The 115,343-nt window shown below is 54.6% G+C and carries 93 protein-coding genes and 1 tRNA gene (1 of these 94 running past the window's edge); 48 read left to right on the top strand and 46 right to left on the bottom strand.

Annotation, left to right across the window (positions count from 1 at the left end; genetic code table 11):
• The first annotated feature begins 299 nt into the window (after positions 1–299).
• Positions 300–662, top strand: a complete 363-nt coding sequence (locus VPK24_RS12745) for a carboxymuconolactone decarboxylase family protein (protein ID WP_393013878.1) — start codon at positions 300–302, stop codon at positions 660–662.
• Between the two features lie 162 nt (positions 663–824).
• Here the strand turns inward: VPK24_RS12745 and VPK24_RS12750 are convergent, their stop codons facing one another.
• The 5 genes from VPK24_RS12750 to nagA all read right to left on the bottom strand — a co-directional run bounded on the left by VPK24_RS12750 (position 825) and on the right by nagA (position 6,610).
• Positions 825–1,325, bottom strand: coding sequence for a hypothetical protein (locus VPK24_RS12750; protein ID WP_393013880.1), 501 nt, complete (start codon positions 1,323–1,325; stop codon positions 825–827).
• A 596-nt stretch (positions 1,326–1,921) separates the two neighbouring features.
• A complete protein-coding gene (locus VPK24_RS12755; RefSeq protein ID WP_393013882.1) occupies positions 1,922–3,097 on the bottom strand; it encodes a GUN4 domain-containing protein in 1,176 nt (391 codons plus the stop codon).
• A 111-nt stretch (positions 3,098–3,208) separates the two neighbouring features.
• Positions 3,209–4,483, bottom strand: coding sequence for a serine hydrolase (locus VPK24_RS12760; RefSeq protein WP_393013884.1), 1,275 nt, complete (start codon positions 4,481–4,483; stop codon positions 3,209–3,211).
• A 35-nt stretch (positions 4,484–4,518) separates the two neighbouring features.
• Positions 4,519–5,274, bottom strand: coding sequence for an RNA methyltransferase (locus VPK24_RS12765; protein ID WP_393013886.1), 756 nt, complete (start codon positions 5,272–5,274; stop codon positions 4,519–4,521).
• A 124-nt stretch (positions 5,275–5,398) separates the two neighbouring features.
• The gene (gene nagA, locus VPK24_RS12770; protein ID WP_393013888.1) at positions 5,399–6,610 is read right to left on the bottom strand and encodes an N-acetylglucosamine-6-phosphate deacetylase; all 1,212 of its coding nucleotides are present in this window, start codon (positions 6,608–6,610) and stop codon (positions 5,399–5,401) included.
• A gap of 177 nt (positions 6,611–6,787) precedes the next feature.
• On the opposite strand from nagA, the gene purE reads away from it, so the two are divergent.
• Together purE and VPK24_RS12780 are read left to right on the top strand one after the other, a co-directional pair.
• A complete protein-coding gene (gene purE / locus VPK24_RS12775; protein WP_393013890.1) occupies positions 6,788–7,315 on the top strand; it encodes a 5-(carboxyamino)imidazole ribonucleotide mutase in 528 nt (175 codons plus the stop codon).
• Positions 7,316–8,861: 1,546 nt separating this feature from the next.
• A complete protein-coding gene (locus tag VPK24_RS12780) occupies positions 8,862–13,943 on the top strand; it encodes a WD40 domain-containing protein (protein ID WP_393013892.1) in 5,082 nt (1,693 codons plus the stop codon).
• Positions 13,944–14,098: 155 nt separating this feature from the next.
• Here the strand turns inward: VPK24_RS12780 and VPK24_RS12785 are convergent, their stop codons facing one another.
• Both VPK24_RS12785 and psb30 read right to left on the bottom strand, forming a co-directional pair.
• Positions 14,099–14,980: a sigma-70 family RNA polymerase sigma factor gene (locus tag VPK24_RS12785; protein WP_099532927.1), complete on the bottom strand. Its 882-nt coding sequence runs from the start codon at positions 14,978–14,980 to the stop codon at positions 14,099–14,101.
• A gap of 682 nt (positions 14,981–15,662) precedes the next feature.
• Positions 15,663–15,794: a photosystem II reaction center protein Ycf12/Psb30 gene (gene psb30, locus VPK24_RS12790; protein ID WP_099532928.1), complete on the bottom strand. Its 132-nt coding sequence runs from the start codon at positions 15,792–15,794 to the stop codon at positions 15,663–15,665.
• A 421-nt stretch (positions 15,795–16,215) separates the two neighbouring features.
• Between psb30 and psbZ the strand changes: the two genes are divergently transcribed.
• The 3 genes from psbZ (at position 16,216) to VPK24_RS12805 (ending at position 17,410) form a co-directional block, all read left to right on the top strand.
• On the top strand, positions 16,216–16,404 hold the full coding sequence (psbZ, locus tag VPK24_RS12795) for a photosystem II reaction center protein PsbZ (protein WP_099532929.1): 189 nt from the start codon (positions 16,216–16,218) through the stop codon (positions 16,402–16,404).
• Between the two features lie 185 nt (positions 16,405–16,589).
• Positions 16,590–17,135: a 6,7-dimethyl-8-ribityllumazine synthase gene (gene ribH, locus VPK24_RS12800; protein WP_099532930.1), complete on the top strand. Its 546-nt coding sequence runs from the start codon at positions 16,590–16,592 to the stop codon at positions 17,133–17,135.
• 35 nt (positions 17,136–17,170) lie between these two features.
• The gene (locus tag VPK24_RS12805) at positions 17,171–17,410 is read left to right on the top strand and encodes a hypothetical protein (protein ID WP_393013895.1); all 240 of its coding nucleotides are present in this window, start codon (positions 17,171–17,173) and stop codon (positions 17,408–17,410) included.
• 100 nt (positions 17,411–17,510) lie between these two features.
• Here the strand turns inward: VPK24_RS12805 and VPK24_RS12810 are convergent, their stop codons facing one another.
• The 4 genes from VPK24_RS12810 to VPK24_RS12825 form a co-directional block, all read right to left on the bottom strand.
• The gene (locus VPK24_RS12810; RefSeq protein WP_242027903.1) at positions 17,511–17,780 is read right to left on the bottom strand and encodes a DUF2103 domain-containing protein; all 270 of its coding nucleotides are present in this window, start codon (positions 17,778–17,780) and stop codon (positions 17,511–17,513) included.
• A gap of 143 nt (positions 17,781–17,923) precedes the next feature.
• On the bottom strand, positions 17,924–18,256 hold the full coding sequence (clpS, locus tag VPK24_RS12815; RefSeq protein WP_099532939.1) for an ATP-dependent Clp protease adapter ClpS: 333 nt from the start codon (positions 18,254–18,256) through the stop codon (positions 17,924–17,926).
• Between the two features lie 122 nt (positions 18,257–18,378).
• A complete protein-coding gene (locus VPK24_RS12820; RefSeq protein ID WP_393013897.1) occupies positions 18,379–19,623 on the bottom strand; it encodes a lipid-A-disaccharide synthase-related protein in 1,245 nt (414 codons plus the stop codon).
• A 100-nt stretch (positions 19,624–19,723) separates the two neighbouring features.
• Positions 19,724–19,794 (bottom strand) — tRNA-Gly (locus VPK24_RS12825).
• 314 nt (positions 19,795–20,108) lie between these two features.
• On the opposite strand from VPK24_RS12825, the gene VPK24_RS12830 reads away from it, so the two are divergent.
• The 7 genes from VPK24_RS12830 (at position 20,109) to VPK24_RS12860 (ending at position 25,929) form a co-directional block, all read left to right on the top strand.
• Positions 20,109–21,422 carry a tetratricopeptide repeat protein gene (locus tag VPK24_RS12830; protein WP_393013899.1) on the top strand — a complete coding sequence of 438 codons (1,314 nt, stop codon included), beginning with the start codon at positions 20,109–20,111 and terminating at the stop codon, positions 21,420–21,422.
• Between the two features lie 9 nt (positions 21,423–21,431).
• Positions 21,432–22,568, top strand: a complete 1,137-nt coding sequence (locus tag VPK24_RS12835) for a tetratricopeptide repeat protein (RefSeq protein WP_393013900.1) — start codon at positions 21,432–21,434, stop codon at positions 22,566–22,568.
• Positions 22,569–22,614: 46 nt separating this feature from the next.
• Positions 22,615–23,466 carry a Uma2 family endonuclease gene (locus tag VPK24_RS12840; RefSeq protein ID WP_393013902.1) on the top strand — a complete coding sequence of 284 codons (852 nt, stop codon included), beginning with the start codon at positions 22,615–22,617 and terminating at the stop codon, positions 23,464–23,466.
• Positions 23,467–23,508: 42 nt separating this feature from the next.
• Entirely contained in the window at positions 23,509–23,757 is a 249-nt protein-coding gene (locus VPK24_RS12845; RefSeq protein WP_393013904.1) for a hypothetical protein, read from the top strand.
• Positions 23,754–24,209, top strand: a complete 456-nt coding sequence (locus tag VPK24_RS12850; protein WP_393013906.1) for a type II toxin-antitoxin system VapC family toxin — start codon at positions 23,754–23,756, stop codon at positions 24,207–24,209. Before VPK24_RS12845 ends, VPK24_RS12850 begins: the two co-directional genes overlap by 4 nt.
• 137 nt (positions 24,210–24,346) lie before the next feature.
• Positions 24,347–25,393, top strand: coding sequence for a tetratricopeptide repeat protein (locus tag VPK24_RS12855; protein ID WP_393013908.1), 1,047 nt, complete (start codon positions 24,347–24,349; stop codon positions 25,391–25,393).
• Positions 25,309–25,929 (top strand): CHAT domain-containing protein, encoded by a 621-nt coding sequence (locus VPK24_RS12860; RefSeq protein ID WP_393013910.1) that lies wholly within the window; start codon positions 25,309–25,311, stop codon positions 25,927–25,929. Before VPK24_RS12855 ends, VPK24_RS12860 begins: the two co-directional genes overlap by 85 nt.
• Positions 25,930–25,946: 17 nt before the next feature.
• On the opposite strand, the gene VPK24_RS12865 is transcribed toward VPK24_RS12860, so the two are convergent.
• Positions 25,947–26,921 (bottom strand): aldo/keto reductase, encoded by a 975-nt coding sequence (locus VPK24_RS12865; protein ID WP_393013912.1) that lies wholly within the window; start codon positions 26,919–26,921, stop codon positions 25,947–25,949.
• Between the two features lie 1,041 nt (positions 26,922–27,962).
• Between VPK24_RS12865 and VPK24_RS12870 the strand changes: the two genes are divergently transcribed.
• The 3 genes from VPK24_RS12870 (at position 27,963) to VPK24_RS12880 (ending at position 35,921) form a co-directional block, all read left to right on the top strand.
• The gene (locus VPK24_RS12870; RefSeq protein ID WP_393013914.1) at positions 27,963–31,763 is read left to right on the top strand and encodes a GAF domain-containing protein; all 3,801 of its coding nucleotides are present in this window, start codon (positions 27,963–27,965) and stop codon (positions 31,761–31,763) included.
• A 51-nt stretch (positions 31,764–31,814) separates the two neighbouring features.
• The gene (locus VPK24_RS12875) at positions 31,815–33,011 is read left to right on the top strand and encodes a hybrid sensor histidine kinase/response regulator (protein WP_393013916.1); all 1,197 of its coding nucleotides are present in this window, start codon (positions 31,815–31,817) and stop codon (positions 33,009–33,011) included.
• A 135-nt stretch (positions 33,012–33,146) separates the two neighbouring features.
• Positions 33,147–35,921, top strand: coding sequence for an EAL domain-containing protein (locus VPK24_RS12880; RefSeq protein WP_393013918.1), 2,775 nt, complete (start codon positions 33,147–33,149; stop codon positions 35,919–35,921).
• Between the two features lie 46 nt (positions 35,922–35,967).
• Here VPK24_RS12880 and VPK24_RS12885 read toward each other — a convergent pair whose 3' ends face one another.
• Entirely contained in the window at positions 35,968–36,114 is a 147-nt protein-coding gene (locus tag VPK24_RS12885) for a hypothetical protein (RefSeq protein WP_393013920.1), read from the bottom strand.
• 1 nt (position 36,115) lies between these two features.
• On the opposite strand from VPK24_RS12885, the gene VPK24_RS12890 reads away from it, so the two are divergent.
• Positions 36,116–36,523, top strand: a complete 408-nt coding sequence (locus VPK24_RS12890; protein WP_393013921.1) for a DUF3110 domain-containing protein — start codon at positions 36,116–36,118, stop codon at positions 36,521–36,523.
• Positions 36,524–36,560: 37 nt separating this feature from the next.
• Here the strand turns inward: VPK24_RS12890 and cobT are convergent, their stop codons facing one another.
• The 5 genes from cobT to VPK24_RS12915 form a co-directional block, all read right to left on the bottom strand.
• Positions 36,561–37,736: a nicotinate mononucleotide-dependent phosphoribosyltransferase CobT gene (cobT, locus tag VPK24_RS12895; RefSeq protein WP_393014190.1), complete on the bottom strand. Its 1,176-nt coding sequence runs from the start codon at positions 37,734–37,736 to the stop codon at positions 36,561–36,563.
• A gap of 98 nt (positions 37,737–37,834) precedes the next feature.
• Complete coding sequence (locus VPK24_RS12900) at positions 37,835–38,533, bottom strand: DUF2232 domain-containing protein (protein WP_393013923.1); 699 nt, start codon at positions 38,531–38,533, stop codon at positions 37,835–37,837.
• Positions 38,534–38,576: 43 nt separating this feature from the next.
• On the bottom strand, positions 38,577–39,929 hold the full coding sequence (locus VPK24_RS12905; protein ID WP_393013925.1) for a hypothetical protein: 1,353 nt from the start codon (positions 39,927–39,929) through the stop codon (positions 38,577–38,579).
• Positions 39,926–45,226 carry a hypothetical protein gene (locus VPK24_RS12910; RefSeq protein WP_393013927.1) on the bottom strand — a complete coding sequence of 1,767 codons (5,301 nt, stop codon included), beginning with the start codon at positions 45,224–45,226 and terminating at the stop codon, positions 39,926–39,928. The genes VPK24_RS12905 and VPK24_RS12910 overlap by 4 nt, the downstream gene beginning before the upstream one ends.
• A gap of 301 nt (positions 45,227–45,527) precedes the next feature.
• Positions 45,528–45,668 (bottom strand): hypothetical protein, encoded by a 141-nt coding sequence (locus VPK24_RS12915; RefSeq protein WP_393013929.1) that lies wholly within the window; start codon positions 45,666–45,668, stop codon positions 45,528–45,530.
• A gap of 312 nt (positions 45,669–45,980) precedes the next feature.
• On the opposite strand from VPK24_RS12915, the gene VPK24_RS12920 reads away from it, so the two are divergent.
• On the top strand, positions 45,981–46,448 hold the full coding sequence (locus tag VPK24_RS12920) for a single-stranded DNA-binding protein (protein ID WP_393013930.1): 468 nt from the start codon (positions 45,981–45,983) through the stop codon (positions 46,446–46,448).
• A 114-nt stretch (positions 46,449–46,562) separates the two neighbouring features.
• Here VPK24_RS12920 and recF read toward each other — a convergent pair whose 3' ends face one another.
• From recF to cbiT, 5 genes are all read right to left on the bottom strand, one after another.
• The gene (gene recF, locus VPK24_RS12925; protein WP_393014192.1) at positions 46,563–47,717 is read right to left on the bottom strand and encodes a DNA replication/repair protein RecF; all 1,155 of its coding nucleotides are present in this window, start codon (positions 47,715–47,717) and stop codon (positions 46,563–46,565) included.
• Positions 47,718–47,886: 169 nt separating this feature from the next.
• A complete protein-coding gene (locus VPK24_RS12930) occupies positions 47,887–48,417 on the bottom strand; it encodes a hypothetical protein (protein WP_393013932.1) in 531 nt (176 codons plus the stop codon).
• A 9-nt stretch (positions 48,418–48,426) separates the two neighbouring features.
• Positions 48,427–49,056: a GNAT family N-acetyltransferase gene (locus VPK24_RS12935; RefSeq protein ID WP_393013934.1), complete on the bottom strand. Its 630-nt coding sequence runs from the start codon at positions 49,054–49,056 to the stop codon at positions 48,427–48,429.
• A gap of 1,062 nt (positions 49,057–50,118) precedes the next feature.
• Positions 50,119–51,912 (bottom strand): glycoside hydrolase family 10 protein, encoded by a 1,794-nt coding sequence (locus VPK24_RS12940; RefSeq protein WP_393013936.1) that lies wholly within the window; start codon positions 51,910–51,912, stop codon positions 50,119–50,121.
• A 123-nt stretch (positions 51,913–52,035) separates the two neighbouring features.
• Positions 52,036–52,641, bottom strand: coding sequence for a precorrin-6Y C5,15-methyltransferase subunit CbiT (gene cbiT, locus VPK24_RS12945; RefSeq protein ID WP_393013938.1), 606 nt, complete (start codon positions 52,639–52,641; stop codon positions 52,036–52,038).
• A 691-nt stretch (positions 52,642–53,332) separates the two neighbouring features.
• Here cbiT and psbA point away from each other — a divergent pair.
• The 7 genes from psbA to purU all read left to right on the top strand — a co-directional run bounded on the left by psbA (position 53,333) and on the right by purU (position 62,472).
• Positions 53,333–54,460 (top strand): photosystem II q(b) protein, encoded by a 1,128-nt coding sequence (gene psbA / locus VPK24_RS12950; RefSeq protein WP_393013940.1) that lies wholly within the window; start codon positions 53,333–53,335, stop codon positions 54,458–54,460.
• A gap of 605 nt (positions 54,461–55,065) precedes the next feature.
• Complete coding sequence (locus VPK24_RS12955) at positions 55,066–55,917, top strand: acyl-CoA desaturase (protein ID WP_190355266.1); 852 nt, start codon at positions 55,066–55,068, stop codon at positions 55,915–55,917.
• Positions 55,918–56,391: 474 nt separating this feature from the next.
• Positions 56,392–57,501: an ABC transporter ATP-binding protein gene (locus tag VPK24_RS12960; protein ID WP_393013942.1), complete on the top strand. Its 1,110-nt coding sequence runs from the start codon at positions 56,392–56,394 to the stop codon at positions 57,499–57,501.
• Positions 57,502–57,834: 333 nt separating this feature from the next.
• On the top strand, positions 57,835–58,647 hold the full coding sequence (locus tag VPK24_RS12965; RefSeq protein ID WP_190355307.1) for an ABC transporter permease subunit: 813 nt from the start codon (positions 57,835–57,837) through the stop codon (positions 58,645–58,647).
• Positions 58,648–58,866: 219 nt separating this feature from the next.
• On the top strand, positions 58,867–60,684 hold the full coding sequence (locus tag VPK24_RS12970) for a GldG family protein (RefSeq protein WP_393013944.1): 1,818 nt from the start codon (positions 58,867–58,869) through the stop codon (positions 60,682–60,684).
• A 13-nt stretch (positions 60,685–60,697) separates the two neighbouring features.
• On the top strand, positions 60,698–61,414 hold the full coding sequence (locus tag VPK24_RS12975; RefSeq protein ID WP_393013946.1) for a DUF4340 domain-containing protein: 717 nt from the start codon (positions 60,698–60,700) through the stop codon (positions 61,412–61,414).
• Between the two features lie 203 nt (positions 61,415–61,617).
• A complete protein-coding gene (gene purU / locus VPK24_RS12980; protein WP_099534156.1) occupies positions 61,618–62,472 on the top strand; it encodes a formyltetrahydrofolate deformylase in 855 nt (284 codons plus the stop codon).
• 76 nt (positions 62,473–62,548) lie between these two features.
• Here the strand turns inward: purU and folK are convergent, their stop codons facing one another.
• The 4 genes from folK to pheS all read right to left on the bottom strand — a co-directional run bounded on the left by folK (position 62,549) and on the right by pheS (position 65,918).
• On the bottom strand, positions 62,549–62,959 hold the full coding sequence (gene folK / locus VPK24_RS12985) for a 2-amino-4-hydroxy-6-hydroxymethyldihydropteridine diphosphokinase (protein ID WP_393013948.1): 411 nt from the start codon (positions 62,957–62,959) through the stop codon (positions 62,549–62,551).
• 96 nt (positions 62,960–63,055) lie between these two features.
• On the bottom strand, positions 63,056–63,829 hold the full coding sequence (locus VPK24_RS12990) for an SDR family oxidoreductase (protein WP_393013950.1): 774 nt from the start codon (positions 63,827–63,829) through the stop codon (positions 63,056–63,058).
• Between the two features lie 290 nt (positions 63,830–64,119).
• Positions 64,120–64,857: a pantothenate kinase gene (locus VPK24_RS12995; RefSeq protein WP_393013952.1), complete on the bottom strand. Its 738-nt coding sequence runs from the start codon at positions 64,855–64,857 to the stop codon at positions 64,120–64,122.
• 56 nt (positions 64,858–64,913) lie between these two features.
• Entirely contained in the window at positions 64,914–65,918 is a 1,005-nt protein-coding gene (gene pheS, locus VPK24_RS13000) for a phenylalanine--tRNA ligase subunit alpha (RefSeq protein ID WP_099534160.1), read from the bottom strand.
• A 180-nt stretch (positions 65,919–66,098) separates the two neighbouring features.
• Here pheS and VPK24_RS13005 point away from each other — a divergent pair, with 180 nt between their 5' ends.
• Both VPK24_RS13005 and groL read left to right on the top strand, forming a co-directional pair.
• Positions 66,099–66,707 (top strand): hypothetical protein, encoded by a 609-nt coding sequence (locus VPK24_RS13005; RefSeq protein ID WP_393013954.1) that lies wholly within the window; start codon positions 66,099–66,101, stop codon positions 66,705–66,707.
• Positions 66,708–67,158: 451 nt separating this feature from the next.
• Entirely contained in the window at positions 67,159–68,865 is a 1,707-nt protein-coding gene (gene groL, locus VPK24_RS13010; protein WP_393013955.1) for a chaperonin GroEL, read from the top strand.
• A 348-nt stretch (positions 68,866–69,213) separates the two neighbouring features.
• On the opposite strand, the gene VPK24_RS13015 is transcribed toward groL, so the two are convergent.
• Both VPK24_RS13015 and VPK24_RS13020 read right to left on the bottom strand, forming a co-directional pair.
• Positions 69,214–69,975: a phycobilisome rod-core linker polypeptide gene (locus VPK24_RS13015; RefSeq protein WP_393013957.1), complete on the bottom strand. Its 762-nt coding sequence runs from the start codon at positions 69,973–69,975 to the stop codon at positions 69,214–69,216.
• 468 nt (positions 69,976–70,443) lie between these two features.
• Entirely contained in the window at positions 70,444–71,061 is a 618-nt protein-coding gene (locus VPK24_RS13020; protein WP_393013959.1) for a phycobiliprotein lyase, read from the bottom strand.
• Positions 71,062–71,366: 305 nt separating this feature from the next.
• Between VPK24_RS13020 and VPK24_RS13025 the strand changes: the two genes are divergently transcribed.
• Both VPK24_RS13025 and VPK24_RS13030 read left to right on the top strand, forming a co-directional pair.
• Positions 71,367–72,407: a hypothetical protein gene (locus VPK24_RS13025; RefSeq protein WP_393013960.1), complete on the top strand. Its 1,041-nt coding sequence runs from the start codon at positions 71,367–71,369 to the stop codon at positions 72,405–72,407.
• A 304-nt stretch (positions 72,408–72,711) separates the two neighbouring features.
• Positions 72,712–74,100 (top strand): LCP family protein, encoded by a 1,389-nt coding sequence (locus tag VPK24_RS13030; RefSeq protein ID WP_393013962.1) that lies wholly within the window; start codon positions 72,712–72,714, stop codon positions 74,098–74,100.
• 87 nt (positions 74,101–74,187) lie between these two features.
• On the opposite strand, the gene VPK24_RS13035 is transcribed toward VPK24_RS13030, so the two are convergent.
• Entirely contained in the window at positions 74,188–76,152 is a 1,965-nt protein-coding gene (locus VPK24_RS13035; RefSeq protein WP_393014194.1) for a DICT sensory domain-containing protein, read from the bottom strand.
• A gap of 82 nt (positions 76,153–76,234) precedes the next feature.
• Between VPK24_RS13035 and VPK24_RS13040 the strand changes: the two genes are divergently transcribed.
• The gene (locus VPK24_RS13040; protein WP_393013964.1) at positions 76,235–76,360 is read left to right on the top strand and encodes a hypothetical protein; all 126 of its coding nucleotides are present in this window, start codon (positions 76,235–76,237) and stop codon (positions 76,358–76,360) included.
• Positions 76,361–76,464: 104 nt separating this feature from the next.
• Here VPK24_RS13040 and VPK24_RS13045 read toward each other — a convergent pair whose 3' ends face one another.
• From VPK24_RS13045 to VPK24_RS13055, 3 genes are all read right to left on the bottom strand, one after another.
• The gene (locus tag VPK24_RS13045; protein WP_393014196.1) at positions 76,465–77,340 is read right to left on the bottom strand and encodes a glycosyltransferase family 2 protein; all 876 of its coding nucleotides are present in this window, start codon (positions 77,338–77,340) and stop codon (positions 76,465–76,467) included.
• 341 nt (positions 77,341–77,681) lie between these two features.
• Entirely contained in the window at positions 77,682–78,455 is a 774-nt protein-coding gene (locus tag VPK24_RS13050) for an HpsJ family protein (protein ID WP_393013966.1), read from the bottom strand.
• Between the two features lie 160 nt (positions 78,456–78,615).
• The gene (locus VPK24_RS13055) at positions 78,616–79,428 is read right to left on the bottom strand and encodes an HpsJ family protein (protein ID WP_393013968.1); all 813 of its coding nucleotides are present in this window, start codon (positions 79,426–79,428) and stop codon (positions 78,616–78,618) included.
• 419 nt (positions 79,429–79,847) lie between these two features.
• Between VPK24_RS13055 and pgl the strand changes: the two genes are divergently transcribed.
• The 8 genes from pgl to argH all read left to right on the top strand — a co-directional run bounded on the left by pgl (position 79,848) and on the right by argH (position 89,033).
• Positions 79,848–80,729, top strand: a complete 882-nt coding sequence (pgl, locus tag VPK24_RS13060) for a 6-phosphogluconolactonase (protein ID WP_393013970.1) — start codon at positions 79,848–79,850, stop codon at positions 80,727–80,729.
• 145 nt (positions 80,730–80,874) lie between these two features.
• Positions 80,875–81,621 carry an FHA domain-containing protein gene (locus tag VPK24_RS13065; protein ID WP_393013971.1) on the top strand — a complete coding sequence of 249 codons (747 nt, stop codon included), beginning with the start codon at positions 80,875–80,877 and terminating at the stop codon, positions 81,619–81,621.
• 143 nt (positions 81,622–81,764) lie between these two features.
• Positions 81,765–82,142, top strand: a complete 378-nt coding sequence (locus VPK24_RS13070) for a single-stranded DNA-binding protein (protein WP_099532498.1) — start codon at positions 81,765–81,767, stop codon at positions 82,140–82,142.
• A 606-nt stretch (positions 82,143–82,748) separates the two neighbouring features.
• Positions 82,749–83,387, top strand: coding sequence for a transcription antitermination factor NusB (nusB, locus tag VPK24_RS13075; protein ID WP_393014198.1), 639 nt, complete (start codon positions 82,749–82,751; stop codon positions 83,385–83,387).
• A 75-nt stretch (positions 83,388–83,462) separates the two neighbouring features.
• Positions 83,463–85,196 (top strand): signal recognition particle-docking protein FtsY, encoded by a 1,734-nt coding sequence (gene ftsY / locus VPK24_RS13080; protein WP_393013973.1) that lies wholly within the window; start codon positions 83,463–83,465, stop codon positions 85,194–85,196.
• Positions 85,197–85,390: 194 nt separating this feature from the next.
• Positions 85,391–86,899, top strand: coding sequence for a PP2C family protein-serine/threonine phosphatase (locus VPK24_RS13085; protein ID WP_393013975.1), 1,509 nt, complete (start codon positions 85,391–85,393; stop codon positions 86,897–86,899).
• A 403-nt stretch (positions 86,900–87,302) separates the two neighbouring features.
• On the top strand, positions 87,303–87,482 hold the full coding sequence (locus VPK24_RS13090; RefSeq protein ID WP_370567123.1) for a hypothetical protein: 180 nt from the start codon (positions 87,303–87,305) through the stop codon (positions 87,480–87,482).
• Positions 87,483–87,617: 135 nt separating this feature from the next.
• The gene (argH, locus tag VPK24_RS13095; protein ID WP_393013977.1) at positions 87,618–89,033 is read left to right on the top strand and encodes an argininosuccinate lyase; all 1,416 of its coding nucleotides are present in this window, start codon (positions 87,618–87,620) and stop codon (positions 89,031–89,033) included.
• 29 nt (positions 89,034–89,062) lie between these two features.
• Here the strand turns inward: argH and VPK24_RS13100 are convergent, their stop codons facing one another.
• Both VPK24_RS13100 and VPK24_RS13105 read right to left on the bottom strand, forming a co-directional pair.
• Positions 89,063–89,524 (bottom strand): DUF4079 domain-containing protein, encoded by a 462-nt coding sequence (locus VPK24_RS13100; RefSeq protein WP_393013979.1) that lies wholly within the window; start codon positions 89,522–89,524, stop codon positions 89,063–89,065.
• Between the two features lie 297 nt (positions 89,525–89,821).
• Entirely contained in the window at positions 89,822–90,181 is a 360-nt protein-coding gene (locus VPK24_RS13105; RefSeq protein WP_393013981.1) for a DUF1830 domain-containing protein, read from the bottom strand.
• Between the two features lie 756 nt (positions 90,182–90,937).
• Here VPK24_RS13105 and VPK24_RS13110 point away from each other — a divergent pair.
• Both VPK24_RS13110 and VPK24_RS13115 read left to right on the top strand, forming a co-directional pair.
• Positions 90,938–92,515 (top strand): photosystem II high light acclimation radical SAM protein, encoded by a 1,578-nt coding sequence (locus VPK24_RS13110; RefSeq protein ID WP_393014200.1) that lies wholly within the window; start codon positions 90,938–90,940, stop codon positions 92,513–92,515.
• Between the two features lie 186 nt (positions 92,516–92,701).
• Positions 92,702–93,082 carry a hypothetical protein gene (locus tag VPK24_RS13115; RefSeq protein WP_393013982.1) on the top strand — a complete coding sequence of 127 codons (381 nt, stop codon included), beginning with the start codon at positions 92,702–92,704 and terminating at the stop codon, positions 93,080–93,082.
• Positions 93,083–93,172: 90 nt separating this feature from the next.
• Here VPK24_RS13115 and VPK24_RS13120 read toward each other — a convergent pair whose 3' ends face one another.
• The 4 genes from VPK24_RS13120 to VPK24_RS13135 form a co-directional block, all read right to left on the bottom strand.
• On the bottom strand, positions 93,173–93,730 hold the full coding sequence (locus VPK24_RS13120) for a DUF3747 domain-containing protein (protein ID WP_393013984.1): 558 nt from the start codon (positions 93,728–93,730) through the stop codon (positions 93,173–93,175).
• 541 nt (positions 93,731–94,271) lie between these two features.
• Positions 94,272–94,754: a glutathione peroxidase gene (locus VPK24_RS13125; RefSeq protein ID WP_099532507.1), complete on the bottom strand. Its 483-nt coding sequence runs from the start codon at positions 94,752–94,754 to the stop codon at positions 94,272–94,274.
• Positions 94,755–94,842: 88 nt separating this feature from the next.
• A complete protein-coding gene (locus tag VPK24_RS13130) occupies positions 94,843–95,298 on the bottom strand; it encodes a peroxiredoxin (RefSeq protein ID WP_393013986.1) in 456 nt (151 codons plus the stop codon).
• 118 nt (positions 95,299–95,416) lie between these two features.
• Positions 95,417–95,830 carry a slr1601 family putative cell division protein gene (locus tag VPK24_RS13135; RefSeq protein ID WP_393013987.1) on the bottom strand — a complete coding sequence of 138 codons (414 nt, stop codon included), beginning with the start codon at positions 95,828–95,830 and terminating at the stop codon, positions 95,417–95,419.
• A gap of 1,630 nt (positions 95,831–97,460) precedes the next feature.
• Between VPK24_RS13135 and psbM the strand changes: the two genes are divergently transcribed.
• The 5 genes from psbM to alaS all read left to right on the top strand — a co-directional run bounded on the left by psbM (position 97,461) and on the right by alaS (position 105,547).
• Entirely contained in the window at positions 97,461–97,574 is a 114-nt protein-coding gene (gene psbM / locus VPK24_RS13140; RefSeq protein WP_099532510.1) for a photosystem II reaction center protein PsbM, read from the top strand.
• A 620-nt stretch (positions 97,575–98,194) separates the two neighbouring features.
• Positions 98,195–99,340, top strand: coding sequence for a pyridoxal-phosphate-dependent aminotransferase family protein (locus VPK24_RS13145; RefSeq protein ID WP_393013989.1), 1,146 nt, complete (start codon positions 98,195–98,197; stop codon positions 99,338–99,340).
• 362 nt (positions 99,341–99,702) lie between these two features.
• The gene (locus VPK24_RS13150; protein WP_393013991.1) at positions 99,703–101,826 is read left to right on the top strand and encodes an alpha/beta hydrolase; all 2,124 of its coding nucleotides are present in this window, start codon (positions 99,703–99,705) and stop codon (positions 101,824–101,826) included.
• Between the two features lie 64 nt (positions 101,827–101,890).
• Positions 101,891–102,844, top strand: coding sequence for a hypothetical protein (locus VPK24_RS13155; RefSeq protein WP_393013993.1), 954 nt, complete (start codon positions 101,891–101,893; stop codon positions 102,842–102,844).
• Positions 102,845–102,910: 66 nt separating this feature from the next.
• Positions 102,911–105,547 carry an alanine--tRNA ligase gene (gene alaS / locus VPK24_RS13160; RefSeq protein WP_393013995.1) on the top strand — a complete coding sequence of 879 codons (2,637 nt, stop codon included), beginning with the start codon at positions 102,911–102,913 and terminating at the stop codon, positions 105,545–105,547.
• Positions 105,548–105,629: 82 nt separating this feature from the next.
• On the opposite strand, the gene VPK24_RS13165 is transcribed toward alaS, so the two are convergent.
• Positions 105,630–106,595, bottom strand: coding sequence for a DNA cytosine methyltransferase (locus VPK24_RS13165; RefSeq protein ID WP_393013997.1), 966 nt, complete (start codon positions 106,593–106,595; stop codon positions 105,630–105,632).
• A 23-nt stretch (positions 106,596–106,618) separates the two neighbouring features.
• Positions 106,619–107,704: a HindVP family restriction endonuclease gene (locus VPK24_RS13170; protein WP_393014202.1), complete on the bottom strand. Its 1,086-nt coding sequence runs from the start codon at positions 107,702–107,704 to the stop codon at positions 106,619–106,621.
• Between the two features lie 337 nt (positions 107,705–108,041).
• Here VPK24_RS13170 and VPK24_RS13175 point away from each other — a divergent pair, with 337 nt between their 5' ends.
• Positions 108,042–108,719, top strand: a complete 678-nt coding sequence (locus tag VPK24_RS13175) for a Uma2 family endonuclease (protein WP_393013998.1) — start codon at positions 108,042–108,044, stop codon at positions 108,717–108,719.
• Positions 108,720–108,743: 24 nt separating this feature from the next.
• Here the strand turns inward: VPK24_RS13175 and VPK24_RS13180 are convergent, their stop codons facing one another.
• Positions 108,744–109,262, bottom strand: a complete 519-nt coding sequence (locus VPK24_RS13180) for a DUF2199 domain-containing protein (RefSeq protein ID WP_393014000.1) — start codon at positions 109,260–109,262, stop codon at positions 108,744–108,746.
• Between the two features lie 114 nt (positions 109,263–109,376).
• Between VPK24_RS13180 and VPK24_RS13185 the strand changes: the two genes are divergently transcribed.
• A complete protein-coding gene (locus VPK24_RS13185; protein WP_393014001.1) occupies positions 109,377–109,634 on the top strand; it encodes a hypothetical protein in 258 nt (85 codons plus the stop codon).
• Between the two features lie 334 nt (positions 109,635–109,968).
• Here the strand turns inward: VPK24_RS13185 and VPK24_RS13190 are convergent, their stop codons facing one another.
• Positions 109,969–110,322: a XisI protein gene (locus VPK24_RS13190; protein WP_393014003.1), complete on the bottom strand. Its 354-nt coding sequence runs from the start codon at positions 110,320–110,322 to the stop codon at positions 109,969–109,971.
• A gap of 110 nt (positions 110,323–110,432) precedes the next feature.
• Here VPK24_RS13190 and VPK24_RS13195 point away from each other — a divergent pair, with 110 nt between their 5' ends.
• Positions 110,433–110,975 (top strand): REP-associated tyrosine transposase, encoded by a 543-nt coding sequence (locus tag VPK24_RS13195; RefSeq protein WP_393014004.1) that lies wholly within the window; start codon positions 110,433–110,435, stop codon positions 110,973–110,975.
• Positions 110,976–111,075: 100 nt separating this feature from the next.
• Here VPK24_RS13195 and mnmG read toward each other — a convergent pair whose 3' ends face one another.
• The 3 genes from mnmG to VPK24_RS13210 all read right to left on the bottom strand — a co-directional run.
• Positions 111,076–113,013, bottom strand: a complete 1,938-nt coding sequence (gene mnmG, locus VPK24_RS13200) for a tRNA uridine-5-carboxymethylaminomethyl(34) synthesis enzyme MnmG (protein WP_393014006.1) — start codon at positions 113,011–113,013, stop codon at positions 111,076–111,078.
• Between the two features lie 174 nt (positions 113,014–113,187).
• Positions 113,188–114,069, bottom strand: a complete 882-nt coding sequence (locus tag VPK24_RS13205) for a CPBP family intramembrane glutamic endopeptidase (protein ID WP_393014008.1) — start codon at positions 114,067–114,069, stop codon at positions 113,188–113,190.
• Between the two features lie 811 nt (positions 114,070–114,880).
• Positions 114,881–115,343 carry the 3' portion of a glycosyltransferase family 2 protein gene (locus tag VPK24_RS13210; RefSeq protein WP_393014010.1) on the bottom strand. The gene runs 500 nt beyond the window's last position, so 463 of the gene's 963 nt are visible here — the last part of the coding sequence; its start codon lies beyond the right edge, outside the window; the stop codon is at positions 114,881–114,883.

The raw sequence follows: 115,343 nt of genomic DNA on the forward strand, positions 1-115,343 counted from the left end.
GGAACGACTAAAGCCACAGGCACGGCGGAACTGTGATGGGGGTAGCGAGGCGAGGCTTTCGTAGAGCATCTCCCGAGGGTGGTGACAGCGACTTTCTACACCGCTATTCTATTCGTGCAAGAGGTCTACTCTCACTCTAACGCGCCCCAATGCTGGACTGGAAGGAGATCCGTGTCCAGTTGGGCTAATCAGCATTTTTCCACGGTGGCCAGCGCTCCTTGAGCCATGACTCGCGACCCAGACTCTAGGTTTTTTGCTTGAATTACAATTGAGTTATATGGTCATTGAGGTTAAATCTAATGAGCACCTCTTCTTATTCCGATCGCGTTGCCCAGCGCCGGGCTGGGATTGGCAAATTTGCCAAACAACAACCGGACGTGATGCGCGCCTTTCGGGAGCTGAACCGGGTTGGGGGCGAGGCCCGATCGCTCGATGCCAAAACCAAAGAGCTGATTTCCCTGTCAATCGCCGTGGCCCTGCGCTGCGATGACTGCATCGGTTTCCATGCTCAAGCCTGTTTGAATGCTGGCGCAACGCCGGAGGAAATTTCAGACGCGCTTGGTGTGGCGATCGTGATGGGAGGCGGCCCCGCGCTGATGTATGCCAGTCATGCGATGGATGCGGTGGCAGAATTTAGCGCGGCGGCAAAATCGGGACAGTAGTTCGGCCCTGGGTTGCGCCAGAGGTTTGCTCAGCGAAAAGGTAAGTTTTCAGACCCAAAAGCCCGATCGATTCCTTGAGAGTCGATCGGGCTAATCGTCATTGGATTGATCGCGGACTAGGCCCTAAACGCTGGGCCCAATTCGCGATCGAATTGACCATGACTAGTCGATTAGAAAAACCAAAAACGTTGCTTCCCCGTTGGCGCGGCGACCAGCAATGACCAATCCTGACATAACATCCCCATCACCAATCTTATGAATCGTCAGTTCGATCGTGCTTGGGTCATCATAGGCGGCAGCTAGGGCCCGTTGACCTGCTGCGGCTTCGTCGATGTTGTCCGTAATTAAATAAGCAAGATCTTGCGCCCGGTTATCGCTGAGTGATCCCAGCTCTGAGACAATTGCTCGGGTTGCATCAATTGAGCGCCCGTAGACTAGTGTCCACTCGTTTTGGTAAGCCTCACTCCAGCGATCACCCACGAAAAACTCATACTTTCTCAGAGCTGCATAGTTGAGGTCATCTTCTGGCTGTAAGACCTCATAAAAAACAGCACTGCCAAAGCCTTCTTGACTAGGAGCACCATAGATTGCTTCCAAATCAGTCACATATCCGGGCAAACCCATGAACGTCTTCTCCGTAACCAGTAAAGAGGGAAATTGCAACCCCAAGTGAACCAACCTCGTGAATCAATTTGCATTCCCCCCGGTTCTTGTCTTCTTGAAATTCAGATTCAATACCGATTGCTCTGGGAAGACAAAGAACCATGCTGATTCATGATTTCTTGATGGTGTATTTTGCTGCTTTGATGAAATTACCAAGAAAAATCGGCTCTTGCAATCCCTGTCATCGTTTCAAAGCCAAATTGATTTGTTGAAGGTATTATTGCCATGATCAATTGATACAGAATTGAATCGCTTGCTTGTATAAACAGTAACTCTGAGAAAATAATTCAAAATAAATCTGAGGAAAATTTAAACTGAAATTTGGCTTTGAATCTATATCAATAAAAATCAAGCAATTGATCGATGACTGAGTAAACTTGAATACCTGAATATATGTCTTTAACTAAAATTTTGACCTCTGAAATAGCAAAGGCTGATCGAAGTCAACGCCCATTGAGGCCAAGGCTTGCTATTGATAGGGCTGTCATTAAGATGACTCGCTTTCGCCGCAAGGACTCACTGATCCCAAGCTGCGATCGATCCTGAAGGGACGTTGACTGGATCGCTGAACTGAACCGGAACTGACGGTCTGAGGATTAGCCCAAGGCGAACTTTAAACGCATCATCAGGCGGGGAATGTAGGTATAAAACCGATCATGGCGAAGCTGAATCGCATCAATGCTGCAACTGCCGCAATGGACTCCTGGCGGCGGAACGGCAATCCGCTGCACCACTTGATCGGAAACGCCGGCCCAGGGCAAGTGACCCACGGGACTTTGCAGGGAGCGGTTTAATTCCGACTCGTTGCGCCAATCGCTGCTGATGAAGTCCTGTTCGGTGCGGGGGGCGGCGATTTTCCAACCGACGTGATCGCGGAAGTTGTTCACGGCCGCTTCCAGGTTGGTGGGATGGGCAATGGTGGCCGCTTGCCAGAGCCGCAACTGCACGCTGAGTCCAAAGCGGCCGTTGCTGGCCGTGAGCCAGGCTTGGTCAATTTCGCGAATCAGGGCCGGGTCAGTTAAGGCGGGGCCGGCCGGTGGCATGGTGGCAGATTCGGGGGCTAACAGGCGGCGAGTGAGGCGATCGGCCTCGATCCAGTTTTGGGCTTGCAGGTGGGTTTGGAGTTGGGCAATCAGTTGGCGGGCCGCTGCGTTGGTGGCTGGGGTTTCGGTTTGGCAAGTCCCAATGGTCGATCGGGCAAATTTGCCAGCTCCGAAGTAATGCACAATCTGGATTTGTTTGGGCTGGCCGGCCACGGGTCGCAAGCTGACGTAAAGCCCATGGGCCGAGGCGGGTGCGCCATAGAGCCGATCGCCATTATTGGGTTGCGCGCGAAACTCACCATCAAAGGGCAAACGGGAAAAGTCCGCATCGGGAGCCAATTGCCGATAATCCTGAACCACGGCGTTTCGGATCAGGGTTTGCAGATGCCCGTTGCGGGTTTGTGTCAATACCGTGAGGGTGAGGGGAGTTGCGCCGGAAGATTCGGGCCCCGCTACTGGCCCCGCCACTTGATAGATCAAGGTGGTGTTGGATCCCCAAGTCGCCATGGTTTCGCAGGTGAGGCGGGTTGGGTTGGCTTGGGTTGTACTGGCTTGAGCTGTGCTGGCTTGAGTCGTGCTGGCTTGAGCCGTGCTGGTTTGGATTGTCGTGACGGGAATCGCGTTGGTTGGGCCTGCGTTGGCCAGAGCCGCGATCGGGTGGGTGGCGGTGGCCATGAGAGCCAGGGTGAAAGCATGGCCCCATCGCTGGAAAAGCGCGAGTTTCAACATAACGGAATCACAAAATGACGGAATGGCAAGCAATTGGGTTCGCTATCCCTGTTATCCGTTCCGTTAGCGCTTGACTCAGGAGCAATGGACGCTTCCTGAAGTTGATCGCCATTAACGGGCGATCGGGGGCAGGTTGCTGAAGTGGTTATAAGCGGCGCGGGAATAGTCGCGGATGGCTTCGGCAGCCTTGGGATCGTTGGGGGCCCGCTCTGCCAACACGGCAATTCCGTAGCGACGGCCGTTGGGGGTGTCTACCAATCCTGTGTCTGCCAACAGCTTGGCCAACGTGCCGGTTTTGTGAGCCACTTCGCCACCTTTGCCAATGCCCTTTGGTAGCAGGCTGTTGGCCACCGTGCCGCGCATGATGCTCAACAGCCGATCGCGCGATCGCATGGAAACCAATTCGCCCCGGTTAATCAATGCCGTTAATTGCACCAAGTCCCGAGCGGTGGTGCGGTTCAAACCGGTAATGTCCGGCAGCAAGTCGCGGATATTTGTGCCCTGTAGTCCCCAGGATTGAAACCGCTGGTTCAGGGGACCAGATCCGCCCGTGCGGGCCATGATCATGTTGGTGGCGGTGTTGTCGCTGATCACGATCATTTGGCGGGCGGTGTCGATCGCGGAAAATTTTTGGCCCGGCTTTTGATATTGCATCGTGCCCGCCTCGGGAGCCACAAACCGCGCCTCCATGGTCAGCATTTCATCAAGGCGAATTTTGCCCGCATCCACATCCTGAAAAAAGGCCACTAGGATCGGCACTTTGATTGTGCTGGCGGCGGCGACCGATCGGGTATCGTTCCAGGCGGCAAAATCTCCCGTATCCAAATCCAAGGCAGCCGCATGAAGAATCAGGCTGGGATAGCGAGCGGCAATTTTTTGAAACTGATCGCTCAAGGGGGCGATCGGCTGGCGAAAGGCGGATCCCGGCGGCGGCAACGCGGGGCTGGCCAGTTGTTTTTGGCCTTGGCGCACCACTTGGTTAATTTGTGTGCCAGCGGGGGAAGCGGTTTGGCGCATGGCCGGATCAAAGGCCATCAACACCGTGCCCACGATCGCCCCTAAACCGGCCCCCACAATCAAGGTGCGCAAAGCCTGTAACCACAGAGGGTCACCCTTGCTGCGGCGAGTGGGTGGTCGGTCTGGGGCTGTTGGGCGGGGCCGGGGCGATCGCCCGTTGGCCTGGCCCGGTTCCGGGGCGGTGGGCCGGGTCAGCCGATCGACCGTACTTTGCAACCAATTTTGGCGAGCGGGAGGCCGAGCACGGGAACGACGCGCACCGGGCGGCGGGGGCACAGCAGCCAGGGGCCGAGGGGCAGGCAAAGGGCGAGGGCGATCGGGCGGTTGGGGCATGGCAAGTTCGGTTTCAGCCCAAAATTTGGCGGCCATCCCGAGCCAATCTCAAGATCGGGATGGCTGGCATTTTACTGGCCAGAGTTGGGGCGCGGCAAATGGTCGATCGCCCAATTCAGTTGTTTAATGGCTCCCCACAACAGCGCCACATCATTTTGGGAAGGATTTGCTCGCTGCAAGATTCGCCGCAATTTTTCCATGCGACTGCTGGCCGTGTGGGGATACAAAAAGCCCGATCGCAACAACAGATCTGCCAAATCTTGATGAAAATGCTCCACTTGCTCAAACGGGGCCAGGGCGATCGGCTCGGGGGCAACTTGGGGGCAAGGAGCAACCTCGGGGCCGGGGCTGGTTTCTGGGGCTGGGCGGGCCCACTCATAGGCACAAACCGCCACCGCTTGGGCCAAGTTCATGGAGGGATAGTCATCGCTGGTGGGAATGCGGATGAGTTGTTGAGCATATTTCAGCTCGTTGTTGGTTAAGCCCCGATCTTCTCGCCCAAAAACCAACGCAGCCGATCGCCCGGCCCGCAACCAAGGCAAGGCCGCCGCTGGTTCCCGCACCGGCACAGGAGAATCCCAATCTCGCCCGATCGTGGCTCCAACCCGATCGCACCCGGCCAAGGCCTCGGGCAAGGTGGCCACCTCGATCGCCTCTTCCAACAAATCCCGCGCGTGGATGGCCATTTGCAGGGCTTCGCGCCCCAGTCGATCGCATTGGGGATTCACCAACACCAGCCGCCGCAACCCAAAATTCTTCATCACCCGCGCGACGGAACCCACATTCAGCGGCCCGGCCGGTTCCACCAGCACGATCGTTAAAGACATGGTTCAAGAAAGGTAAAAATCAAAAGGCAAAAGGCAAAAGGCAAAAGGCAAAAAACACAGAGAAATAGAACGGCTAGCCCAAATTTTCCTTTTTCCTTCTCCCTTCTTCCTTTTTTCCCGCACCCTAGGGGCCCTGTAGCCGTCGCCAAGTCCATTGGCCGTCCGGCTGTCGATGCCAACGCAGCAGTTGGGCCGGCGACTCGCCACCGTAGGGATCCGCCGACTCGGGCAGCCGACCCAGGGCCCGACGCGGAGCAATGGTGGCCAGGGCGATCGCCTGTTCTGGGGCGCAAAGTTGCCAACGAATTAGGTTCAAAACCCCCTCCAACAGGCTGAGGGTTGTGCCCGACAAAGTGCCATCGGACAGGCGAGCTGTGCCGTTTTTCACCTCAATGGTGCGCTCATCCCAAGGATAGATTCCGTCGGGCAACCCCAAGGGAGCCAAGGCATCGCTCACCATAAACAGCCCCCTGGGGCCCTCGCTGGCCCGCAACAACACTTGCAACATGGTGGGACACACATGCACCCCATCGGCAATGAAGCCACAGCGCACACCCGATCGAACAATGGCCGCACCCAACAGGCCCGGTTCCCGGTGGTGCAGTGGCGGCATGGCATTAAAAGCATGGGTGACCATGGTGGCTCCCCGATCGAACGCGGCCATGGCTTCCGCTGCCGTGGCCTGGGAATGGCCAAGACTGACGGTGATCCCACGCGATCGCAGCCAATCGATCGCCTCGCCCGTGGGATCCAATTCCGGTGCGAGGGTCATCTTGGCCACCTGGGCCGCGTGGGAGCCAACCACCGCCGCCACCTGATTGACCGTCAGGGGCAACAGGAATTGCTGTGGATGGGCCCCGCGCTTTTGTGGATTCAGGAACGGCCCTTCAAGATGTGCGCCCCAAATTTCCGCCCGATCACCCGCTGGGTACTGGGTTCGGTAGTCCTGATAGGCCGCCAGCGTGGTCAGGCTTTGGTGAACTTTCTCGATCGCCGTAGTCACAATCGTGGGCAAAAAAGCTTGTACCCCTTGCCGCCACAGCAATTGGCAAATGCGATCCACTTGGGGCAAGTCGGCCAAGGTCAGGTCTGGAAAGGCCAAACCCAAGGCCCCGTTAATTTGCAAGTCCACCCCACCGGGCGAGAGCCAATCGCCATGCAGGTCGATCGCATCGGCATTCAGCAGCGTGTCCGCCCGATCGCCCACTCCAAAAATTTTGGGATCATGGGGGTCAATTTCCGCCACTAACCCCCGATCGTCGCAGGTCAGGTCATAGAGTCCCGGTCGATCGATCAGTCGGGCGCGGTGGATGCGTCGATTTTGCCAATGAGTCATCGATCAATCATGATTGGGTGGCTTTGGCGGAAGCTCAGAAACTGAAGCTCAAAAATCGAGTCTAAATCGGGTCTAAATCGAGTCTGAATTGAGTTAATCACACCAGCTTGGTGCTGTGCGATCGCGCCAACGCCTTAAATTTGAACAGGTTAACCGACTCTTTCCCCCTGCACAACCATGGCCACCACCGCCTCCCCCCTGATTGGCATCATCATGGGCAGCGATTCCGACCTGCCCACCATGGAAGCCGCGATCGCCGTTTGCGAGGAATTTGGCATTCCCACCGAAGTGGCGATCGTCTCTGCCCACCGCACACCCGATCGGATGGTGAATTATGCCAAAACCGCCGTTGATCGGGGCTTGAAAGTGATTATTGCAGGCGCAGGCGGCGCAGCTCACTTACCCGGCATGGTTGCCGCCCTGACGGTGTTACCGGTGATTGGCGTGCCCGTGAGCACCCGCCAACTCAGTGGCGTAGATTCCCTGTATTCGATTGTGCAAATGCCGGGGGGGATTCCCGTGGCCACCGTCGCGATCGGGAATGCCAAAAACGCCGGTCTGTTGGCAGTGCAAATGTTGGCGGCCCATGACCCAGAACTGCTGGCCAAGGTGCAAGCCTATCGGGACGGCCTACGGCAAATGGTGGAAGACAAACAAGCCCAGCTCGATCGCCTTGGTTACCGGGCCTACCTGCAACAGGGCTGAGGAAGCATGGCTCGATCGCTTCGGAATCCTGGGCGAAGACATCAATCGCTTCATTTCCTCATTTTCTCCGTGGTGGCAACAGGACTCGTATCAAATTTGACTTCTAAAATTTTCCCAAAAACATAAAACCTGAGTCTCTCTTGTGCCGGTTAATCATCGGTGAACACATGCCCTATGGTCTGAGTTAGTGATCGGCTTTTGAGAGATACGCATGATTTCAGGGGCGATCGGGTCTGGGATGGTCGATCGACCATCCCCCGTGGATTACTTCGCTCCTTGCATTGATCGCGATCACTCAAGGTAATTGATATTTTGATGGCCATGACGTGATTGGGATCATGCCCAATTAATAAGTTTAAAAATTTGATAAAGTTTCGTCTGATCTTGTGCTGTTCCTAAACTTTTCATGAACAACCGTTCGATCATCGCCGAGCTGGTGTGCTCAAGGGACAACCACAAACTCCACACTCTCCACAGCCACGTTCTCCACAGCCTTCTTTCCCTGCGAAAGATTGTCACGCTCTTGCCTTTTCGCCAGGACTGATCCTTATCAAAATCAGACTCTGAACGTGCTGATTGGGTTCCCCGTCTATCACTCTATCTGACCCCTCTGATGCGCGGTTTGGTCGGGGTTTTGAGACTTTGGATCACTGATTTTAATCGTCTTAATTAGTTTGATTTATCGCAAGATGTCCGCGAGAAATAGCCTGTGAGGGGCCAGCCCCTTGAATGGTTAAGCTCCTTTTTTAATTGATGGTTTAACCCCCAATTGCTGAGACCCATGATGAAGCTGCCTGGCCAGTTTGGCAACCGCAGATCAGCGACTTCTGACCGCTCATGACTTATAGATTTGTTCTGTTTTTATCATTTTCAATTGTTTTTTTGTCAAATCATGTTCGCTTTGATACGAAAGGCTTCTGTTTTTTTGATGATCTGTGCCAGGATTCGTTTAGAGGTTCTCGTGATTTTTAATCAACTCCACTACTCACAGATTTTTGACACATTCCTCAATCAATTCCATCAAGTAACTGAATCGCGTACTCAATTTGATGATGGATAGACTCCTAACCCGATTCTGGCTTTAGTGCTGGCTGACTCTTAGCTCTATTGGAGATGAATTTAAGGTCAGTTATAGACAGATTGAAAATCATCAATGCATCATCCCAATTTCTTGCCATTTTCTTTTGAAATCAGTGGTTTCAAGTCCCATAAAAGCGGGAATAATTATTTGGGAGGACTTGCATTTAGCAATGATTTTGATCTCCAATTCATGTCTGAAAATCGAACTGAACTTCAGGTGCTCCAAGGACTTGTCCGTGAGGTATCTATGGGAAATCTAAAGGGCCGGTGCAGGATCTGACTTGGTGGCGTTGATTGCCGATTCTGTTGTTGTCATGCTGGTAATAATTATGACGGAGTTTGAGGGGGGAAAGGGGGATGCAAGGGCTGTTGGCGGAGAGATGGAAAGGGTGCAGAGGTTATGGAGCGATTGTCGGAGGTCAAGCCGTTTGCGACTGGTTTGCAATCGCAGGGAGTGCAGTTGGTAATGGATCAAGAAACTGCTCAAGCGAATGAGCGGGCCCTGCGAACCTTAGAGCGGGCAATTGTGTTGTCAGAGGGTCAGTTTTCCCTGGTGTTGGTGCGTTGTAGTTATGAGCGCTTGCGCCAGAGTGTGTTGGATTGGGTGGCCGATCGCTCGGGGGAGGGGCAGCCGTTCGATCGGGTGACTTGCCTGGTGGTTCCGCCCACTATCAAGACGCTCTATCCGTTGGTGGCGGCGATTTCGGATCCCTGTCCGCCCCGGGCGGTGATGGTGCTGGGGCTGGAGATGGCGGAGTCGCTGGATACGGTGTTTGCGCTGGCGAACCAGATGCGCGATCGCTTCAAGCAGTTGCCGTTCCCGATCGTGTTGTGGCTGACGGATGAAAGCCTGGACAAGCTGAAGCGGGTGGCTCCGGATCTCAAGAGCTGGGCCGCCACGCCGGTTCGGCTGGAGATGGACACGCAGGGGGTGATTGACTTTTTGCGGGAGCGGGCCAGTCAGGCGTTCGATCGGGCCTTTGCGGCTTCGGCGGGCTATTCAATCTATCAACTGCCGCCGGCCTTGGCGGAGGCCCGCCACCGGCAGGAGCTGGCGGCGGCGCGGGCGGACTTGGCCAAACGGGGCGTGCAGTTGGATGTGGATTTGCTGGCTAGTGTGGAGTTCCTGGAAGGGTGGACGGCCATGGGCCGGGGGGACTATGAGCTAGCGCTGAAGATGTTTGGCCATGCGTTGGACAGTTGGCAAACCTTGGCCCAAGCCTTGCGACCAGCGGCCGCCAACACCAACGCCAACGCCAACACCAACGCCAACGCCAATGAGCCACCGGCCGCTGCGAACACAGAGGGGGCGATCGCCCTGCCCCGGTTGCCCATTTCCCCGATCGAAGCCCAAGTGCGTTCAGGCCTGTTGCGGTTTTATGTGGGGTTTTGCCATGCACGCTTAGCCCTGGGCAACAGCAATCCCGTGGAATTGCCGGAAAGCCAGTCGGCCCGGGCCCAGCGTTGGCGACTGGCTCGGGAAGCGCTACAGGCCTGTGCGGATTGTTTCGCAGCGCTCGATCGCCCCGATCTCACGGCCAAGTTCATTGGGTCACTGGGGGAAGTGCTCCAAGAACTCCACGATTGGTTGGGGCTGGAGCAGTTGGCCCAGGTGGCAACGGCGCTCCATGGCGCACCGGATCATCCGGGGAACCGGGCTGAGTTGGCTCGGGACTGTTGCTTTTTGGCGGAAGTGGCCCTGGTGCAAACCCGCTGGGAACAGGCCTGCGAGTGGGCGGAGCGGGCCTTGAACCATCTGTCCCATGCCAGTGCCCATGACCCAACGGCCCTGGGGCCCGATCTGTTGCGGGCGGTGCGGTTGCGCCAAAGCCAAGCTTGGTTTCTGTTGGGGGAAGCCAATTGGCATTTGGGGCGTTCTGGTTTAGCCATCAGCCATTTGGAGCGGGCCCGGGCCACGGTTTGGAACTTCGAGCAACCCCAGTTGACGGTGCGGTTGTTGTCGCGGTTGCGGGAGGTTTATTTCCAGCAAACTCGCTACCTGGATGCGTTCCGAACGAAGCAGGAACTGCGGCGCGTGGAACACCAATGCAGTTGGTTGGCGTTTATTGGCGCGGGCCAATTGCAACCGCAACCGGCGGCCCTGGTGGACGATGGCATGGTGTTGCCGGTGGCGGCCCCGGAAATTGCCGCCTCTGGCCGACAAAAGGATGTGGAAAATTTGATCGCTCGCTTGGCCCGGGCCGATCTGAAGCTCACGGTGGTGCATGGCCATTCGGGGGCGGGCAAGAGTTCGCTGCTGAAGGCGGGTTTGGTGCCGGAGTTGCATCGGCGGGCCTTGGGCGATCGGGATGTGTTGCCGGTGACGATCGAGGTTTATACGGACTGGATCGCAGCCACGGAAAATGCCCTCGATCGAGCGGCTGACCAAAAGGGTCTCGACAATGATCGCACTCTCACCACTTGGGATGACTTGGCGATCGAGGCAAATATTGCCCTGCCCAGTTTGGATCTGTCGGTCAACAGCCAAGCACTGCGGTTGCGGGCCCTGCTCGATCGGCTTCAGCAGTTGAGCCAGCAAAACTTCGCCATCATTCTGATCTTTGACCAGTTTGAGGAATTGTTTTTCCACTGGCCCACGGTGGTCGATCGCCAGCCCTTCTTTGAGTTTCTGCGCGATTGCTTGAATGTGCCCTACGTCAAACTCATCATCTCCATGCGGGAAGATTACCTGCATTTCTTGCTGGAGTGGGAACGGGCTACGGACTTGTCAATCATTGATGACAACGTGTTGGCGCGCCAGGTTCGCTATTACGTGGGGGACTTTTCACCCGCCGATGCCCGTGCCACGATCCAAAGCCTCACGGAGCGATCGCGCCTGGGCCTGGAACCCGACCTGATTGATGCCTTGGTGGGCGAATTGGCCCGCGAAACCGGTGAAGTCAACCCGATCGAGCTGCAAGTGGTGGGGGCCCAACTCCAGGCCGATCGCATCGTCACCCTGGCCGAATACCAGCGGGAATATGGCTCCAAAGAAGTGCTCGTGGAGCGCTACTTGGAAAACACCATTCGCGACTGCGGCCCCGAAGGCGAAAACATCGCTCGCCAAGTGTTATTCCTGCTCACCGCCGAAAATGGCACTCGCCCCCTCAAAACCCGCACCGAGCTAGCCGTTGAACTGGGAGCCAGCGATGGGCAACTAGAACTGGTGTTGAACATTTTGTCCGGAGCCGGTTTGGTGGTCATGTTCCGGGAGTCCACCGCCGACTTCTATCAACTGGTGCATGACTACCTCGTCACCTTCATTCGCCAGCAGCGCCAAGCCGACGAGCGGGCCCGCTATCGTCTCACCCAGTCCCAACTGAACGCCATCCTCAAAAAACGAATTCAGGAACTCTATGCTGCTGGCGCAGTGCTCGGAATTCTGTTTTTGTCGTCCTCCAGTTTTGCGGTGTTGTTGGGGGCCGATGAGATCAGCGCCCAAATTGATGCCAGCACCGCCGTTTCTGAGGCCCTGATTGGTTCCAACCAGCCCTTTGAGGCCCTGCTCTCGGGTCTTCAGGCCTGGCAGCAACGGAGCCAACGTCAATGGCTGCTGTGGGCCAAACCCAACGCCCGCTTGGCCACGGAGTTGAAGGTGGGAGCCAGTTTGCAGCAGGCCCTCAAGCATGTGCGGGAGGTGAACCGAATTGAAGGGCGCTTGGGCCATGTGGAAATAGTTTGGGACGTGAGTTTCAGTCCCGATGGGCAATTGCTGGCCACGGCCAGCAGCGATCGCACCGTGCGGTTGTGGCAGCGCAGCGGAGAACCCCTGGCGGACAACCAAGGGCGACCGATCGCGCTGAACCATGAAGGGGCTGTGACCAACGTGGTGTTCAGTCCCGATGGGGAATTGTTGGCCACCAGCACCGGCAAACGGGGAACCGCGGGCAAATTGCGGCTGTGGAACAGGACGGGCAAATTGGTGCGGGAATTGGGTGAACATCCGGCCCGCATCAACAGCGCCGCCTTCAGTCCCGATGGGCAACTGATCGCCACCGCCAGCGACGATCGCACCGTGCGCCTGTGGAACCTTCAGGGCCAAGTGGTGCGCCAACTGACCACCCACGGCGGCCCCGTGCAATGGGCCAGCTTCAGCCCCGATGGGCAACTGATCGCCACCGCCAGCGACGATCGCACCATCAAGCTGTGGAACCTGGACGGCCAAGAACTCGCCACCCTTCGCGGCCATGGCAACAGCGTCATGAATGTGACTTTCAGCCCCGATGGTCAATTCCTCGCCTCCGCCAGTTTGGATAAAACCATCCGCATTTGGACTCGATCGGGCAAACCCGTGCGCATGTTATCGGGACACCGGGATGGTGTCTTAAGCGTGGCCTTCAGTCCCGATGGGCGCTATCTGGCTTCCACCAGTGAAGACAAAACCATTAAATACTGGACGTTTTGGGGCAACCTAGAACAAAACTTCGCCGGCCACACCGATCGGGTCACCAGCGTGGCCTTCAGTCCCGATGGGTCCACCCTGGTCACCAGCAGCTACGATCGCACCGTTCGGTTTTGGCGTTTGCAGCCGGAATCGATCACCCAAATTACGGCCCACACCGATCGCATCTATGGCGTAGACATTAGCCGCGATGGGCAAACCATCCTGTCCGCCAGCCGCGATCAACAGGTGAAACTGTGGGATCGCAACACCTACCGCCCCACCCATTTCCAGGATCCCGGCGGTGGGGTGCGAGTGGCCGCCTTCAGCCCCGACAGCCGTTGGGTTTTGGTGGGCAGCAACGATGGGCGGGTGCGGCTTTGGTCGCGATCGGGCCAACTGCAACGGGTCTTTGCCGATGAACTGGTGCTGCGGAACAGCCCGATCGAATCCAACAACATTTCCAGCGTGGCCTTCAGTCCCGATGGCAAACTGATCGCCGCCACCTATCGCAGTGGTCGCGGTTACTTGTGGCAACCGGACGGCAAACAGGTGGCCGCCTTCAAGCTCACCTCCAGCGACGATCGCGCCAAACGACTCAACAGCATCACCTTCAGCCCTGATGGCCGCATCCTGGCCACGGGTGGAGATGATGCCCTGATTCGGCTTTGGACGTTGCAAGGGGAACCCATCCGCACCCTCGCGGGCCACAGCAGCTTTGTGAATGATGTCACCTTCAGTCCCGATGGGCGTTACATCGCCTCCGCCGGGGACGATAGCACCGTCCGCCTGTGGAGTGCCAACGGTTCCCTGCTGCAAGTATTGGGTCACGGGGATGCGGTCAACAGCGTGCGGTTTAGCCCCAATGGTCAGTTTTTAGCCGCCGCCAGTTGGGATGGCTCCGTGACCCTTTGGAGTCTGGACGGCAAGATGGTCAAGGTTTTTCGGGAGCACAAATCCGGCGTGGGCGGCGTGCGGTTCAGCCCCGATGGCAAGCTGCTGGTCTCAGGGGGGTTTGACCAGCAGTTGGTGATTCGCGATTTGGACTTGGAAAACTTGCTCGATCGCAGTTGTCGTTGGCTTCAGGATTACCTGCGACCCAAGGGCGAAGCGGCGGGCAACTTGACGCAACTGGCGCGGGCCTGCCGCAATCGCTTTCGCCCCTAGTCGATCCATCTAATCCAGTCCAGCTCATCAAGCCAATCAAGCGAATCGATCCCCAGCAAATCGATCCCCAGCAAATCGATCGACTGGCAAATCCAGCCCTTGCTACTGAATCGACTAAATCGACGGCCTATCCAACACCAGATCCCGCGTATCCCCTAGGGCAGCATCGTGGCAGCGGCGGCTCGCATCTTGGAAAGGGCAGTCCGTTCAATTTGGCGAATCCGTTCCCGGGTGAGGTTCAAATCTGCCCCGATCGCCGCCAGTCGGGCATCCCCTTGAATTAGACCAAACCGCCGCATCACCACCAGTCGCTCCCGTTGATCCAACAGGCCCAACAGGGTCACCAATGCAGCGCGATCGTCCACCGCATCCAACACATGATCCAGATTCACACTGGCATCGGGAATCAGGTCGATCGCATGGTCAGAATCGCAATGATTCGTCAGCGGCGCATCCAAACTCTTGGGCGGCCGACCATAGGCTAGCAACGTCTGCAATTCCGTAACCGTCAGCTCCATTGCCGCCGCCACCTGTGCCGTGGTGGGCGGGTGGCCCAACTGCCCCGACAGTTGAGCCGTCACCTTCCGCACCTTGCGCAGGCGATCGTTCACTTGAATCGGTAGCCGAATCGTCCGGCTTTGGTTGGCCAAGGCCCGGGCCACCGCCTGCCGAATCCACCAAGTGGCATAGGTGCTGAACTTGTAGCCCAAGCGCTCATCAAATTTTTCAGCGGCGCGATCCAGCCCCAAGCTGCCCTCCTGAATCAGATCCAGCAAATCCAGGCCCCGACCGGTGTAGTGCTTGGCAATGGACACCACCAGCCGCAAATTAGCCGCCACCAGCCGCGCCTTGGCCTGCCGCCCTCGCCGGGCGATCGCCTTGGCCCGCGCAGACTGGGGCTGATCTCGATCGCGCAGGGATTGCCAAGCCCGAATGGCTGCACCCAGTTCTCGCTCCTGCTCCGTGGTGAGGAGGGGAATTCGCCCAATTTCCTGCAAATAGACGCGCACCGTGTCAAAGTCAAGGGTTTTACGCATGATCGTGAGTGCTTCTTGCTTGCGACTTGCCGAAAAAGACTGCTAGCAATCCTCAGTCATCCCCAAAGGCAGCTCCAGAGATTGCCCCACAGACATCCCCACAGACATCCCCACAGACATCCCCACAGACATCCCCACAGGCAGCCCCGCGAGAACGGTCACTGAAGGACCAGTTTGTAACGACAGCTTGGTTAATAGCGTTCGCTCTGGAGGTGACTTTGATTGGCGACTTCGATTGGCGACTTCGATTAATGTACAATATTCGTACAGATATCACAAGGCTAAAATCTGCGTAAAAAATCCTCAACGAAAAACCCTCAGCCCAGAACCCTCAACGAAGCCGATCGCCCTTGAGGAGAGGGTAATCATGACTTTGAGCGTGGGTTCGAGCATGTTCAAGGATGGATATCCCCTCAGCGAGAAGGTAGTGAGCATCGATCGCCCTACTCGCTGGTTGAGTTAGCTGGTCACAAGCACTCGATCCGAATCATTGGCCGCAGCCGCATAAAAAGCGCCAAATCACAGCACTCAATCCAAAAGCCAAATCCAAAAGCCAAATCACCCAATAAAAAGCGGGAGCCATCATTCACTGGCTCCCGCTCCGTCATCTCTACCAATATTTTTTTGCAACAAATTTTGCAACCAAAAGCTGAGGGGATAGACCATCCCCGCTGGCAAGCTTCTACAGGTTGCCGCCCCGGAAGGCCAAAATAAACACAATCACCGGGCCGGCAATCACTAGAAGTGCCAACGTGGTCAGTTGCCCCACCACCAACCAGTTAATGCCGCCGATCGCATCCGTCAGTGCTTCCATAGTCTTCCCAGTCCCTTTAGGTCTTGAAATCGGTTTTGAGTCGTTTTTTGAGTCATTGATGATCTGAGACGCTCTGAATCATGAATGACTCGTTGATTCTCTGATCAGGGTCTGATCATGGGCCGAGTGGCTGGGCCAAGCTGGTTTCTAAGCCAGATGTTGCCACCCATCATTGCGAAAAATCGATTCAATTATCCTACGGTTGGCGACTCGGGAGATTTAAGAAAGTTTACAAAAATCCATCTCGACTCCCATTAAGCGGCTGGGGTTGTCTGCGGGTCGGCCGTGGGCCGGCGAAGTTGACCCGATCGCCCAATCCCCATCGAGCCTGAACGCATCCGTTTGATAGAATATCTCCGTTCGGGCGCTCGCTCGGTGGCATGGCCTGAGCGCGCTGTGTTGGAAAATACGGAAAAATCCTATGACGATCGCCTTTCAACTCGTTCTTTTTGCGCTGGTTGCGTTGTCGTTGGTCTTGGTTGTGGGTGTGCCAGTGGCCTATGCACTGCCCCAAAGCTGGGATCGTTCCAAGCCCTTGCTGTACCTGGGTTCCGGTGTTTGGTTCCTGTTGGTGATTGCGGTGGCCGTTTTGAACTTCTTTGTGGCTTAGGGTTCGATCGCAGCCGCTACCACAAGTCAAACCAATACCAATAGCAATTCAAGCAGTAGCCCTGAGCCGCTGTGCAAGGTTAAAAGTAAGGTTGATGGGGGCGATCGCTTGCCCCTAATTTGTTTTGGCCAAATTTCTTGGCAAACTGAGTTTCTTGGCCAATTGAGTCCAGTTTTGAGTGCAACATGGCTGTTTTTGAAGGAAGTTTCGATCGCGCTGGATCACAACGATTTGCCATCGTTATTGGCCGCTTTAACGACCTGATCACCAGCAAATTACTGGCCGGTTGCCAAGATTGCCTCAAGCGCCATGGGGTGGATATTGACCCCCAAGGCCGCCAGGTTGACTATGTTTGGGTTCCCGGTAGCTTTGAAATCCCCACCGTTGCCCGCCAATTGGCCCTCAGTCAGCGTTACGATGCCGTGATTTGCCTGGGCGCAGTGATTCGCGGCCAAACGCCGCATTTTGATTACGTTTGCGCGGAAGTTTCCAAAGGAATTGCCGCTGCCAGCTTCCAAACCGGTGTGCCGGTTGTGTTTGGCATTGTCACCACGGACACGATGCAACAGGCTTTGGAGCGGGCAGGCATTAAGAGCAACTTGGGTTGGAACTATGCCATGAGCGCCCTTGAAATGGCGAGTTTGATGGCACAGGTGCGGACGGTGGCTCCGGCGGTTGACGCACCCCCGATCGCCCTAGGATCTTTGCCTCCCACCCTCTCGGAAGCCTAAAACCCCCAAACCCAAATTGTCGTGTGATTGGTCGCGTGTTCGATCGTGTGATCGATCGCGCGATCAATCGTAGGGGCGGGGATCTCCCCGCCCAGCCCCCGCAATTCCTGACGTTTCCGGTGGTGGAGTGGACAGGTTGGAAGCGATCGCTCGGGTCAGGGTTGGGAGATCCAACCCCTACGGCGACGGAATTGATGACACCCCTTAAGCCCCTTGTTTGGGTTGATCGATGGGGCTTGCAAAGCGGCAACCTGCACTTTTCAGACATTTCCTAAGCACCGATCGCCAGACCTGTTTTGCAAGGAATCTCTCGTTCGATGGCGGCACTGAACAAGCCATGATCAACCAATCATGATTAACGAGCATTAACGGGTATTAACGGGTAACAATTTGTTCGATCGCCTGCTTCAGTTCTTCGGCGCTGAGATCCGTGATCACAAAAACTTCTTGAATCGTTTTACCCTTGCGTGCGATTAACTTGTAGCCGCCTCGGATCGGTACGGAAACTTTGAGCTGTAATTGGGGGCTGTTGCTGCGACCATGGGAGAGCACGGCCGGCGTGATGGTGCTGATGCCCGTCACTTGGGTTAGCTTTTCCAAAATCGGAATCAGCCCATCCAAATGAGTGGAATGGTTCCAAACCAGCCGCCCTGAAGTTGGGGCGGTTTTGGCTTTTTTGGAATTTTTGGGAGACTGATCTGGCTCGGGCGATCGGGGGCTGGCTTGGGGGGCAGGAATGGCGGCGGTGGGTTGTTTTTTGGATTTTGCCATGACGTTGGGCGCTGAATTTAGGCGCTTTCTAGGGGAGCCATGGTTAGTCCTTCGCGGCTCAGTTGTTGGTGATAGAGTTCTGCTTGTTCTTGGGGGCCAACCCAAACAATGGCTTGTCCTTCGTTATGAATTTGATAGGTTAATTTCCAAGCCCGATCGGTTGTCATATTTGGAATATATTTCGACAAGCAATTGGCGACGTGATTGAAAGTGTTCACGTCGTCATTCAAGACAATTACTTTATAGTTTGGATAGGTTTTGCGGACGGTTTGATCGGTTCGTTCAGGAGTCTTGACCGGGGCTGTGGTGGCAGCCCGATGCAATGGTTGAGGGGCGAGCACAGCAGTCATAGGGGCGATCGAGCGGTAGTTTTGCGGGGACAGAAAGCAGCGATCGGTTGAGCCAAATACGCAATGATCAGACTGATGCAAATTGTAACAAAATGATTTGGATTCGCGGCTCGATCGCGCCACTAGCGATCGCCCGCCCGATTCAATGCCAAATTCAACAATTGCTCGGCAATGCGGCGAGCAGCTCCGGGCGGGCCCAACCGTTGCCGGCCATTGTCGATTTTGGCCTGCCATTGGGTTGAATCTCGAAGTAATTGCTCGATCGCCCCCGGGAGTTCCGTTGGCTCCTGAATCCAAGTGACGGAGGGGCCCAACAGGCGGGTTTGGGCTTCCGCAAAAGCGGGGGTGAATTGGGGCCCGTTGCCCGACAGCGTAATGGCCGGTTTGCCCAAGCCCACCACCTGTTCCGTGGCAGTGCCGGCCGTGGCGATCGCGAAGTGAGCCGCCTTGGCCCAATCCCAAAACCGATCGCTAGCCAGCTCCAACTGGGCTAACTCGTAATGCCATTGTTCCCCGGTGCTCGATCGCCAGCCGGCCTGCTGAAGGGCCTGCTGAAGCGGCGCATGATCGATTCCAGGGGCGATCGCCGCCTGCAACATCACCACCCGTTGGGCCAAATCGGGCCAGGCTTGCAACGCCGTCAGCATTCGTCGCCAATTGTCCAGCACCTCTGGAAAACGCGACCCCGGCAACAGCAACACGCGCAGGGCTGACCCCGGCTCCGGCCGAGCGCAATCGGGCAAATCGCCCGTGAAGCCGTCCATCATTGGATTGCCACAGTCAAAGGTGCGATCGGGCAGCCAGCGCCGCAAAATCTGAGCCGTCATTGTGTCGCGCGGGAACAAACCCCGACAGCGCGATCGCCCCATCAACCACCGTTCCCAGGGCAGATAAACCGAACCCGACCAGCCCTCCCAACGCCGGGCCCCCAAAAACTGCCCTTGACTATCCCGCAGGTAATATTCCGATTTGGCCGTGCCCACAAAGCCATAGGGTGCGCCGCTGGCCCAAGCAAACAACAGGGGCACAATGTCACCCACCGCCAACACCAATAGCGGTTCTTTGCTGGTTGCCCGGTGTGTTTGCACCCACTGCCGCACCGATCGCCACTGTTGCCAAGTCAGGCCCACCAGCCCCCCGCGCATGTCCCGCAGCAGTTGGCCCGCATCCATATAAACAAAACCGCCCGATGGCAGGGTTTTCACTTCGCCAATAATCGGGAGTCCGGCGCGTCGGTAGGCGTTTCCTTCTCCCACCAGTGGCAAAGCGAATCGATCGGGCTGGGTGGGCAACTGTGCAAAGGCTTGCAGAATTTGCACCGCGATCGCGTCTTCACCATGGCCATTGCTGATGCACAGAAGCTTCATGGCACGAACCGATCGGTCAGCCGTTTTGGCACAACAACATCCATCAGGATCATTCAGCTCAAAAGACTAGTTAGCTCAAAAAAACTAAGCTCAGAATCAAAGCGGGCGGCGGGAATCGAACCCGCAACGACAGTTTGGAAGACTGTAGTTTTACCACTAAACTACGCCCGCGAAGGCTGGTGGTTGGGTTTTTGGCAACCCGGGCAACCATTCTATCAGAGCCAAGGCCGATCGCACTGCCTCCGGTCAATTTAATTTCGGTCTGGCTTTGGCCACCTGATCGGGGGTTATGGCCAATAAGAGGTTCAGACTCCTTGCGACCTTGCGATCGCGTGCCGGTGCTGTCTCCAATTACCCGTTTTTTTAGGTGACAGTTTCTCCAACCGCTGCTGTGCCCATTCTAGAAAAACCACGGCGGGGATGAGGGGTGCGATCGCCCCAAACCAGCGGCTAGATTGTGGCCAGGTGTTCTGCAATCTTGGTTCATGAAGTCCTGGCCGCCGTTGACTGACTATCGCCGCGCGTTGGATCGGTTGCCGATCGACCGGCCGTTGACCCCAGCGGAAGCGATCGAACTGCTGGAATTGCGCGATCGGGTGGCGGCGGAACTGGCCCAGACTCCCGATCGGCTCACTCCGGCACTGGGGCGGCAATTGTGGTGGTTGGATCTCGAATTGCGCGGCTGGAGCGATCGGCTCCTGGCCGCGTTGGAGTCCGCCCCCGCTGATCGCCAAGCCGAGGTCGATCGCCTGGTGTATGCGCAATCGCTCACCCCCAGTTCCCAACGGTGGGAACGATTCGACCCATTTGCCAATGTGCTGAGTGCGGTCTTTTTGACCGGCTCAACGGGCTTGCTTGTGGATATTGCCGCCAAGTTTTTTGTGCCGGGGGTGGATTTGTTTGGGTCGTTGGCCGTGGCAGGGCAAAGCGCGATCGCCCTGGTCACGGGCCGCACCCTGGTGACGGAAACGGGCCAAACCTGGCTGAAACGGCAGCTCATTCGCTATGGCATCGGTGATCGCTACTGGCAAGAGGCGGGCTGCTTGGGTTCCTTAGCGCTGTTGGGGTTGCTGATTGCGGTGCGCCAAGTGGGATTTCCGTTGCTGGCGGAACAATACACCCGCTGGGGCGAAAAAGCCTACAAAGAGAACCGCTTGGCCACGGCGGGGGAATGTTATGAGCGGGCACTGTTGTTTCAACCTGAGGCGATCGAAGCACGCTACCTGGCGGGGCGGTTGGCCGATGAAGTCAGCGAACCGGAACAAGCCCAACAGCACTATCGATTAGTCCTGAAAAACCCGCCAGAGAAAACCGCCAGCTCGGAAGATTGGCAATTTTATTTGCAAGCGTCTAGTAACCTGTCGCGGCTGTATCTGTTGAAAAAAGACCCGGAACAGGCGGCGGTGATTGCGCAGTTGGCGCTGCGGGCTAGCGCACCCATGCCCAAGGATCCCGCCTTGGACGATGGGCTTTATGGTCTCTATAAAAATCTCGGTTGGGCCCGGTTTGCCCGGGGGCGCTACGAGGAGGCAGAATCGTGGCTGGAAAAGGCGATCGCCCTGGAACCTTTCATCAACCGCTCCGATCGCGCCGCCGCGGCCCATTGCCTGATGGCCAAAACCTTGGATGGGTTGCAGGACTATCGATCGGCCTTGCCCCATTGGGAACGGTGCGCCAACGACGCGGCCCAACTGGGCACACCGGAGGGGGATGCCTGGCAAGGGCAAGCGGGCGATCGACTCGATCAGCCCAACGCCCAGCCGCCGAAGTCTGCTAATCCTGCCAATTCTGCGTACTAGCTCACAACCATGATTCGACCTCGCCTGTTGTTGCTGACCGGTTGCCTGCTGAGTGCGATCGCCGCGATCGCCCCGGGCTATCCCGCGATCGCCCAAACCAGCTACAGCCTTGAGAGTTGGCAAGGGGACGTGAGATTGACGCGATCGGGGCAGCGAGAACAGCGACTGACGCGCCGAACCAATCGATGGTTGGACACGACCGATCAGTTGCGGCTCCAGGGGCGGCGCAGTTGGGTCGATGTGCGCTGTCCAGGGCGGCCGAGGGCGGTGCGCTGGGATGAAGTGCGCCAATCGCGATCGGTGGCGGAGATTTGTGACCCATCCGACACCATTACCATGAGCCGGAGCACGGACACTCGCAACGGCGACTCGGACTTGTGGAAGATCGCAACTTGTGAGTTTGCCCCCAAAACCTACTTTCTGCCCCGGCTGGAGTTATTTTCCTGGCCCAGGGTGGACAATGCCCGCCGCTATCGGGTGGAATGGGTCGATCTCGATCGAGCGGTGGTGATTTGGCAAACCAGCACCACCGCCAACCAACTGCGCTATGGTGGCCCCCGCTTAACCGGTCGGCGCTATGGCTTGCGGGTAACGGCGATCGGCGCGAACAATCAGCCCATCAGCACCTACACCCTCAATCACGTTTTGCCCCTGCCCAATGAGTGGGCCCCAACTTTTGCGCGCGATTGGGCGGAAATTACGGGCGATCGCACCCTAATGCCCGATGGTCAGCGCTGGGCCCGGGTGGATTTGGCCCTGTCGGTCAGTCGGACGGAGGACGATCCGGAACTGTGGTGGACGGTGGTGCAGGAACTGTCGCCGGAAGCCGATATCAGAAATCCCACGGCGCATATGCGTTTGGCGTTGGCCTATTTGTATCTGAATCGGGGCAAGGAGGCGCAACAGATGGCGCGGCGGGCCTTGGCTGCAATAGGGAGATCGCCTTCTGCGGCGCGGGCTGAGGCGTTGATCATGTTGGCGAAGGCTTCGACGGTGATTAACGACCTTCCCGAAGCGATGCGGGCGCTGACGGAGGCGCGATCGATCTATCAAGGGCAATCAGAAACCAGCCAAGTGGAAGCGATCGAGATGGTGACTGAAGACCTCCGCGATCGCGCCACCACGCCTTGCAACCAATCACAGTGATCGCCGTGGCTAGACTGGGAGTGAGCAGCATTTGCGGAGGATGCCTATGTCTGTTTCGCCTGCGATCGCCTCGTCGTCTGATCCGGTGATTGATTCGGAGGCTGGGGCGATCGAACCGGTCACCGAGCCGGGGGCTGAGGTGGCCACTGCTGAAGGTCGCAATCCGGCTTCCCCTTGGTTCGATCAGTTTGATCAAATTGTTTGGCCTGCTGCTGATTTAGACAGTTGTGAGCTGCCCTTGGAATCTGATCTGCATCTTTTCCAAATTATTTTGTTGTTGCAATGTTTGCAGTGGGCTTGGCGCGATCGCCCTAATTTCTATGCGGCGGGCAACCTGACGATCTATTACAGCCCTAACCAAAAGAAGAGTGAATATTTTCGGGGGCCGGACTTTTTTGTGGTGTTGGGGGTTGAGCCGCATCCGCGCAAAAGTTGGGTGGTGTGGAACGAAAATGGTCAGTATCCTCACGTGATTATTGAGTTGTTGTCGCCTTCGACGGCGGAGATCGATCGCGGCGAGAAAAAGCAAATTTATCAAGATATTTTCCGCACCCCCAATTATTTTTGGTTTGATCCGCAGGGGGGTGAAGAACTGGCGGGGTTTCAGTTAGTGAATGGGCGGTATGAGGCGATCGCCCCGAACGATCGCGGGTGGTTGTGGAGCGAGCCGTTGGGGTTGTATTTGGGTTGCCACGAGGGGCGGTTGCGCTTTTTTGGTGCGGAGGGGGAGTTGTTGCCCACGCCGGAAGAGTCGGCGCTGCAAGCGGAGGCGGAGTTGGCACGGGTGCAAGCGGAGGCGCGATCGGCGGAGGCGCGTTGGCAATTGGAGCAAGCCAAGCGTCAGCAACTTGCGGATAAGTTACGCGAGTTGGGTGTTGATCCGGATGCGTTGGAATGAGTGGATTTTGGGTTGGGTGTTCTTTAAATGTGGAGTGGGCTAATGACGGTTCGAGAGCGGTTGATTGCAGAAGTGGGTGATTTGCCTAACAGTTTGGTGGTGCAGGCGTTAGCGCTGATTCAGTTTTTGAAGGTGGATTATTTGCGTCGCCAAACGGCGTTGGCATCGGGGGAATTTTATCGACCTAGATCAGGAAAGTCACCATTGCGTCATGCGGGGAAATGGGTAGGGGATGATTTGTTAGATTGTCTAGATTTAGTCCACAGCAGTCGAGGTGAGGCAGAATTTTGACTTATCTCCTTGATACGAATCACTGTAGCTATATTTTGGCGAATGATCGTTCTGTCGTCGATCAGATTGAGTTGGTTGGCGTTGAAAGTATCGGTATTTCTGTGATTACTGAAGGTGAATTGATTTACATGGCAGAAAATTCTGCAAATCCTCTCGATAATCTTTCGGTTGTTGAAGATCTGATTGATGACTTAGATGTTTATCCTATCGATAGTGTTACAAGTCGAGTTTATGGAAAATTGAAAGCTGCTATTTTTGAGTATTTTGGGCCAAAGGAGCGCTCCAAGCGGAGGCGAACTAAATTGGAAAGTTTGGGAGTTGGCGAAAATGATCTATGGATTGCTGCTACAGCGATACAACACGATTTTAATGTGGTTTCTGGTGATCGTGATTTTCTGAGAATTCAAGAAGCATTTCCTTTAAAGCTGGAAAATTGGCATATTTCCACTTGATTTGGGTTCTATAAATACTTTCAGTTAATTGTGAGAGGCAAAGAAATGGTGAAGCGGTGGGGATTAGTGGGGGCGTTGGGGCGTGGTTGTGGGCTTGTCCGGTGGGGGCGCTGGAGTCGCGGACAGTTCAAGGGGAATTGTCTGCAAATAAACAAGTCGATGAGCGTCGAGTTGAAACGCTGCGCTTGAATCAACAGGCGATTCAGCTTTATCGGGCAGGTCGTTTTAGGGAAGCGATTGGTTTATTCCAACAAGCCCGAGACCCTTGTCGCGCTGCAAAAGATAGTGTAGGTGAAGGCGTAACACTCAACAACATCGGTGCAGTTTATCAAGATTTAGGTCAATACCCGCAAGCGCTGGAGCAATTCCACCAAGCCCTAGCAATTCTCAAGGAAGTGGGCGATCGCGCAGGTGTAGCCCAAACCCTCAACAACATCGGTTTTGTGCTCGAAGCCCAACAGCAACCGATCGCCGCGATCGCCCTATTTAAGAAATCCGTTGATGTTTACGAAGCCATTCGCAAAGATAACCGCGCCCTTAGCCCAGAACAACAGAAATCCTACACCGAAAAAGTGGCTGGCACTTATCGGATACTTGCCAATTTATTGATTAATCAAGGGCGATTTGCAGAAGCCGAGCGCGTCCTTGATTTGTTGGTGATCCAAGAACTCAGTAACTACAACCAAGGCACAAGAGCCACCGTCAGTGAACTAGGAACCATCAGCTTCACGGATGGCGAAAAAGCCATTCTGGATAAGCACAACGGAATCATTGACTTCGCCCAAAAATTAGCCGCCTGCAACAGCAATTGCAGCCCAGACTTGCAACAGCAATACGACAAACTCACCCAGGAATTTCAACAGGCCGTAGCCCAAGTTGCTGAACAAGTTCGCCAACGCAAAGAACGCGGCATCCAAGACCCCGAAGAACTGCGAACCGCTGCGGCCGAAGTGGTGAGCCAACAGCCGGGCACGATCGTGATTCAAACGATCGTGCAGCGTCCCAGTGAAACCCCCGACAAACGCGGCCGCCTGTGGGTGCTGTGGACCACCCAATTGGACGCACCACGGGCCATGGCCAGTTCAAACCCCTGCCCCATGTGGCCGATGAAGTCGATGCGATCGTCCGAGAAGTCGATCGCCCCGATCCCCAAGGTGGTTTTTATCCCGGCTCCACCTACTTGAATGAGGGCTTCACGTACGAGCGCCTGCGATCCGCCAGCCTGTCCAATAACCGGATTCTGCACCTGGCCACCCATGGCAGCTTCAGCCCAGTCAGTGCAGACGAATCCTTTCTGCTCTTAGGCCAGGAGAATGAGCAAATTTCACTGCCACAAGTCGAAGACCTGCGCGGCTTGCGCAACGTGCATTTGGTGGTGTTGTCGGCCTGCGAAACGGCCTTAACCGGCGACCCCGACGAAACAGGACTGCGCGGGGCCGATGGTCGAGAAATCAACAGTTTGGCCTATTCCTTCACCCGGGGCGATCGCGCCAAGGCGATCCTGGCCAGCCTGTGGAACGTGAACGATCGCTCCACCAGCCTGCTGATGCGGGAGTTCTATCGCCGCCTCGCCGCCGATCCCAAGCTGACCAAAGCCGAAGCCCTGCGCCAATCCCAAGTCGCCTTTTTGAAAGGGGAACTGACCCGATCGGGCGAGGTGAACCAGCCCGCCCACCCGTTCTACTGGTCGCCCTTTGTGCTTACGGGCAATAGCTGGTGAGGATCGAGCAGCAACCACTATCGCGACTGGAAAATGTTTTGCACCATCACCCGATCGAGGCCCGCCGCCACCCGATCGAGTTCGGCCACTTCGCCCGCATCCAGCAACCAGCCGATCGCCCCTGTGTTTTCCTTGGCCTGAATCAGGGATTTGGCCCCAGGAATTGGCATAGCGCCCTTGGCGATGCACCAGTTCAGCGCCACTTGGGCAATGGTTTTGGCCCTTGCTTGGGCGATCGCTCCCAGGCAGTCGAGCAAGGGTTGCAGTCCCGGTAATAGTTGCCGAAACAGCACTCCGCGAATTCCCTTTGGGAGGATCGTTTGGGGGTTGTATTTACCCGTGAGCAAACCCAACCCCAGAGGGCTATAGGCAATCAGTTTGATTCCTAGTTCATCGCAGGTGTCCTTCAGTCCCAATTCCGTGACCGGGTAGGTGGACAGCAAGGAATATTGCACTTGCAACGTGGCGATCGGGATGCCGCGTTCTTGGAATCGGCGGTGAACCTGTTGTAACCGCTGGGGCCCAAAGTTCGAGAGGCCCACGCCGCGCACCAGTCCTTGTTCGTAAAGGTCGCACAGCCCATCCAGCAGGGCCCATTCTTGCCAGGGAGCATAGTTGGCCGTGGACCAGTGCAGTTGGGCCAAGTCCACTCGCCCCAGGCGCTGGGCTGAAGCTGCACAGGCCTTGACCATGGATCCCCGGGTCAGTCGCCAAGGATAGGCCGCGAGTTTGGTGGCCAAACAGAGGCGATCGCCCTGAGGGCCCTGATAGTCCCGGGCAAATTGCCCCAAAAGTTGCTCACTGCGGCCGTTCAGCCGTCCCGTGCCGTAGGAATCGCCCGTGTCAAACAGCGTCACGCCGGCCGCCATGCAGTGGTTAAACACCTGCTGCAACTCGCTGTCCATGGTTTCGTCATAACCCCAGAGTAGCCGGTTGCCCCAAGCCCAAGTGCCGCAACCCATCACGGGCAGGGCGATCGCCGAATTCTGCATGAGTCCGAGTCTGTTGACATCTTCCCCATCCTAAAGGAGTGGGGATTCCGGCCCTAGACCAACAACCGAAGTGGTTCGGCGAGACCATGGGTTGATGCTATCCCGTTTGATCCGACTCAGCACCCCCCACGCTTAGGCTCAATCATCGTCTCCTGGGAGTTATCCCCTAGGCGATTTCTTGGACTCCGGTTGGGCATATTAAAGGTAAAGAACGATCGAAATTTTGCCCGTTTGGGGAGGGAACGGTGTTCGATCGGGTGATGCCCGTCAGGAGCCGGTTTTGTGAATCGTTTTGGTTCGTCCCCTGGCGTTGCTGGTTTAACCCGGGCGCTGGATCTGCCGACTCGATCGGCTGGTTTCGGGGATGATCCAGCCACCTGGCCGAATATGCTCAGTGTTTTCAGGGATTTCAGCGGGGTAAATTGATCTTGAGCGTCCTAGCTAAGCCTGTCGATAGTTGAATCATTTCGCCCCCAGCGAATTGATGGCTGAATGATAAAAACCAAAGTTCTTGAATGTATAAAATGCGTCTCGAAACTCAATTGGGTTTAAGATTCTCGTCGATTTTTTGATCTGAACTATAAATTTCTCGATTTTGGGTTTCATTTCCCTAAAATACCCTTTGGTTCTGATCGAAAATATTAATGTAATTTAACAAGAAAGTAATTGCTAATTTTTGTGGCAAGGATGGCCATCAAGGTTTGCTAATTTTTGTTTAAAAGGATAATAAGATAATCTCGGTGTTTCTGGGATTTAGGGCTTATCGCTAAGATTATGGCTACTAACTTGCTCGTGAACGCAGAAGCGGATCAAGCCATTATGCGACATCAAATCCAGGTTGAATTGGACACGAGCCTTTGGGATGCCATTGGGCAAATGTATCAAAATTGCCGATCTTGCTCTCTGAATGCACCAAATTATGATCATCACCGCCCGATTATCCATCTTGAATTTTCTAATCAAGAACTAATCGCCGACTCTGCTCATTCAAAGAACAGTTGGCCAGCGGATGACACTTTGGCAACGCATGTTTCAGACTCCTTGCTGAATGGATCTGCTGCGGTGACAGCGGGCGATCAAATTCAAACAATTGCTGAGCCGAATTTGGCCTTGGACGATCGGGAACCTAGTGGCTTGGGGGGCGATCGATTGGGGGCTAGTCATTCGCCGTTGAGTTCCGAGACTGCGGCGGTTGATTTACCGGATACGAAGGTTCGCTGTGTGGTGGTGGTCGATCGGGGTCAGCTCTGCGGAATTTTGAGCGATCGAACGGTGGTTCGGCTGCTGGCCAAAGGGGTGAATCTTCATCAGGTCAAAGTGGGCGAAGTGATGTCGCCCATTCCCTGTGTTTTAAGGCAATCAGAATTTAAAAATGCGCTGGTTGCTATTAATTTAATGGATCAGTTTGGTTTGGAATATCTGCCTTTAGTGGATGATCAAGGGCAGCTCATTGGGTTATTAAATGATGAAGGATTGCGGCAAATTACCAACCCTGTGGATTGGTTGCGGTCGCGTTCCGTTGCGGATGCTTTGGTAACTGAAGTAGCCTGTGAAACTACTAGGGCCAGCATCGCTCAGATCACTCATTTGATGGCAGAACAGGATACGGATTGTGTGGTGCTGATGCAGTTCCAAGAGCCGGATACCTTAGCGGCTGACTATCCACCGATTCCCAAACCGGTGGGGATGATTACTGAGTCGGATTTGGTTCAACTTCAGACCCTCGGTTTGTCGGCGGAGCAAGTGATTGTTGAAGATGTCATGCAGGCGATTGAAAAGCCGGTTCGGCCTCAAGATTCGCTGTTGTTGACGCAACAATTTATGACCCGCCAGGATATTCAGCAAATCGTGGTGGTGCGTGATGATGGATCACTCTTGGGTTTGGTGACTCAACGAAGCATTTTGAAACTACTGAATTCCTCAGAGCTATATCAATGGAGCATGAGCCTAGAGCACAAATTTTCTCAACTAGAAGCAGAAAAATTGGCCCTTTTAGAGCAGCGAACTTCTGAGTTGGAACAACAAATTATCGATCGCACAGCATCTTTGCAGCGACAGGCGGAGCGCGATCGATTAATTGCCAACGTGGCTTCCCAAATTCGATCGTCTTTAAATTTATCGGAAATTTTAAACTCTACAGTTCAAGAACTGCGAAACCTGGTTCAGTCCGATCGCGCTGAAATTTGGCAATTCCAAGCCGATCAAACGATGGTCATTGCGGCGGTGGCTTTGCTAGATCCCAGTTTGGCCGTGCCCACCAACTCCGTGAAAGACTGTTGCTTCATGGAAGGACTCAGCCCCCTGACTAAGCAAGGCCATGTGCGCGTTGTGAATGATATCTATGCCGCACAAATGACCCCTTGCCATCGTCAATTACTTGAGCGGTTGCAAGTGCGCGCCAAGATTTTGATTCCCCTGTTTCAGCAGGAAAATTTTTGGGGACTGCTGGCCGTTGTAGAAAGTAATCATTCGCGCTATTGGCGATCAGAAGATATTCAACTGGTGCAGCATTTAGCCATGCATTTGGAGATTGCCATTCAGCAGGCAACAGCCTATGAACAACTGCAAACGGAACTCCATGAACGACGACAAACCGAAGAAAAATTACGAGCGAGTGAGCGTCGCTATGTCAGCTTAGCCAAAGCAATTCCTGTAGGAATTATTCGAACTAATCTAAAGGGGAAAAGCCTTTATATTAACCAACGATTCTGCGACATTTTGGGACTAGCAGCGAGGGTTATTCATCAAATTGGCTGGGAACGTTCAATTCATCCGGACGATCGCGCCTGGGTAATTGAAGAAATGCGTCATTACCGCAAACAACAACAGCCCTTTTCGCTGGAATACCGAATTCAGCGTTATCAAGCTGGCGTTTGTTGGGTGCTGGCCCAATCCGTGCCCGAATATTCTGACCATGAAGAAGTGGTGGGCTACATCACCACGATCACGGATATTACCAATCAGAAAAAATCGGAAGCAGCACTGCAACAACTCAATCAAGATTTGGAAGCAAAAGTGCTGGAGCGAACAACAGCGCTTAAAAGTAGTGAGGAACAGTTTCGGCGGCTATTTGAAAAGGAAAAAGTGCTCAGTTCCGTGATCCGACGAATTCGACAATCCTTGGAGTTGGAATCTGTTTTGTCTAATACGGCGGAAGAGGCTCGACAAATTTTATTTGCCGATCGAGTTGTGATTTATAAAGTCTATGAACAAAGTAGCGGCAAAATCGTTGCTGAATCTCGAATTGATCATTGCCCTAGCCTCTTGGGTATGGAATTTAGTGCAGAGGTTTTCCCGGATAGTTGTTATCAGAAATATATGAACGGTTATGTTTGTACCATTACCGATCGGGATCATGAGCATTTGGCAAAATGCCTGTCTAGCTTCATGCAAACCCTGCAAATTCGAGCTAAGCTTGCCGTTCCAATTATTGAGCAAAAATCTAATCAACTGTGGGGGCTGTTAATTGCCCATCAGTGCAGTTCCCAGCGCTATTGGTGTACTGGGGAAGTGGAATTTATGCAACGGTTGGCTGAACAATGCTCGATCGCTATTCAGCAATCGGAACTCTATGCCCAACTGCAAGAAAGTAATTTGCAATTGGCCAAGGCTACGAAGCTCAAGGATGAATTTTTGGCCAATATGAGCCACGAGTTGCGCACCCCTTTGAATGCAATTTTGGGCATGGCTGAAGTTATTCAAGATGGAATTTATGGAGAAATTAATAACCGCCAAGGGCAAGCTCTGAAAACAATCGAGCGCAGTGGCACGCATTTGCTGGAGCTAATTAATGACATTCTAGATCTGGCCAAAATTGAATCAGGTCAGATTCTTTTGAATCGAGCACCTACCCAAATCAATCAACTCTGTCAAGCAACCATTACCTTTGTTAAGCAACAGGCGTTGAAAAAACAAATTCAGCTTGGGGTGACTATTCAGCCCAACCTCCCGGATATTTTTGTGGATGAGCGCCGAGTACGTCAGGTGCTAATTAATTTGTTGAGCAATGCCATTAAGTTCACTGCCGATGGAGGGCAAGTGGCCTTAACGGTTTCGCAGATTTTTGAACGACCCACTAACACCTTAAAGTACTTTACTAATCTCGATTCTCAGTCTACGGAAATTCAAGATACTCATGCCCAAAGCACGAAGGGGCCCCAATCGCTAATTTCCTTCAAGGTAACAGATACAGGGATTGGAATTTCTGCTGTTGATCTTGAAAAACTCTTTAAACCTTTTATTCAGATTGATAGCTCGCTCAGTCGTCAATATGCTGGAACGGGGCTGGGCTTATCGTTAGTGAAGCGCATGGTGGAAATGCATCAAGGACTGGTGTCTGTCACCAGTGAAGTAGGGGTTGGGAGCTGCTTTGAAGTTTGTTTTCCGGTGATGGAATTGGCGAATGCGCCGGTGACGGTTTCTGTGCCCCAACTGGAGACTTCCTCAACCACAATTGCGATGGAACAGCCCCGCCCACCCGTGATCTTGCTGGTGGAGGATAATGAAGCCAATGTTAATACCATCTCTAGCTACTTAAAGGCCAAAAACTACCAGATTCTGCTAGCAAAGGATGGTGCGCAAGCGATCGAGATGGCTAAATTTCACCATCCCGATCTCATCCTCATGGATATTCAAATGCCCAATCTGGACGGCTTAGCGGCAATGCGGCAAATTAGACAAACCCCAGAGCTGGCGAGTACAATAATGATTGCTCTCACAGCGTTGGCGATGCCAGGCGATCGAGAACGCTGTCTCAGTGCGGGTGCAAATGACTACTTCACAAAGCCAATCAAGCTCAAGCAACTAGCAGTCAAGATCCAAGAGCTATTATCTGCCAGATAACGGGGCATGACGCGGAAATCTCTTGGAAGAGCACAGAATAGCAGGAGACAAATGATGACCATTCCTTCCATTTTAGTTGTTGATGATGAGCCGGATAACTTTGACGTTATTGAAGCTTTTTTGAGCGATCGGGACTATCAACTCCACTATGCCTGGAATGGTCTAGAGGCGCTGAAATCTCTACATGTTTTCCAGCCCGATGTCATTTTGTTGGACGTGATGATGCCCGAGCTAGACGGGATCACCACCTGCCAAAAAATTAAGGCGATGGCCGAATGGAAATCAGTGCCAATTATTATGGTCACTGCTCTCAGTGATAAAGAAGATCTAGCTCGCTGCATCCAAGCAGGAGCCGATGACTTTATCAGCAAGCCGGTTAACAGCACAGAATTAAGGGCGCGAGTGCAATCGATGCTGCGTATTCGGCAGCAGTATCAAAGCATTCAAGAACTATCCCAATTACAAGAAAGAACGATTGATATTCTCCAGGGTAGTCTTGATGAGTTGCGAGGCAGTTTGTCGATGAGTTTGCCTCACGAATTAAATACCCCTCTAAATGGAATTTTTGGTGTTCTGGGAATCCTGATCGAGGAACATGAGGACATGGATCATGAGGAAATTGCAGAGCTATTGCAACTTGCTAAAACCTCAACCATGCGCCTAGAGCGGGTCAGTCGTCGCTACCTGAACTACATTCAACTCGTTCGTGACAGTAGTCTGAAATTGGTGAGCAATTCAGGCATGGCAGCCAATGCCGGAGCGACAACTCCCGAGATTGCGCTGGAAACGATCGACAGTGCGGAATGGATTGCCAATGCTTCAGCATCTCAGACTAACTCGGTCAAGCGATCGGCTGATTTAGTTTTGAATTTGGCTACCGCGCAACTGTCCATGTCGATCAAGCATTTGCAAACCATTGTTGAAGAATTGCTGGACAATGCCATCAAGTTTTCCCAGGCAGGTACGCCGATTACGATTAAAACGGAGGCTATGGATTCCTGGCTGTACTTATCCATTACAAATCAAGGGCGTGGTATGACTGAATTGCAAATTGCTCAAGTTGGAGCATTTATTCAATTTGAGCGCCGCAGTTATGAACAACAGGGACTCGGTTTAGGGTTGGCGATCGTTCAAAAATTGATTGATCGCTATGGTGGCTCACTCCTCATCCAAAGTGTTGTGGATCAAGAAACCACGGTTACGGCAAAATTACCCCTCGCAGTTCAACTTCAAATGGCCATGGTTTAGGTTTGGTGCTTGTTCATGACTGGACAGTTAACTTTCAATGGCAGGCACGAGATCACAGGAACAATACGGGAAACAGGTTAAGATAGAGAAAATCTTTGCTTCCGTTGTCTTTTCCTCATTTATGATCACGCAGTCATGGCTTACAGTTCAGTTCTGGTAGTTGACGATGAGCCGGATAATTTCGATGTCATTGAATCGTTACTGAGCGATCGCCCCTACCAGTTACACTATGTTTCCAACGGCATTGATGCCCTTGCGTCCCTAGATCTCTTTCAACCGGATGTAATCCTGCTGGATGTGATGATGCCAGGGTTGGACGGGATCGAGGTTTGCGCTCGCATCAAAGCCATGCCCGATTGGCACACCGTCCCGATCGTCATTGTCACAGCGCTAACGGAAAAAAAGGACTTAGCCCGCTGCATGGCGGCTGGGGCCGATGACTTTATTACTAAGCCCATTAACGGCATTGAACTGCGAGCGCGCGTGCAGTCAATGTTGCGAATTAAACAAACCTATATTGACCTTGAACAACAAGTTCAAACCCGCACCGCAGCGCTCCAAGCAAAGGCCGAGCGCGATCGGGTTTTATCAATTATTGCTACCCAGATTTGCGCGTCCTTTGACTTCAATGAAATTGTTGAAACAACGGTTCAAGAAGTGCAACAGCTCTTCCAGTGCCGTGCGGTTGCAATTTGGCAATTACAATCCTTGATTACGGATCAAAATCACCAAGTGGCCACAGTCGTGGCTGCTGCCCAGGATCCGACCATGGTTCCGCTCTTAAAAGATCGCGATCAAATTCATCTGAGCCGCGTAAAACTGCAGGCCTGTCAGCTTGAAAAAGAGGACGATACCACAGTTCATTTTCAGGATTTAATGACCGATTGCCCTGAGCAAGTTTCGCGAGCTACGCCCTGCCAACAGCTTGCCGTGCCCATCTTGCAAAATGAAAAGCTCTGGGGATTTTTAAGCGTCATTAACTGCCAAGGTTCAGAGTATTGGCCCAGTGAAGAACAGGAATTTTTAAAACAGCTTTCAACACAATTGGCGATCGCCCTTCAGCAGGCCCAGGCCTATCATCAATTGCAAACGGAGCTAAACGAAAGACGACAAACGGAAGTGCGACTGCGGGAGAGTGAACAGCGATACATCAACCTGGCCAATGCAGTGCCCGTTGGAATTTTTCGCACGGATGCCAACCATCAATGTCTTTACGTGAATCAACGATGGTCGCAGATTACGGGTTACTCCACCCGAGCGGCCATGGGGATGGGTTGGCTAGATTACATTCACCCGGATGATCAGGTGAAATTCCAAGACGAATGGCAGCGATTTGTGAACGAACAGCGGCCCTTTCAGTTGGAATATCGCTTGCGCAGTGATTGCCATGAAGAACCTTGGGTTTTTGGACAAGTGGTGGCGGAATACGATGCCCAAGATCAGGTGGTGGGCTATGTGGGCACTGTGACGGATATCAGCGCCCTGAAGCGAGCCGAAGCCCAAATTCTGCACAATGCCCTACATGATTTGTTGACGGATCTGCCGAATCGATCGCTCTTAACGGAACGCTTGGAGTTGGCCATTAACCGTTCAAAGCGGGTCAGCAGTTATCGCTATGCGGTGCTGTTTTTAGATCTAGATCAATTCAAGGTGATTAACGATAGTTTGGGGCACTTAATTGGCGATCGCCTGCTCATTCAAATGGCCCAAAATCTAAAAAGCTATTTGCGCTTTAGTGATTTCCTAGCTCGAGTGGGGGGAGATGAATTCGTTATTTTATTAGAAGATTTGGAGAGTTTAGATGCAGCAGCGCGAACGGCGGAGGGAATTCTCAGCAGCTTTGAAAAACCGATCGCCATTGATGACTATGAAATTGTGATTACTGCCAGTATTGGAGTTGTGTTGGGCAGTGCTGACTACGATCACCCGTCAGATCTATTGCGGGATGCAGATATTGCGATGTACCGCGCTAAGTCATCGGGGCGCAGTACCTATAAGATTTTTGGAACAGAAATGCATCACCAGGCGATTAATCGCCTGACCTTGGAAACCGATTTACGCAAGGCCCTAACTCAAGAAGAATTTCGAGTTTACTATCAACCGGTGATTAATTTAGCCAAAGGTCAATTGGTGGGATTTGAGGCTTTGGCTCGCTGGCACCATGCAACGCGGGGCTGGATTTCTCCGGCAGAATTCATCCCGGTGGCGGAAGAAACGGGCGTGATTCAACAGCTCAGTCGGTGGATTTTACGCCAAGCTTGCCAACAGTTGCTGCACTGGCAGCGGTCTTTTCCAGAGTTTGCGCCCTTGAAGATGAGTGTGAATCTTTCGGCGCAGGAATTGCGAAAACCGACGATGGTTTCAGAAATCTTGCAAACGCTAGATGAAGTGGGTTTAGAACCGCATTATCTGACTCTAGAAATTACGGAGAGTATGTTAATTGAAGATATTAATCAAACGATCGAGCTGTTGACGGAGCTAAAACGTCACCATATTCAAATCAGCATTGATGACTTTGGGACGGGCTACTCATCCTTGAGCTATTTGCATCGCTTGCCCGCTGACTATTTAAAAATTGACCGATCATTTGTGGGACAAATGGAAAAGGGAAATCGCAATTTCCAGGTGGTTAGCACAATCGTCGCCTTGAGCAATCAGTTGGGTTTGGATGTGGTGGCGGAGGGGGTGGAAACCCAGCAGCAATTGCGGTGGCTGGAACAATTGGGCTGTGAATTTGGCCAAGGTTATTGGTTTGCCAAGCCGCTTCCGCCGCAGGAGATTGAGGACCAGTTCTTTACCCAAGGCTTAAATCCCGAATTGGTCGAAGAGGAGCGGCGAAGTGTGGTTAATCAAAGCTTGGTGAGCCATGACCAGTCCCGATCGGGGCCTTGTCCCAGTTCGTCGATTTAGGGGATGGGGTGGAGGAAGCGTTAATCAACGGCAGTCAGAGGCTGGGTTAAATAACGGTTGGCAAATGTCGCTGTTCGCAAATTCCACCGTCAGACCCCTTAAGATGATAGGCGCTAACCGCCCGATCGCCCGTTGGCTGGCTGCGACCCTTGCGGGCGATCGGGTTGTGTCCTTGGTCAATTTCACGATTCACTATGCGCGTCTTCGTTTTGCTCTTCAACGCCCGCACCGAAAATGAAGGAATCTACAGCATTTGGCTGCGAGATGGGGAAGGTGTGGAACGCAACTGCGTTCTGATGTTTGAAGATGAGGACGATGCCACTCGCTACGCGGGCTTGCTGGAGGCCCAGGATTTTCCCCTGGCTACCGTGGAGCCGATCGAGGATGACGAAGTGCGGGAGTTTTGCAAAGAGGCCGGCTACGAGTGCCAATTGGTGGCCCAAGGGGAATTGGCAATCCCGATGGAGACCAATCGATCGACCGATGAAATGAGTTGGCAAGTGGAAGGGGAAGCCCCCCCCGCGCCCAGTGAAGAGGATGCCGGATCCATGAGTGCCGCTGAGCTAGAGCGAATCCGACGGCGATTGGAGGGATTGCTCTAGAAATTCCTGCCCTCGATGTCCAATCGGGTCAAATTCACTAGGGATTATGCAGCACCGTTGACCAGCGACTGAGCAACCCTTCAATTGCCTGGAGACAGCGCTCACTGTCCCAACCGGCGGCACAACTGGCCGCGATGGCCGCCCCGCCAGCCCCAACTCCTTCCTTCACAAATCCGGCTTCATAAGCTCGTAATTGCGTCCAAGTGGACTGGGCAAAATTCAGCAAAGTTGTGAGCAGGATGGGTTCCTCCTCTGGTGGGGCGATCGCCTTGGCCAGGCCAAGGGTGTCGCCGCTGGCATCGCAGGCCACCCAGCGGGTTGTGCCAACGGCGATCGCCTCTGGTTTCCAGGGCAATTGTCGGCGTTGGGCGATCGCCCGGGCCAGGGCATAGACCGCCAACATTTGTGTTCCCCCCGCCAACAGCACATCGCTGATCTGGCTGGCCGCAAGGGCCATGCCTGCCGCCACCGGTTGCATGGGGTCGCCCACCGCCGCTACCACGGCCAGCGGATCTTGGTCGAGGGATCCTTGCACGCATTGGCGATCGGGATGCCACTCGCCCAGACCCGAGCGCCGCAAGCCCGTAAGGGCCAAGTCCAATTTCTGGGCATGGTTACAGAAAATATGGCTGCTGTTGACCCGGTTGGTGGCATCAATCCCCAGTCCCAACAAGACCGCCAAGGCCGTGCTAGTGCCGCCCACAACGCATTCAGAAATCAGCAAATAATCCGGCGGCAGGGGGTTGCCCTCGGTGGCGAGCTGTTGTCCCAAACGATAGCCCGCCGCAAAGAGCTGCTCCACCACGGCCCGATCGAGCGCATAGCCCGTGCTTAAACAGCGGGCCGGCAGTCCGCCCATACGGATGTGGGGAATGGAGGGCAAATCCTGTAGCCCCGCATTAATCACACGCAATCGCCAATGGAGAGATTCCAAAATGGCCCGAGAAATCAAAACCGGTGAGGCTCCCCCAGCCAAGGGAGGGAGCGGATAGGCCGGATTGCCCCTGGGCCCATTCACCAAAAATTCCGCATCGGCCAGGGCCGTGTAGCGGCGATCGGCCGGAGTGGCCCCGGCCGCAGAAATGCCCGGAATCAATCCCGTTTCTGTGAACCCCAACACACAGCTAAACAGGGGTTGCTGGCCGCGTCGTGATTGCACCCAAGCCCGTGCTCGATCGCCCCCCGCCAAAATTTGCAACGACGGGGGCAGCATCGAGTCGCAGTTATCCGCTGGCAATTGATCGATCGACAATGGCTGAATATCCTGTGGCTGCATCATTGCCATAGCGCAGATCGCCTGATCAAGCGCTCCTAGTCTATCTCGAGTAAGGTTTGAACCCAGCGCGGCGGCGGCGGCAACCGCAGACCCAACCGTTCAAAGACGGCCCAGGAGACCAAATGCACCGCGAACACATACACGGCTGCATTGACCAGGATCATCAAAACCGTTGCCCCTTGAACCGCTCCCAGTTCCGGCCGCCAAAGCAGACCCAACCGGGTGGCTCCCCACTCCAGCAAGCCGGTGACCTGTACGGTGACATAAGTCCACAGATCATCCCCAAGCAGGGTGGAAACCAATGCGATTCGGAAAAACAGTCCTGTGGCACTCAGGAGCGTTCCCAGGGCAATCGAACGTCCCCAGCCTACGCCGCGCCGCCATAGACAGCCTAGCAAGACCCCCAGAAGTCCATAGGGCATCACGTATTGGATGCTGCGAGGCGGGCCCATCAGCACCGATAGCAAGAGTCCGGACACAATGGCCGCCATCCAAGCCGATCGGGATCCCCATCGGAGGTAAACCAAGGCGATCGGGAGGGAAAAAAAGACCCGGAGCGCCGGCCCAAGGGGGAAATAGAAATTGACTAACCAGATGAGGCTGGCGGCACTGGCTAGGAAGGCTGTTTCCACCAGGGCCAATGGGGCGATCGTGTCTGTGCGGGGAGGCTGAAGTGGGTGGTTCTCCGGCTCGGGAGGTAAATCGGCGGGCGATCGGGGAGGGGAAACAGTCATGGGCTGAATCAATTGATGAAGATTGGTGTGTGATCAAGTGGCCCTAGATCGCCCCGATCGGTTCCAAAGCCGCCGTGCTCGATCTCCCCCACACCAGGCCTAAATAGCGCCGCCAACGGGTTCCGGCCGAAGCATCGAGAGCATACCACCCGCTAGCTAAGCATTGAAATGGCGATTGGGCCGCCAGCGCTTGATAGTCCGGATCCGCTAGGGAGTTGGGAGCCCAGCATGGATGGGGCAACAGACCGGGCGGAATTTCCCCCGCCAGCAGTTGTTGAATCGATCGACGGCAGGTGCGGCCGTGAATGCCATCTTGCGCCAAGGCTTCCAAGAGCCGATCGAGCGGTTGAGGTTCCGGGGTCAAATGGCGCAACAGGGCCGCAAACAGGAAGTAGTCATCATAGGGCTTGGCATCGTCCCAGGGCGGACAGTCCACCATCCGACTCAACCCCATGGCCAATCGTCCCAAGGGTTGGGAGGGGGGTTCCCAATGGAGCGTGGCGCTGGGGCATTTTTGGCGCAGGTAATCCTGAAGGGCCCGGGTGGGTTCGCCCGATCGAGGTGCTTGGGCGATCGCGCCACGCAACAAAATCCGTTCCACCTTTTGGGGGGCAATGCCCGATTGGGCCACCAAATGATTGAGGGCTGAATTTAGGGTTTCAATCCATTGGGGCCAACCATGCCATGGGCCAGTTAAGCCGTGGGTTTGGCCCAGTTGTCGGCCAAAGTCCCGATCGAGCAAGGTGATTTGGGTTAGGTGAGCTTGGGTTAAGGGGGCTTGGGTGGGCGATTGGGGAAGGGGCAAAGGGCCTGGCAACGCCAAATCAATCACCCAGCAGCAGCCCCAACCTTGCAGCCCATCCCAACCCAAGGCCGCCCCCAATCCTTCGGCCACCGTCATCACCCGTTGACCGTGGGTGACCAAGCCAGCCTTCAGCACCAGTTCTCGACTGTTGAACCGAAAGGCCTCCCCAGAGGGGACAGGATAGCCCACTACCACGTCCTCAACCGATCGCAGCACCTGGCTCGGCACAGGCTTTCCGGTGGCGGTGACCCAGGCGATCGCCGGATCCCGCAACCTTGCCAGGGACTCGGCTAGCGTCTCCAGCAATTGTGGCAAGGGCTGCAATTCACCGGCCCAGGTGACCAGGGGATGCGCTTGGCCCGTTTGGGGATTGCGGTAGGGCAATCCTGCATCCAGTAGCAACCGAGAGCCGCCGGATTCCGGTGACTCCCAGCCTAATGAACTCCAGGGTTGAGCGAAGGTTGTGCCACCGGCTTGGACTTGACCGAGCAGCCCGACCCGATCGGACTGGCGATCGCGCAGGGCCACTGCCCAGAGTCCGTCTCCTAAACTGAGGCCCAAACACCAGCGCCCATCAGTCGATCGGCTCATTCCTTCTTGGTTTCGTCCAGGTCAGTATCCGCCAGCAGGGATTCCGCCAGCAGTGCATCCAGCTCTGGATCCAGTTCGCCCAAGGGGGAAACCGATGACTCACCAAATTCCGTCAAGGCCGCATCCAGCGCCGTTGGGTCAAAATCAGTCCCACCGGTGAGATCCAGGGCAATCGGATCCAAAGAGCCATCCGTTGGCGCATTGGGCAGCTCAAAGGCCGCCATTCCCATGTCAAGGGCTTGATCCAGGCTGCTGATTTCTAAGGAATTCGCCGTCACATCATCCAACGACAGCGACTCACCCATGGCCTCATCGAAGGAAGGCAGATCCAAATCCAGCGGATCTAAAGCGGCCAGCGGCTCCGCGTTGGCTGTGGCCCCGTCGCCAAAGTCGAGATCCTCAGCTTCAGCATTGAAATCTAGAAGGGACGGGGCGATCGCCCCATCATCCGTGGCCTCTCCCATCTCCAGCAGCAGGTTATCCATCTCCAGCGGTGCAGCGTCGGCTTCCGGGGCGATCGGGGGCGTGGAATCCGCGGCCCAATCGAAATCGTCTGCGCTGGCTTCTGCGGCCAGGTTGAGATCCGAGCCGAGATCCAGATCGGTAGCGAAGTCCGATTCATCCTCAGCGGCAAGTTCCGGCAGTTCCAAGCCTGAGTTATTGGCAAACTCTAGCAGCGGATCGTCATTGGCTTCACCAACCGCCGCCAAGAAATCAGGATCCGCAGCGGTTTCCAGATTGGTCTCCAAGTCCGCCAAAGGGTTGAACTCAGTGGATCCCAAATCGGCCCCTAGGCCCGGGTTGAAGTCAGCGCTGAAGTCTGGCTCTAAACCCAAATTATCGCCCACTTCATCGCTCAGTCCCTCGATGCCGAACGCCGTCCCGGGATCGTCGCCTAAATCCTCGATCGGGGAATCCAAACCATCGCCCAAGTCCAGGGACTCCAGGGATGCCGGTTGCTCTTCGGCCTCAGCGGCCGTTGACGGTTGATCGCTGAACTCAGTGAAATAGGCGGTGAGGTCACTGGACTCCTCTGGATCGTCAGCATTGGAATTGCTGGCGTTGTCTAAGTCAGTCCATGCGTCAGTCATGAATTGACCTAACTCCATGGGAGCGCTGACGCTGGGATCGTTGGCGTTGCCTAGATCGGTCCATGCATCAGCGGTCGCCGCCTCCGTGGTCAAGTCCTCGGCGGCCAAATTCTGCTCAGCAGCCGGTTCCGCCAAGGCCGCTTCCCAATCTACTTGCTCAGGGAAATTGAGGGCTGCGTCGGTTTCCAGTTCCGATAAATCCGCTGTGGCCTCGGAATCCAGAACATTGCCAAAGGCGTTGCTGATATCACCGAAACTCAGGTCGTCGCGCAATCCTGCGATCGCCTCTAAACCGGCATCGAAGGGATCGCTTTGGGTTTGTTCATCGGCGGGCAAGGACAGATCCAAACCCAAGTCGGTCACAGCAGCCGAGTCGGCTGGGAATGCCTCTGCAAATTCGTTCGGCAACGAGGCTTCCGACGAGTCCAGAAGCTCGGAAGACCATTCCAAATCTGGGGTTTCCAGGGCCTCAAGGGCTGCATCCCCGGAACTGGCGATCGCAAAATCGGCTGCTTCCGAGGTCAAATCGATCGCGGAACCGATGGCCGCGTCGGTTGTGAAATCATTGGGTTCCTCGATCGCCTCATCCACCGGCAAATCCAAACCTGGCAGCAGATCATCGCCAAAGTCTGCACCAAAATCAGACCCGGAACCGCCGTCCGGCAATACCAAGTCTTCCGGTAATGCCAAATCGCCTAAATCCGACCCTTCGAGGCCCGGCTCGATCGCCCCGTCGGATGCCAACTCGGGTTCCGGGGCTGGCTGGTTCGTTTCGCCGTCCCAGAAATCAAACGTTACTTCATCTTCGGTCTCTCCGATCGGTTGTCCCTGGTCGGGGGGCAACAGGCTACCGATGGGGGCGGCCAAGAATTCCAGGTTCTCGAAACCTGGGGTGTTGAGTTCATCGGCCGAAGTGGACTGATCGAAATCCGCGCCCAAGTCTGTGCCCAAGGCCGCTTCCAGATTCGATCCTGGGTCGTCAGCCAGATCAGTGGCCAAGTCCAAATCATGATCCAAATCATTCAGATCACCACCCAGATCACTCGCCCCATCGCCCGCCAGTTCGATGGCTCCCAGATCAGCGACTCCCAAGTCTGCCAAGTCGCCCGCGTCCAGGTCAGCCTCCAAGCTCGGGTGGAGCGATTCAACATTGCCGGATAGGTCGATCGCTCCGAGGTCGCTGTCACTGGCCACATCTAGCGATAGGTCAAGGCCGAGGTCATCATCCGCCGCGCCTCCCAGGAGATCTGCTGGGGCCGCCGATTCCGCCGCCAGCAGATCGGAAGGCTCATCTGACCAGGATCCTTCAAACCCGGGCGTTTCTTCTGCCACCAAGCTGGTGTCGGGTGTGCCGTCGAAGGCAGACATCAACTCTGGCTCTAGTTCGATCGCTGGGTCGATGCCTGGGTCAAGACTTTGTGCGAACAGATCATCCTCGGGCTGATCTAGCGACGGTTCAGGCAGTTGATCAAACGATTCCTCAAACGATTCCTCAAGGGGTTGCTCAAGGAATTGGTCAAACTGATTGAGCGGATCAAAGGTGGCAATGGCTTCCGGTGTTGGCAATTCCAAATCACTGGGAGCGATCGAGCTTTCGATCGGCTGTTCCTCTTCCTCCACTTGCCAGAAGGAATCTTCGATGGACGGGGTGATCGACTCCAGATCATCACTGACCCCAGCATCACTGGGTTGCTGCCAAGCGGCCAGCTCCGCCCGCAAATCACCGCCCAAATCTTCCGACTCGGAAGCCAACTCAGCGGCCAGCGGCGGTAACTCCGGCTCCGGATCCAGTTCAAGACCGAGATCCAGTCCAGCACTGGGGTCAGGCTCGGAGGGGAATGCTTGAGCAAACTCGGAATCTTCGGCATCGGGTTCCAGGGATGGAACTTCATTCCCCAAATCCCAAGCATCGGTCGGCTCAAGGGGCGAGCTACCCGCATCCGGGGCTTCCACCGCAATTTGATCCCACTGGCTCACGTCCTCGGCCAGGTCTGCATCACCCGTGAGTTCCGAGTCCAGCCAGGGTTCTGGCAAAACACTATCGGCGGGGGCGACCGCTTCCAAATCCGGCTCCACTGACCAATCCTCAAGCCCCGCGAGGGGGCTGAATTCACTGGCGGCGGCCGCTTCGATCGCCTCCGGTGCAGCAGTTGGCTCCCCGATCGCCTCAAAATTCACCCCTGAAGAGAGGTCTGAAGAGAGGTCTGAAGGGAGGTCTAACCCCAGCGCCGAGCTTGGCCCATCCAGATCCAAGCCGCCGGCCGTGGTGAACGAACCCCCACCGCCGCTAAAGCTGCTCAAATCTGCCGTGGCGGTGGATTCCGCTTGCCAAGGCAGATCCAGATTAGTGACCTCGCTGGTGGCATCCACCGCGTCGATGATGTCCGCCGGGGATTGGCCATCGGGCAAGGGAGGGCTATCGCTGAGATCCGGCTCTGCGCCGTAATCGAGAAAGGGAGGTGGGGCGATCGCATCCAGGGCGATCGGCAGGTCTGCGGGCGGGAGGGCAGCTTCCGCTGAAGCGGCCACGCCCAGCAGGCCAACGCCGGCCACGGTTGCCCCTGTCACGGCGGCCAAAGGATCCCAATCGCCTGGGTCGGCATCATTTGAGGCTGAATCACCCGGGGCGGTGGTTGTCGGCTCCACGGGGTCATCAAACCGGAAGATGGCATCCACATCCGAAAAAATATCTTCCTCGGAGCCAATCCAGGTGGGATCGCTGGTGTCTAGATCGTCGCTGTCGGTTGGCGCGGGCGCTTCGGCGGCGATCGCCGGTTCCGTGGTGGGCGAGTCGATCGCCTCGTTCAGTTCGATTGCTGAATTTCCCGCCGCGATCGATTCCGTTGTCAAGGGCGGCAGATCCAGGGCATCAAAGTCAATGTCGCCAATGGTCTGATCATCAACGGCCTGATCGGCAATGGCTTGATCATCAATGGCCCCGAGATCGTCCGTGGCGGCGCTGTTGTCTTGATCGGGAGCTAGCAGCGGATCCGGTTCAGCCCTGAAATCAGCTTCCGAATCGGGAAGAGACTCGATCGGGGCGATCGTGCTCAGGTCTGCCGTGGGGTCATGGGCCGTGGAATCGATCGCCAGGTTCAGATCCAAATCCAGCGCATCCGGCCCTTGACCAGCCTCGGCCGTTGTCAGCTCGCTCCCCTGTTCAGCGGCCTCAGGTTCACCGAAACCCGAACTCCCCGCCCAATCCGATGTGTCATCGGTGGGCAAGTCATAGTTCAGATCCAAATCGAGGGGTGCGGCTTCCGTAGCGTCGGTTTCCGTAGCGTCGGCGGGGTTTGCGGTGGCCGCAGCCGTGGCCGCGATCGCCCCACCTCCCAGGGCCGACAGGGCCAAACTGGTGGCGATCGCCGATGAGCGTTCATCGGTCGTGTTGATTGCCTCAGAACGGCCCTCGATCGCGGCTTCGTCGGCCGGCAAATCGCGGCCCAGGGCCGAAGCCAAACGACTGAGCCAGTGATCGAGCACCGCTTCACTCTCTTCGCCCAACACATGCATCCGCTCCAGGGCCGCATTCAGAGCCTCTTCGTAGCGCTGCGAATTGGATTGCAGGGTGCTGGTGATGGTGTTAAGGGTCGTTTGCAAATGCTCCAGAATGTTGCTGGCGGAGCTGTCCAGTTCCGTGAGGTCTTGGGAGCTAGGGGCCGCTTCCTTGCGGGCCACGAGCTGCGAAACTTGGTCGGTGATGCTGGTTTGCAGGCGATCGCGCACTTGTTGCAAAAAGTCGCCGATGATCTGCTCTTGGTTCGCCTGCTGCTGGGCCAGGGATTGGTAATACTGGCGCTGATTTTCCAGTTGGGCAATTTCTTCGCTCAGGATTTGGCGCTGTTGACGCAGAGACTCCAAATCTGACTGGATTGGGGCGATCGCCCCTTGGCGCAGTTGGTCAATCTCCTGCTGCATCGATCGCAGCAGTCCTTGGGCCAAAGCTTGCACGGTGGTGGTGGCCGGTGGTTCCGTTTGCAAGTCCGGCGCGAGCGCATCCCAAGACTGCTGCACCCACAGGGCCTCATCGATCGCTACCTCACCGGCATCCGTGGTCGAAGTCGCCAATTGGGTTAAACGACTTCGCACCTGCTCGATTAAGGCTCGGGGCGCTTGAACCGGCGTTGTATCGTTACCAGCCGCAGCAAGAGCCGCGTCTAGGTCGGCCAAAAGGCTTTTAATTTCCAAGTCTTGATCGAGCGTCACGACGACAAACCCTTACCCAAACGTTTTGGTTACAGCGCTGTTGACATCTTCTCCACCCCTGATGGGCGGCGATTCCCGAGCCTCGCGAGTCGGGTTCCTGCTTCTTTCCGTTACGGTTTCTCTAAATCATGGCTGCGACTCGCCAGCGAACGCGGCAATCAGGAGGCTTCCTGCTTTATTGCGGCGAAGTCAGCTTCATCCGCTCAATCACCGTTGATTAACCCTTACGTTCTAACAGCTACAACCCCAGACATCAACCAACGTGCCGTTCAGCCGCTGGCTTTGTCCCTTTTGGGTCTTGTTAAATATCCCTGGGCGCGGGTGCGATCGCCTTGCCCATTGACGAGCGATCGCGCTGGGTCGCTTGAAGGGGAGATAGACCGTTGATTAACCCCAAAGAGGGCCAGAGAATCACGATGGCCCCCAAGGAGGGCATGGTCACCGCCAGGCGCGGTTGTCCTTGCGCTCAATTCACGCCTAATTTGCTGGTGGTTTTGCGATTTTTTAACTATCTTTAACAACTGGCCGGGGGCCGATCGGCAGCCAAGCTTAACCTCTAACTGGGTCTCTCATGCAATTCCGATGGGGTGGCGATTCCGGTGGGCTGTAATTCGCCCTGATCACCCCAATCATTTGCTTTTGGCGGCGAGGGCCTTGAAACTAGAGACCAAGGCTTGGCATGAAGGAGAGAGAAAGTGCTAGGTCTAAAGGTTAGGTATTGATTGATGTTCGTAATTTTGGAGGCGATCGCGTCATGAATAGCTGTGTGTTGATGGCAGAGGTGGTGAAGGATCCCGAACTGCGCTACACGCCGGATAACTTGGCGATCGCGGAGATGTTGGTGCAATTTCCGGGGCAGCGCCCTGAAGATCCGTCCGCGACGATTAAGGCGGTGGGGTTTGGCAATTTGGCCAATGAAATTCAGCAGTCTTGCCATCAGGGTGATCGGGTGATTTTGGAAGGCCGACTCACCATGACCACGATCGATCGTCCCGAAGGGTTTAAGGAAAAACGGGCCGAGTTGCGGGTGGGCCGTGTTCACAGCTTGGGATCGCTGGCCAGCTCAGCCATGGCCGCGCCCGTGGCCCCGCCCACCAATGCCAGCTATCGATCGGCTCCGCCGCCGGCTGCCACCGTGCCGCCTCGTCCGACCCCGGCTCCGACCCCGGCTCCGGCTCCGGCTCCGAGTGATGAGCTAGATTATGATGAAATTCCGTTTTAACGAATTGAATTCAGTCAAATTTAGTTGAATTTAGCCGAATTTAGTTGAATTTAGCCAAATTTAGCCGAATTCAAAGGTTCAAACTTCCGGACTGAAACTTCTTGAATCAGGCCCTCAAGCTACGATCTCGCCCGATCGCACCGTCAGCACCTGGGCCGAATCCAGCCAGCGAGCATCAAAGGCTCCCAGGTGCGTGGTGGTGACAATGGTTTGAAACCGATCGGCGATCGCCCCTAATAATTGGTTTTGGCGGGCTAAGTCCAGTTCCGCCAAAACGTCATCCAACAGCAACAGCGGCGGTTCCCCCACCACGGCCTCGATCGCGCAAAGTTCCGCCAGCTTCAGCGCCAAAACTAATGTGCGTTGTTGCCCTTGGGAGCCGTACTGTTTGGCCGGGGCATCATCCACCGCGAGGGTCACTTCATCCCGGTGGGGGCCCACCAGGGATGTGCCTTGATATTGCTCAATTTCCGCCCGATCGCGCATTTGGGCCAGCAGGGTGGCTTCAATGGCCCGCGCTTCTTCCAGGGCCGGCAATTGCCACACATCCGGCGCGATCGCCACATTTGGCGCATAGGTCAGCGTCAGGGTTTCCACACGGCCGCTAATGGCCCCATGCCAACGACCGGCCAAGGGGGCTAACCGGGCGATCGCCCTGGCCCGCCGTCGAATTAGCCGGGTTCCCGTAGCCGCCAATTGCGCATCCCACACGGCCAGCTCTGCCACTCGATCGCTCAAGGCCTGACCCTGGCGGCGTTGCTTGGCCCAATCTCGCAACAGGGCATTCCGTTGGCGCAACACCCGCTCGTATTGGCGCAACAGGTGCGCATAGATTGGCTCCAGTTGCATCACCAAGCCATCTAACCAACGGCGGCGCTGTTCCGGCCCGCCCCGCACCAAGTCCAGATCAAGGCTGGAAAATTCCACCGCATTCAGGGATCCCAGTCCGTCGAGTTGCCGCCGCAGGGTTTCGCCGCTCCGCACCAGGGTGCGTCTGCCCACCCGTCGCAGGCTCAAGCTCAGTTCCAGGGGCCCCGCTGCTCGATCGATCCAACCGGTAATTTGGGCACAGTCTTGGGCCGATCGCACCAAGTCTCCATCGCGGCTGGTGCGGTGCGATCGCAGGGTGGCCAGCAGCTCCACCGCCTCCAAAAGGTTGGATTTGCCCTGGGCATTGTCCCCCACCAGGATTGTCTTGGGTGCAACAAATTCAACCCACTGCTCGGCATAGTTCCGAAACTGGCGCAGATGCAGACGCTGGAGATACACGACGGCGACCGGGGCGATCGAAAAGAACCCAACCATCAAAACACCAAACGCCCTCTCCCACGCACCGCAAGTTCGTTGTGCAGGTGCAAACCCGTTCGATCGGGGGGCTGAAGCCGACGCTGCTCATCAATACGCCAATCGATATTCATGAGTACTCATCCGACATCCCCTAGGAGCGCTTGTGGCGGGCCGCACGAATCACGTGGGGCAATACACCAACGGCCGCTGCCAGCACTTGATCGGGTAACTTGTCAATATCAGGACGATCGAAAAATTCTTCAAACTGATCCAGTAGTTTGCGGGCCCGCTGCTTGGCATCGCCCCGCGCCGTGAACCGTTCCACTAACTTCAGCCATTGCAACCGGATGCGATAGCCTGTTTCCTGCTCCTTTAAAGACTTGGGCAGCAACAGCTCAAAATCTCCCAGTGGAATCACCGCCTGACAGTCTTGATCCACCAGACCACCCACCGCCGCCCCGGGCCCCGCAAATTCGGCATAAAACTCTTTGATCAACAACAGGCCGTTGCGGCGGCGATTGTTGACAATCCAAACCTGACCACTCAGAACACGGCCGAGGGGCGATTCGGGGTTGATCGGATCGAGGGGCGGCGGGTCAAGCTGAAACACAGAGGCGACGTGGGACGGGTCTCGATGGGCGGCGATGGAAAAACGATCGGGAGAGAGAGAGAGGCGAATCACGGTCGTAGCTTACCCCAATGGCTTTTGCAACAACAGACGTGTGGAACGTTGCCAACTGGGTCGAGAACCACCGCCCGATCGCCCGCTGGGTAAAAAGCCAGCTCGATCGTATAACCGCCTCGCCGCACAATTATCGGCCAGGACATGAAGATACAGGGCGGGACTATCCCAGTGACGTGCCACTTCTTCACAAGCGGACAGGAGTTGGAGCGCAACCCCCCGCCGACGATAGTCGGTGCGTACCGCCAGATTGGAAATGTAGGGATAGTGATGTTGGTTCAATCGCCAAGGCAGATTGGAGCGTGCTGCAATCTCGATCGTGCCGATCAGCTCAGGATGCTGAACCCGACCCGTCGCCGCCGTGGGGGCCGTGAGAGCCACCAAACACAGACAGCGATCGCGTTGGGATTGCAGTCGCGTTCGCAAATCTTCGTAGATGCCAGCCCGCAACAGGGGGAACAGCCAACGCCACCAGCCCTGTCGTCGGTGAAAGCTGTCCGCCAACAAATCGGCTAACTCGGCTAAGTCTCGAAACTCCGCCGGTCGGATTTGCAAAGGCAGGTCAGCGCATGGGTAACTCGATCGAACCAGGTTTTGGGGAATCAGCATGAGCAACGGGGCCACAATCTTTAGGAACACCAACCACCCATCAACAGCAGCGAACTGCTTTGATGCTAACCATCTTCACACCTGCGCCGACTGTTGATTAGCCTCCTCAGTCTCGGGCGCTTTCTCGGGTGCGTTTCGGGCCCCTGGCGGGAACTCTTTTTAGGGTCTTTGGGGGATGGGGTGTCTGGCCACCTAGCGATCGAGCAACACTCAACACCATGGTTGATAACAATCGATGGGGAAAATTGCGGGAAGGCTAACTGAATTTTGCCCACCTAGCAATCACGTCCCTGTCAATGTCAACTCCATGAAATTTCACTGCCCCAATGCCGCATTAGCAATCTCCTAGAACTCATTTATCTCCGCTTAGAACCAATAGTCCGGTGGTTTCTAAGGGGGTTTTTAAATCGTCTTCTTAGGAAAAGAGCAAAGCTTGCATTCGATCATATCCTGACCAGTCCAGAAGCAAATCAGGATTTGATCCTAGACGATCGGGTATTGATTGACACATGGAGATCCTGAAAATCTGAGATCTGCAAAAAAGAAGGGCGATCACTTCAATTCAACATTCAATTAGGTCTTAAAAAAGAAAGCTGCAGCAATAAATCAAGTATGAAATTTAACCTGAACTTGATCAATTCAGGCCCTATTGCGATCATGAGGCAGCAAGGCCGAAGTGGGATGCAGAAAAAATTCCATCCGAACTTCAGCTTAATTTAGATCCCAAATGTTGATCGGTGGGCACGGCCACAGGTTCTTGACAGTCTTCCTTGAATTATGTCAAGCGCTATCCTTACAGCACCCATACAACCCATCTTGAGTTGATTCTAGGGTTGTCGTTAAATTACGATTCATCCATTATTTGGTGAAACCCATAAAAACTCAATCTATCTCTCCAATCTTCAAGCAATCTTTAAATAGGAGCGAACTAATTTTGTCGCTCACCCATCATTTTTGCTAAAGGGAGCAGTCAAATTTTTGGAGAAATGGGGATGGGTTTTTCAGGTAACCAATCCCCATAAGACATAAGGGGGCTAGTTGCTCAATGGGCTGAGCAATGCAACCCATCGATCGCCCGCTGGTGGATAAGGATTAGCGATTGGAGCGGAAGGCGGGGTTGAAAAAGAGTCGGCGGATGGTTTGTTGGCGGCGCTCTCGGTTCTCAGAAGTCAAATTCCACAGGCTTTCATAGAAAAAGAAGGACACGCCGGCCAGTTGCTTTTGGCGCACCAGTTGCACTTGGGCGGCCACGCGATCGATCGGCATGGGCTTGACCTTCAAACCCGTGAGAATGCCGACGCTGACGGGAATTTTGTAACTGGCAATTTGTAAATCCCGATCGAGCAGTTCCGCCTCAAAAAGGGCCGAATCTTCCCGGTAAATTTGCACAATCAGTTCATCAATCCAGCCGCGCCCCACCCAGTCTGACCAAGATTGCAAGGAAGTGCTGTAGGCAAAGGGTTGGGGATTGGGCGAAAGGGACATGATCGCAGTCGGTCGCTTGGCCTTGAGGGTTTGTTGAATTTGCCCCATCAGTTGTGTTAGCCGACCCGATCGCCAGCGCATCCAGTCTGGATCTGTGGCTAAATCCGGCGGGGTTTGGCCATCTCGCTCCAGGGCGTATTGGGCCAAGGTGGTGGGGTCATAGCCCAACTCCACCGGATAGGCGAAATGGTCATCAAATTGAATTCCGTCCACCGGGTAGCGAGAAACCAGCTCATCCACCAAATCGGTCATGAATTTCTGCACATCCGGATGGCCAGGATTCAGCCAAACCCGGGTATCGCGTCCGTACTGAAACCGGTTGGAACCGTCACGGCGCTGGGCAATCCAACCTGGATTTCGCCGAGCTAACTCGGAGTTGGCCGGAGTCATTAAGCCAAATTCCAACCAGGGCACAACGGCCAAACCTAAACGACGACCTTCGGCGATCGCCTCGGCGAGGATGTCTCGCTCTTGCAGTTCGGGGTGGGGGTCAATGCGTTGACCGCTGGCCCGTTCGGCCACTTCGCTGGGGTAGAGGGTGTAGCCGCCGTTCCAAACGGTGATGTAAACGGTGTTGAAGTTGGCGGCCTTCAGGTTTTCGAGGGCCTGGCGCAGGCGATCGCGATCGAACAAAATATCGCTGTCAATGTTGGTTAACCAAGCGCCGCGCGTTTCCGGCGGCCGGGCCACGAAGGGTGTGAAGGCATCGGTGGCGGGGGCTTCCAACCGATCATTCAGGGCCTGGCAGAGGAAAGCGGCGGCTTCTCCTCGGGTGACCGATCGCTCCGGTTCCAAGCGACGGGGGTTGGGATAGCTCACCACCTTGCCGGCCCGGACGGCGGCGGCCACGGCCGATCGCACTGGAAATTCCACCCGTTCACCATCTTCAAAGGTTTGGCGCAACAGGGTTCCAGCCCGAGGGTCGGCCGCGTTATCCGTCCAGCCCAAGCGGGTCATGATGATGGCAATTGCCCGATCGCGGCGCAGTGGTTCGTTGTCTTTGCCGGTGCGGGCGATCGGGGGGCCTTCTGGAACAGCCTGATTCAGCAGCCGCGCCAAATCTTCCGGGGTGGCTGGCTCATCGGGCTGAAATTGCCCAGCGCTGTTGAGGGACAGCCATCGCCGCTCGGCCAAAGCTGCCAAACAGCTTCGCGACCAATGATTACCGCCATCGGTGGGGGCTGCGATCGCCCCCAGCGCTAGGGGCCCCGCCCCGATCGCGCCCGAGAGTAAGGCGATCGAGAGTAATGTGCCCGGCGATAGCCTGCCCAAAAATAACGGCTTGTGGAATGGCTTGTGGAATGGCTTGGTGAATAACTGGGTTAATCGTTTGTGGAATGGCTTGGCTAATACTTGGGATTTGGCCAAAACGCCGGATAGGGGCGCTGGGGATCGTGTCATGGTGGTTGCTGCCCGTTCGATCGCATGTTCACCGCAGGGGCGGAAATGCCCAAGGATATAGCGCAATACGAACCATTTCTGACGAGGCCGGCATAGATTGCCTAAAAATCTCCGCCTATCCCCCTAACCTTCGCCTTTCTCGCCACAGAGAATGAACAGCGGGTCGATCGCCGCCAAAACCTGGCTGTTGGCCCGCCGTTCCAAGCGATTGCCCGCCGCTTGCACCACCTCAATGTTCAGCGCTTGCACCTCCGCCAGGGCTTCCGAAAGGGCGTACAGGCCCTCCAGGCTGGTAGACAGGGCCACCACGCGCCCCCCCAAGGGCAGTCGTTCCCACACCGTTTCCAACAAATCCTTTAGGGGCCGCCCACCACCGATGCAGACCCGATCGGGCGGTTGCTTCAGCAAACCAAAACAGTCTGGCGCGCTGCCTTCCACCACCCGCACATTCTTGACCCCAAAGCGATCGCAGTTAGTCCGAATCAGTTGCACCACGTCGGAATCTCGCTCGATCGCCACCACTTGCCCTTGCGGGATCATCAAAGCCGCTTCCACTGAAATAGTTCCCGTTCCTGCACCGATATCCCACAGCACGGAATTGACCGACAACCGCAACATGGACAAAATCGCCAGCCGGGGTTCGCGCTTGGTCATTGGGATGCCCGGCAACCGCTCAAACAAATCATCGGGAATGCCGGGTGTGACGTAGGGCCAAAGAGGTGTGGTCATAAAAATTCAACGATATCAGCGATATCAAGGTTGCGAGAACTGGAGGTTGCGAGAACTGGTCGTCATTGTCTGGAATCAAGCGGAAACGGTTGATTTTTCATGCCCTAACCGCCCTAGACAAGGGGCTTAAGCCCCTTGCCCCCACGATCCGCCAACGGTGGAATCAGGATTGTGGGCGACTTGACGGCAATCACGCAGCCCCTGCTCCGATTCACTCAGGGTGGAATCAGGGTTTCGACCGACTGGGCGATCGCCCCGGAATGGACTGATTCATCAATTAGAAAATTTGATTGATCAAGGTTATTTTTATCAGTTGATTGGATAATGCTTGATTCTTCAATCGCTTTATAGTTATAAAACGAATACAGGTTCGGGCTGGGGTCACTCAATTCCTGGGAGATTGAGCGTCCCATCTCAATGGGCAATGCCCGGAATCAAAGGCTGAAGGCTAACTGGACGATCGCTTGCGGGTTGTTCAAAGCATTAGCTCTCTGAATCTAAGGCATTGTCCGTCACTGGAGTGCTAGTCCCATAGGGGCATAGGGAATCGCTTTCGACTTGTTCGATCGCCCCTGTGCCCCCATTTAATTCCTGCTTGCTCGGCCTCCAGTAGCCATAACCCCAAGTCTGGTGGGCTTTCTGAGTCCCCAGAATACCAACCTTGACCAAGGTTTGACAGAGGTACTCATCAATGACCCTATCTTTGCGATCAACTCCCGCGCCTAGTCGCTGGGATCGGTTTTGTAACTGGATCACCAGCACCGAAAACCGCTTGTATGTGGGCTGGTTTGGTGTGTTGATGATCCCCACCATGCTGACCGCCGCGATCGTCTTCATCCTGGCATTCATTGCCGCGCCGCCCGTAGACATTGACGGCATCCGCGAACCCGTTGCCGGTTCCCTGCTCTATGGCAACAATCTGATTTCCGCCACCGTTATTCCCCCGTCCGCTGCGATCGGGTTGCACTTTTACCCCATTTGGGAAGCCGCCTCATTGGATGAATGGCTCTACAACGGTGGCCCCTACGAGCTGATCGTTTTCCACTTCCTGATTGCGATCTACAGCTACCTGGGTCGCCAATGGGAACTGAGCTACCGATTGGGAATGCGTCCTTGGATTCCCGTGGCCTTCTCGGCTCCCGTCGCTGCTGCCACCGCTGTTTTGTTGATTTACCCGATCGGGCAAGGTAGCTTTTCCGATGGCATGATGCTCGGCATTTCCGGCACTTTCAACTTCATGATTGTGTTCTCGCCGGAACACAATATCTTGATGCACCCCTTCCATATGTTGGGTGTGGCTGGTGTTTTTGGTGGCGCACTGTTTTCCGCCATGCATGGCTCGTTGGTGACCTCTTCCTTGGTGCGGGAAACCAACATGAACGAATCGCCTAATCATGGCTACAAGTTCGGCCAAGAAACGGAAACCTACAACATCGTGGCAGCCCACGGTTACTTTGGCCGGTTGATTTTTCAATACGCCAGCTTCAACAATTCCCGTTCGTTGCACTTCTTCTTAGCCGCTTGGCCCGTGATTGGCATTTGGTTCGCCGCCTTGGGCGTTTCCACCATGTCTTTTAACCTGAATGGATTTAACTTCAATAACTCCATTTTGGATAGCCAAGGACACCCGATTAACACCTGGGCTGATGTGTTGAATCGAGCCAACTTGGGCATCGAAGTGATGCATGAACGGAACGCGCACCAGTTTCCTTTGGATTTGGCAAGTTCGGCGGACTTTCAACCCGTTGCGGCCTTGCAATCGGACTTTCAAGCGGACTTTCAACCCGCTAGCCTGACAGCTCCCGCAATCGCAGGCTAACTGAAAGTTTGTGACAGGCTAACTGAAAGTTTGTGGTGTCAAAATTGGTCTTGAGGCTGATGGAAATGGTGAATCAATGTCATGGTTGGCATGAATTCGTTACCCCGTAGAAGCGCAAATCCATTTCCAGGTGCGATCGCTCCTAATCCGTTTGTCTTAATCCGCTCGTCTTAATCTGTTGAAATTTCAGAGCTTGATCAGACTAATTCTGTCAATCTTGAAATGACCCGATCTCAGTAGCTACCGATTGTTGATGTGGATTGACTGCAATTGATTGCAATTGAATAAAATTAATTGCAATCAACCAAGATTGATCAAAGTTGACCTTAATTAATGAAAATCAATCAAGATAAGTCGAAATTGATTGAAATTAGCATTGGTTAACTCAGAGCAATCAAAGTTGATTGAAATGAATTGAAATTTCTCTTGCACAACTTTGCACCATTTTGCACACCTTAGATCGACACAGATTAATTCGTCGGATTCGTCATTCTCAGCACTCATTGGATGGGGGAGACTGCGCGATCGCACCTCCCCTTTTTGTTCGGCCAAACCACCCCAGCCGAAATCACCGGTTTATTTGTGGCTCTTGAGGAGTTGTGTTCATGACCGTTATTTGGAAACAGCTATCAGCCGATCGTCCGCCGGTCAAGTTAAACCTGTGGGCCGTAGGATTCTTTGCTGTCTTTCATCTTGTTGCCCTCTCTGCCCCTTGGTTTTTCTCTTGGTCAGCCCTGGGAGTTTGCCTCCTGTTGCACTGGCTATTTGGCAGCATTGGCATCTGTCTCGGCTTTCACCGCCTCCTCAGCCATCGCAGTTTCCAAGTGCCCAAACCCCTAGAATATTTGATTGCCTTAATTGGCTCTATGGCGCTGCAAGGGGGGCCAATCTTTTGGGTCGCGGGTCACCGATTGCACCACGCTTTCACCGAAGACGAAGACAAAGACCCCTATTCCTCTCGGCGCGGTTTTTGGTGGAGCCATATGCTCTGGATGTTGTATCCGCGGCCGGAGTTTTTTGAATACGATCAATACCAACGCTATGCGCCGGATTTGGCCCGCGACCCCGTTTATCGGTGGTTAAATCAAAACTTCCTGTGGCTGCAACTCCCGATCGCGATCGGGTTGTATTTCTGGGGTGGTTGGTCTTTTGTGATTTACGGCATTTTCCTGCGAGCCGTTTTGCTTTGGCATTCCACCTGGTTCATCAATTCCGTAACCCATTTGTACGGGGGCTATCGTCCCTTTGCAACTGAAGACACCACCCGCAATCTCTGGTGGGCGGCCATTTTGACCTATGGCGAAGGTTGGCATAACAATCACCATGCCTACCCCCATGTGGCGAAATGTGGTTGGCGTTGGTGGGAAATTGATATGACCTGGTGGGCGATTTGGGTGCTGTCTATTTTGGGCTTGGCTCGCAATATTCATCAGCCGCCGGAGTTGCTGGAGTCATAAGCTTTTGAGCCGAAAGCTTGAAACAGAATCCGTGATTCAATAATTCAAAAACAGAACTGAAAACCATCGAAACAAGGGGCTTAAGTCCCTTGTTTTCGTTGGTAGCCGTATCTTGATTAAATCCGTGATTCAATAATTCAAAAACAGAACTAAAAACCATCGGTGCAAGGAGCTTAATTCTCTTGTCTTTGTTAGTGAATTTATCTTAAGTCTAAGAAGTACATTAAAAATAAATCTGTAAAACAAACCTCAAAACCAAACCTCAAAACCAAATCTTAAGACCAAATCTTAAAATCAAATCTTAAAGCCCATGAATTGATCGATCGACTTGATAGACCCGACCATTAACAATTCTTGAAACGATCGAACCGGTTGACGATCGGGCCATGTCGTTCGGGAAGCCGTGCGGCATAATGGGGCGTGGTCTCGGCTTTGGGGCCGATCGACTGGGATTTTTGACCGAGATCGCTCGCCATGATTGAAGTGGAACAGTTGCGGAAGGTCTACGGCAGCACCGTAGCCATTCGCGAGGTGACGTTTTCTGTGGAGCCGGGAGAAATTTTGGGGTTTTTGGGCCCCAACGGTGCAGGCAAAACCACCACAATGCGGATTTTGACCGGCTATCTACCGGCTACCAGTGGCACGGCGCGGGTAGCGGGATTTGATGTGCATGACAATTCGATGGCGGTGCGCGAACGGATTGGCTATTTGCCAGAAACGCCGCCCCTCTACCCAGACATGACGGTGGAGGGATTTTTGAACTTTGTGGCGCGGATTAAGGGCGTTTCGGCGGGCGATCGGGCGGAGCGGGTGCGCTGGTCGATCGAGCGCTGTGGTTTGAGCGATCGCCGCAAAACCATCATTAATAAATTGTCGAAGGGCTATCGCCAGCGGGTAGGGATTGCCCAGGCGATCGTGCATGATCCACCGGCCATTGTGTTGGACGAGCCAACGGTGGGTCTGGATCCGCGCCAAATTGCGGAAGTCCGTAACCTAATCAAAAGTTTGGCGGGTGACCATACGGTGATTTTGTCCACCCACATCCTGCCGGAAGTGAGCATGACTTGCAGCCGGGTGGCGATCGTGAACGGTGGGCGGGTGGTGGCCACCGACACCCCCGATAACCTGATGGCGGGTCGTGTGGGCGGCGCGGCCTACGATTTGGAAATTGATGGCGCTGAGTCGGCGTTGGTGATCCTGACAGAAGGAGAGCCGCCGCAATTGCTTGATCGAGCGGCCCAGTTGGTGGAGCGGTTGCAAACGTTGGCGGGAGTGCGATCGGTCACGCTTCAAGGATCTCCAGGCGATCGGGTCGATCGATTGCGGTTGAAGGTGGCGATCGAGCGAGATACGGAACCGGCCCAAGAAATTGCCCGCGCCATCATTGCCGCCGATTTGGGGCTATGTGAATTGCGCCGCAGCCAAGCCACCTTGGAAGATGTGTTCTTGGATTTGACCACGGAGGAACCGACGACCCCAATGGAGACAGCTGGGGCGATCGATTCCCTTGATCCGGTGGCTGCGGATCCCGAACCGATCGACCTTGCCATTTCCCCAGACTCGCCCCCGGAAGCTGCTGAATAAGGCCCGCTAGGAAGGCCCGCTAGGGTTGATCTGTCATACCAGTTTTGAGCTGCCAGCTTTTCTGCGCATGGATTGCGAGTTACGGATATAGAACCGGCAACCAGCTAGTCAACGAATTGCATTATCAAAGAGTGCTTTCTTCTGACCTTGCTTCCTAACACTTTCCTGTTTCCAATTGCCATGACTGACTCTTCTTGCTTTTCAGCTTTCAATTCTTAATGCTGGTTTTAATGCTGACCTCTTGATTTGGTTTGCTCATCTTTCACGGCTAACTTTTAGATTTTTCTCAAGGATGGTTGAAACTGAGGCATGGCTGTTAACTTAGGGCATCGATTGCGAGTAATTTTGGCCAATATTGTGGCCATCTATCAACGAGAATTACAGAGCTATTTTGTCTCTCCCTTGGCCTATGGAGTGGCTAGTATTTTTTGGTTAATTGCAGGCATTTTCTTTGTAGCAGTGCTGCTGGGACCGGCGGGCATCATTGCCCAATCGGCCATGCGCGATATGCAGGGCCAGCAAATGGGCATTCCTGTGCCGCCGATTGATGTTCCCTACGAGTTTCTGAAAATTTATTTGGGGAGTTTGGGGTCACTATCCCTTTTCATTCTGCCGATTTTGTCCATGAGTCTCTATACCGAAGAGCGCAAACGCGGCACGATCGAGCTACTAGCCACATCACCAATCACGAACTGGGCCGTAGCCCTGGGCAAGCTCTTAGGGGTGCTCACCTTTTTTGCCAGCATTTTGGCTCCAATTTTGTTGCTGGAATTGATTGTTTTGGCGGCTTCTAATCCGCCCATTTCTCCTTGGGTGGCAGTATCGGGGCACCTGGGGCTGTTGCTGATGGGGGGTGGCGTTTTGTCTCTGGGAATGTTCCTGTCATCCCTAACGGCTAGCACGGTTTTGGCGGCGATGATGACCTTTGCCCTCAATCTTTCCCTCTGGATTATTGATCTGTTGGCTAACGCGATCGGGGGTGATGTGGGCCAGGCGATCGGGCATTTATCCTTGCTGAAACATTACGAAGCGGCAGTGCGTGGTGTGCCCGAAACAGGCAGTGTGATTTTGTTTTTGAGCTATATCCTACTCGGTATTTTCCTAACGGCCCAATCGGTGGAAACTTTCCGTTTTCAGCGCTCTTAGGCATTTCCTTGCATTCTGGATTTTAGGGCGATCATCTAAATTTCATCGCTTAAATTCCATCGCCTGAGTTCAAGTGCCTGAGTGCGATTCGGGAAACGCAATTGAGGAACTGCAATTGAGGAACTGCAATTAAGCAGATGAAATTGTGCAAGTGAAATTGGGTGGATTCAGTATTAATTCTGGCTTGTTTGCCATTCAGGGGGAACTGATTTAGTGGCTATGAAACTGGCATCTGTGCGGCAACTGTTGCCTCGTTATCTCAAATCTGGGCTTAGATATCTCGGTAAATATCTAATTTTTGTGGGCCTGTTCCTGATGACGGCGGGCCTGTCAGCGGGCTTTGTGGGTGGCTGGGGCCCCTTGGCTGGGGGGCTGATGGTCGCTGGCATTGTGGCGATCGGGATTTGGCTGGTCACCCACGGTAATTTGCGCCGCACTTGGAGCCAGCGATCGACCCAATCTAATACCAATGCATTGTTGGCGACCTTGGCCGCGTTGCTGATTTTTGGGGCGATCAATTTCTTGGGATCTCGTTACAGTACCAAGTTTGATTTAACCGAAACTCAACTGTTTACGCTGGCTCCCGAAACCCAGGAAACGGTGCGCAATTTGGGTCAAAAAATCAAAATCTTGGTTTTTGATCGATCGCTCTCTGATACCGATCGGGAACTGCTGAATAATTACGCCAAATTAAATCCCAATTTCACCTATGAATTAGTGGATCCACAGGTGGATTTTGGCCGGGCCCAAAGTTTTAAGGTCAAATCCTTTGGGGAAGTGTATTTGGAAGCAGGTGAACAGAAACGCTTGGTGACCACCTTGGGGCCCGAAAGTCGCCTGAAGGAAACGGAGCTAACCAACGCGATCGCCCAGCTTTCCAGCACCACCCAAGCAACGATTTATTTCCTGCAAGGCCACGGAGAGCGCCCAATTGAAGGAGAACAGGGCGGTTTGACGGAAGCGGTGACGGGCCTGAAAACCAAAAACTTCATCGCCAAACCCTTGAACCTGATTCGCGAGGGCAAAATTCCCGAGGATGGCATTGCCTTGGCAATCATTGGCCCCCAACGTCCTTTGCTCGATCGGGAACTGGTACTGCTGGAAACCTATTTGCAGCGAGGTGGGCGGCTGTTGGCGCTGCTGGATCCCGCGTCCGATGGCGGCCTCAGCCAGTTGCTGACCCGTTGGGGGGTGAAGCTGGATAACCGCCTGGTGGTGGATGCGTCGGGAACGGGCCAGTTGGCCGGTTTAGGCCCCGATGCCCCGATCGTCACCCAATACGGCGACCACCCAATCACCCAGGATTTCAAAGGCGGGGTTTCGATTTACCCGGTGGCGCGATCGCTCGAAATCGTCACCACCAGCGGCATCACGGCCACGCCTCTCATCAAAACCGACGAAAAGAGTTGGGCTGAAAGTGAACCCACCGCCCAACAACTCACCTTCACGCCCCCGCAAGATCGCCAAGGGCCGTTGGTTTTGGGGGTTGCCTTGGAACGGGCGATCGCCCCTGAACCGGCCGCGAGTCCCTCCCCCAGTCCTAGCCCGACGGCCAGCCCCAGCCCGACCGTATCTCCAACGGCATCCCCAACGGCTAGTCCAAGTCCGACCGTATCTCCAACGGCATCTCCAACTGCTTCTCCGACGGCTAGCCCAAGTCCGACCGTATCTCCAACCGCATCCCCGACCGCATCTCCGACGGCTAGCCCAAGTCCGACGGTATCCCCAACCGCATCCCCGACGGCCAGTCCCAGCCCGGCCCCTCCGAAAGCTGCTCGGTTGGTGGTGATTGGTAACTCGTCGTTTATGGCGGATGGGCTATTTAGCCAGCAGCTCAATGGCGATGTGTTTCTGAATTCGGTGGGTTGGTTGGGCGATCGCGCGGAAAGCAGCCTTTCCATTCGGCCGCGCGAACCCAATAACCGACGTTTCACCATCACGAATCAACAGTCCGCGCTGTTGCTGCTGTTGGCGTTGGGGGTGTTCCCGATCGGGGGGCTGACCTTGGCGGGTGTGATGTGGTGGAAGCGACGCTAGGGAGCGAACGACTATGAAGCTCAAATCTTCGACCCTTTGGATTTTGGCGATCGCCCTGGGGGTGGCCGGTGGCGTGGCTTTGTTTGAGACGCAATCCACCCAAAAACAAGCCCAACAACAGCAACAGGCCAAGCTGTTTGGCTTTGCGGAAGCTGATATCCAACAGTTGACCCTGAAGCTGGGCGATCGAACCGTGCAGCTCGATCGCCGGGCCAACTTCCAACCGGGGCAAACCCTGTGGGAATTGCGGTTGAATGGAAGTGCAGCGGAACCGGCCAGCGATGGAGCCGTGGCGTTTTTGACCAGTTTGCTGGCCTCGTCTCAGCGCGATCGCACCATTGAGCGATCGCCCGCCCAGCTTGCAGAATTGGGACTCGATCGCCCCCGTGCCGAAATCACGATGCGCCTGAAAACCGGCCAGCAACATCGACTGGCGATCGGGCAGGCTGGGTTTGACGATTCTTTTCTCTATGCGTTGGTGGATCCGCCCCAACCCTTGCCGGGTAAGGTGTCTGTGTCCTTAATTCCCAAGGATTTTCAGCTCGCCACAATCGATCGGCCCTTAGCGGAATGGAAGCAACCGCCGCCGCCCCCGAGTCCTAGCCCGAGTGGATCGGTCACGCCCAGCCCGACAGCCAGCTCGACAGTCAGCCCGACGGCTAATCCCACAGCCAGTCCCAGTCTCAGCCCCAGCCCCACAACCTCACCATCGCCCGCAGCCTCACCGTAGGGGCGCATCGCCATGCGCCCTCCGGTACGCCAGATCCCCCAATACCCAAAGAAGATCAAGCGATTGATCCTGGCGGAGGGCGTACATCGGAGGGCGTACATCGGTACGCCCCTACGCAAAACCCGTGGGGACGGCGGTGCTGGCTGCTGTCGGGGTTTCGCTTAAAATTCAAAGGTTCGATCGCGCCTGCCACCTTTGCAAACATGTCTTTAGCCACTGCAACACTGCTCATTAACTGTCCAGATCAACGGGGTTTAGTCGCCAAAATTGCCAGTTTTATTGATGCCAACGGTGGCAATATTCTGCACGCCGACCAACACCAAGACCCGACAGCCAATCTCTTTTTGAGTCGGGTGGAATGGCAACTAGATGGGTTTAATTTACCCCGGGATTTAATTGATCCAGCCTTTGGGGCGATCGCCAAACCCCTCGGCGCAACTTGGCAGCTTCACTTCTCTGACGAAGTACCCCGGATGGCTATTTGGGTTAGCCGTCAAGATCATTGCCTGCTGGATTTGCTGTGGCGGAACAAAGCCGGTGAAATCCCCGCCAAAATTGTTCTCATTATTAGCAATCACCCGGACTTGGCCCCGATCGCCCAACAATTTGGCATCGACTATCACCACGTGCCCATCAGCAAAGATACCAAGGCCGAAGCCGAAGCTAAACAATTGGAGCTACTGCGGGAATATCAAATTGATTTGGTGGTGCTGGCGAAATATATGCAAATTCTCACCCCGGGATTTGTGGCGGCTTTTCCGAATGCGATTAACATTCACCATTCCTTTTTGCCGGCATTTCCCGGAGCCAATCCCTACCAACGGGCACACGATCGGGGTGTGAAAGTGATTGGCGCAACGGCCCACTACGTCACCCAAGATTTGGACGAAGGGCCGATTATTGAACAGGATGTTTCTCGAGTCAGCCACCGCGACACCGTTGAGGATTTGGTTCGCAAAGGGAAAGATCTAGAACGAGTGGTTTTGGCCAGGGCGGTGCGGTTGCACTTACAAAACCGGGTGTTGGTGTATGGCAACCGCACGGTGGTGTTTGAGTAGGTTTTTGAACCGGGGATTCACCGAAAATGGGTAGCGGAATGGGTTATGCGATCGGAGCAAGAAATTTACTGAAAACTTAGCCGATCGCCTGGGATGCTGCCAATTGGATTCCGTGGCGATCGAGCAGCTCTTGCACCGGAATCTTGGTGTAATCCTTGCTATAAAAATCATCATGCACCACTTGCCCGTCCCAAATAATGATATCTAGGTCGATCGTCCGGGGGCCAGATTTAATTGGCCCCTTGACACGCCCTAGGCGCTTTTCCAAATCCTTCAAATATTGATTAAATTCCAAATAGCTTAAGTTGGTGGATACCCAATAGGCTCCATTCAAGAAATCATCCTGATCTTGATAGCCAACAGGAGCGGTCACAATGTAAGCGGATTTATCAACCAGTTGATGTTCCTGGGCTAAAATTTGCTCCGCTCGCTGGCAATGGTGCTGGGGTTCAATGTTGGAACCAACGGACAAAATTGCTTGATACATGGAATTTAGCCTCAGAAGCGGGATCAAACGTTGGTTAAACGGGCACAGGCGATCGCTGGAAAAAAGGGCGATCACCGGTTGGGATCGCCCTTATGTTTATTGCTTAATTTGGGTGGTCTGCTCGTAGGTCACGGCATTTTGCCCCACATTGGTTAGGGATTCGCCCCCATCCACAAACAAAATTTGCCCATTCACAAAAGGATTATTCAGGATATAGTTCACCGCTTGAGAAATATTTTCCGTAGAGCCTTGTTGCTTCACGGGAATGCCCTGAACTCGCCACTGAATATAGTCACTGGTGCGGCTCCCGGCGGGCAAAATGACACCCGGAGCAATGCCATTAACCCGCACTTGGGGAGCCAGTTCAATCGCCGCCAATTTTGTAAATTCTGCCAAGGCTTTTTTGGAGAGCAAATAGGCTGAATATTGATATTGGTTGAAAGCCACCTTGTTGTCGATGATGTTAATCACACAGCCGGTTCCGCCGTTTTTGGCAAAGGCTTGGGTGAGGAAGTAGGGGGCTTCAAAATTCACCTTAAATTGCTTGGCAAACAGGTCAGGCGTTGTCTCTGCGATCGGGGCTGCGTCATACACGGAAGCACTGTTAACCAACAGGTTTAAATCGCCAAAACGCGATCGCACGCGATCGATCAAAGGCTGCATGTCCAGTTCATGGAGTAAGTCAAAGGGAAACAGCTCGCATTCCACTCCCAAAGCGCGAAATTCCGCTGCTGTTTCCTGGGCTGCATCGTGGGAGGAACCATAGTGCAGGGCAATGTTGTAGCCTGCTTTGGCCAAACCGAGGGCGATCGCCTTGCCAAGCCGAATGGCGGAACCCGTAACCAGTGCCGTACCTTGAGTTTGGGTCATGATTGGGGGAAATAGAGTATCAGAATGTCCTGGGCAATCGCGACCCAACGAGTTCAAAACAACGCAATTAAGCAGTTTAAACTGATTATTAATATTCTGTTACGTTCTGGCTCATCTGCGGTTGATCGGTAGCGGATGAGCGCTCAAGGGCTTTGGAAAAATTCTGGCTTGTTCTGAGAGGATGTCCAAAAAGCCCAAACTACTACCTTGTGGGTTGTATTAATCGACGAAGACAAGGGGCTTAAGCCCCTTGCCCCTGCGGCTACTAGCACCTTTACAAGTACCCCAAGTTACTTCTCAGATATCCTTTCAGAACGAACGGCTTGAATGCCTGCAAAGATAACGGAAGGATCCTGGTGTAAATCAACCGTGAGGGTTGGGTCAATTGCCCGGAGATATTGCACGATCGCGGGGCCATCGCCGCCGGTAATCACTGCCGTGCCGTGGGGATAGCGCGATCGCCAGGTTTGCAACCAAGTTTGTGCCAGGACGGTCACGCCCCAGACCGTACCACTGGCGATCGCCCCGATCGAGTCCTGGGCCCAGAGGGTTGGGAGTTGGGTGGGTGGCAGCACGGCCGGCAGGGCGGCAGTTTTTTCCGTGAGGCTGCGCAATTGCAACCCCAACCCCGGCGCGATCGCCCCGCCGATCAGTTGCCGGTTGGGATCCACCGCCGTCACGGTCAGGGCCGTGCCGCCATCAATCACCAGGGCCGGGAATCCATAGCGCTGACCTGCGCCCAGCACAGCCAAGGCGCGATCGATCCCCAAGGTGGAATACAGCCCCCCGATCGGGAGATCGGCCAACGTGATGATGCGCCAGTCAGCCCGATCGCTCCATCGATCGAGTGCCCCCGGAACCACTGAGGCGGCCCAAACGGGTCGCTCTAGGGCCAGATGATCCGGGGGCGGCTGCGCATCATCCCAGATGCGATCGAGCCGATCGCCCGTCCAATCGCCCCAATGCCAGCGCGAATTCCCCACCATCAGCGATCGCCAGCGATCGGCCCCATCGTTGCTCGTCGCCATCGGGAGCACAATTAATTAAACCTGATGGAAATTAAACCTGATGGGATGAGACCAGCTTAGAACTGGCGCAAAAACCGGAGATCACTGGCATAAACCCGGCGAATATCGTCGATTTGGTGCAGAACCATGGCGAAGCGCTCCACCCCAAAGCCCGCCGCAAAGCCTGAATAGACCTCAGGATCCAGCCCAGCGGACTTCATTACGTTGGGATCCACCATGCCGCAACCCAGCACCTCTAGCCAGCGCCCTTTCCACTTCACATCCACCTCCGCCGAGGGTTCCGTGAAGGGAAAGTAGCTGGCGCGGAACCGCACTTCCACTTCCCCGAAAATTTCGCCCAGGAGGGTTTCGATCGTGCCTTTCATGTCCGTGAAGGTCAGGCCCTCATCGATCGCCAGCAGCTCAATTTGGTGGAACACGGCCGCATGGGTTGCATCCACCGTGTCGCGTCGATAGACCCGGCCGGGAGCCACAACGCGGATGGGCGGTTCGCGCTCTTCCATGTAGCGAAGCTGCACGGCGGAAGTGTGGGTGCGCAGCAGGTTGCCGTCGGGCAAATAGAAGGTGTCGGCCATGTCGCGGGCCGGGTGGTCGGCGGGCGTGTTCAGGGCCTCGAAGTTGTAATAGTCCGTTTCCATTTCGGGGCCATCGGCCACTGTGTAGCCCAAGCCAACGCAGATATCGACTACCCGGTCGATCGTGCTGGCGAGGGGATGCTTGCGGCCTAAGGGGCGATAGGTTCCCGGCGCGGTCACATCCAAGGTTTCCGCATCCAGCCGGGCCCGAATGGCCGCCGCTTGCAGATCTGCCCGTCGGCGATCGAGCAGGTCTTGCACCGCGTCTTTCACTTCGTTGGCCTTGGCTCCAATCCGCGGCCGATCTTCGGCGGGCAGCTTGCCCATGCCCCCCAGTACGGCGGAGATTTTGCCTTTTTTGCCCAGGAAGGCAACGCGCAACTGCTCGATCGCGTCGAGGTCAGGGGCTTGGCCGATCGCGCTTTGGGCTTCGGCTTGCAGTTGGCTCAGTTGGGCTTCGAGGTCGCTGACCTGGGTGGCAGTCATGGCTGAAAACAATTGAGAAAGGCGGCATGGAGTTGGGTTTAATGAATTCGCCGAATGCGCCAAAAAATCGCAAAGCGATCGGCTGAAATCATCACCCGTCCCATCAAAGGATAGAGCATCGGGCGATCGCCCGCTTGTTTTCTGGCCTAAGATCCTGGCCTTAGGATTTGGTTAATTTCAATGATGAGCGAACCTCAAACGGTTGAGACCAGCTATCTGGGCCAGACAAGCCAGCGCCAAACCCCGAATTCCCTGGCGAATCCCCTGGTGATCGGGCTGTTGGGTTTGCTGGTGACCGGTGGAATGCTAGGCGGGGCGATCGGGATTTTGAATTTATCAGCCCCCCGGGCGATCGCCCAAACCCGCCCCAGCCAGCCCAGCGCCCCCAACGTCCTCAATATTCTGCGCGGGTTGCCCCAACCGACCACCGCCCCCGCCAACCGGCCCGCCATCTTTGCGGCCAATGCCTACGGCCAGCAAAGCCTGAACTTCCAGAGCAAATCCAACGCAGAAGCTGCCATCCAGTTCTATCGCCAAGCGCTCGGCCGCCTGGGCTACACCGAACGCACCACCAACACCAGGATTGGGCAATGGGGGTTCAGCATTGTTTTTGACCCACCGGCCAGCTTGGGCCTCAAACCCAGCAGCACCGCCCCGCGCAACACCCTGGAAGTGGGCGACCAAGTGACTGTTCAAGGCAGCGGCAGCCCCTCGGTGGTGTTGGTGTTGCAAGGAACGATGCTGTCTCCTGACACCATGAACACCAATATTCGCTTTGAGGAAATTTAGGGCGCGATCGCCCCTGTCATCAAGCAAGGTCTAAATTGCAATTATTTTTTTAAGGACGCACTGCCCTAGACAAGGGGCCCAGTGGGTGTCGTTATTAAGGCTGAATCGCTTGATATTCCTTGCCTCAATCGTCGTAACAAGGGGCTTAAGCCCCTTGTCCCTTACGATCACGTAGCGGCGGAATCAGGGTTTTAGGCGATTTGGCGATTAGTCCTCAACTTCTCATGATCGCGCAATGATGACGTGGGTGCTTTGGGGATTGGCTGATCGTCTCTGAGCCAGAGTCGCCAAGCGCAATGTCTACAAGCGCAATGTCTAAACATCAGCGATCGAAAATTAACCGGGGAAAATGCCATAGGTTCGGTTAGCACTCCCTTTCCGAGAGTGCCAAATTTGCATACAGTCTTGGGGTGAACCATTGGTAAATCACGGATAGCGACCCCACACCCCTATGGTTAAGATCGTCTCCTTCAGCGACGAATCGCGCCGCGCCCTCGAAAACGGTGTTAACGCCTTGGCCGATGCCGTGCGCGTCACGCTGGGCCCTAAAGGCCGAAACGTTTTGCTGGAAAAGAAATTTGGCATTCCCAGCATCGTGAATGACGGCATCACGATCGCGAAAGAAATTGAATTGGAAAGCCCCCTGGAGAATACGGGTGCTCGCTTGGTGCGCGAAGTGGCCATCAAGACCAAAGATATTGCTGGTGACGGAACCACGACGGCCACCGTGTTGGCCCAAGCCCTGGTGCGCGAGGGCATGAAAAACGTGACCGCCGGTACCAACCCCGTGGCCCTGCGGCGCGGGATTGACAAAACCGTTGCCCGGTTGGTGGCGGAAATTAACGAGCTGGCGCAACCGATCAGCAGCAACGAGGCGATCGCCCAAATTGCCGCCGTGGCCGCCGGTAGCGACCCAGAAATCGGCAGCACGATCGCCAATGCCTTTGATCGGGTCACCCAAAACGGCGTGATCACCGTGGAAGAGTCGAAATCCTTGACCACCGAAGTGGATGTGGTGGAAGGGATGCAGTTCGATCGCGGCTACACCTCGCCCTACTTTGTGACCGATTCCGAGCGGATGATCACGGAGTTGCACAACGTGGCTGTGCTGCTGACAGACGGCAAAATCAATAGCCTCACGGAAATTGTGAGCATTCTGGAAGGAGTGGTGCGCGATGGCAAATCGCTGTTGATCATTGCCCAAGATATTGAAGGCGACGCGCTTTCCACCTTGGTGATCAACAAACTGCGAGGCGTGCTGAACGTGGCCGCTGTGAAAGCTCCGGGCTTTGGCGAGCGCCGCAAGTTCATGCTCGAAGATATCGCTCTCGTGGTCGATGGCCAGGTGGTGAGCGAAGAAACGGGCACGAAGCTCGAATCCTGTGATACCAGCGTTTTGGGATATGCCCAAAAGGTGACGATCACCAAGGATTCAACCACGATCGTGGCGGGCGATCGGGCAGATCAAGCCGCCATTGCCGCGCGCGTTCAACAGCTCAAGGACGAACTGGCCGCCACCGACAGCGACTACGACACCGAAAAGCTGCAAGAGCGAATCGCCCGCTTGATCGGTGGCGTGGCTGTAATTAAAGTGGGCGCGGCCACCGAAACCGAACTGAAGGAACGGAAGCTGCGCATTGAAGATGCCGTGAACGCCACCAAAGCCGCGATCGCGGAAGGGGTGGTGGCCGGTGGTGGGGCAACCCTGATGCGCCTGGCCAAGCTGGCCGAAAGCTTCAAGGCCACCCTGAACGAGGAAGAGGCGATCGGGGCCAGCATTGTTGCTAAAGCCTTGACCACGCCCCTCAGCCAAATTGCCGAAAACGCCGGTTACGAAGGCGCTGTGGTGGTTGAAAAGGTGCGTAACCAGGGCGATCACATCGGCTTCAACGCGCTGACCGGAGCCTATGAAGACACCCAAGCGGCAGGGATCATTGACCCGGCCAAGGTGTTGCGGACGGCCCTGCAAAATGCCGCCTCGATCGCTGGTTTGGTGCTGACCACCGAGGCGATCGTGGTTGATAAACCCGAACCGAAACCCGCTGCTCCCGCTGGTGGTGATCCCATGGGCGGCATGGGCGGCATGGGTGGTATGGGCGGCATGGGTATGGGTGGCATGGGCATGGGTGGCATGGGTATGGGCGGTTTCGGGATGTAATTCCTGGCTCGATCGCCCGTTCCAGTCTCCTTAGCTGCGATTGGGCCCATCTTCATAGGGCCCACCGCAGTTCTCATCATCCAAAAGCTTGCCAGTGCCCCAGCTCAAACACTGAATCAGCGATCTCATCGGCGATCGCATCAGCAATTGAGTTTTAGTTACTGAGTCTCAATTGCTGAGACGTTGAGGCAAACGCAAAAACGCAAAAACAGAGGGCCAGGAATTATCCCAGCCCTCTGTTGCGTTGTGGTGAATTGTTGAGCCTTGTCCTGCAAAAACCAGGAACCGAGCAATGACTGCCCAAGACCTTGACAGTCATCGCCCGATCGCCCCACTTAGCACTTGCGATTAGCGCTTGCGATAGGGCACAGCGGTAGCGATGTTGATGTTGGCCAAAGGCGTGCGGGACACCACCGGCAGCGAGGGGGTTACCGAACGAGCCATGCCGAGGAACCCAGCGGGGCTGCCAGCGCCAATTTTCTTCTCTTGGGGAGTGAAGCGACGCACCGAGTTTTGCCACACCACTTGCGGGAAGCCCAGTTGGCTGCGGTGGTAAGCCTCGTAGCGAGGAGTCTTCAGGTTGAAGGGGGTTTCGCCTCCGGTACGCTGGGGCAGCACACGACGACGCTGGTAAGGAACCGTGTTGTCGCCAAAGTTAGCGGCGTATTCTTCGCTATCCACCAGTGCGTCGATGAAACCTTGCAGACCCTTAGTGGGCAGCAGGATCGACCAAGCGATCTTTTCTCGCTCGCTGTACACGTCACGGCCCAAAATCCGCTGGACGCAGATTTCCACGAAGCGATAGTTGCTGTTGGTGTCCAGGTTCAGGCGGCGGAAGCTATCCGACGTGGCCAAGCCCCGGATGAAATCCTTAACGGTGATTTGACCGTAACGGAGTTGCGATTCCAGGAAGGTTTGGCGGTTGTTAGCGATGTTTTGGTGCTCGCTGAAGACCTGGCGATAGGCCGCCCAGATCAGCTCGTCCATGTCACCGCCAGAGAAGACGTTTTCGATTGCGTAAATTTTCGGTTGCTCTTCACTGCCCACTTCGTAACCAGCCACACGTTGGTTTTGCGAAGAAGGGGAGAAGCTCAATACAGGAATAGCCACGTCAGAATCTCCGTAGTCTCGGTAGTCTCAAAAAGTCACGGGCTTTGTTAACGTGCGCTTGTTAAAGGCACATCGGCTGGCAGGAACCAACAAGGTGACGCTGCCAAATTTGCCATTTTTCAGGTTACGAGATTGCCGCGAGGGCAAGCACGGTTCCTGAAAAACGCTTAATAAAGCTTGACATGCACGGGGAGCCGCGCATGGTTCGCTGTGGGAATGGTGCGATCGCGCCTGTGTTGGCCGGATGGGGCCAGGCGTTGATCGCCCGGTCAGCAGAAGCGCCGAAGCACTCCACTGTTTAAAAGCATTGCTAGCTATCGCAAATTGTACCAAAGCGTTTCGCGTCGCTGGTGGTTCTTCACGAACCAAGTCGGATTCTGAGGAATTTGGCGGGCGATCGCCCCTCAATGGCCAACCCGGGATTTGCTGACCCGATCGTGGCCCACTCAGGCATTACCAACCCAGGCATTACCAACCCAGGGCCGAGATTGCCTGCTCCCGATCGCCCCCGGCCGCCACCGCCGATTGATCACAACCCACCCGCACTTCCGTGCAGAACGTGGCCGTATTGAAGCCGCCAAACCGCTTCAGCACACTGGTGCGCATCCGTAAATTCGGGTTGGGAAACCAAAAACGCTCCACGGAACTCATGGTTTCATATTCCGTGGTTAAAACCATGCCCCCTTCCTCGTCCAGGTGATATTCACCGGCTACGGGAGCCGTTTCCGCATAGCCCCGTTCCCGCAGCAGCTTGCCCCGGCGATCGTCCGTGGCATCTGGCACAATCACCATCACCGTTTGTCCCTCGTGGTTGTCTTCTTCGGAAGCATCCCAGGCCATCAAGCTTTTCCAGGTCACCAGGGCCCCACCGGCCGCGGCGGCAGGGTCAATGTCATACATCTGGCAAATTTCGGCCAAACGCGGATCGGTGACCTCTAGCATTTCCACCTGAATTTCCGATTCGCCCACTTCGGCCCGCCGGAAGGCCAGGTGGTGGGTGACCCGCTGGGATTGCCATTGGCCGGCGCTTTGGCGGAAATAGTCGAGGGCGCTGGTGAGCTGAGGTGCGGTGCTGGTGGCGGTCATAGGATTGGTTTGCAAAGGTTAATTAACAGGTTGAGACCGGTTTGAAGTTGCTTGGGCAGCGGGCCAAAGTGGGATTCTTGAAGACGCGAAAGCGCGGTGGCAGAATTTCGGGTAAATGAATCGGCTAGCGAATGGGCTGATGAATGGTTTGATTAATCGTTAATTTTGAAACAGGTGGCGACCAGCAGGAAACCCCACTTGGAATTTTGCCGGAAATCTTGGGCTGAATCTCGGGATGATTGTCCGAATGGTTTTCTGAATCAACGGACGAATTTGGAATCAAGTTGGACATTTGGTGAAAGACCATGCCCGATCGCCCCGTTGCTCGATCGACCCATGTTGTTGCTCCGGAAGGCTTGCCCATTCACTACCAACCGGCAACCCGATCGCGCCGGTTTTGGTGGGGAGCGGCCTTGAGTGCGATCGCCCTTCATGGGCTGGCTCTCTGGAGTGTGGGGCGATCGGGGGCCCAAGCGGGGCCAGCGGCGGGGCCCTTGCCGGTGGTGCGGGTGACCTTGCCAGCGGCCGGTGGCTCGGCAACTTCAACGGGGCCGATCGCTCCCAATAATCCCGCCAACCCCGTTCCCGCTAATCCCGCGAGTGCTGTGGCGACTAATCCGGCTGCTTCCGGCGCTCCTCCGGTAAATCCCACTGCGGGGCAACCGTTGCGGCCGCTGGCTCCCCTGCGGCAAGTGGATCCGGGTCAACTGCAAGGCTCGGGGGCCGCCAGCCAACCCCGCTGGCCCGGCGAGCCGACTGGTGGGGCCCCGATTCCCGATCGGCCCTTCAACCCCGACCCGATCGATCCGAACATGCCCCCGGACTATGCCGCTCCCGGTTGGCAAAATGCGCCCCCAAATCGCCCGATCGCCCCGAATTCTGCTCCCAATGGAACGGGGCCAAATCCCAATAGCCCGCCCGCTCCCAATGCCGGGAATTCTGGCGGCCCAAGCACCAACCCCAACCCAGGCCAGGGGGGAAACCAAGCATTCGGCCTGGCGATTGTTGGGTTAGAACTAACCACGCCGGGAGATGGCAGCCCGATCGTCCAAGCGGCCGACCTGAGCCGCCTGCCCCAGTTGCAATCCGCGCCGCCGAGTTTGAACTTGCGAGACTATCCAGAGTTAGCCAATTGGACCGATCGAGCGGTGGATTTACGGTTGGCCGTGATGGCCGATGGCTCCGTTGGCTTTGCGGGATTGCTGACCCCGGGCTTAAGTGCGACAACCCAACAGGCCCTCGAAGCCCGCGCCGCCCAACTGCGATTTTTGCCGGCCCTCACTGCCACAGGTCAGCCGATCGCCATCTATTTACGGCTTACAATGCGCTTGTCGCCCAAGGCGTGAGCGCGATCGGCTAGAAAACTCGTCCAAAAAACAGGAAAAAGAACCAGAAATCACATTTTCTCATTAGGGCCTGTCGTCATTTCCTAGGATCAGGTGGCAACGATTGATTTTCCATGTCCCAGTCCATGTCCCAGTTGCTGTAACAAGGGGCTTAAGCATCTTGTCCCCCACGATCTGCCAACGGCAGAATCAAGGCTTCAGACGATTTGACGACACGCCCTAGTCCCAAATTCCAAATCCTAAATCTCAAATCTCAAATCCCATTTCGTAAATTTCAATTCGTAATTAGGGTCTAAGGTCAGCGTTGAGTCAGTTTTCTCCCTTTTCCTCCCCCACGGATCAACCGGCTCAGCCGCCCGCCACTCCCTATTCCGATCGGTTGGGGCGGTGGATGGCTGCCGATTGGCAACAACCGCGATCGGGCTGGTTGGCCCGCTTGCTGTTTTGGGGCATGGCCGGCGTGGCGATCGGCACGATTTCAGCCACCTTGGGAGCCGCCGCAGCCCTGTTCATGCCCCTGGATCCGGCCGTGATGCCCCTCATGCGCCACGAAACCCTAGAGCACCTGTGGCGGAGCGGATTGCAATATCGCCTCCTGCAACCGCTCACCATTTTGGTTTTGGGGGTGGAGCCTTCGCCCGGAATTCCCCTGGGCGCGCCGGAAGCCTTGAATGGTCATGCGGATGCCATTTGGCTGACCCGATTTGATCCCACCGACGGCACTGTGACGGTGATGTCGTTGCCTCGGGATACGCGGGTGGTGTTTCCCAACGGAGCCGTGGGCGCATTGCACGAAGCGGACAGCATCGGCGGTACGGCCCTGGTGCAGCAGTCCGTGAGCAACACCCTGGGCGGGTTGCGGATCGATCGCACCGTGCGGTTGAACCCCGAAGGCTTGCGAGAATTGGTCGATCTGCTGGGTGGGGTGGAACTGTCTGTGCCCCAGGCGATGCGCTACCGCGATCGGGCGGGACAACTCAAAATTCAATTGAATAGCGGTTGGCAAAGCTTGGATGGCAGTGCTGCGGAACAATTCGCCCGCTACCGAGTGGATAGTGCTTGGGGCGAACTCGATCGGGTGCAGCGGTTGCAATTGCTGTTACGGGCCCTGCGCGATCGGGCCCTCAGCCCCAGTGTGTTGCCCCAATTGCCCCAAATTGCCCAACGGGTTCACAAGTACCTGCGCACGGATCTGGCTCGCCCGGAAGTGCTGGCCCTTGTTCACCTGTTGATTCAGCAGGAGCCGGAGCAGGTGCGTCTGTTGCTGTTGCCGGGTCAGATGGATGCCAGCAACTTTTGGAACCCCGATCCCAAGGCCGTTGCCCGCCTGTTGGAAAGCTACTTTCCGCCCGATCGACCCGGCGTTGGTCGGCGCACCAAACTCCTCAGCGCCAGTGCCCGCGATCAATATGGTCAAACCTTCAGCCGCATTTCCGTGCAAAATGCCAGCGGCGATCCGGCCCGATTGGCGGCCGCGATCGCCCAATTGCGGCGGGCGGGGTTCCAGCAAGTGCGAGCGATCGATGCTTGGCCCCAAGTGCAACGGGACACCCAAATCATTGTCCAGGGCGGCGATCTGGATCTGGCTGAGTTGGTGCAACGGCGGCTAGGCTACGGTTCCTTGGATCGATCGGCAACGGGCGATTTAGGTTCCGATATTACGGTGCGCCTGGGCAGTGATGCCGCGCCTTAAGGTTGGATTAGATGGCTCAAAATCTTGAGTATCTAAAATGATATTGCTTAAGTTCTAGGATCTATTGGAACTTAAGAGTCCTAAAGTTTAGCCGATCAAGTCGCTGAGGGAACTGGGTCGATCGCCCTCAAAAACCGGGATTGTGAAGTGGAATTGGCTGCCGCGATCTTTGCCGTCTGACTCGGCCCAAATTTGCCCGCCCAGACCGAGGATAATTTGCCGACAGATCGCCAGCCCCAGGCCGGTTCCGCCCACGGTGCGCCGGAGGGAGCCTTCCTCTTGATAGAACCGATCGAACACGGTTTCCAGGCGGTTGGGTTCAATGCCGCGCCCCGTGTCCGTGATCACCACCTCGATCGCCCCGTCCGGGGTGGGGCCCGCCTCAATGGTCACGGCTCCTTCGGGTTGGGTGAACTTACAGGCATTGTCCAGCAGCTTGGACAGCACTTCCACCAACCATTCCCCATCGGCCCGCACGGGGGGCAACGCTTCAGAAACTTGCGAGGCAATGTGGGGCAATCGATCGCGGGGCACGCGGGCCCGAACGCTGCTGAGGGCCAGTTCCACACATTCCGTGAGCGGCAAGGCTTCCAGGTTCCAATTAACGCGCCCGCTTTCCAGGTGAGACAAGGTGAGAAAATCCTGCACCAGCACGCGCATTCGCTCCGCATCGCCCAAGGCCGTATCCAACATCACTTGGCGCAATTCCAGGGGCATATCCGGTTCCGAGGCCAAGCTTTCCAGGCAAACCTGGATGGTGGAAAGGGGCGTGCGCAGTTCGTGGCCGGTGATCGCAATCAGGTTGCTACGGGTGCGATCGAGCGCTTCCAGTTGCTGATTGAGATCTTCGAGATCGGCGTAGGTTTGGGCCTGCATCAAGGCTGCACCCAACTGAGTGGCAACCGCATCCATCAACCCCGTTTCATCGGCAGACCAAAGGCGCGGCAAACTCCCGCAGTGATGCAGCTCGATCGCCCCCAACAGTTTGTCCCGATAGCACACGGGCACGATCGACCAGGAGGCGATCGCATACTGTTCCGCGATCGCCTGCACCAAGCCCGGTTGGGGTTCCTCATTCAGATCCAGAACGCAAACCCCGCCGTGGTTCTGAAGGGCCGATTGAAAACAGTCCTGACTGATCAGCGGCCAGGATTGTCCCAACAGGGAGGGCACGGCGGCTCCCAGCATTTCATACTGCACCGTGGCCGTAGCATCTCCGTCCTTGCAACGGTACGCAATGCAGCGACAGGAGCGGAGGGCTTGGCCCAATTGGCGCACGGCCACCCCCATCACCTCTGAAGGATCCAAAGATTGGCGGATGGCCGAGGTGATCAGGTTAATCAACCGCTCCTTGCGCTCTTGGGTGGAAATGGAGCGGTAGGCTTTCAGGAGCTTGTATTGCCCCGCTTGCAGATAGGTAACGAGACGATGGGCAAAGGGTTCCGGGTCAATTTCGGGGCGGGTGGGGCCGCCACCTTCGGAAAACTCGGCCAAGGTGCGATCGATCTTGTCACCCAGCTCGGGGCGGTAGGTGCGAATCCGCTCCAGCAAGAGGCTGGCGGCCATCTGGGTGGCCTGTCGATCGAACGTCCAGACCCCCTCAAACCGCCGTACCCGATCATCTGCGCCAAAGCTGCCGGCCCGATCGGCCTGAGACTCACCACCCTGGCGTTCTGCACAGATCAAACAGGCCGCATACCGATCGCCCAACACCACCAAGTGCCACTCGTTGGCCAACGCATCGGTGGGTTCAAAGGCCACCGTTTCGTATTCCCCCGAAGCACTGCGAAACTCCGCCTCCGGGGCCGAGAGCACATAGACTCGATCGCTCTGGTGCGAAATTCGATGGTAGCGGCGGGCTTCCTGACGATAGAACCGTTCTCGCTGAAAGCTGGCAATGACTAAGGGGCGATCGCCTGGCCCCGCCAACACCAAATCCTCGATCGCGTGGGAAAGGGCCGTCAGGGACGCTTTGAAATAGCTTTGGGTGCGCAGTTGCGGCAATTGGCCCAACAACAGATCCAGAATGGACGCGGTTTTGACCCCAGCCAACCGCTGAGGCCCACCCGCCCGCTTCGAAGATCTGGAACGGCGGGCACGATTGATTGAAGAACCCACAGGAGGAGCGCCTTCCATGCGATCCGTTTCAGGCATTGCTTTAGGACTTGGGCAGGGGCAAGGGGGCCGCAACCGCCGTTTCACCATTCTGCCATTGCCCGAGCGCTGGATTCGTGATTTTTGGGAATTTGCCGGGAATTGAATCCGGCATCAGTCCAGCGCTGATCCAGGCAATCAACCCCGAGTCTGCTGCTGGGCGATCGGCTGCTGACAGGCCGACTGCTCACAGGCTGGCCGCGGAGAACCCTATTTTTTGCGTAATTTCTTGCCTAGGCGCGGGGTCGATCGGGATGTGGTTGTGCCATAGCGCATCTCCCAAGCCTTCAGCACAATGAGGTACTCGTAAAAGCTCTGGAGCACACACCAGGCAAATCCCCCGCGTCCATCCAAACAGCCCCCCAGCACAAAATACATATACACAAATCGCACCAGGGGGCGACAGGGCAACCGCAGGGACAAATTCTTGAGGGCCCGCCGCCTTGCCACCTCCGTTTTACCGAAAAATAAGTCGCACCAAGACACGTTGCCCCGCGTCAGTTGGGCCAAGGTTTCCTGGGCCTCATCGGTGGAGTAGCGGTTGTGCTTATCCAGCCAGCGGCTCAGGCCCTTGCTGCAAGTGAAGTGGGGATAGGTTTCTTGTAAAAAACCCGTGGTTCCTTGCACCACCTCCCGTTCCGTGTGGCCGTAGTCATCGAACCGGACGGCATCTTTCCGAAAAAGTCGCAGTTGGTAGCGGGGATATTGGGTGCTGCGGCGAATCCATTGCCCCATGAACATCACCCGTTCAGCCACGTAGTAGGCCTCATGGTGGGCCCGTTGGATGGTTTGGCAACATTCCTGAAAGAGTTCAGGGGTCATCCGTTCGTCGGCTTCCAGGATGTAAACCCAATCATGCCGCGTGGGAATGTGATCGAGCATCCAGGTGCGCTGTTTGCCGTGGCTTTCAAAGGCGTGTTGCACCAACCGCACGGGCGATCGCTGGGCGTAGTCTTGCACGATTTCCACAGTGCGATCGGTGCTGAGGGAGTCAACAACAATGATGTCGTCGGACAGCAATGCAGATTCGATGCAATCTGCAATATCGATTTCTTCGTTGTGGGTGAGGATATAGATCGAAAACATGGTGATTTGAATCGGTGGGCGATCGAGCGGTGACGGCCGATCGAGTCGATGCACCGTTAATTCCGTTATGACTTCCCTAACAATGGTTGTAATTCGCTAACGAATACTGCGATCAGGATGCTTCCTGTTATGGCGTGGCGAAGTCGGTTTCATCTGCAAGTTGGGCGGATCATGATCAGGCTGGCCATTTTTGGAAGATTGATCGCGGTGTTCAAGTCGCGATCAATCTCCAATCCACTCTCTCCAATTCAAAATCAACCTGAGCTGAATCCAAACTGAATCCAATGAGTGAGGCGAGTCAGTTGGTTGAGCCGGTCAGTTAAGCCAGTCAAAAGATTGCCCTAGCTGGCTCGGCTGGCCGGGCGTGCGCGGGAGCCGCGTTTCGTGTAGCCCATCCAGCTCATGAACAAATAACCGACACCCAAAACCAGGCTGCTGAGACCTGTGCGGAGGGTGGTTTTCATGGAGCCGGTTTTGGTGCGCTGCACGAGGTCGGTCTTCCGCTTTTCAATTTCCTGTTGCCGTTCTTGCTTGAATTGGTTGAATTGAGAATCCAAAACGGCCGGGTTCGATCGCGCCTGTTGCAGTTGTTGCACCACTTGCGGCGGCACTTGACCGCTCTTAATCACCCGATCGAGTTCTTGGGGATTTTGCAGCAGGGTCTTGAGCCGATCGCGGAATTGCTCCGCCGGTTCTCCTAGCTGATCCATGGCGGCCTTGGCTTGGGCTTCGATGTTTTCCACTTCCTTGGCGCTGGCCTTGTTCACGCCGTTGATGTAAATCGGTGATAACACCAGGAACAACACACCCAAGGCGCTCGACAAAATCAAAACCCAAAGCCGAGGATTCATCAACGATGTTTTCTTGGCGGAGGGCAAGCCCGATCGGGAATTCATCCACAGCCCCGCAAACAGGAAGCAAATTCCAACCATGGGCACAATGCCGCGACCCACAATTTCAGAAATGGTGTTGAGCAACCATTGAGGATTTTGCAAATCCGGCGGGAAGATCAGAATTAAATAGTCCAGCAGCGAGGAAATGACCAACACAGTTCCAACCACAATGGCGATCAGGGCGGCCAAGGGGGGCGAGGGGCGTTTACCAGCTTTCGTCATAGTCTTAAACTCTCAAACTCTCGGGTTGCTCAGAACGTCTGGATCGGAAGGGTCAAGAAGGGCCAAAAAGGGTCAAAACAAGGGTCAAAAGATTGAGATTCGCATCGAAATATTGGGTCGAAATGTTGAGTCGAAATATTGGGTCGAACTGAAGGCGAACTTAGGCCGATCGACGGCGGCGCGGGGCAGAACGACCACCCGATCCCCCCAGCCCTAACCAGGCGATCGCCAGGTAGGCCACCGATAGGGCAATGCCGCTGGTTCCTGTTTGCACACCCAACCGCAGGGCTGTGGTTCTGGCGCGGGTTTCTAGCTCCTGCCGCCGCGATCGAATGCGGGCCAGCAATTGCAGGGGAAAATCATTCACCCGCTGGCGAATCACCGTTTCCAAGTCAGCCGGATTTGCCTTCAGCCGCCGCATGAACTCCTTCTGGCGTTCATCAAACTGCGGGCTGTTAATAAATTCATTAAACCGAGCATCGTCTTGCAGCAAAAACTGCATCTGCTCCCGAAAAACCTGTTGCTGGCGCTGCAAACTGTTTTTAAATTCGGGCGTATCAATTTGTTTTTCGGCTTCCCGCGATTGTCGGGTAATGGCGGCGAGGGTGGATTGGGCTTCGGCCCGCACAGACAGCAGGTGCGTGGGGGCCATCACCAAAAACAACAGTCCCATCAGCGCCGAAAATGCCAGGGTCGCAACACCCACACCCCTACGCCAAGACCGGCTGACACCGGATTTGATTTCAATCCAGAAGCCCCAAAACAGGAGGCTGACCCCCATGGCTGGCACGATGCCCCGATCGATCAATTGGCGGGTGGTGTCAATCACCCAGCCTCGGTTGGCAAAATCGAATGGAACGGCAACGGCAAGAAAATCAATTAATCCAAGGGCGATCGCCACTGCGCCCCCGATTTGCAGCACGACGGCCGCTATGGGGGCGGAAGTCTGGGAGGAATGTGTACTAGTCGTCATGGAGCGTCCTTAGGAAGCGCTGTTACTGAAGGGGATTACAAGAGCCGGCAGCCAAATCAGGAGGCGATCGAACCGGCTACCATTGCGTCAGGCCAACGCGCGATCGCAATGGGTTGCGAGCCACGATTGAGATCAAAAATTGCAGCCAATGTTTGTGGTCAAAATTTGAAGTCAGCGTTTCATGGCTTTTCCCGTGCCCTATTGTTTCAGCAACTTAGGATAATCGCCCGCTGATTTCGATGAAATTTTACACTTCCAATTTTGGCTCCCAATTTTGGCTTCGAACTTTGATGGATCTTAATTTTGGTAGATCTTGGGCGGGTCTTTCGATTAGCTGTTATTGAATTTCCGATCAATCGGTTAGGCTAGGGGAGTTGACCGGGCCGGGTGGCGGCCCGGGTCTTTAGCATTTTTCGATCATGACCTCAGCGTTCCCAGATCCTGCCAGTGGGGCAACGGATGCGGCTTCCGGAGCCGATGCCCGATCGGAGTCGGCGAATTCGTCTAGTCCATCATTCCCATTTCCTGCTGAATCGCTTCCGGCCCAACTGCCAACGGTGGAAATTTGGCCCGATCGCCCTGAGCTAATTGAGCGAGCGGTGGAAGTGGTTTTGAGTCAAATTGACCATGCCTTGAAGCGATCGGGCCGTTGCACCATGGCTCTGGCCGGCGGCAGCACCCCTAAGCCACTTTATGAGCAGTTGGCTCAAGCGGATTTGGATTGGTCAAAGCTCTTTATCTTTTGGGGAGATGAGCGCTATGTGCCGCCCACCAGCCCAGACAGTAACCAGCGAATGGCCCGGGAGGCTTGGCTCGATCGGGTGCCCATTCCCGCCGCCAACTGTTGGCCCATGCCCACCGACGGAGCCAGCCCAGCGGAGGATGCGGCGCGGTATGAGGCTCAATTGCGGGCCCTGTTTTGCGACCAGTGGGGGCTAGCGGAAGACTTTCCCAGCCTGGATCTGGTGTTGCTGGGTTTGGGAGATGATGGACATACGGCTTCCTTGTTTCCCAACACCGCTGCCTTGGCCGTGCGCGATCGGTGGGTGACGGTGGGCAATCGGGGTGACGATCCCCGCATTACCCTGACTGTGCCGGTGTTGAACCAGGCAAGCTGTACGATTTTCTTGGTCTCGGGGGAAAGCAAGCAACCCGCGATCGCCCAGGTGTTTGCACCTTGTGACGATCCCACCTTGGCGGCTTTGCTAGACCAAACCTATCCAGCTCGATTGGTGCGCCCGGTGTTGGGGGAACTGTGGTGGCTGTTTGATCAATCGGCTGGAGAGCGACTGGAGTTCTAGGCGCTGGCTGATCGGTTAATCAGCGGTCAAGCCCGGCGGCCTGGAGTCCGAAATTATCCGAACTTGTCCGAAATTGACTGAACGACTGAACGACTGAATTTTGGTTCCTCTGCTCCTTTGCAAGCGCCCAGGCGCGATCGGCTCCATGGTTAATTGTCCTAATTGCAATCACGCAAACCCAGACGATGCAGTAACTTGTGAAGCCTGCTTCACGGCCCTTCCCACCCTGCAAAGCTGTCCCCGTTGCGGTGCGCCGGTTCTGAGTGATGCCAACTTCTGTGGGCAATGTGGTCACAATCTTCAGGCGGCTCCCTCGATCGCGCCCTTGCCGGCCCCCAGTCCCGTTGCGGCCCCGCCTCCCTTGCCTGCGCCGCCAGCACACCCCGATAGCGATGAAGAGATCACCGATCTCACACAGCCGATCGGGGCATCGCTGTTTCCAGTAAATCCCGAAATCGAGCCGATCGGGTCTTTAGGTGATCCCGCTGAACCGCCTACGGCCTTGGTGGGAGCCACCCCAGAAGCAGCGCCCATTCCGGGAGCCGTGACGCAATTGCAGCGGACGATCGCCCGATTGGTGCATGTTCATAGCGGCGCGGTTGTGATGTTGCCGGAGAACCTCAGCCTCATCCATTTGGGTAAACCCAACGATCGCGTACCGCCGGACATTGATGTTTCAGGATTTCCCCACGCGGAAGTGGTGTCTCGGATCCATGCGGACATTCGAGTGGAGGGCGATGCCCATTACTTGGAGGATACGGGCAGCGCTAATGGAACTTATGTGAATGGTCTGTTTCTGGCTCCGGGCAATCGGCATCGGTTGCGGCCGGGCGATCGCATTGCCTTAGGCAAGCATGATCTGGTGTCGTTTTGGTTCCAACTGGGCAGTTAAGCCTGCGATTAATCTTTTAATCTTTCTCGGTTGGCCTTCAAATTGCCTAGGATTTGCTGAGTATTTGCTGGGTACTCATCAGTCTTCAGTTGAATTGGCTGCCGCAAATTGCTTGAATGAAATGGCTGTAATCGGTAGTTACCATGAGCATCAATGTTGTCAATCTGGTGGGGCGCGCTGGCAGTGATCCCGACGTGCGCTATTTCGAGTCTGGATCGGTGAAATGTCGCTTGACCCTGGCGGTGAACCGCCCTTCGCGTAATCGCGATGATGGGCCCGATTGGTTCAATTTGGAAATTTGGGGCAAAACCGCTGAGGTAGCCGCCAACTATGTGCGCAAAGGCAAGGAAATTGCAGTGCAAGGCAGCCTAAAAATTGATACCTGGACCGATCGCCAGTCTGGGGCCCAGCGGACTAGTCCCGTGGTGGTAGTGCGCGATTTGCAGCTTTTGGGTTCCAAGCGGGATGCCAGTGAAGGGGGCGGCAATGGCGGCGGCTATAGCGATTATGACGAATTTTGATCTGCAAATTAGTTTCTGCAAATTAATGGGGAATTGATCTGCAATTGGTTTGGGATTGATCTGAAGCATTAGCCATAAGCAGCGGTTGGTTAACATGCAATTCGGCGCTGCGACTTCTAATTAAGAAGGCTTTTTGAAACTTCAAACCTGACTATCCAAAATCGATCCTTTACTAATTCCAACAGTCAAAAAAGACAAGGGGTTTAAGCCCCTTGCTCCTGACGATCGCCCAATCAGAACATCAAGGTTGAAGGCGATTTGATGATGTGGTTTCGGCTCCCTTTCCTGAGGGCTGCTGGCCTTGGGTTTGACATCGCAAAATTTGACATTGCAAAAGACGTTGCCAGCGGCCCCTGAACAGGCGATCGAAACCAGCGCTCGAAACCAGCGCTCGAAACCAGTGATCGGAACAACGCTAAAACCCGTTAGGGCGCGCGATTGCTTGGTGGGTGAGTTCCGTACCTTGTCGGCGGTTCCGACCGGTGCAACACTTGAGAGCAATTAGCCGCCCTTGATGGTGCTGGCCGCGTGACGGATCGCTGTGCGGCAAAGAGCGCTATCCTGGGCGATCGCGCTTCTTTCACCCTGCATTTTCCCTTCAACCCCATGCAAGCTCGCCGAATTGCCCGTGAACTGGCTCTCCTCAGCATTAGCCAGCTCCCCAATAAACCTGAAAAACTCCAAGACCGCGATCTAAAAGATCTGTTGCAAGCGGCCGTGCGTACCCTGATGACTGAGGTGCGGGAAACCCTGGAGATGGCCAGCGCAGAATTGCAACGGGGCAATGAGCGTTTGCTCAAAACGGAACTGTTGCGGGAGGAAATTCGGGCCAGCGATGCTCAGCGATCGGTGGCCATGGTGAAGGAGGCGATCGAGTTCACTCAATCTGCAATCAATCGCTTGGGCATGGCTGTTGAACTGCCAGAGATGCTGCAAGCGGCGGGACAACTGAACGTACAAGATTACGCTCTGGATTTGGTGACAAAGGTGGCTCGCTACCAAGCGGAGATTGACCAAACCTTGACGGACAGCATGGTGGATTGGCAATTAAGCCGATTGGCACGGATCGATCGGGATATTTTGCGCATGGCGATCGCGGAAATTTGTTATCTGAAAACGCCACCGCAAGTGGCGGTTAACGAAGCAGTGGAGCTGGCCAAGCGCTACAGTGAGGCCGACAGCTACCGATTCATTAACGGTGTGTTGCGCCGGGCGATCGACCAAATGAAGGCCACCCGTGCCTAGGGGCCGCGCTACTCTGTCTTTAACTTTTTGTTTCCTGGCTCCTTTGCCTTCCTGTCACTGCTAAGGTCGCGATCGATGGTTTTTAACTGGTTCCAACGTCAGTTTTCCCAAGAGAAGTTTTACGTTGAGTTTGACTCCGACAAGCCCACGGATGCGCAGCCCACGGAAACAGCCCCGGAAACGACCCCCACGGCCCCAGAAGGGGAAGCGGAACCCGACCCTGAGCCTCAGGCCGAACCGGAACCGGTCGCGGTTGAGACGCTGACGGTGGAGTTGATTCCGGAGCCGGAACCGGAACCGATCGCTGCTTTGGAACCGGAGCCAGAACCGGAGCCAGAGTCGATCGCCCCAGAGCCAGAAGTAACCGAACCAGAATTACCAGAACCAACCGAGCCAGAATCAACACGGGAGCGGTCACGGGCGCAACCGGTGCGGCGATCGGTTCCGGCTCCGGTGTTGGTGGCTGAAGAGCCGGAACCCGCCCCAGAGCCGGAACCAGTGATAACGGCTCCTTCCAATGCGGATGAGTTGTTGCAGTGGGCCAAAGCGGCTTACCAAAACCTTCAGCAACCGCCAGTTACCCCAGAGCCGGAACCGGAACCCGTTGAGTCAACGGAGCCGATCGCGGCAGCTAGCCCCACCCTTCCGGAGTCGGCTTCCTTGCTGGAGCGGGCCGAGGCCGATCGCGTGGAACGGCTGGAACGGGTCAAGGCCGAGGCAATTGTGGAACCGGAACCGGAGCCGGAACCTGTGGCCGAAGCGGAACCGGCAGCCCTGCCACCGGGGGCGATCGTTTTTGATGAAAACTTCCTGTGGTCGGCGGAAATTTTGGCGGCCCAGGGTCGTCGCCCGGAAGATATTTCCGCCGAGGAAATTGAGTGGCTCACCCGTTTGCGCCAAGGGCTAGACAAAACCCGCCGCGGCCTGGTGAATCAGCTTAAGTCCTTGGTTGGTCAGGGGCCGCTGAATGCGGATGCGGTTGAGGAAATCGAAGCCCTGCTGCTCCAGGCCGATGCGGGCGTGGAAGCCACGGATGCGATCATTGGCGCTTTGCAAGACAAGGTGCGCGAAGAAGCCCTGCCCCCCGAAGCGGCGATCGCCTATCTGAAACAGATCTTGCGGGATTTGCTCGATCGCCCCATCCGCGAGGCGGGCGCAGATACTTTGCCCCTATTGGCTCCCGAAAAAGGCAAGCTGAACATTTGGCTGATTGTGGGTGTGAATGGGGCAGGCAAAACCACCACGATCGGGAAGTTGGCCCGCCTGGGCAGCAAGTCCGGTTACCGCTGTTTGATTGCAGCGGGGGACACCTTTCGGGCCGCCGCCGTGGAGCAGGTGAAAGTTTGGGGCGATCGGGCCGGTGTGGAAACGATCGCTAACCCCGGCAAAAACACCGACCCCGCCGCCGTGGTTTTCGATGCGATTACCGCCGCGACTGCCCGCGAAACGGAATTGCTGTTGGTGGACACCGCTGGCCGTCTGCAAAACAAAAAGAACCTGATGGATGAGCTGGCCAAAATCCGCCGGATCATCGACAAGCAGGCCCCCGGCGCGATTGTGGAGTCGCTGTTGGTTTTGGATGCCACCCAAGGACAAAACGGCCTCCAGCAAGCTAAGGTCTTTGCAGAAGCCGCTAAACTGAGCGGCGTAGTCCTCACTAAACTTGACAGCACCGCTAAGGGGGGGATTGCCCTGGCGATCGCCCAGCAGCTCAATCTCCCCATTCGGTTCATTGGTGCGGGGGAAAGCATTGAAGCGCTGCGCCCCTTCTCTAGCTACGAATTTGTGGAGGCGCTGCTCAACGGTTAGGCGATGGTTAGTCAACGGTTAGTCCGTGGCAATCGGGGGGTGGGATTGACCAACAAAACCCAACACCCGATCGAACAGTCCTACTGACAAGCCCTCCCTGAATTCTGTTGTTTTGTTGGCAGTCCAGTGATTTGGCGCTACCATAGCTAACTCAAAACTGGGCGCTCTGGCACGATCGCTCATCGATCCTTGAAATGTCCGCTGCCCCTGCCCCTCACACCTCATCGCAACCTCCTGACCCGGCTGATCTGTTAGCGGCGGGCGACAATACCCCTGTCTTTGCCCTGAAAGAACTGGTTGCCCGTCTCAACCGCGAACAATACAAAGTCCAAGACCTGCTCAGCTCGCTGGGGTTTGCCCTCCGAAGCTTCAAAAATCTGAATCAGTTTCTGGAGCTGATTCCCCTGATTGCCACTCGAGTAGCCGATGCGGACGGCGGGGCCTTGGTGCTGTTTCGGCCCAATGGGCAAGTGCGCCTAGAACAGTTGCACTGTCAGGAGTTAGGGGATCACCGCTGTCAGGTGCGGCCCATTCGACGGGCCCTGGAGTTGGCCACGCGCAAGGTGACAGGGGTGCTGACGGCCAATGCCACCAAGGATCACAAGGTGGAATTTGATCCCGGCGCGATCGCCCTGTTAGATCAAACCGTGGCCGATTCCTTGGGAACCGGCGTGCGGGTCTTTGGGGCATCCATTTTGGTAAATGAAGTGGAGCGTGGCCGGCTCTATGCCTTCTGTTGTGCGCCGGATTTTGCCTGGACTTCCAAGCGCCAAAAACTGGTGCGATTGGTGGCGGATCAAACGGCCGTGGCGATCGACAATGCCGACTTAACCGTTGAGCTGCGGAAAAAGGAACGGCTCGATCGGGAATTGGAAATTGGGGCCGAAATTCAACTGCGGTTGCTGCCGCGCCAATATCCCAAAATCCAAGGTGTTGATCTGGCGGCCCGTTGCGAAACGGCCGATCGGGTGGGTGGCGATTATTACGACTTCATCCCCGTTTGTCGCAATGGCTCCCCCAGCCTGAGCCGCAACGCCCAAACAAAACTCGGCGGCACGGAAACCACCCCCTGGAGCATCGCGATCGGGGATGTGATGGGCAAAGGCGTGCCCGCTGGCCTGATCATGACCATGACCCGGGGCATGTTGCGGGCTGAGGTGTTGAACGGCCATTCCCCCGCACGAATTTTGCACCATCTGAACCGGGTGATGTATGCGGACTTGGAAAATTCCCACCGGTTCGTCACCCTGTTTTATTCGGAATATGACCCGAAAACGCGGATTCTGTCCTACAGCAACGCGGCCCATAACCCACCGCTGCTTTGGCAATCGCGATCGGATCAAATCGTGGCTCTGGACACGGAAGGCATGTTGATTGGTCTAGATGCCAACAGTGAATTCAACGATGCCCAAATTCAGCTTTATCCGGGCGACACGATCATGTTTTTCACCGATGGCTTCACCGATGCGGCTGATCCCCGTGGCCAACGGTTTGAGGAAGATCGCCTGCGGGATGGGTTTTATTGGGCTTGCCACAACTACGACAACGCCCAAGGAATTCTGAATCACTTGTTTGATCGGGTGCAGGAGTTCATCGGTTCCGAAAATCGTAATTCCGACGACATGACCGGCATTGTTCTGCGCATTACCCAAGAGCCGCAACTGCCAGATTTACCGCGATCGACCGCCATGCAGCTAGCCTGAGGCAAGATTCAAGAGTATTTTGGAGAATTAATCAACTTTGCTGAAGAGCAGCGTTTGCTGAAGAGCAGCGAGTATGTCCCAGGCAGATTGCCCACTGGATTTGCAGGTCAGGCTCCCCGGCCAGAACTCCTGACGATTGACCAAATCGGTTGAATTTTCTCGCAAACTGGTTACTGTGGAATCACTCAACCCGAGGGGGGTGCCCTGAAGGATCGTTGTCGCAGAGGTACTGATCATGCGTCATCCCATGGATTATGAAACGTCTTCCCAACCGCCCGTTAATTCCACTGGGCGACGGCGCTGGCTGCGGTTCGATCGACGATCGAGCTGGGTCAGTACCTTGCTTTGGGCTGTGATTGGCTGCTTAGTGGTGTTCCTGTTGGGCAGCTTGGCCCAGGGGGCAATGGCCGGCGGCCCCAGCCTAGCCCATCCCACGCTCTTTGCAGCTCAGTTTGAAACTCCCGATTTCATGGGTCAAATCCAGCGATTTTGGTCTCATTTTGTGCAAACGGGGCAAATTTGGGCCCTGTTGATCGGTCTGGTGTTGGGATACATCATTCGCCAAGCCACCACCTACGGCTAAGCTTCGACGGCGGGCAGCAAGCTTGGGATTGTCGTCGCCATAAGCACATTTCCTTAACGTTGGCATGGGATACTGATTGCCGTTCCTGATTGCCACTTTTGACTGTCGTGAGCGGCGGTCGATCCTTTGCCCACCATGAGCAATTCCAGCCAAACCCAAACCTGGAGTCAACGTTTTGAAAGCGCGTTGCATCCGGCGATCGCCCGTTTTAATGCCAGTATCGGGTTTGATATTGAACTAATTGAATATGACTTAACCGGTTCCCAGGCCCATGCCCGGATGTTGGGTCACCAGGGGATTATTGCCCCCGAGGAAGCCGAGCAGATTGTGGCGGGTTTAGAGCAAATTCGCCAGGAGTATCGTGCCGGTCAGTTCAACCCGGGTGTGGAAGCGGAGGATGTCCACTTTGCGGTGGAGCGGCGGCTCACGGAACTGATTGGCGATGCGGGCAAAAAGTTGCACACGGCTCGATCGCGCAATGATCAGGTGGGAACCGATACGCGCCTGTATTTGCGAAACCAAATTGACCAAATTCGCCAGCAATTGTTGGACTTTCAAGGGGCCCTGCTGACTTTGGCGGAAACCTATGTGGAAACGCCGATTCCGGGCTATACCCATCTGCAACGGGCCCAACCGGTGAGCCTCGCCCATCACCTGCTGGCCTATGTGGAAATGACGGCTCGCGACTGGGAACGGTTGGGCGAAATTCGCCGCCGCACCAATCTTTGCCCCTTGGGAAGCGGGGCCCTGGCGGGCACAACGTTCCCGATCGACCGCCACTACACAGCCCAACTGCTGGGGTTCGATCGCCCCTACGCCAACAGCCTTGATGGGGTGAGCGATCGGGACTTTGCCGTGGAGTTTCTCTGCGCCGCCAGCCTGATCATGGTTCACCTGTCGCGCCTCTCCGAGGAAGTGATCCTCTGGTGTTCTGAGGAATTTGGGTTTGTGAAACTAGGCGACACCTGCTCCACCGGTTCCAGCATCATGCCCCAAAAGAAAAACCCTGACGTGCCGGAGTTGGTGCGCGGCAAAACCGGGCGCGTGTTCGGCCATCTCCAGGCCCTGTTGGTGCTGATGAAGGGCTTGCCCCTGGCCTACAACAAAGACCTGCAAGAGGATAAAGAAGCGCTCTTTGACACGGTGAAGACGGTTCAAGGTTGTTTGGAAGCCATGACCATTCTGTTCTCCGAAGGATTGAGCTTCCGCACGGCTCGGCTGGAAGCGGCCGTCAGCGAAGATTTCTCGAATGCGACGGACGTGGCCGATTACTTGGCCGCAAAGGGTGTGCCCTTCCGGGAAGCTTACAACCTGGTGGGCAAGGTGGTGCGCACCTGTTTGGAGGCGGGCAAGCTGCTGAAGGATCTGACCCTCGAAGAATGGCAGGCGCTGCACCCGGCGTTTGAGGCTGATATCTATGGGGCGATCGCGCCTCAGCAGGTGATTGCCGCCCGCAATAGCTTTGGGGGAACGGGGTTTGCGCAGGTGCGAGAGGCTCTGGCTGCCGCGCGCGATCGACATCAGACCGCGATCGCTGCTCAACAGGGTTAATCAAGGGTTGATCAAGGGTTCATCAAGGGCTAGGGCAGGTATTTCTGCACCACAGTCCAACCGGTTCCCAATACCCACAGCAAGGCCAAGCACAAAACCAAATTGGTGCGCCAATGGAGCGATCGGGCCCAAGGGCGCTCGATCGCAATCCGACTTGCGCTCCAGGCCGACAAGCCCACCAAGCCCACCACAGTCAACCCCGCCAGCAGGTGGGGCGAGTGGCCCAAGCGGCCAAAATGCCCCAGCGTGCCGACAATTCCCACCCCCAGCAACAGCAACACCAACGCCACCAACCCGATGCCCAGGGTGATGTGCAGCGGCCGCAGCCAGCTTGGAAGGGTCGTCGCCATAGCTAAAGCGCGATCGCTAGACCGTAAGCGATCGCGCCTCAACACCACTCCCGTCACACCCAGCAAACTATAGGCCGTCAGCGTTAGGCCCATTGACCATGCGGCAATTCGCCACAGCCACAAAAAATCCGGCAGGTTCAAATCAATTCGCTCAAGTTGCTCAAAACTGAAGTGACAAGATGAAATAGAGCACCCGATGAATTAACAACCAGTTAACAAAATGTCACAGCATTTCTTAACCATCGGAGATCCATAACAGCGCTTCCATCGAGCCTAACATCTATGCTGCCTGTCTCGCGCTGCTCATCTAGTGCCATTACCTCAGAATTCAGCACCACCTTCAGCGTCGTATCCATCACACCAAGCCCGACCGAGCTGTCCCCCCTGACCGCCTCATTACTCCTCTGGGCGGTCTTTGGACAAGCAACTAATGGGTCACTAGGCCCCAACCGAAACAGCCGGCTCCGGATCCGAACAGGTTTCGGTTTCCCGATTAACGGTTTCATTCGCACGATCGGGCGAATCAATTAAACTCTCCATTTCTTCCTCAAAAGATAGCTCTGAACAGGGAATTCGATCAGAAAGAATTGAGCTGGCCATCATGCCCGTGTGAATTTCCAGTTGTGCTTCTGGCAGCGCTTCAAAAACCAAGCGCTGTCCCGGGAAAACCACCCGTTCAAAATACCAATTCGCGATGTTCGTGATCCGAGCAACCTGAATCTTGCTCGTGGCATTGACGTAGCAGCAAAGGAGCTTTTGCCGATCGTCATTGGGAATGGGATCGATAATTTGTGCCATGGTTGCAGGGATAGGAGCCAAGGGTAGATCAAGGGAATAGAACGATTTTGCTACGCTAACACCCCCTTTGCCGACAAGCTGTAAACCCGATTACCAACGAGGAGCTTTTCAATTTTTAAATCTTTAAGAAAATCTAACGATTATCAGTCTTGCAATCAGGACTCTATCAATACCCTACTAAGATCCAATTAAGGATCAACCAAATCTCAACTCAAACTAATCTCAACTGAGCTAAAATGAGTGTCTCAATTGCGATCTCCCACAAGCCAAGTTTTATTAGTCACGGGCTTTAAAAAGGGCCTAATTTCCTGAAAAAATTCGAATAAAATCTCCTAAAATTTCTCTCAAACTTCCTTCAAACTTCCTTCAAACTTTTTTTGATTGCTTGCGAAGCTCTCTGGAAATAATTTGCAGAGAACTTGCAAATTATTTGCAAGTTCTCTGTAGGTTTTATCCACCTGATCAGACCTTGTAGACTGGTTCAATTGCCAGTTAATGCGTTCTTTCATGCTAGCTCAAGGCTCTCGGAATCGTGGGAGCTTGACGATTAAAGGTTCGGAATCGTCACCATTTGCTAACGGACAAGGGCCACCCGCTACGATCTGGCGGTCTCATGGAAGACTCGTGCGGGCCCAATTTTTGAAGAAAATTAGCCTGAAATGGTGGCTCGGGTGAAATCGGGCCAGGGTCTGGTGTTATCGTTAACTTATATGAACAAGCCTTAATGATCCGTTGCGACAGTTAGGGAAGTGGATGATGGCCGATCGCATTTTGTACGTCCGACTGCCCTGTAACCCCATCTTCCCGATCGGGGTGGTTTATCTCGCTGACCACGTACACAAGCAGTTTCCCGCGATCGAGCAGCGGCTCTTTGACCTGGGAACCGTGCCACCCTTGGACTTTAAAGCGGCCCTTGATGCGGAAATCGATGCCTTCCGACCCACCCTGCTGGTTTTTTCCTGGCGCGACATTCAGATCTATGCACCCGTGGGCGGCCGCGGTGGCAATCCGCTGCAAAATGCCTTCGAGTTTTATTACGCCAAAAACCCCTTGATCAAGCTTCGGGGAGCCTTGGGTGGTTTGCGGGTCACCAGCGCTTACTATGCGGAACTCTGGCGCAATCAGGGCCTCATTCGGCGGGGACTGCGCCGGGCCCGACGCTACAATTCCAGCGCCCGGGCGGTGGTGGGCGGCGGGGCCGTCAGTGTGTTTTATGAACAGTTGCAGCGATCGCTTCCCAAGGGCACGATCGTCTCCGTTGGGGAAGGGGAAACCCTGCTGGAAAAACTGCTGCGAGGCGAGTCCTTAGACCAAGAACGCTGTTACATTGCCGGGGAAACGAAGCCCCGTGCGGGCCTAGTGCATGAGCCACCCGCACCCTTGGAAAAAACCGCCTGTAACTACGCCTACATTCAAACAATCTGGCCAGCCTTTAGCTACTATTTCCGCGATCGGGACTTTTATATCGGTGTGCAAACCAAGCGCGGTTGCCCCCATAACTGCTGCTATTGCGTCTATACCGTCATTGAGGGTAAGCAAGTTCGGATTAATCCGGCCGTTGAAGTGGTTGCAGAAATGCAGCAGCTTTATCAATTGGGTGTTCGTAACTTTTGGTTCACCGATGCCCAATTTATCCCGGCTCGACGCTTCATTGAAGATGCCAAGGAATTGCTCAGAAATGTCCTGGCGGCTGGCATGACGGATATTCATTGGGCTGCCTATATTCGCGCCGATAACCTCGATCCAGAACTCTGTGATCTGATGGTGAAAACGGGCATGAACTACTTTGAAATTGGGATTACTAGCGGATCCCAAGAACTGGTGCGCAAAATGCGAATGGGCTATAACTTGCGCACGGTTCTGCAAAATTGTCGTGACCTAAAAGCGGCTGGTTTTGAGGATGTGGTTTCGGTTAATTACTCCTTCAATGTGATTGATGAAACCTATGAAACCATTCGCCAAACCATCGCCTATCATCGGGCCCTGGAGGAAATTTTTGGGGCTGACAAAGTGGAGCCAGCGATTTTCTTCATTGGTTTGCAACCCCATACTCACTTGGAAGAATATGCCCTCAAGAAGGAAATTCTGAAACCCGGTTATGACCCCATGAGCCTGATGCCTTGGACGGCGCGGAAGCTGCTCTGGAATCCGGAACCGTTGGGGTCGTTTTTTGGGGAAGTGTGTCTGGAAGCTTGGCGCAGCAATAGCAATGATTTCGGCCGAGAAGTGATGCGAATTTTGGAGCGCCGGTTGGGCCGCAGCTCTTTGGAGGCAGCCCTTTCGGCCCCGATCGCCCCAAAAACCCAGAGCCGCGAGCTGATCAAAACGCCCTAGGAGCGTGGCTGCCTCAATTCGTTGGGCTAAATTACATGGCTGTTACCGTCACCTGATCGTTAAGCAGCAAGATGCTCAAGCCCCTTGTTACCACGACTGGCTTCGCAACTTTGACCTAATGTATTAAGCCTGTCATGCCACTAGGGATGTCTGAGCGGTTGCTTTTCCACTTCACCCCCCCGAGCCATGGAGCCTTCAACCCCCGAGCCGATCGCCCTGCGTCCTTTGGCCCCCTATGAGGATCGGTTGCTGTCGGCGTTGGCTTTTTTCCGAACCCAACGCAGCCGCAACAATCAAGCTCATCACTGCTTGTCGATGTATTTGCGACAGTCGGAAGGGCGAATTATGGCCGAAGTGGGGTTCTATGCCCGGGCGATCGGTCAAGATCCTGGGGCCTTGCTGGAACTGATTTACACCAATCCCGATCGGGCAGAATCCCTGATTGCGGAGTGGTCTGGGTCTCAAATTTCTCAGGTTTTTGAGCCTGAGTTGCCAACCCAATCGGAACCAGAAATCGGATCACCGGAAATCGGGCGATCGGGAAGAGAACCCGAGACTGAACCATAATCGCACCATTGCGATCACTGTTGAGGCGGCTAAGAAGGCGATCAAGATTGACCGCGATCGCCCATGAACAGGATTAAGCCGTGCTTCAGTTCAATCGGCCGCAGGCTGAGGCTTCTCAGGCGATCGCTCCGGGCTTCCCTTGGGGGTCACCGCCGAATCAAAAGAATCGTTGGTGAAGTAAACATGGCCCAACGGGCGGCCTTGATAGGAGCGTTTGGTAAATCGCCATCCGGGAAAAAGTTGCAGCTTCAAAAATCCAGAAGTAAATCCTCGGGTGCTGGCAATGTCCATTACCGGGCCGCCATTCGCACCGAAAGGTACCCCTTGCAACACCACTGAATTAAATCGACGACTGAGACGGAGGGAATATTGCAGCCCTAAATCACGTTTGGCCACTCGCACAGAGAAACCATTGCTATCAATGCTGCGTCCACAAATGCCCGTGAAATTGAAGTTAACCAGCAATGGATCGACCACTACAGGGTAGCTGCCGCTTTCGGCCCAGCAAAGCCGCTGATTAGATACTTGCTCCAAAACCAAGAGCTTAAAAGAATCCGTGCCGAGGGGCTGCGCAATCGCAATAAAGCGTGATTGATCAACTTCCTGTTGATCAAACGTGGTGGATTTAGGCGCTGTTGGGGTGGGCATTGCGGCCCATGATCCCAGTGATCCCATTGTTCCCAAGCCAAAACCCAAAGCCAATGAGAGGATCCCTAGCCCAGGGTTGCTAAGGGAGTAGTTCCGAGAATTTGGAGCCATAGGATTGTCCTTGGATTGACCAATCATCAACGACCAGTGCAAACAGTCATCAAGCAGAGTAGGGTTAGCCGGAATGCTCAGTGGGCGATCGGGAAAAGTGCAAACAAACGCTTAGAGATGGTCTTGGAGAATGCTGAAGAAGCTGGTTGCGATTGGGTTAGTTCCGAGGGATGGCGATCAGTGGCTAAATAATGGCTAAATGAGGAGTGGCTCAGCGGGCGATCGAGAGATTACATCAAGAGATTACAGAGAAGGATAGGGACTATTTAAAAAGTTCCTATCCTCACTGTAATGTCCATCAAAAAGTAATGCCCATCAAAAATCAAGTCGTAACAATCAAGCAGCAAAAATCAAGCAGCAGAATCAAGCATGAGGCATCAAGAATCAAGCAATCACAAAGCTTGAATGAAGCACTCAATTCAGACCTGATTTAGGCAGCCAGGGCCTGCTCGATCGCGCCGATCAATTCAGCCGAATCCGGGGCAATGCGGCTGGGGAAACGACCCAGAATTTCGCCATTTTTACCAATCAGAAACTTTTCAAAGTTCCAGGCCACATCCCCAGTCGGCTCGGCTCCCGAGGTCAGGCGGGCGTAGAGCGGGTGTTGCTCGGCTCCCTTAGCATGTACCTTGTCAAACAGCTCAAAAGTCACGCTGTAGCGCGTTGAGCAGAAGGTCTTAATTTGGTCGTTGGTTCCGGGTTCTTGGGAACCAAAATCGTTGCAAGGAAAGGCCAAAATCCGCAGACCTTGGGCACTATATTTTTCATGCAAGGCCTGAAGTCCTTGATATTGCGGCGTGTAGCCACAATAGGAAGCCACGTTCACAATCAAAAGCACTTGCCCTTGATAGCTGCTGAGGGCACGGTCTTCGCCGTCAATGGTTTTGACTGAGAGATCGGTGATGGTTGCCATGATGAGTGTGCTTGTCGTGTCGCCGGTGATGGTTGTCTAGGATAGCGGTTTGGGATGGAAATGATCCCGGGGGTGACCCTTCGGGGGGCTAGCCCAACCCTTGCACAATTTTGAGCGCTTCGGTCACGTGGCCCTTGGCATTCAACAGATCGTTGAACTGGTGGCGCACAATGCCCGCTTTGTCGATAACGTAGGTAACCCGGCCCGGAACCACAAACAGCGTGTTCGGGACACCGTAGGCCTTGCGCAGGGCCCCATCGCGATCGCTCACGAGGGTGAAGGGCAAGCTATATTTTTCCGCGAACGTTTTGTGGGAATCCACGGAGTCGCTGCTCACGCCGATCACTGCTGCACCGGCCCCTTGAAAGGCTTCGTAGCTATCGCGGAAGGCACAGGCTTCGATCGTGCAACCGGGCGTGTCGTCCTTGGGGTAAAAGTAGAGCACGACGGGTTGCTTACCCGCAAACTGGCTCAGGGTGATGGTTTCACCCGTTTGGGTTGGCAGGGAAAAATCCGGCGCGCGATCGCCCACTTGAATAGCCATAGGAACCTAAGGAAATCATTGCGATTTGTGAACCATGGCTAATGCTACCGCAGGGCCCATGGCGGCTGACCGATCGGCCCAAGGAAGCAGCAGGCGGCGGGGCAATTTTCAGGATTGCCTAAGGGAGGCCGTCCCCTTCTTCAAAGTCAGGCTGACTGGGGCGATCGGGCTGCCACCGCACCGGCCGCTGATTGAGGGGCACGCGGCCCGTTTCCGCTTCAACGGTGGCCCGATTGTGCGCGGGGTCAAAATTTTGGGTCATTTCCGATCGCAGGGTTTGCACTCGGGTTTCCACCAGGCGCACTTCCGCTTGCAGTTGCCGTAACTCTGCCCGACGGGTGGCATAGAGCGGGATCCACTGCACCAGCGCCGCGATCGCAATGAGCGCCAACACACTGTTAACCGACAGCTTGAACAGGCTTTCCAGGGCGATCGATCGATAGGACGCAGACTTCGGTAGTTGCTTGGAACGCAACCTGGGTCGGCGTTGTACCGGTGGATCAGGACGATGCTGGGGCTGGAAAGCGTTCATCAAAACCAGTGAGTGAGCGCAGTTAAGCAGAAATGGATAGTTGAGCTAGTGGGCTGCACCCTGATACACGATGTGATCCCCCAGCATGGTCTGGGTTTCAGGAAACCCAAATCCCCCAAGGTTCTAGCAATTTGCTTGTGATTCGGCAATGTGCTAGGGGCAGTAGGGAGGATTACCCCTCTCCGTAAAACTGGTGCAATGGGGGTGACTTTTTTAACGATGGCAGAACCGAAATTCGTGACTCTAAAAATCAGAGAAAATTAGTGGCAATCGATCGTTGGCAATCGATCGTTGAGTCTGGCGACTGCCCATAGTTAGTTCATCCAGAATGGAGTATGAGATCCGGATGAATTCATGACGACTCATAAATCAATGAATTGACTAACCAAACAGATCGACTCAACCAATCAACCAGGCAGACTATTAATCAATTCATTGATTGTCCCTGAATTGAATCACCCTTGAATTGCTCATGGTTTTCCTTGAAAGTAAGCAAGCCTACCGCAAGCCAACCCATCTTGAAACCCATGTAAGCCTATCTTGAAATCTTTAACCAGAGGCGATTGATCGGTTGAGCGCGACATTTTTAGCAACATTTTTGCATCAATGTCTCTAAATATCTCTAGACGATTGTTGGATCCTGTTGAGATTTCTAGCTCTTTTGAATTGATGCAATTGCAGCGCAATCAAAACCAATGAAGGTCTTTGCTTCTTAAGCTTTTGAAGATGCTATCAATCCTATGGAAGGACTTGATAGAGATGACATTTGGCGCTTGAGAAATCTTTTGGGGATTTCTGAAGAAGACTTTGGGAGCTAATTGAAGAATGATTCAGAGGATTCAGATTTTTGGTTTGGGCATGGTTAATCATGATCAGCAGCAACGACAGTGTTAATTCAGAAAATTTCACTCAAGTTTATATGGGTGATTTTCCTGAACAAACACCGTGAAATCAAAAGACTTTGACGGTGTAACTAATCCTAAGCTGACAGTTTTAAGGCAATCGGCTGTGGGTTGAGACCTTGGGCCAGAGCCTTCAGGATGTTACCGCTAAAATGCCCAAACACGGCATGAAGAGAGCACCCAAAGGGGTTAAGTCTTGGTTAATGGCGGATTGTCCGCAACCACCCCGCCTAGTCCTAGCACGCGATCGCTCGTGAAGCAAGGCGATCGGGCTGAATAATGAGTGGTTCCGTGTTGGGCGGGGTTAGTGGGGTATTATTCGGTACTCGCGCAGCCGCCGATTTGTCAGCAATTTCTTGTTGATTTACTGCCGATTCGCAGTCGCCTAATCAGCGGTTGCTTCGTGTCCTTGCAGGGATGAGCCTGATTCGTGATCATCCCGCGATCGGGTCGAGTACCGTAAAGCGCCATCAAGCGCCATCAAGCGCCATCAAGCGCCATAAATTAGCCCGGTGTATCCTAAAAAACGTGCAGGAATGCTCCTGGGAAACCGCTGCCCGATCGCCCTGGGCCAATCCGGCCGACTTCCAGCCAATGGAGCGAGCAGCCTTTGGTAGACTGGACAGCATCCATCAACCCCAGCCATCAACTCGACGGCTTGGGTCTCAGCTCCCTGCCCTAGCGCGGGGTCAACCAACACTTCGAAAGACACCTAGAGGCATCATTCCATGCAAGTTAATGATCTCGGCTTCATTGCCAGCATTCTGTTTGTGGCAATTCCTGCTGCCTTTTTGCTGATTCTTTACATCCAAACCGCCAGCCGCGAAAACAGCAAGGGTTAATTGGCCAAAGCTCGCTTGGGGCTAATCAACAGTTGAGTCGTGATCGTTTTCAATTCGCCAGTTCTGATCTGTTGCGATCGGGGGTGGCACTGAAGCGGTGAGCAAGGAAAGTTTTTTAAAATCCGTTTGGGAGAGGGTCTGGTGCTGCCGGGCCCTTTCTTTATGGAGGTTGTTGGGTTGGTTGAGTGGAGTGGCCGATCGGGATTGCCTGGGGTTGCTGGTTGAGGGCCGATCGCCTGGTTGCGGAGCGATTGGCGATGGTTGTTTGCGCGCGATCGGTGGGTGGGAAGGATGGGATGGGGATGATGCCATGCTCGATCGAGCAAATCTGATCGATCAAATCCGATCGATCAAATCCGTAAGCAAAAGCTGACTTATTGGCGCTGTTCGATCGCAAGTTCCCACTCCGGCTCTACACTAATGGTCTCTCGGATGGTCTCTCGCGTGGATCCAACTTGTTCACGACGTAGCGATGACAGAGGCGACAAGGCAATGGCAACCGGGCGATCGCGTTCCCCAGCCGATCGCCCGGCTATGAACCGTGACTGATGAGCCGCGACCGGTCGGCAACCCGGCCAACTGAGTAACCACCCCTTTTTTGTAGCGAATCAATCCGGCTGATGGATAACAAATTGATGCTGATGATTCCGGGGCCCACCCCGGTTCCGGAACCCGTGCTGCTGGCCCAAGCCAAACACCCGATCGGTCACCGGAGCGGCGACTTTGGCAAGATTATGGCCGAAGTGACCGAAAACCTGAAATGGCTGCACCAAACCCAAAATGATGTGCTGATCTTGGCTTCGAGCGGCACGGGGGCCATGGAAGCCGGCATCATCAACTTCCTGAGCGCGGGTGATCGCGTGTTGGTGGGCACGAACGGTAAGTTTGGCGAACGCTGGGCCGAAGTGGCCGAGGCCTATGGGCTAACGGTGGAAACCATTACGGTGGATTGGGGCAAACCTTTGGATCCCCAAGCCTTTGCCGATCGCCTGAGTGCCGACAGCGATAAGAGCATCAAGGCGGTGATTGTCACCCACAGCGAAACCTCCACGGGGGTGATCAACGACCTGCAAACTATCAATGGCCATGTGAAGGCTCATGGTGCGCTGATGATGGTGGATGCGGTCACCAGCTTGGGTGCAACCAGCGTCCCGATCGATGAGTGGGGCTTGGACGTGGTGGCTTCCGGTTCCCAAAAGGGCTACATGATTCCGCCCGGTTTGGGCTTTGTGGCCGTTAGTCCCAAGGCTTGGGAAGCTTACAAAACCGCAACCCTGCCTAAGTACTACTTGGATTTGGGCAAGTATCGCAAGGATGCCGCCAAAAACAGCACGCCCTTCACGCCCCCTGTGAACCTGTTCTACGCGCTGCAAGAGGCCTTGCGGTTGATGAAAAAAGAAGGGCTGGACAACATTTTTGCGCGTCATGCTCGGTTGCGGGCCGCGACCCGGGCGGCCGTGGTGGCCCTGAATCTGCCCCTGTATGCGCCGGATGATTGCGCCAGCCCGGCGATCACGGCGGTGATGCCCCAGTCCGTGGATGCGGAACAGGTGCGATCGGTGATGCGCAAGAAGTATGACATCGCCTTGGCCGGTGGTCAGGATGCGCTGAAGGGCAAGATCTTCCGTATTGGTCACTTGGGCTTTGTGAGCGATCGGGACGTGCTAACGGCGATCGCCGCTCTGGAAGCCACTTTGATTGAGTTGGGAGCTGAGGTGACCTCCGGCGCTGGGGTGGCGGCAGCGGCCAAGCATCTGATCGGCTAATTCCAGCGGGTTAGTGCAATTCTGGATCGGGGTGTACGGCCGTACACCCCTACAGGATTCATGCCCCCAACAGGAGAACCCATAAAACAAATTTCTAGAATCAGTGGGATGGGTATTGCCTATCACCCTCTGCCAAAGCGGTATCCATTTCCCCAGCCATGATGACCCTCTCCCAAGGGGTGATCCGGTTTGTTGGGCGATGGGATACCCCTGGCAACTTGTTCAACTTTTAATCTTGTCAACTTTTAAGCTTTTAAGCCGTTCAACTAAGCCGTTCAACTAAGCCGTTCAACTAAGCCGTTCAACTAAGCCGTTCAACTAAGCTGTTCAACCAATTTTAGGGTTTTTAACTAAACAAGAATATGACGACTTCAGGGGTGAGAAAGCGGCGATCGCACAATTGGCATCGGCGGTTGGGGATGTTGTTGGCTGCCTGTGCCACAACGATCACAACGTTGCCCCCGGTTTCTCGGGCTTTGGCCCAAGAGCCGGGCCAAACGACTCAGACGATCGAACCGCTGCTGCAACCCAATGCTCCGGCTGCACCCCCGATCGCGCCAGATTCCAGCGGCCCTGACCTAAATTCCGCCCCAAATTCCACACCAAACTCCAGCGCCAATTCCAGCTTCGCGCCAACTTTCGAGCCGAACAATTGCCCCTTTACCCTGCCGCCGGAGTTTGCCCGGGAAACGGTGCGCTGCGGCATGGTGACCGTGCCCGAGCGCCACGGTAATCCCACCGGAAAAACCATTCGTCTGGGAGTGGCCATCTTAAAAAGCAAGAACGCCAACCCGCAACCGGATCCGCTGGTAATGGCCCAAGGGGGGCCGGGCGGATCGATGTTGGAGTTGTTGCCGGCTTTTTTGCCCTCGTTGGCGGGAATGCGCGATCGGGACATTATTTTGTTCGATCAACGCGGCACACGCTATTCAGAACCCTTTTTGTTTTGCCAAGAAATCTATGATTTCAAGGTGCAAAATGCGCGGTTCCCCGACTCACCGGCCCTGCGCGATCGCTATCAAGCGGCCGTGGCGGGCTGTCGCGATCGGCTCAAAAATTCCGGTGTGGATTTGGCGGCCTACAACAGCCTAGAAAGTGCAGCGGATGTGCCCTTGGTGGTGCAAGCGGCGGGGTATGGCGGCCCGTTCAATTTCTATGGGGTGTCCTACGGGACGATGTTGGCCCAGCACCTGATGCGCGATTTTCCCGATCGCCTGCGATCGGTGATTTTGGATTCCGTTGCGCCCCTGGATACCAGCTTCATTGTGCATTTACCGCGCAATACCGATCGGGCCCTGCGGCGGTTTTTCGAGGCTTGTCGGCGCGATCGCCTTTGTGGTTCCACCTACACCACCCTCGAACAGGACTTTTTGGGAGCCGTGGCCAAGCTGCGTGCGCGCCCCCAGGTGATTCAGTTGCCCAACTATGGGGAACTTCAGGATTTGTTGGAAGGTCGGCTCTCGATCGAGAATTTGGACCCAAATCGGTTGGCGGTTCCCGTGTTGTTGGATGGGGATGGGTTTATTTCTGCTGTCAGCACGGCGTTTTATTCCTCCGCCAGCATTCCCAAGTTGCCCCAAGCCCTACGGGAAACTCGCCAAAACAGCTATGCGGGAATTCTGCGCGTGTTGCCGCTGTTGCTGTTTAGCAAAAGTCAGGCCGATGGGGTTTATAACTCCGTGATGTGTTCGGAAGATGGCGGATTTACCTTGGCGGAAGTGGATGCCAGCGGTGTATATCCGGAAATTGCCCCGGCCCTGCTCCAAGCGCCTGAGGAACTGTTGCGCACCTGTCAAACCTGGCAAGTGCCGGCCCTGGCTCCTAAGGTGAATCAACCGGTGCGCAGCTCTGTGCCCTCGTTGCTGTTGTCTGGGGAGTTGGATCAGGTCACGCCGCCGGAGTTTGCGGAACGGGTGGCCCGGGGGTTGGATCGCCACTATCGCTACGTGCTGCCGGGCCTGAGTCACGCGGTGTTCGGGAGTTCCGATTGCGTGAGCCAAATTATGGGAGGCTTTTTGCAAGCGCCCGATCGCGCCCCCAATGCGGCCTGTGTGTCGCAAATGCGGACGCAATTTGAAGTGCCCAAGGCCCTGCGGTTCACGCCGGCCACGGCCAACAATCTCGGGATCAGTATGGTAATTCCAGCGGGTTGGCGCTTGAGTATGCAAGGACTGGCTCCGGTTTGGAGTGAGGTGGATGGCAGCGGGTTTGCGACGGGGCGGGTGTTGGCGGTGTCGGTGGCCCAACAGTCCACGGCGGAAGTGTTGCGATCGCTCCCTTACCCCACCCGATCGCTCGGAGAACGACGCTATCGGAACCGGCGCTGGCAACTGTATACGATCGATAACCCATCCCTGGCCTCGATCGTTGCCCTGTACACGCGCCAGGGCAAAACCTACGTGGTGGCGATCGACAGCGATTCCCTTTGGCATCGGGATGCGGTGTTGGAAGGGGTGCTCAGTAATTTCCGAATTCAGTCCCGCTAGGTGGGGGCCGCTTTGGAAAATGGGAATGATCCCTTCACGGAGTTACGACAGCCGCCCGGAGCCTATGGATACCCCTGTTGCTGATGCTTGGCAGTTACTCAATTGGCATGTCATTGACCCCAAAAATATTGGTGATTTGCTCGCGGCTCCGAGTCGTTATTTAACATTGGCCGCCGATCAACAAGCGATTGATCTGCGCCGCTTAGATCCAGAAACCCGCGACCAAACCCAAGCGGAATTATTATTCGGTGATCGCCCGATCGTGCATGTGGTGGGTGGGGGTGGCCTATTGTTCGATCGCTTTCAAAAGGCGATCCAATCCCTGGTTCAGCAACGACAACAATCGCCCGATCGAACTAAACTAATTGCCTGGGGCCCCGGTCAACAGATCTACGGCAAATTTACACCCCAACAAATTCAAAATTTTGACTATCGAACCTATCTGGATGGGTTTGATTTAGTGGGGTTGCGGGATGCCCATGTGGAGAATTTGGGCTTGGGTTACCATTGGCTGCCCTGTGCCAGTTGCCTGCATCCCGCCTTTGACCAGCCAAGGCTGATTCGCCATGAATTTGTGGTTTTTTCCCACAAAAAATTCCAGATTGATTTCCCCGATTTTCCCCGCATGACCAACGAGGAAACGGATTTTGAAACGGTTCTCAATTTCCTCGGATCCGGCGAAACGATTCTCACCAGTTCCTACCATGGAGCCTACTGGGGAACATTGTTGGGGCGGAGGGTTTTGGCCTTTCCGTTCACCAGCAAAACCCATACCCTGAAACATCAGCCGGGCATTTTCCCGATCGAGCGGTGGCGGCCTGCCGGTTGGCAACTGAAATTACTGGGAAAAACCTGGATCGATCGCCGTCGGTACGATCGATTCACCTGCGACGTGACGGGCTGGCAACGCTTTTTAAAACAATGCCGCACCTATCCTGAAAGTTTGCAGGAAACGCGCGATCGTAACCACTGGTTTTATCAACAAGTCCTGGAGTTAACCAGCGCCGCCCCGACTTGAGTTAAACTCATAGACTGGTTTTAGCAACTATTTTTCGTCCCCGATCGCCCTGCTTACCCCCGCCCTATGCCGTCGCCAGCCCCCCTCAGCGGTTCCCAAATTCGCGAAAAATTCCTGGCTTTCTTCGAGGCCCAGGCCCACAAGCGCCTGCCCAGTGCCTCCCTGGTTCCGGAAGATCCGACGGTGTTGCTGACGATCGCCGGGATGTTGCCCTTCAAGCCGATCTTTTTGGGTCAGCAAGCGCCCGCCACGCCCCGCGCGACGACTTCCCAAAAATGCATCCGCACCAACGACATTGAAAACGTGGGCCGCACCAAGCGTCACCACACCTTCTTTGAAATGTTGGGCAACTTTAGCTTCGGGGACTATTTCAAAAAAGAGGCGATCGCCTGGGCTTGGAAACTCTCCACCGATCCCGAAGTGGGCTTCGGTTTAGACCCGAAAAACATCGCCGTTAGTGTGTTTGAAAGCGACGATGAAGCCTTTACAATTTGGCGCGATCAAGTCGGTGTGCCCGAACATCGAATTAAACGCATGGGCGAGGCAGATAACTTTTGGGTCTCCGGCCCCACCGGCCCTTGCGGCCCTTGTTCGGAACTGTATTACGACTTCTTTCCCAATCAAGAAGGTGAGGTTGATCTAGAAGATGATGAGCGGTTCATCGAGTTTTATAACTTGGTGTTCATGCAATATAACCGCGATGCTAATGGCAACCTCACACCCCTGCAAAACCAGAATATCGACACTGGAATGGGCTTGGAACGAATGGCCCAAATCCTGCAAAAAGTGCCAAATAACTATGAAACGGATCTGATTTTTCCGATCATTAAAACGGCCGCCGATATTGCCCAGGTTGATTACGCCAAAGCCGACGAAAAAACCAAGATTTCCCTAAAAGTTATTGGCGACCACGTGCGCGCCGTGGTGCATTTGATTGCTGATGGGGTAACGGCTTCTAATCTCGGTCGGGGCTACATTTTGCGGCGGTTGATTCGGCGGGTGGTGCGCCACGGCCGCTTGATTGGAATTGTCGGTGAATTCACCACAAAAGTGGCCGAAATGGCAATCATCCTATCGGAAGCAATTTATTCGAATGTGCGCGATCGCGCCGACTACATCAAGTCAGAATTACAACGGGAAGAAGCCCAATTTCTGAAAACCCTGGAACGGGGTGAGAAACTGCTCGCAGAAATTCTGGCGAAAAATCCCCAACAAATTTCGGGAGCTGATGCCTTTGTTCTGTACGACACCTTTGGTTTTCCGCTGGAATTGACACAGGAAATTGCCGAAGAGCATGGCATTTCCGTAGACATCAATGGGTTTGAAGTGGAGATGGAAAAGCAGCGGGAACGGGCCCGCGCCGCCCACGAAACGATCGATTTGACTGTCCAAGGCTCGATCGATTCCCTCGCCGAAAAAGTCCAAAAAACCGAATTTTTGGGCTACCAAAACAGCGCTAGCACCGCCCAAGTGGAAGCGCTCTTGGTGGCGGGCAAAGTGGTAGAAACTGCCAGCGCTGGAGATGAAGTGCAAATCCTGCTCGATCGCACTCCTTTCTATGCGGAATCGGGTGGCCAAATTGGCGATCGCGGCTATTTCAGCGGCGATGATTTGCTGGTGCGAATCACCGATGTCAAAAAAGAATCGGACTTTTTTGTGCATTTCGGGCGAGTCGAACGCGGCATCCTGAAAGCCGGTCAAACGGTATCAGCAACGATCGACCAAGCCTGCCGCCGTCGGGCCCAAGCCAACCACAGCGCCACCCACCTGTTGCAAGCGGCCCTGAAGACCCTGATCGATCCCAGTATTTCCCAAGCCGGTTCACTGGTGGACTTCGATCGGCTGCGGTTTGACTTCAACTGCCCCCGCCCCCTGACCGCCGACGAAGTGGCCCAGGTGGAAAGCCAAGTGAACACCTGGATTGCGGAAGCCCACGGCGCGGTGGTGGCGGAAATGCCGATCGCCGATGCCAAGGCTAAGGGCGCAACGGCGATGTTCGGTGAGAAATACGGTGACGTGGTGCGCGTGGTGGACTTCCCCGGCGTGTCCATGGAGCTGTGCGGCGGCACCCACGTGAGCAACACGGCGGAAATCGGCGCATTCAAGATTATTTCCGAAGCGGGCGTGGCTTCCGGCATCCGACGGATTGAGGCAGTGTCGGGGCCGGCAATTTTGGACTATTTGAACCTGCGTGATCGGGTGGTGCGCGACCTGAGCGATCGGTTCAAGGTGAAGCCCGAGGAAGTGCTCGATCGGGTCAGCACCCTGCAAGAGGAGCTGAAAACCAGCCAAAAGCAACTGGATGCCCTGAAAGCGGAACTGGCGATCGCCAAGTCCGACAGCTTGGCCAGCCAGGCCGAGGCGATCGGCGACTTCCGGATTTTGGTGGCGCGGTTGGATGGAGTCGATGCGGCTTCCCTGACCACGGCGGGCGATCGACTGGCCCAAAAGCTGGGTGATGGCGCAGCGGTGGTGCTGGCTTCGGCCACTGATGATGGCAAAGTCAGCCTAGTGGCAGCCTTCGGCAAAGCAACGATCGCCAAGGGCCTACAAGCGGGCAAATTCATCGGGGCGATTGCCAAGCTCTGCGGCGGCGGCGGTGGCGGCAAACCCAACCTAGCCCAGGCCGGCGGCCGCGATGCCAGCAAACTGGACGAGGCGATCGCCGCTGCGAAAACCCAATTGAAAGGGGCGATCGGGTAGGTTGAATCAAGTCATGGCAGAGAGTTGCTAGCTAGCTGTTGAGGCACAACCCTGCCATGAAACCTGTGTGCCAACTAGGCAGTTAGCTTGATTGCAAAATCATGCTTTCTTCAAAGAGCTGTAGCTGGATGTTGTGCCAATATGAAGCGCCTTGATCGGTGTCTTGAATGTACTGTAGAATGCTTCGCCCGACATATTCACCCATCTTTACGGGAACTGCATTACCAATCATTTGCTCCAAGTCCGATTTGCTTCCTTGAAACTTGAAAGTTTCAGGAAAAGTTTGAATATAACTTCGTTCGATTGTTGTTAAGGGACGCAGGTTTTCGTTGACTTTGCAAGCATCACCTGGGTGTTGTTTGTAGGTTTTGGGAATAGGACGATTGACTCCTCGAATTGTGGGACTAGGTTCATGGACGCTAAAAATTGCTCTTCTTTGATAACTTCGAGGATGACGATAGAAGTACTCAATTCCTAGACGGTTTTCCAGATATTCAAAAACGGTCATGGGTTTTTGTGACTGATTGGCCAATAAATAAGATGTCAAGGCGTTGTCTCGACCACCTAATTGACCAATTAGAAAATATCGTTTTCGAGTCTGAGGCACACCGCAGTAGCTGGCATTCAAAACTGAAGACGTTAACCCATAACCCTCTTTTTTAAAGGCTTCTAAAACTCTTTGCAATACATGGCTTTTGGAAATTCTTTCAACATTTTCCATGACAAACCAGCGCGGTTTAACTTGCGAAACAATGCTCGCAAAACTCATGGTTAGATCTGCTCGACCTAGGCTTTCATCGCGTTTCCCAGCGCTAGAGAAGTCTTGACAAGGCGGCCCACCAATAATAATTTCTGGGTCTAGGCTTGCAATTTCTAAGTAGATATCAGGACTTGAAAGGTCTCGATTAAAAATAGGATGCTGAAAATTCTCCTCATAAACTTTAATCGCTGGTATCCATGAATCGAAGGCAGCAATTAGATCAAATCCTGCATTCTGAAAACCCAGTGACAGACCACCACAACCACAAAATAGATCAACTGTTTTCATTTTGTCACTCATAAATCAGGTGATTAATTGGAAAATAGATCCGGAGAGTTGTAAATAATGGCATCTAGCCGCCTTTCTGGACTTAGTAGATTCTGACCACCGCCTAAAATGATATCTTTGATTTCATCTCTATGGATTCTAGGCTTCCTGAGGACTTCTGATTCCATATATGGATGAGTGCCTCTACCACTGATTGCAAAAGCCTTATCATTTCCTGTATTGTAAGACAGTGAATCAATAATTTTCTTATAGTTAAAAGACCCATGATCACAAAAACTCTGCAACATTTTAAATAACCAAATAATCGTTCGAGTGTGCCGCGAAATAGACTTGATGCGGTTGAATTTTTCAATCTCTTGCTTGCTTAAATCTATGAATAATCGTGTGAAAGCAAGATCGCTCCAAACAAAAACATCCAAGCAATTTTCGGCTAGCCTTGGTGACTTCCCCTCAGTTTTCCAGATGGGTTGCATGAGCAGTGGTCGCTGTCGGCCTAAACCAAGAAGGGCAACGGAATCAATTGTCTCAATAATTCTAGGAATATTTGGTATCACCAAATCTTGCTCTGTCCAGTTCAGAATTTTTATATTTGCATTATTGATACAGTGTTCAAATAATGGTTTTTCTTCGCTGTAACTATCAATAATACTACAAGCTAAATAGGCAATGGTTTGTGGTCTGACGACAATTTCACAACCATACTGATTCTCCGATAAGTGACAAGTTGTATGATCAGGTAAAGCAGTTAGCTTGATTTCAATTCCCTGAAGGCATTGTCCTTTAATTTTTGATTGTGTAACCAGATCTACACCTGGTAAAGTACCAATTACATACTTTTGATAGGGCGTGAATTGAGTCTCGAATGCATAGAATAAGTTTTCGGAATCAGGGTGAAGTCCATACAAATCAGTGGTGCTTATACTGTGATGCTGTATCTTGAGATCTGATCGCAGCTTAATATATACATTGTCTAAGCTTTGACTACTTAAATATGCGCAAATTGCAGCAGGTAAAGATGAATTAAAGCAGTTTTTACCCCACGACTCTTTCTGCGCGAAGTCACGGTTGGAATACTTTAATCCAAACAGTCCAGGTTGCATATTTATTATTATTGAATTACTTGATTTTTGATTTTATACACAGTTGAATGAAATGACTGATCAAATTTAAATATTTTATACTGTGTGTTCCGAGATGTTTGTATATTATTTGATTTTTGAATTGACTACTTGTGATTTTATTCTATTAAGAATTCTAGATTTAGTCGTGCATATGGGTTATGGTTTTTGGCAAAGTGCAGCTTTCATGGCAAAGCTTTTACTTATAGATCATTTTTGAGTTACAGCGATATCCTAGATTCTACAATTACGAGGACTCTATAATAGATAATATTTGACTCAAGTGCAAGCTAGTCAGAAATAGCGATCCCACTGAGGCTAACAATCCATGATCGATCTTGTAACGATCGCACCGAACCCAACCGTTGCCTCCTTAGATGAAGGGTGGTTGGCTGGCTCTTGGACGGATTTTCGCCAGCAAGCCGATCGCCCCGAGTTGGCAGCGGCTCGATGCTTTTATCACGACGGTTGGTTTTTGATTGATATGTCACCGGTTGGGCCACTGCACGGACGAGATAACACACTGCTGAGTGCAATCACTTTGCTGTATGCCATGCAGCAAGGCATACGGATTCATGGTTACACAAACACAAGTTTCCAAAGATCAGGAGAACGGGAAGCTCAGCCGGACATTGCGTTTTATTTGGGGGACGATCGCCGCTTGCCACCCGCCAATAATGCGATCGTTGATCTGGATCAGTATGCGCCGCCCACGTTGGTGATCGAAATTGCCGCCAGTTCCCTCAATACAGATTTGGGATTTAAGCGACTGTTGTATGAACAGTTAGGAATTCAGGAATATTGGGTGGTGGATTCGGTGCAATCCCAGGTGATGGCATTTGGAATTGATCAAGGTCGCAGTGGCATGATTGAAACGTCCGCAGTCTTACCCAACTTGTCGATCGCCCTGGTTTCCGCAGCCTTGCAACGGAGTCAACAGGAAAGTCAGGGGGAAACGCTGCAATGGCTGATGCAACAGTGGACTCAGGTAGAACAAACCGGATAATTAGTGAAGCTTATTCGTGATGCCCTAGAGACCATGCAAGAGTTTTTCGGTCAGGAATTGGGCGCGATCGACTGAAATTCCTTGCTGCTGATCGATGAATAGTTGATCGATTCCTTGCTTAGTCTGATGAAGCAGGACTTTGGGGCGCTGATGACCCATTTGGATGTAAACATCGCCCGATCGTATCGACCCCACGGGATATTCAGGAATGCGATTTGAGATCCATCCAAAGAAACCATCGCCCTCAATCGGGTCATCAAACGTGGCAACATACCGATCAAAGCTTTGCTCACTCGCTGAGACCCAAATTCCCCAGAGAAAGGGGCGATCGATGCCATGAATGGGGACTTCCAGCACTGCTCGGACAAAGCGATCGACCGTGCCATTTTCATAGTGAATCACGCACAAATCGTCAGTTAGCGAGGCGATCGACTGCTTCTGTTCCTCGCTAAGTGCCACGTAGGGATCGGGCGCTGTGAACCCAAAGCTTGGTGATCCTTCATGCACTTCATAGCAGTAGGTACATTGAAACGAAAAGTCCATTTGATCTATAAATCTTGAACCTGGGGACACAATCCTGAGCTGAGTTTCGCTACATTGGAGAAGCAGATCATGATCTAACGCCCGATCGTCCACCTACTATTGTCCGGTGAACCGATGAAAACGCAACCTGATGATCTTAATCCAGACCAGAACTTGACGATTTGGCAGCGATTTTGGGGCGGCACTGTTCTGGGGCTTTTGGGACTGGCTTTCGCTGCGCTCTACTGCTATGGCGTGGCGGATGTGCCTTGGCCGATGGGCGGTTGGTTTTTGGGTTTAGTAGCTAGTGGTTTATTGGGTTTGGTAGCAGTGAAGTTGAAAGCCGATCCGCGCCGAATGTTGACTGCTTTGCTGGATTCGCTACCCGGTTGAGCTGAGTAAGTTTGGTTTGAAGTACGCAACCCAACCAGCTAGGGCCGGTCGCTAATTGTATAGTGGCTAATCAATCAAGTTGGGTGATCCAGTTTACATTTGTGCATCTGGGGCAAACGAAATAAGCACATCAATATCACTACTCTCGGGTCAAAAATCGTCCCTTAGAACTGACTCAAACAATGAAAACACTGTGATTTTCCAGCGCTGACAAAATGCTGAAATTTGGCTCTCATTGATCGCAACTTTTGAGGCGATCACCTGAAAATTTTGCATAATCAAATCTCCATGCATGACTGCGATTAAAGTCAATCACGAAGATTACTGATATACGTTACTGCAACGAGCTAGCGACAGCAAAACCCGTCAATTCTCGGATCTTGGGTTCATGAAATGCCAAAACGATATCTTCTTTGGGCACGCCTGCTCGCATCAGGTCGGTGGCGATTCCTTCTTCTGTCCAGTCTTCTTCAATCCAAAATTGCTCTTCGCGGATACGCACATAGACAGTTGGGCCGTTGACGCGATCGCCCTTTTGCCAACCCAGATTCATCCAAAGATAGTGATGATTAACGTCATCAACAATCAAGAAAGTTTCTAGACTGGAGTTGTTTTTTTGTCGGCAAAGTTCAACATAACCTCCCAAGATGTCCTTGATCAACCTGGGATATTCAATCAATTTATCCATCTTTGTTGTTGGACAAAACCGAAGATCATAATTTATTCAGAAAGACAGTGACCATTTTTAGCCCTAGTAGGTTGGGTTGAGGCACGAAACCCAACAAAACCAGTCATTTTATGCACTATCGAAGAGCCAAAACACCTGGAGCGACTTATTTTTTCACGCTAGTCACTCAAAATCGTCATCCACTGTTCCATGACCCCTTGAATGTTGATCGTCTCAGAGCTGCTTTTCGATATGTTATGGAGCGGCATCCCTTCACCATTGATGGCATCGTGGTTTTACCTGATCACCTTCACTGTCTTTGGACACTATCCCAAGATGATGCAGATTATTCGACCCGTTGGCGCTTAATCAAGAGCCATTTCAGTCGAAATTATCCTCGCTTGGATACGTTGTCTTCAATTCCATCTCGAACGACTAAAAATGAGAGGGTGATATGGCAACGCCGTTTTTGGGAACACCAGATCCGTGATGATCAAGACTTCATCAATCATCTGGATTATATTCATTACAACCCAGTCCGTCATCAACTGGTGAATGCACCAAAAGATTGGCAGTATTCTAGTTTCCACCGCTTTGTTACAGCTGGTGTTTATGATGTGATGTGGGGGGCTTCAGAAGAAATTGCGTTTAGTAATAACGTTGGGCGTGAGTGAGTAGCGGTGAAGATTAACCAAAGAACAGAATCGATTTTTAGTTGGTTGAATGGAATTGTTTGTAGTTATTTGCCAGTGTTGGTGTTGGGTTTCGCAAGGCTCAACCCAACCTACTAGCTGTTACGGCAGGTTGTCGATCGCACAGTTCCAAATAGATCAACAGCGCGTTGATATCTGCTGGATTTACACCACCGATTCGGGAGGCTTGACCCACCGTAAGGGGACGCACCTTTGCCAGTTTTTCGCGCGACTCCTTCGAAAGGGTTTCGATCGCCTGGTAATCCAAATTTTCCGGCAAACGGCGATTTTCTTGGCGGGCGATCGATTCGATTTGTCGTTGTTGCCGTTGGATGTAACCGGAATATTTGATTTCGATTTCTGCCCCTTCGGTTTCGGCGCGATCGAGATTGGGATTGCCTAACCCAAACTCCGCCAATTGTTCGTAGTGGAAGCCCGGCCGCTTCAGCAGTTCCGCCAAAGTTACCGAGCCTTTGATCGGGCCGCCCGTTGCCGCAACGATCGCCGGAGCTGACGGGTCGTTTTCCTTGACTCGCGAGGTTTGTAGCCGTTCCTGTTCAGCGGCAATATTCGCCTGTTTGGTTTGGAACAGATCCCAGCGACGATCGTCAATCAAGCCAATTTCGCGACCCAAAGGCGTTAATCGGCGATCGGCATTGTCCGATCGCAACAACAGCCGATATTCTGATCGCGAGGTCAGCATTCGATAGGGTTCGCGCAATTCCTTCGTACACAAATCATCAAGCAGCGTGCCAATATAGCTGCTTTCGCGCGGCAAAATAATCGGCGGTTTTTGTTGTGCCAACCGAGCTGCATTGATGCCCGCGATTAACCCTTGAGCAGCCGCTTCTTCGTAACCCGTTGTGCCGTTAATTTGCCCCGCGCAAAACAGCCCTTCCACGGTTTTGGCCATCATCGTGGGATAGCACTGGGTGGCGGGCAGATAGTCATATTCCACCGCGTAGGCCGGGCGCAACATTGTGCAATTTTCCAGCCCCGGCAGCGATCGCAACATGGTAATTTGTAAGCGTTCCGGCAAGCCCGTTGAAAAGCCTTGAATGTAGAGTTCTGGGATTTCTCGCCCTTCCGGTTCAATGAAAATTTGGTGCGATTCCTTGTCGGCAAAACGCACAATTTTGTCTTCAATGCTGGGGCAATAGCGCGGCCCCTTGGCATCGACCCAACCGCCATAAACCGGTGACAAATGCAGATTTTCTTGGATTAGGCGATGGGTTTCGGCGGTGGTGCGGGTCAAATAGCAATTCATTTGCTCCCGCTCGATGTGAGCCGCCGGGTCGAAGCTAAACCAGCGGTTATCAGGGTCGGGCGGTTGGGGTTCCATTTTGCTGAAGTCCACCGATCGCCGATCGACCCGGGCGGGCGTGCCGGTTTTCAGGCGATCGGTCTCGAAGCCCAGCCGTTTCAGGGTGTCCGTCAGCCCCACGGCGGCGAATTCCCCGGCGCGACCGGCGGGCATCGACTTGTTGCCGACCCAGATGATCCCACCCAGGAACGTGCCCGTGGTCAGCACCACCGATCGACAGCGGAACGCCACGCCAAAATAGGTTTCCACGCCGATGATTTCGTCGTTGTTGCCCAAAATCAGATCCGTAACCATGGCCTCTCGGATCATCAAGTTGGGCTGGTTTTCCACCACCTGTTTCATCTCGGCGGCGTATTCGCGCTTGTCCGTTTGGGCCCGCAGCGCCCAGACCGCCGGGCCGCGGGAGGCGTTCAACACCCGCTTTTGTAGATAGGTGCGATCGGCGATTTTGCCAATTTCGCCGCCCAGGGCATCGGCTTCGTGGACGAGCTGCGACTTGGCCGGGCCGCCCACGGCCGGGTTGCAGGGCTGCCAGGCGATTTTGTCCAAATTCAGGGTGATTAGTAGGGTTTTGCAACCGAGCCGGGCCGCCGCCAAGGCCGCCTCGCAGCCCGCATGGCCGGCTCCCACGACAATCACATCGAAGTCGTCTTGGAAATCGGGTTGAACGGGGCGATCGAGAGCGGCGACAGTCATGGGAAATTTGGGGCGCAAATCAAGGCGTACAGGAATTTTGACATATTTGGCTGAGGTCTTGGATTCGCCATGGGGCTGATCAGAGGATCATTCAGGTGATCAGATGGTGATCAAATCTTGATTAGATCTCAATTAGATTCCCAGGCACTTTTCGACGGATTTTCTAAGCAATTTTTAGTGGATGGGGGGCATGGATTGCCGGTGCGATCGCCAGCGCAACAGCCCAAACACGATCGCCATGAAGGCCAACCCCGACACACTGGCCAATGGGTTGCCACCAATGCCCGTGAGCCAAGCAGGCACGGCCGGGCTGTAGTGTCCCATGCCGCTGAGGCTCAGAACAGTAATGGTGCAAACCCAACCGCCATGCATCCCGATCGACCAACCCAAACTGCCCGGTTGGGCCCGCCCCAAGGCCCGCGCCTGCACCATGGTCATTCCCAACAGCCACAGGCCCGGCCATTGGGGCCAAGTGGCCAAAACCGCATCCAAAGGCTTCAAAAAATGCAGGGTCGCAAAAATTGCGCTCGTCCAAATGGCCGCTTGCTTTCGGGGCATGGAATGGCGAAATTCTGCCAAAAACCAACCTCGAAAAAACAGTTCTTCGAGGAACGCAATCCCCACGCCGTTGAGGATGCCATTCAGCCAAATGGTTAACCAGGACTGACTAGGCGGCATTTCCCACCAAAACCAACCCAACAGGTAATAGAGACCATGGAGCAGGGCAAAACTCCCGATCGCGATCGCCACGCCCATCGCCAAATCCTGCACCATGCCCCGGTTCCAAGACCAACCATAGGCGGAGAGGGGCCGTTGCTGACCGCGCACCCGTCGCCCCCACAGCCACAGGGTGGCCAGAATGGCCAAATATAAGGTCAACACCGCCATCAGGTTGGTGAAGTTGTGGCTCCAACCCAGGGACAGCACCAGGGGCCAGCAGGTGAGGGCCGCCACCGGCAACCACAACACCAACAACACACCGATGAAGCTGGCAATCCGCAAGGGCAGGGGATAGGCCGCGAGTTTGGGAGCTTGGGCCAAGAGGCGATCGAACATGAGCGCTACAGTTTCTCCGTCGTGGCAGGACTAACGCAGTCAACGGCACGGCGCACTCAGGCTGGTGCGGGTGGCTAAAGCTGAGGGCTGCGGTTCCAATGGGTCAGTTTAGAACTAACTCAGAACTAACTCAGAACTAACTCAGAACTAACTCAGAACTAACTCAGAACTAACTGAGAGCCAAATCAGGGTTAACTCAGGGTTCATCAACAGGTCAATTTAGACCTGAAGAAGATGCCTGAGAAGTTACCTGGGGGACTTGCAAAGCGCCAGGAGTCCCGGGTTCAGGGAGTTTCAGCCCCGAGTCTGCGTCGATCGAGGAGATCCACAGGGTAGCAGTTTTGGTTTTTCAGACCTCCTGCCAGCCAAAACGAGGCCAAGACGACCTCACCGGATTTGACGGAGATCGATTATGCGACAATTTGCTCAATTTCTCACGCCGCTAATCAGTAAAATTAGGCAGTTTATTTGTGATCCAAACTGATTGAACAAAATTTGATGATGTTTAAGTGGTCTGTCTGTAGCATGGTCATCTGGATTGCCAGAAAGTCAAATTCAACAGAGCTACTATTCATCTTCAAAATATAGAAATCAGTCAGAAATATAGAAAAAGTTGAAAAATGCAAGACAAAATAAAATAGAACCAGAACAAATTGAATGCTCCAGTTCTATTAAAGATGAAAGTACAGAACTCGATTGACAGCTAGCTGTGAACCGCTTTTAGCAGGCTCTGAGATTGGGGTTGAAATGGAGTGACCCCAATCAAGAACAATGCAATGGTATGAAAGCCTAGGCAGCAACGTTGAAGAGATTAAGCACTGACCGGGTTCAACACCTTGCGAGGTCGGTACTGCTCTCCTTTCAGTTGATTGCGCAGTTGATTCAATAGGCTATAGAAGGTGGGCAACTGTCCAGCGATCGAGAAAACGGCTTTTTGGGGAGTTGACAGGTAGTAATAAACCAACTCTTTAACCCGCTGTTGCATTCGCCAATCACCGCTCATAATTGCCTTGCTCATCATGGTTTTGCCTAGCTCCATGAAGATTGATTGACTGATTTGATAGTGGTCGCGGTGTTTCAAAAAGACTCGAAACTTGGCAGTTAAGCGCTGTTCGTTGGCATGGGCAGTGCGGGAGTAGCTGGCAGGATTGCTGCATCGATACAGGCTGGAAGGCACAGGATCGTAAGCCCAAGTTTGGCCATGAATGACCCGCAAAACTAGTTCTAAGTCTTCTGCGCCGGACGCTTTTTCATCAAACCCACCAACGGCTTGC

Origin of the sequence: Limnothrix redekei LRLZ20PSL1 (assembly GCF_043235035.1) — a bacterium.
Lineage (GTDB): Bacteria > Cyanobacteriota > Cyanobacteriia > CACIAM-69d > CACIAM-69d > CACIAM-69d.

Coding starts and splice junctions, on each gene's coding strand:
- VPK24_RS12745 (WP_393013878.1), top strand. CDS start 300: ATGAGCACCTCTTCTTATTCCGATCGCGTTGCCCAGCGCCGGGCTGGG.
- VPK24_RS12755 (WP_393013882.1), bottom strand. CDS start 3,097: ATGTTGAAACTCGCGCTTTTCCAGCGATGGGGCCATGCTTTCACCCTG.
- VPK24_RS12760 (WP_393013884.1), bottom strand. CDS start 4,483: ATGGCCGCCAAATTTTGGGCTGAAACCGAACTTGCCATGCCCCAACCG.
- VPK24_RS12765 (WP_393013886.1), bottom strand. CDS start 5,274: ATGTCTTTAACGATCGTGCTGGTGGAACCGGCCGGGCCGCTGAATGTG.
- nagA (WP_393013888.1), bottom strand. CDS start 6,610: ATGACTCATTGGCAAAATCGACGCATCCACCGCGCCCGACTGATCGAT.
- purE (WP_393013890.1), top strand. CDS start 6,788: ATGGCCACCACCGCCTCCCCCCTGATTGGCATCATCATGGGCAGCGAT.
- VPK24_RS12780 (WP_393013892.1), top strand. CDS start 8,862: ATGGATCAAGAAACTGCTCAAGCGAATGAGCGGGCCCTGCGAACCTTA.
- VPK24_RS12785 (WP_099532927.1), bottom strand. CDS start 14,980: ATGCGTAAAACCCTTGACTTTGACACGGTGCGCGTCTATTTGCAGGAA.
- psb30 (WP_099532928.1), bottom strand. CDS start 15,794: ATGGAAGCACTGACGGATGCGATCGGCGGCATTAACTGGTTGGTGGTG.
- psbZ (WP_099532929.1), top strand. CDS start 16,216: ATGACGATCGCCTTTCAACTCGTTCTTTTTGCGCTGGTTGCGTTGTCG.
- ribH (WP_099532930.1), top strand. CDS start 16,590: ATGGCTGTTTTTGAAGGAAGTTTCGATCGCGCTGGATCACAACGATTT.
- clpS (WP_099532939.1), bottom strand. CDS start 18,256: ATGACTGCTGTGCTCGCCCCTCAACCATTGCATCGGGCTGCCACCACA.
- VPK24_RS12820 (WP_393013897.1), bottom strand. CDS start 19,623: ATGAAGCTTCTGTGCATCAGCAATGGCCATGGTGAAGACGCGATCGCG.
- VPK24_RS12830 (WP_393013899.1), top strand. CDS start 20,109: ATGAAGTCCTGGCCGCCGTTGACTGACTATCGCCGCGCGTTGGATCGG.
- VPK24_RS12835 (WP_393013900.1), top strand. CDS start 21,432: ATGATTCGACCTCGCCTGTTGTTGCTGACCGGTTGCCTGCTGAGTGCG.
- VPK24_RS12840 (WP_393013902.1), top strand. CDS start 22,615: ATGTCTGTTTCGCCTGCGATCGCCTCGTCGTCTGATCCGGTGATTGAT.
- VPK24_RS12845 (WP_393013904.1), top strand. CDS start 23,509: ATGACGGTTCGAGAGCGGTTGATTGCAGAAGTGGGTGATTTGCCTAAC.
- VPK24_RS12865 (WP_393013912.1), bottom strand. CDS start 26,921: ATGCAGAATTCGGCGATCGCCCTGCCCGTGATGGGTTGCGGCACTTGG.
- VPK24_RS12875 (WP_393013916.1), top strand. CDS start 31,815: ATGATGACCATTCCTTCCATTTTAGTTGTTGATGATGAGCCGGATAAC.
- VPK24_RS12880 (WP_393013918.1), top strand. CDS start 33,147: ATGGCTTACAGTTCAGTTCTGGTAGTTGACGATGAGCCGGATAATTTC.
- VPK24_RS12890 (WP_393013921.1), top strand. CDS start 36,116: ATGCGCGTCTTCGTTTTGCTCTTCAACGCCCGCACCGAAAATGAAGGA.
- cobT (WP_393014190.1), bottom strand. CDS start 37,736: ATGCTGCCCCCGTCGTTGCAAATTTTGGCGGGGGGCGATCGAGCACGG.
- VPK24_RS12900 (WP_393013923.1), bottom strand. CDS start 38,533: ATGACTGTTTCCCCTCCCCGATCGCCCGCCGATTTACCTCCCGAGCCG.
- VPK24_RS12905 (WP_393013925.1), bottom strand. CDS start 39,929: ATGAGCCGATCGACTGATGGGCGCTGGTGTTTGGGCCTCAGTTTAGGA.
- VPK24_RS12920 (WP_393013930.1), top strand. CDS start 45,981: ATGAATAGCTGTGTGTTGATGGCAGAGGTGGTGAAGGATCCCGAACTG.
- VPK24_RS12940 (WP_393013936.1), bottom strand. CDS start 51,912: ATGACACGATCCCCAGCGCCCCTATCCGGCGTTTTGGCCAAATCCCAA.
- cbiT (WP_393013938.1), bottom strand. CDS start 52,641: ATGACCACACCTCTTTGGCCCTACGTCACACCCGGCATTCCCGATGAT.
- psbA (WP_393013940.1), top strand. CDS start 53,333: ATGACCCTATCTTTGCGATCAACTCCCGCGCCTAGTCGCTGGGATCGG.
- VPK24_RS12955 (WP_190355266.1), top strand. CDS start 55,066: ATGACCGTTATTTGGAAACAGCTATCAGCCGATCGTCCGCCGGTCAAG.
- VPK24_RS12960 (WP_393013942.1), top strand. CDS start 56,392: ATGATTGAAGTGGAACAGTTGCGGAAGGTCTACGGCAGCACCGTAGCC.
- VPK24_RS12970 (WP_393013944.1), top strand. CDS start 58,867: ATGAAACTGGCATCTGTGCGGCAACTGTTGCCTCGTTATCTCAAATCT.
- VPK24_RS12975 (WP_393013946.1), top strand. CDS start 60,698: ATGAAGCTCAAATCTTCGACCCTTTGGATTTTGGCGATCGCCCTGGGG.
- purU (WP_099534156.1), top strand. CDS start 61,618: ATGTCTTTAGCCACTGCAACACTGCTCATTAACTGTCCAGATCAACGG.
- folK (WP_393013948.1), bottom strand. CDS start 62,959: ATGTATCAAGCAATTTTGTCCGTTGGTTCCAACATTGAACCCCAGCAC.
- VPK24_RS12990 (WP_393013950.1), bottom strand. CDS start 63,829: ATGACCCAAACTCAAGGTACGGCACTGGTTACGGGTTCCGCCATTCGG.
- VPK24_RS12995 (WP_393013952.1), bottom strand. CDS start 64,857: ATGGCGACGAGCAACGATGGGGCCGATCGCTGGCGATCGCTGATGGTG.
- pheS (WP_099534160.1), bottom strand. CDS start 65,918: ATGACTGCCACCCAGGTCAGCGACCTCGAAGCCCAACTGAGCCAACTG.
- VPK24_RS13005 (WP_393013954.1), top strand. CDS start 66,099: ATGATGAGCGAACCTCAAACGGTTGAGACCAGCTATCTGGGCCAGACA.
- groL (WP_393013955.1), top strand. CDS start 67,159: ATGGTTAAGATCGTCTCCTTCAGCGACGAATCGCGCCGCGCCCTCGAA.
- VPK24_RS13020 (WP_393013959.1), bottom strand. CDS start 71,061: ATGACCGCCACCAGCACCGCACCTCAGCTCACCAGCGCCCTCGACTAT.
- VPK24_RS13025 (WP_393013960.1), top strand. CDS start 71,367: ATGCCCGATCGCCCCGTTGCTCGATCGACCCATGTTGTTGCTCCGGAA.
- VPK24_RS13040 (WP_393013964.1), top strand. CDS start 76,235: ATGCGATCCGTTTCAGGCATTGCTTTAGGACTTGGGCAGGGGCAAGGG.
- VPK24_RS13045 (WP_393014196.1), bottom strand. CDS start 77,340: ATGTTTTCGATCTATATCCTCACCCACAACGAAGAAATCGATATTGCA.
- VPK24_RS13050 (WP_393013966.1), bottom strand. CDS start 78,455: ATGACGAAAGCTGGTAAACGCCCCTCGCCCCCCTTGGCCGCCCTGATC.
- VPK24_RS13055 (WP_393013968.1), bottom strand. CDS start 79,428: ATGACGACTAGTACACATTCCTCCCAGACTTCCGCCCCCATAGCGGCC.
- pgl (WP_393013970.1), top strand. CDS start 79,848: ATGACCTCAGCGTTCCCAGATCCTGCCAGTGGGGCAACGGATGCGGCT.
- VPK24_RS13065 (WP_393013971.1), top strand. CDS start 80,875: ATGGTTAATTGTCCTAATTGCAATCACGCAAACCCAGACGATGCAGTA.
- VPK24_RS13070 (WP_099532498.1), top strand. CDS start 81,765: ATGAGCATCAATGTTGTCAATCTGGTGGGGCGCGCTGGCAGTGATCCC.
- nusB (WP_393014198.1), top strand. CDS start 82,749: ATGCAAGCTCGCCGAATTGCCCGTGAACTGGCTCTCCTCAGCATTAGC.
- ftsY (WP_393013973.1), top strand. CDS start 83,463: ATGGTTTTTAACTGGTTCCAACGTCAGTTTTCCCAAGAGAAGTTTTAC.
- VPK24_RS13085 (WP_393013975.1), top strand. CDS start 85,391: ATGTCCGCTGCCCCTGCCCCTCACACCTCATCGCAACCTCCTGACCCG.
- VPK24_RS13090 (WP_370567123.1), top strand. CDS start 87,303: ATGGCCGGCGGCCCCAGCCTAGCCCATCCCACGCTCTTTGCAGCTCAG.
- argH (WP_393013977.1), top strand. CDS start 87,618: ATGAGCAATTCCAGCCAAACCCAAACCTGGAGTCAACGTTTTGAAAGC.
- VPK24_RS13105 (WP_393013981.1), bottom strand. CDS start 90,181: ATGGCACAAATTATCGATCCCATTCCCAATGACGATCGGCAAAAGCTC.
- VPK24_RS13110 (WP_393014200.1), top strand. CDS start 90,938: ATGGCCGATCGCATTTTGTACGTCCGACTGCCCTGTAACCCCATCTTC.
- VPK24_RS13115 (WP_393013982.1), top strand. CDS start 92,702: ATGGAGCCTTCAACCCCCGAGCCGATCGCCCTGCGTCCTTTGGCCCCC.
- VPK24_RS13120 (WP_393013984.1), bottom strand. CDS start 93,730: ATGCCCACCCCAACAGCGCCTAAATCCACCACGTTTGATCAACAGGAA.
- VPK24_RS13125 (WP_099532507.1), bottom strand. CDS start 94,754: ATGGCAACCATCACCGATCTCTCAGTCAAAACCATTGACGGCGAAGAC.
- VPK24_RS13130 (WP_393013986.1), bottom strand. CDS start 95,298: ATGGCTATTCAAGTGGGCGATCGCGCGCCGGATTTTTCCCTGCCAACC.
- VPK24_RS13135 (WP_393013987.1), bottom strand. CDS start 95,830: ATGAACGCTTTCCAGCCCCAGCATCGTCCTGATCCACCGGTACAACGC.
- psbM (WP_099532510.1), top strand. CDS start 97,461: ATGCAAGTTAATGATCTCGGCTTCATTGCCAGCATTCTGTTTGTGGCA.
- VPK24_RS13145 (WP_393013989.1), top strand. CDS start 98,195: ATGGATAACAAATTGATGCTGATGATTCCGGGGCCCACCCCGGTTCCG.
- VPK24_RS13150 (WP_393013991.1), top strand. CDS start 99,703: ATGACGACTTCAGGGGTGAGAAAGCGGCGATCGCACAATTGGCATCGG.
- VPK24_RS13155 (WP_393013993.1), top strand. CDS start 101,891: ATGGATACCCCTGTTGCTGATGCTTGGCAGTTACTCAATTGGCATGTC.
- alaS (WP_393013995.1), top strand. CDS start 102,911: ATGCCGTCGCCAGCCCCCCTCAGCGGTTCCCAAATTCGCGAAAAATTC.
- VPK24_RS13165 (WP_393013997.1), bottom strand. CDS start 106,595: ATGAAAACAGTTGATCTATTTTGTGGTTGTGGTGGTCTGTCACTGGGT.
- VPK24_RS13175 (WP_393013998.1), top strand. CDS start 108,042: ATGATCGATCTTGTAACGATCGCACCGAACCCAACCGTTGCCTCCTTA.
- VPK24_RS13180 (WP_393014000.1), bottom strand. CDS start 109,262: ATGGACTTTTCGTTTCAATGTACCTACTGCTATGAAGTGCATGAAGGA.
- VPK24_RS13185 (WP_393014001.1), top strand. CDS start 109,377: ATGAAAACGCAACCTGATGATCTTAATCCAGACCAGAACTTGACGATT.
- VPK24_RS13190 (WP_393014003.1), bottom strand. CDS start 110,322: ATGGATAAATTGATTGAATATCCCAGGTTGATCAAGGACATCTTGGGA.
- VPK24_RS13195 (WP_393014004.1), top strand. CDS start 110,433: ATGCACTATCGAAGAGCCAAAACACCTGGAGCGACTTATTTTTTCACG.
- mnmG (WP_393014006.1), bottom strand. CDS start 113,013: ATGACTGTCGCCGCTCTCGATCGCCCCGTTCAACCCGATTTCCAAGAC.
- VPK24_RS13205 (WP_393014008.1), bottom strand. CDS start 114,069: ATGTTCGATCGCCTCTTGGCCCAAGCTCCCAAACTCGCGGCCTATCCC.